At 70.1% G+C, this 95,848-nt stretch carries 92 protein-coding genes, 1 tRNA gene and 5 pseudogenes (1 of these 98 only partly in view); 58 read left to right on the forward strand and 40 right to left on the reverse strand.

The window, feature by feature from the left end; genetic code table 11:
- The 5 genes from AB0B28_RS08510 to AB0B28_RS08530 form a co-directional block, all read right to left on the reverse strand.
- Positions 1-325, reverse strand: partial view of a VOC family protein gene (locus AB0B28_RS08510; protein ID WP_360118638.1) — the 5' portion only. Its footprint begins 32 nt before the window's first position; only the first 325 of its 357 coding nucleotides appear in the window; its start codon is at positions 323-325; the stop codon falls past the left edge of the window.
- Positions 326-364: 39 nt separating this feature from the next.
- The gene (locus AB0B28_RS08515) at positions 365-835 is read right to left on the reverse strand and encodes a twin-arginine translocase TatA/TatE family subunit (RefSeq protein ID WP_360118640.1); all 471 of its coding nucleotides are present in this window, start codon (positions 833-835) and stop codon (positions 365-367) included.
- Positions 836-892: 57 nt separating this feature from the next.
- A complete protein-coding gene (locus AB0B28_RS08520) occupies positions 893-2,365 on the reverse strand; it encodes a trypsin-like peptidase domain-containing protein (RefSeq protein ID WP_360118642.1) in 1,473 nt (490 codons plus the stop codon).
- Positions 2,366-2,449: 84 nt separating this feature from the next.
- Positions 2,450-2,695, reverse strand: a complete 246-nt coding sequence (locus AB0B28_RS08525) for a DUF397 domain-containing protein (RefSeq protein ID WP_360118644.1) — start codon at positions 2,693-2,695, stop codon at positions 2,450-2,452.
- A gap of 2 nt (positions 2,696-2,697) precedes the next feature.
- Positions 2,698-3,552: a helix-turn-helix transcriptional regulator gene (locus tag AB0B28_RS08530; protein ID WP_360118645.1), complete on the reverse strand. Its 855-nt coding sequence runs from the start codon at positions 3,550-3,552 to the stop codon at positions 2,698-2,700.
- A gap of 237 nt (positions 3,553-3,789) precedes the next feature.
- On the opposite strand from AB0B28_RS08530, the gene AB0B28_RS08535 reads away from it, so the two are divergent.
- Positions 3,790-4,110 (forward strand): hypothetical protein, encoded by a 321-nt coding sequence (locus AB0B28_RS08535; RefSeq protein WP_360118646.1) that lies wholly within the window; start codon positions 3,790-3,792, stop codon positions 4,108-4,110.
- 151 nt (positions 4,111-4,261) lie between these two features.
- Here AB0B28_RS08535 and AB0B28_RS08540 read toward each other — a convergent pair whose 3' ends face one another.
- The 7 genes from AB0B28_RS08540 to AB0B28_RS08570 all read right to left on the reverse strand — a co-directional run bounded on the left by AB0B28_RS08540 (position 4,262) and on the right by AB0B28_RS08570 (position 11,173).
- A complete protein-coding gene (locus AB0B28_RS08540) occupies positions 4,262-4,429 on the reverse strand; it encodes a DUF3117 domain-containing protein (protein WP_359948432.1) in 168 nt (55 codons plus the stop codon).
- Positions 4,430-4,611: 182 nt separating this feature from the next.
- On the reverse strand, positions 4,612-5,115 hold the full coding sequence (locus AB0B28_RS08545; RefSeq protein ID WP_360118647.1) for a hypothetical protein: 504 nt from the start codon (positions 5,113-5,115) through the stop codon (positions 4,612-4,614).
- Positions 5,116-5,121: 6 nt separating this feature from the next.
- Positions 5,122-5,541 carry a DivIVA domain-containing protein gene (locus tag AB0B28_RS08550; RefSeq protein ID WP_360118648.1) on the reverse strand — a complete coding sequence of 140 codons (420 nt, stop codon included), beginning with the start codon at positions 5,539-5,541 and terminating at the stop codon, positions 5,122-5,124.
- An 18-nt stretch (positions 5,542-5,559) separates the two neighbouring features.
- The gene (locus tag AB0B28_RS08555) at positions 5,560-6,195 is read right to left on the reverse strand and encodes a hypothetical protein (protein ID WP_360118650.1); all 636 of its coding nucleotides are present in this window, start codon (positions 6,193-6,195) and stop codon (positions 5,560-5,562) included.
- Positions 6,192-8,738, reverse strand: a complete 2,547-nt coding sequence (locus tag AB0B28_RS08560) for an FtsK/SpoIIIE domain-containing protein (RefSeq protein ID WP_360118651.1) — start codon at positions 8,736-8,738, stop codon at positions 6,192-6,194. The genes AB0B28_RS08555 and AB0B28_RS08560 overlap by 4 nt, the downstream gene beginning before the upstream one ends.
- A 569-nt stretch (positions 8,739-9,307) precedes the next feature.
- Positions 9,308-9,913, reverse strand: a complete 606-nt coding sequence (locus tag AB0B28_RS08565) for an NAD(P)H-dependent oxidoreductase (protein WP_360118652.1) — start codon at positions 9,911-9,913, stop codon at positions 9,308-9,310.
- Positions 9,914-11,173: a M18 family aminopeptidase gene (locus tag AB0B28_RS08570; RefSeq protein ID WP_360118653.1), complete on the reverse strand. Its 1,260-nt coding sequence runs from the start codon at positions 11,171-11,173 to the stop codon at positions 9,914-9,916.
- A 79-nt stretch (positions 11,174-11,252) separates the two neighbouring features.
- Here AB0B28_RS08570 and folP point away from each other — a divergent pair, with 79 nt between their 5' ends.
- Complete coding sequence (gene folP, locus AB0B28_RS08575; protein WP_360118654.1) at positions 11,253-12,116, forward strand: dihydropteroate synthase; 864 nt, start codon at positions 11,253-11,255, stop codon at positions 12,114-12,116.
- A 48-nt stretch (positions 12,117-12,164) separates the two neighbouring features.
- Here the strand turns inward: folP and AB0B28_RS08580 are convergent, their stop codons facing one another.
- Together AB0B28_RS08580 and dapE are read right to left on the reverse strand one after the other, a co-directional pair.
- Positions 12,165-12,851, reverse strand: coding sequence for a TIGR00730 family Rossman fold protein (locus tag AB0B28_RS08580; RefSeq protein WP_360118655.1), 687 nt, complete (start codon positions 12,849-12,851; stop codon positions 12,165-12,167).
- A complete protein-coding gene (gene dapE / locus AB0B28_RS08585; RefSeq protein WP_360118796.1) occupies positions 12,848-13,915 on the reverse strand; it encodes a succinyl-diaminopimelate desuccinylase in 1,068 nt (355 codons plus the stop codon). Before dapE ends, AB0B28_RS08580 begins: the two co-directional genes overlap by 4 nt.
- Before the next feature lie 42 nt (positions 13,916-13,957).
- Between dapE and AB0B28_RS08590 the strand changes: the two genes are divergently transcribed.
- Together AB0B28_RS08590 and AB0B28_RS08595 are read left to right on the forward strand one after the other, a co-directional pair.
- Entirely contained in the window at positions 13,958-14,887 is a 930-nt protein-coding gene (locus tag AB0B28_RS08590; RefSeq protein ID WP_360118657.1) for a DapH/DapD/GlmU-related protein, read from the forward strand.
- Positions 14,888-15,116: 229 nt separating this feature from the next.
- Positions 15,117-15,488, forward strand: coding sequence for a YbjQ family protein (locus AB0B28_RS08595; RefSeq protein WP_360118659.1), 372 nt, complete (start codon positions 15,117-15,119; stop codon positions 15,486-15,488).
- Positions 15,489-15,615: 127 nt separating this feature from the next.
- Here AB0B28_RS08595 and AB0B28_RS08600 read toward each other — a convergent pair whose 3' ends face one another.
- Positions 15,616-16,752, reverse strand: a complete 1,137-nt coding sequence (locus AB0B28_RS08600) for an Mrp/NBP35 family ATP-binding protein (protein WP_360118661.1) — start codon at positions 16,750-16,752, stop codon at positions 15,616-15,618.
- Positions 16,753-16,851: 99 nt separating this feature from the next.
- Here AB0B28_RS08600 and AB0B28_RS08605 point away from each other — a divergent pair, with 99 nt between their 5' ends.
- Entirely contained in the window at positions 16,852-17,688 is an 837-nt protein-coding gene (locus AB0B28_RS08605; RefSeq protein ID WP_360118662.1) for a PhzF family phenazine biosynthesis protein, read from the forward strand.
- Between the two features lie 33 nt (positions 17,689-17,721).
- Here the strand turns inward: AB0B28_RS08605 and amrA are convergent.
- A pseudogene (gene amrA / locus AB0B28_RS08610) lies at positions 17,722-18,273 on the reverse strand (AmmeMemoRadiSam system protein A); the annotation flags it as partial.
- Positions 18,274-18,401: 128 nt separating this feature from the next.
- Between amrA and AB0B28_RS08615 the strand changes: the two are divergent.
- Together AB0B28_RS08615 and AB0B28_RS08620 are read left to right on the forward strand one after the other, a co-directional pair.
- Entirely contained in the window at positions 18,402-19,316 is a 915-nt protein-coding gene (locus AB0B28_RS08615) for an SDR family NAD(P)-dependent oxidoreductase (protein WP_360118664.1), read from the forward strand.
- A 58-nt stretch (positions 19,317-19,374) separates the two neighbouring features.
- Positions 19,375-20,040, forward strand: a complete 666-nt coding sequence (locus AB0B28_RS08620) for a vitamin K epoxide reductase family protein (RefSeq protein ID WP_360118666.1) — start codon at positions 19,375-19,377, stop codon at positions 20,038-20,040.
- A 45-nt stretch (positions 20,041-20,085) separates the two neighbouring features.
- Here AB0B28_RS08620 and cysC read toward each other — a convergent pair whose 3' ends face one another.
- Positions 20,086-21,633: an adenylyl-sulfate kinase gene (cysC, locus tag AB0B28_RS08625; RefSeq protein ID WP_360118798.1), complete on the reverse strand. Its 1,548-nt coding sequence runs from the start codon at positions 21,631-21,633 to the stop codon at positions 20,086-20,088.
- 269 nt (positions 21,634-21,902) lie between these two features.
- Here cysC and ppc point away from each other — a divergent pair, with 269 nt between their 5' ends.
- From ppc to AB0B28_RS08645, 4 genes are all read left to right on the forward strand, one after another.
- Entirely contained in the window at positions 21,903-24,662 is a 2,760-nt protein-coding gene (gene ppc, locus AB0B28_RS08630; protein ID WP_360118668.1) for a phosphoenolpyruvate carboxylase, read from the forward strand.
- A 102-nt stretch (positions 24,663-24,764) separates the two neighbouring features.
- Positions 24,765-25,583, forward strand: coding sequence for a TrmH family RNA methyltransferase (locus tag AB0B28_RS08635; RefSeq protein ID WP_360118670.1), 819 nt, complete (start codon positions 24,765-24,767; stop codon positions 25,581-25,583).
- Between the two features lie 127 nt (positions 25,584-25,710).
- Positions 25,711-26,187: a hypothetical protein gene (locus AB0B28_RS08640; protein WP_360118672.1), complete on the forward strand. Its 477-nt coding sequence runs from the start codon at positions 25,711-25,713 to the stop codon at positions 26,185-26,187.
- A gap of 148 nt (positions 26,188-26,335) precedes the next feature.
- Positions 26,336-28,789, forward strand: coding sequence for a tetratricopeptide repeat protein (locus AB0B28_RS08645; protein WP_360118674.1), 2,454 nt, complete (start codon positions 26,336-26,338; stop codon positions 28,787-28,789).
- Here AB0B28_RS08645 and AB0B28_RS08650 read toward each other — a convergent pair.
- Positions 28,786-29,631: an arylamine N-acetyltransferase gene (locus tag AB0B28_RS08650; RefSeq protein WP_360118676.1), complete on the reverse strand. Its 846-nt coding sequence runs from the start codon at positions 29,629-29,631 to the stop codon at positions 28,786-28,788. The two genes, AB0B28_RS08645 and AB0B28_RS08650, sit on opposite strands and share 4 nt — an antisense overlap.
- 188 nt (positions 29,632-29,819) lie before the next feature.
- Here AB0B28_RS08650 and AB0B28_RS08655 point away from each other — a divergent pair, with 188 nt between their 5' ends.
- Both AB0B28_RS08655 and mfd read left to right on the forward strand, forming a co-directional pair.
- A complete protein-coding gene (locus AB0B28_RS08655) occupies positions 29,820-30,641 on the forward strand; it encodes a metal-dependent hydrolase (RefSeq protein WP_360118678.1) in 822 nt (273 codons plus the stop codon).
- A gap of 128 nt (positions 30,642-30,769) precedes the next feature.
- A complete protein-coding gene (mfd, locus tag AB0B28_RS08660) occupies positions 30,770-34,366 on the forward strand; it encodes a transcription-repair coupling factor (RefSeq protein WP_360118680.1) in 3,597 nt (1,198 codons plus the stop codon).
- Between the two features lie 39 nt (positions 34,367-34,405).
- Here the strand turns inward: mfd and AB0B28_RS08665 are convergent, their stop codons facing one another.
- Positions 34,406-34,873, reverse strand: coding sequence for a hypothetical protein (locus tag AB0B28_RS08665; RefSeq protein ID WP_360118682.1), 468 nt, complete (start codon positions 34,871-34,873; stop codon positions 34,406-34,408).
- A gap of 178 nt (positions 34,874-35,051) precedes the next feature.
- Here AB0B28_RS08665 and AB0B28_RS08670 point away from each other — a divergent pair, with 178 nt between their 5' ends.
- Positions 35,052-35,474: a hypothetical protein gene (locus tag AB0B28_RS08670; RefSeq protein ID WP_360118684.1), complete on the forward strand. Its 423-nt coding sequence runs from the start codon at positions 35,052-35,054 to the stop codon at positions 35,472-35,474.
- Positions 35,475-35,523: 49 nt separating this feature from the next.
- Complete coding sequence (locus tag AB0B28_RS08675; RefSeq protein WP_360118686.1) at positions 35,524-36,060, forward strand: hypothetical protein; 537 nt, start codon at positions 35,524-35,526, stop codon at positions 36,058-36,060.
- Between the two features lie 35 nt (positions 36,061-36,095).
- Here the strand turns inward: AB0B28_RS08675 and AB0B28_RS08680 are convergent, their stop codons facing one another.
- Both AB0B28_RS08680 and AB0B28_RS08685 read right to left on the reverse strand, forming a co-directional pair.
- A complete protein-coding gene (locus tag AB0B28_RS08680) occupies positions 36,096-37,304 on the reverse strand; it encodes a putative sulfate exporter family transporter (protein ID WP_360118688.1) in 1,209 nt (402 codons plus the stop codon).
- Positions 37,304-37,441 (reverse strand): hypothetical protein, encoded by a 138-nt coding sequence (locus AB0B28_RS08685; protein ID WP_360118690.1) that lies wholly within the window; start codon positions 37,439-37,441, stop codon positions 37,304-37,306. Before AB0B28_RS08685 ends, AB0B28_RS08680 begins: the two co-directional genes overlap by 1 nt.
- Before the next feature lie 259 nt (positions 37,442-37,700).
- Here AB0B28_RS08685 and AB0B28_RS08690 point away from each other — a divergent pair, with 259 nt between their 5' ends.
- The 6 genes from AB0B28_RS08690 (at position 37,701) to thpD (ending at position 42,594) form a co-directional block, all read left to right on the forward strand.
- Positions 37,701-38,192: a hypothetical protein gene (locus AB0B28_RS08690; RefSeq protein WP_360118692.1), complete on the forward strand. Its 492-nt coding sequence runs from the start codon at positions 37,701-37,703 to the stop codon at positions 38,190-38,192.
- Entirely contained in the window at positions 38,189-39,151 is a 963-nt protein-coding gene (locus tag AB0B28_RS08695) for a MazG family protein (RefSeq protein WP_360118694.1), read from the forward strand. The genes AB0B28_RS08690 and AB0B28_RS08695 overlap by 4 nt, the downstream gene beginning before the upstream one ends.
- A gap of 76 nt (positions 39,152-39,227) precedes the next feature.
- Positions 39,228-39,866 (forward strand): diaminobutyrate acetyltransferase, encoded by a 639-nt coding sequence (ectA, locus tag AB0B28_RS08700; protein WP_360118696.1) that lies wholly within the window; start codon positions 39,228-39,230, stop codon positions 39,864-39,866.
- A gap of 125 nt (positions 39,867-39,991) precedes the next feature.
- Positions 39,992-41,266: a diaminobutyrate--2-oxoglutarate transaminase gene (ectB, locus tag AB0B28_RS08705; protein WP_360118698.1), complete on the forward strand. Its 1,275-nt coding sequence runs from the start codon at positions 39,992-39,994 to the stop codon at positions 41,264-41,266.
- Complete coding sequence (locus tag AB0B28_RS08710) at positions 41,263-41,670, forward strand: ectoine synthase (protein WP_360118700.1); 408 nt, start codon at positions 41,263-41,265, stop codon at positions 41,668-41,670. Before ectB ends, AB0B28_RS08710 begins: the two co-directional genes overlap by 4 nt.
- A 21-nt stretch (positions 41,671-41,691) precedes the next feature.
- On the forward strand, positions 41,692-42,594 hold the full coding sequence (gene thpD / locus AB0B28_RS08715) for an ectoine hydroxylase (protein WP_360118800.1): 903 nt from the start codon (positions 41,692-41,694) through the stop codon (positions 42,592-42,594).
- A 243-nt stretch (positions 42,595-42,837) separates the two neighbouring features.
- Here the strand turns inward: thpD and AB0B28_RS08720 are convergent, their stop codons facing one another.
- From AB0B28_RS08720 to AB0B28_RS08735, 4 genes are all read right to left on the reverse strand, one after another.
- Entirely contained in the window at positions 42,838-44,448 is a 1,611-nt protein-coding gene (locus AB0B28_RS08720) for a hypothetical protein (RefSeq protein WP_360118702.1), read from the reverse strand.
- A gap of 18 nt (positions 44,449-44,466) precedes the next feature.
- A complete protein-coding gene (locus tag AB0B28_RS08725) occupies positions 44,467-44,979 on the reverse strand; it encodes a SigE family RNA polymerase sigma factor (RefSeq protein WP_360118704.1) in 513 nt (170 codons plus the stop codon).
- A 121-nt stretch (positions 44,980-45,100) separates the two neighbouring features.
- Positions 45,101-45,700 carry a permease prefix domain 1-containing protein gene (locus AB0B28_RS08730; RefSeq protein ID WP_360118706.1) on the reverse strand — a complete coding sequence of 200 codons (600 nt, stop codon included), beginning with the start codon at positions 45,698-45,700 and terminating at the stop codon, positions 45,101-45,103.
- The gene (locus AB0B28_RS08735; protein WP_360118708.1) at positions 45,697-46,014 is read right to left on the reverse strand and encodes a helix-turn-helix transcriptional regulator; all 318 of its coding nucleotides are present in this window, start codon (positions 46,012-46,014) and stop codon (positions 45,697-45,699) included. The genes AB0B28_RS08730 and AB0B28_RS08735 overlap by 4 nt, the downstream gene beginning before the upstream one ends.
- A 68-nt stretch (positions 46,015-46,082) precedes the next feature.
- Here AB0B28_RS08735 and AB0B28_RS08740 point away from each other — a divergent pair, with 68 nt between their 5' ends.
- The 3 genes from AB0B28_RS08740 to AB0B28_RS08750 all read left to right on the forward strand — a co-directional run bounded on the left by AB0B28_RS08740 (position 46,083) and on the right by AB0B28_RS08750 (position 47,500).
- Positions 46,083-46,664 carry a hypothetical protein gene (locus AB0B28_RS08740; protein WP_360118710.1) on the forward strand — a complete coding sequence of 194 codons (582 nt, stop codon included), beginning with the start codon at positions 46,083-46,085 and terminating at the stop codon, positions 46,662-46,664.
- A 121-nt stretch (positions 46,665-46,785) separates the two neighbouring features.
- Positions 46,786-46,860, forward strand: a tRNA-Gln gene (locus AB0B28_RS08745).
- Positions 46,861-46,912: 52 nt separating this feature from the next.
- Entirely contained in the window at positions 46,913-47,500 is a 588-nt protein-coding gene (locus AB0B28_RS08750) for a hypothetical protein (RefSeq protein WP_360118712.1), read from the forward strand.
- Positions 47,501-47,511: 11 nt separating this feature from the next.
- Here AB0B28_RS08750 and AB0B28_RS08755 read toward each other — a convergent pair whose 3' ends face one another.
- Entirely contained in the window at positions 47,512-48,018 is a 507-nt protein-coding gene (locus AB0B28_RS08755) for a hypothetical protein (protein ID WP_360118714.1), read from the reverse strand.
- Between the two features lie 88 nt (positions 48,019-48,106).
- On the opposite strand from AB0B28_RS08755, the pseudogene AB0B28_RS08760 reads away from it, so the two are divergent.
- Positions 48,107-48,247 (forward strand): annotated as a pseudogene (locus tag AB0B28_RS08760) (HTH domain-containing protein); the annotation flags it as partial.
- Position 48,248: 1 nt separating this feature from the next.
- Here the strand turns inward: AB0B28_RS08760 and AB0B28_RS08765 are convergent.
- A pseudogene (locus AB0B28_RS08765) lies at positions 48,249-48,530 on the reverse strand (alpha/beta hydrolase fold domain-containing protein); the annotation flags it as partial.
- Positions 48,531-48,655: 125 nt separating this feature from the next.
- Positions 48,656-49,558: a carbohydrate kinase gene (locus tag AB0B28_RS08770; protein WP_360118716.1), complete on the reverse strand. Its 903-nt coding sequence runs from the start codon at positions 49,556-49,558 to the stop codon at positions 48,656-48,658.
- A gap of 119 nt (positions 49,559-49,677) precedes the next feature.
- Here AB0B28_RS08770 and AB0B28_RS08775 point away from each other — a divergent pair, with 119 nt between their 5' ends.
- The 5 genes from AB0B28_RS08775 (at position 49,678) to AB0B28_RS08795 (ending at position 54,984) form a co-directional block, all read left to right on the forward strand.
- Complete coding sequence (locus AB0B28_RS08775; protein WP_360118718.1) at positions 49,678-50,730, forward strand: LacI family DNA-binding transcriptional regulator; 1,053 nt, start codon at positions 49,678-49,680, stop codon at positions 50,728-50,730.
- A gap of 109 nt (positions 50,731-50,839) precedes the next feature.
- Positions 50,840-52,192, forward strand: coding sequence for a sugar ABC transporter substrate-binding protein (locus AB0B28_RS08780; RefSeq protein ID WP_360118720.1), 1,353 nt, complete (start codon positions 50,840-50,842; stop codon positions 52,190-52,192).
- Positions 52,193-52,197: 5 nt separating this feature from the next.
- On the forward strand, positions 52,198-53,121 hold the full coding sequence (locus AB0B28_RS08785; RefSeq protein ID WP_360118722.1) for a sugar ABC transporter permease: 924 nt from the start codon (positions 52,198-52,200) through the stop codon (positions 53,119-53,121).
- 1 nt (position 53,122) lies between these two features.
- Positions 53,123-53,983, forward strand: coding sequence for a carbohydrate ABC transporter permease (locus AB0B28_RS08790; protein WP_360118724.1), 861 nt, complete (start codon positions 53,123-53,125; stop codon positions 53,981-53,983).
- The gene (locus AB0B28_RS08795; protein WP_360118726.1) at positions 53,983-54,984 is read left to right on the forward strand and encodes a zinc-dependent alcohol dehydrogenase family protein; all 1,002 of its coding nucleotides are present in this window, start codon (positions 53,983-53,985) and stop codon (positions 54,982-54,984) included. Before AB0B28_RS08790 ends, AB0B28_RS08795 begins: the two co-directional genes overlap by 1 nt.
- Before the next feature lie 59 nt (positions 54,985-55,043).
- On the opposite strand, the gene AB0B28_RS08800 is transcribed toward AB0B28_RS08795, so the two are convergent.
- The 3 genes from AB0B28_RS08800 to AB0B28_RS08810 form a co-directional block, all read right to left on the reverse strand.
- A complete protein-coding gene (locus AB0B28_RS08800; protein ID WP_360118802.1) occupies positions 55,044-55,886 on the reverse strand; it encodes a DUF1996 domain-containing protein in 843 nt (280 codons plus the stop codon).
- Positions 55,887-56,001: 115 nt separating this feature from the next.
- Positions 56,002-58,164 carry a discoidin domain-containing protein gene (locus tag AB0B28_RS08805; RefSeq protein WP_360118728.1) on the reverse strand — a complete coding sequence of 721 codons (2,163 nt, stop codon included), beginning with the start codon at positions 58,162-58,164 and terminating at the stop codon, positions 56,002-56,004.
- 26 nt (positions 58,165-58,190) lie between these two features.
- Positions 58,191-60,041: a hypothetical protein gene (locus AB0B28_RS08810; protein WP_360118730.1), complete on the reverse strand. Its 1,851-nt coding sequence runs from the start codon at positions 60,039-60,041 to the stop codon at positions 58,191-58,193.
- A 216-nt stretch (positions 60,042-60,257) separates the two neighbouring features.
- Here AB0B28_RS08810 and AB0B28_RS08815 point away from each other — a divergent pair, with 216 nt between their 5' ends.
- The 3 genes from AB0B28_RS08815 (at position 60,258) to AB0B28_RS08825 (ending at position 62,736) form a co-directional block, all read left to right on the forward strand.
- Complete coding sequence (locus tag AB0B28_RS08815) at positions 60,258-61,289, forward strand: LacI family DNA-binding transcriptional regulator (protein WP_360118732.1); 1,032 nt, start codon at positions 60,258-60,260, stop codon at positions 61,287-61,289.
- Between the two features lie 68 nt (positions 61,290-61,357).
- Positions 61,358-62,065 (forward strand): hypothetical protein, encoded by a 708-nt coding sequence (locus AB0B28_RS08820; protein WP_360118734.1) that lies wholly within the window; start codon positions 61,358-61,360, stop codon positions 62,063-62,065.
- Between the two features lie 134 nt (positions 62,066-62,199).
- On the forward strand, positions 62,200-62,736 hold the full coding sequence (locus AB0B28_RS08825) for an NUDIX domain-containing protein (protein WP_360118736.1): 537 nt from the start codon (positions 62,200-62,202) through the stop codon (positions 62,734-62,736).
- Here the strand turns inward: AB0B28_RS08825 and AB0B28_RS08830 are convergent.
- From AB0B28_RS08830 to AB0B28_RS08840, 3 genes are all read right to left on the reverse strand, one after another.
- A complete protein-coding gene (locus AB0B28_RS08830) occupies positions 62,733-63,842 on the reverse strand; it encodes a hypothetical protein (RefSeq protein ID WP_360118738.1) in 1,110 nt (369 codons plus the stop codon). The genes AB0B28_RS08825 and AB0B28_RS08830 overlap by 4 nt on opposite strands.
- A complete protein-coding gene (locus AB0B28_RS08835) occupies positions 63,839-65,290 on the reverse strand; it encodes a hypothetical protein (RefSeq protein ID WP_360118740.1) in 1,452 nt (483 codons plus the stop codon). Before AB0B28_RS08835 ends, AB0B28_RS08830 begins: the two co-directional genes overlap by 4 nt.
- A gap of 175 nt (positions 65,291-65,465) precedes the next feature.
- Positions 65,466-66,638, reverse strand: coding sequence for a homogentisate 1,2-dioxygenase (locus AB0B28_RS08840; protein WP_360118741.1), 1,173 nt, complete (start codon positions 66,636-66,638; stop codon positions 65,466-65,468).
- A gap of 224 nt (positions 66,639-66,862) precedes the next feature.
- Here AB0B28_RS08840 and AB0B28_RS08845 point away from each other — a divergent pair, with 224 nt between their 5' ends.
- The 3 genes from AB0B28_RS08845 (at position 66,863) to AB0B28_RS08855 (ending at position 69,980) form a co-directional block, all read left to right on the forward strand.
- Positions 66,863-67,654, forward strand: coding sequence for a hypothetical protein (locus AB0B28_RS08845; protein ID WP_360118743.1), 792 nt, complete (start codon positions 66,863-66,865; stop codon positions 67,652-67,654).
- Positions 67,651-68,874 carry a fumarylacetoacetase gene (gene fahA / locus AB0B28_RS08850; protein WP_360118745.1) on the forward strand — a complete coding sequence of 408 codons (1,224 nt, stop codon included), beginning with the start codon at positions 67,651-67,653 and terminating at the stop codon, positions 68,872-68,874. Before AB0B28_RS08845 ends, fahA begins: the two co-directional genes overlap by 4 nt.
- Positions 68,875-68,939: 65 nt before the next feature.
- Complete coding sequence (locus tag AB0B28_RS08855; protein WP_360118747.1) at positions 68,940-69,980, forward strand: SAM-dependent methyltransferase; 1,041 nt, start codon at positions 68,940-68,942, stop codon at positions 69,978-69,980.
- Here the strand turns inward: AB0B28_RS08855 and AB0B28_RS08860 are convergent.
- Positions 69,977-70,459: an Lrp/AsnC family transcriptional regulator gene (locus tag AB0B28_RS08860; protein ID WP_360118749.1), complete on the reverse strand. Its 483-nt coding sequence runs from the start codon at positions 70,457-70,459 to the stop codon at positions 69,977-69,979. The genes AB0B28_RS08855 and AB0B28_RS08860 overlap by 4 nt on opposite strands.
- Before the next feature lie 162 nt (positions 70,460-70,621).
- Between AB0B28_RS08860 and hppD the strand changes: the two genes are divergently transcribed.
- The 6 genes from hppD to hutH all read left to right on the forward strand — a co-directional run bounded on the left by hppD (position 70,622) and on the right by hutH (position 78,754).
- Entirely contained in the window at positions 70,622-71,797 is a 1,176-nt protein-coding gene (gene hppD / locus AB0B28_RS08865) for a 4-hydroxyphenylpyruvate dioxygenase (RefSeq protein WP_360118751.1), read from the forward strand.
- Positions 71,798-71,808: 11 nt separating this feature from the next.
- Complete coding sequence (gene hutU, locus AB0B28_RS08870) at positions 71,809-73,446, forward strand: urocanate hydratase (RefSeq protein ID WP_360118753.1); 1,638 nt, start codon at positions 71,809-71,811, stop codon at positions 73,444-73,446.
- Positions 73,447-73,557: 111 nt separating this feature from the next.
- Entirely contained in the window at positions 73,558-74,781 is a 1,224-nt protein-coding gene (locus tag AB0B28_RS08875; RefSeq protein ID WP_360118755.1) for an allantoate amidohydrolase, read from the forward strand.
- Positions 74,775-76,070: a formimidoylglutamate deiminase gene (locus AB0B28_RS08880; protein ID WP_360118757.1), complete on the forward strand. Its 1,296-nt coding sequence runs from the start codon at positions 74,775-74,777 to the stop codon at positions 76,068-76,070. Before AB0B28_RS08875 ends, AB0B28_RS08880 begins: the two co-directional genes overlap by 7 nt.
- Entirely contained in the window at positions 76,067-77,206 is a 1,140-nt protein-coding gene (gene hutI / locus AB0B28_RS08885; RefSeq protein WP_360118759.1) for an imidazolonepropionase, read from the forward strand. The genes AB0B28_RS08880 and hutI overlap by 4 nt, the downstream gene beginning before the upstream one ends.
- A gap of 9 nt (positions 77,207-77,215) precedes the next feature.
- Positions 77,216-78,754, forward strand: coding sequence for a histidine ammonia-lyase (hutH, locus tag AB0B28_RS08890; protein ID WP_360118761.1), 1,539 nt, complete (start codon positions 77,216-77,218; stop codon positions 78,752-78,754).
- Between the two features lie 272 nt (positions 78,755-79,026).
- Here hutH and AB0B28_RS08895 read toward each other — a convergent pair whose 3' ends face one another.
- Positions 79,027-79,713, reverse strand: coding sequence for an IclR family transcriptional regulator (locus AB0B28_RS08895; protein WP_360118804.1), 687 nt, complete (start codon positions 79,711-79,713; stop codon positions 79,027-79,029).
- A gap of 67 nt (positions 79,714-79,780) precedes the next feature.
- Here AB0B28_RS08895 and leuC point away from each other — a divergent pair, with 67 nt between their 5' ends.
- The 3 genes and pseudogenes from leuC to AB0B28_RS08910 all read left to right on the forward strand — a co-directional run.
- Positions 79,781-81,208 (forward strand): 3-isopropylmalate dehydratase large subunit, encoded by a 1,428-nt coding sequence (gene leuC, locus AB0B28_RS08900; protein ID WP_360118763.1) that lies wholly within the window; start codon positions 79,781-79,783, stop codon positions 81,206-81,208.
- Positions 81,209-81,221: 13 nt separating this feature from the next.
- The gene (gene leuD, locus AB0B28_RS08905) at positions 81,222-81,818 is read left to right on the forward strand and encodes a 3-isopropylmalate dehydratase small subunit (protein ID WP_360118765.1); all 597 of its coding nucleotides are present in this window, start codon (positions 81,222-81,224) and stop codon (positions 81,816-81,818) included.
- A gap of 307 nt (positions 81,819-82,125) precedes the next feature.
- Positions 82,126-82,665: pseudogene (locus AB0B28_RS08910) on the forward strand (HU family DNA-binding protein); the annotation flags it as partial.
- A 131-nt stretch (positions 82,666-82,796) separates the two neighbouring features.
- Here the strand turns inward: AB0B28_RS08910 and AB0B28_RS08915 are convergent.
- The 4 genes from AB0B28_RS08915 to AB0B28_RS08930 form a co-directional block, all read right to left on the reverse strand.
- Positions 82,797-84,077: a D-arabinono-1,4-lactone oxidase gene (locus AB0B28_RS08915; RefSeq protein ID WP_360118767.1), complete on the reverse strand. Its 1,281-nt coding sequence runs from the start codon at positions 84,075-84,077 to the stop codon at positions 82,797-82,799.
- Between the two features lie 85 nt (positions 84,078-84,162).
- Complete coding sequence (locus AB0B28_RS08920; RefSeq protein ID WP_360118769.1) at positions 84,163-85,053, reverse strand: NUDIX hydrolase; 891 nt, start codon at positions 85,051-85,053, stop codon at positions 84,163-84,165.
- Positions 85,054-85,171: 118 nt separating this feature from the next.
- Positions 85,172-85,381, reverse strand: a complete 210-nt coding sequence (locus tag AB0B28_RS08925; protein WP_360118771.1) for a cold-shock protein — start codon at positions 85,379-85,381, stop codon at positions 85,172-85,174.
- Between the two features lie 47 nt (positions 85,382-85,428).
- A complete protein-coding gene (locus AB0B28_RS08930) occupies positions 85,429-85,644 on the reverse strand; it encodes a hypothetical protein (protein WP_360118773.1) in 216 nt (71 codons plus the stop codon).
- Positions 85,645-85,987: 343 nt separating this feature from the next.
- On the opposite strand from AB0B28_RS08930, the gene AB0B28_RS08935 reads away from it, so the two are divergent.
- The 13 genes and pseudogenes from AB0B28_RS08935 to AB0B28_RS08995 all read left to right on the forward strand — a co-directional run.
- Entirely contained in the window at positions 85,988-86,806 is an 819-nt protein-coding gene (locus AB0B28_RS08935; RefSeq protein ID WP_360118775.1) for a lysophospholipid acyltransferase family protein, read from the forward strand.
- An 11-nt stretch (positions 86,807-86,817) separates the two neighbouring features.
- Complete coding sequence (locus tag AB0B28_RS08940) at positions 86,818-87,819, forward strand: NAD(P)H-dependent glycerol-3-phosphate dehydrogenase (protein ID WP_360118806.1); 1,002 nt, start codon at positions 86,818-86,820, stop codon at positions 87,817-87,819.
- Complete coding sequence (locus AB0B28_RS08945) at positions 87,816-88,877, forward strand: D-alanine--D-alanine ligase family protein (protein WP_360118777.1); 1,062 nt, start codon at positions 87,816-87,818, stop codon at positions 88,875-88,877. The genes AB0B28_RS08940 and AB0B28_RS08945 overlap by 4 nt, the downstream gene beginning before the upstream one ends.
- Before the next feature lie 172 nt (positions 88,878-89,049).
- Positions 89,050-89,694: a 30S ribosomal protein S4 gene (gene rpsD / locus AB0B28_RS08950; RefSeq protein ID WP_360118778.1), complete on the forward strand. Its 645-nt coding sequence runs from the start codon at positions 89,050-89,052 to the stop codon at positions 89,692-89,694.
- Positions 89,695-90,019: 325 nt separating this feature from the next.
- Positions 90,020-90,241, forward strand: a complete 222-nt coding sequence (infA, locus tag AB0B28_RS08955; RefSeq protein ID WP_026929479.1) for a translation initiation factor IF-1 — start codon at positions 90,020-90,022, stop codon at positions 90,239-90,241.
- A gap of 27 nt (positions 90,242-90,268) precedes the next feature.
- Positions 90,269-90,385 carry a 50S ribosomal protein L36 gene (gene rpmJ / locus AB0B28_RS08960; protein WP_081913453.1) on the forward strand — a complete coding sequence of 39 codons (117 nt, stop codon included), beginning with the start codon at positions 90,269-90,271 and terminating at the stop codon, positions 90,383-90,385.
- Positions 90,386-90,549: 164 nt separating this feature from the next.
- Positions 90,550-90,924, forward strand: coding sequence for a 30S ribosomal protein S13 (rpsM, locus tag AB0B28_RS08965; RefSeq protein ID WP_360118780.1), 375 nt, complete (start codon positions 90,550-90,552; stop codon positions 90,922-90,924).
- Between the two features lie 11 nt (positions 90,925-90,935).
- Positions 90,936-91,334 (forward strand): 30S ribosomal protein S11, encoded by a 399-nt coding sequence (rpsK, locus tag AB0B28_RS08970; protein ID WP_030157547.1) that lies wholly within the window; start codon positions 90,936-90,938, stop codon positions 91,332-91,334.
- A gap of 87 nt (positions 91,335-91,421) precedes the next feature.
- Positions 91,422-92,468: a DNA-directed RNA polymerase subunit alpha gene (locus AB0B28_RS08975; protein WP_360118781.1), complete on the forward strand. Its 1,047-nt coding sequence runs from the start codon at positions 91,422-91,424 to the stop codon at positions 92,466-92,468.
- 64 nt (positions 92,469-92,532) lie between these two features.
- Positions 92,533-92,880 (forward strand): annotated as a pseudogene (rplQ, locus tag AB0B28_RS08980) (50S ribosomal protein L17); the annotation flags it as partial.
- A 127-nt stretch (positions 92,881-93,007) separates the two neighbouring features.
- Positions 93,008-93,823 carry a tRNA pseudouridine(38-40) synthase TruA gene (gene truA / locus AB0B28_RS08985; RefSeq protein ID WP_360118784.1) on the forward strand — a complete coding sequence of 272 codons (816 nt, stop codon included), beginning with the start codon at positions 93,008-93,010 and terminating at the stop codon, positions 93,821-93,823.
- A gap of 163 nt (positions 93,824-93,986) precedes the next feature.
- A complete protein-coding gene (locus AB0B28_RS08990; protein ID WP_360118786.1) occupies positions 93,987-95,426 on the forward strand; it encodes a von Willebrand factor type A domain-containing protein in 1,440 nt (479 codons plus the stop codon).
- A gap of 191 nt (positions 95,427-95,617) precedes the next feature.
- The coding region (locus tag AB0B28_RS08995) for a hypothetical protein (RefSeq protein ID WP_360118788.1) at positions 95,618-95,848 on the forward strand (231 nt) is incomplete at its 3' end.

Raw genomic sequence — 95,848 nt, forward strand, 5'->3', positions numbered from 1 at the left:
CCGGGTCGGCGTAGACCCGGAACGATTCGCCGCCGCCTTCGAGCCGCCTCGCCCCGAGCGCGAGCACCTGCTCTTCGCCCGCGTCGAAGTCCTCGACCTTGACGTCGAAGTGCATCTGCTGCGGGTGGTCGCCGCCGGGCCAGGTGGGCGCGGTGAAGTCGGGGATCTGCTGGAAGGCGACGCCGGGCCGGTCGGGGGCGTCGCCGATGACCACCCAGTCGCCGTCGTCCTGGACCCGGATCATGCCGAGCAGTTCCTGGTAGAACGCGGCGAGCGCGGAGGCGTCAGGGCAGTCGATGATGAGGCCGTGCCATTTTCCGATCATCCGGCCAGTGTTCCAGCCGGGACCGACACGCAAACCCGATCAGGTGACGTCGTCGAAGCTCGCGGCGCGGCCGCGGGTGCGGTCGGTCGGGGCCGAGTCGTCTGCCGGGGTCTCGGAGGACCCGTTCACGCGCTTGGCCGCGCCGCCGCGGTTGACGCTGCGGCGGGTGCTCTCCATCTCCCGGGTGGCGTCGTTGAGGCCGTCCTGGAGCGGCTTGGCGCCCTCCTGGAGGTCGCGCATCGTGGACTTGAGCGGGCTGGTCAGCAGCTCCTGGTCCTGCTCGGTCAGGATGTGCTTGCGGACGAACGTCTTGGGGTTGAGGTCCTCGGGCTTGATGTCGGTGCCGATCTCGCGGCTGAGGTCCGCGGCGGCGTTCGAGGCCATGTTCCGGGCCTTGGAGATGAAGGTCCGCAGGTTCGCCAGCGCCTTGGGCAGCTTGTCGGGACCCCACAGGAACAGCGCGATGAGGACGATGACCAGCAACTCGGTGCCGCCCAGGTTTCCGAACACGCTGACCCTCCGATGACCGACCGATACCTGAAAAACCTCCGCCTAGCGTACTCCGCGTCAGTCGGTGGCCGCTTCGAGCGTGACCTGGGCACTGCGCTCCTCGCCGTCGCGCTCGTAGACCACGGTGACCACGGTGCCCGGCGCGAGCTTGCGGATGAGCGCGATGAGGCTGGTGTTGTCGGTGACGGTGTGGCCGTCGAAGCTGGTCACGACGTCGCCGTCCTCCAGCCCGGCGTCGTCGGCGGGGGAGCCTGGGACGATCCGCGAGAGGGTCACGCCGATGCCGAGCCCGGAGTCGCCGAGCTCGGCGCCGATCACGGTGTGGCTGGCGGTGCCGGTCGCTATGATCTCGTCGGCGATGCGTTTGGCCTGGTTGATCGGGATCGCGAACCCGATGCCGATGTTCCCGGCCTCGCCTTCGGACGCGGTGGAGGCGATCGCGGTGTTGATGCCGATGACCTGGCCGCCGATGTCGGTGAGGGGCCCGCCGGAGTTGCCGGGGTTGATCGCGGCGTCGGTCTGGATCGCGGCCATGACCGACTCGACCTCGCCGTTGTTGTTCTGGGTGAGCACCGGGCGGTCGATCGCCGAGACGATGCCCTCGGTGACGGTCGAGGACAGTCCGAGCGGTGCGCCCACGGCGAGCACGGGGTCGCCGACGGCGACTTTGTCGGAGTCGGCCAGGACCATCGCGGGGTGGCCGCCGCCCTCGATCTGGAGCACGGCCACATCGGAGTCGGCGTCGGAGCCGATGACCTGGGCGGAGGTGATGTCGCCGTCGCTGAAGAGCACGTCGAGCCGCGAGGCGGGCTCGGTGCCCGAGCCGACCACGACGTGGTGGTTGGTGAGGATGTGGCCTTCGTCGGAGACGATGAAGCCCGAGCCGTTGCCGCCGTTGGCGGTCAGGACCGTGACGACCGAGGGCATGATCTCCTCGACTACGGCGGCCACGGACTCGACGTCGCGGTCGGTCATGGGGTCGGCCCCGAGGGTCCCGCCCAGCGGGGTGCTCCCGCGGGTGGCCCAGATGCCGATGGCCGAGCCGAGCACCCCGGCGATGAGCGCGGTGACGGCCGAGACGGCGATGACGACCCCGAGCGCGGGCCGCGCCGAGGCCTGCCGCACCGGCAACGGCTCGACCGGCGGCGCGACAGGCGCGGGCCTGGTCTCGATGACGGCCCGACTCCCCGGATCGCGCCACGGATCGGACGCGGCCTCAGGATGCCACCACGTGGACCGGTCGGGCGCGGGAGATTGAGGAACGGCCATCTCCGGAGCCCCGGGCCGCTGCGGCGCGGTGAAAGTCTGAGGAGCGGCGGGGTGCATCGCGTCCAAAGGAGCGGTGAAACGCTGAGGAGCAGCGTGCGGCTGCGCGCCCGGCGCGGATTGCGAGCCGAACTCGCCCGTCGCGCCGCGCGGCGCGGTCGCGTCTTCGGGGCGCTCGCTGTGCGCCGCTTCGGGGGCCGTGGGCCGCAGGGGTTCCCGGTTATCGCCCGGTTCTGCCTGGGGCGGCTGGGTGCCGGATGTCATGGGACGAGTCTATGCCGCATTTGCCGCACCCTCATCCGCGCTGCGATTCCCGCTCGCCTCGTGCCGGAGCGTCCGGCCCGGCCATCACGCCGTGAAGTCGAACTCCCCGTCTTTGGCCCCGGCGAGGAAGGCATCCCACTCGGCTCGGGTGTAGACGATCACGGAGCCTTCCGGGTGGTGCGAGTGGCGGACCGCGACCCGGCCCGAGTCGTCGGTGAGGGGGCCCGCCTCGACGCACTGGCCGCCGTTGCTGTCGCTGCGGCTGCTTTTGATCCAGCGAATCCCGGCCAGCTCTTGGTTCGAGAGCTCCTGCGATGTGCCGGTCTTCATGCTTACCCCTCCATATACCGCTTGACCAGCGCGATTGACTTCTCTGAAGTCAACGCGCCCTCAACCAGATCTTTCCACACCTCCCGGATATGACTCACGGTCGGCTCTTCGATGTAGAGAGAGCCACCGACGGTTTCGGTGTAGGCGACGTCAGGGTAAGGGGAGGGCATTTCATAGAGGTTGAAGCTTCCGTGGTGAGCAGCGTGAGGCCCATGCGCGGTGGGCATCACATGGATGTCGATGTTCTCAAGCTCGCTGAGCTCAACCAGATGCTGCAACTGTGCTCGCTGGACTTCGGGGCTCCCGACCGGCCGCTGCAGCACAGGTTCTTCCAACACCATCGTCAGGCGTGCAGGGTTGTCTTTTCGCAGGACACGTTGGCGCTCCACCCGAAGATCGATCCACCGCTTGATCTGGACTTCGGGTGTGCGGTCACCGGAGTCATTCCGGATCAGCGCTTCAGCGTATTCGCGGGTCTGGAGGAGTCCGTGGACGATGATGTGCTGGTAGGTGAGGATGTGGTCCACCCGGGATTCGAGCCACGGCACATTGACGAAGTCCTGGCCGAAGTCTCCTCGGTGGGGGTCCCACCAGTTTTTGCGCCAGATGTCGTCGCAGAGTTGAAGAAGTCCATTGCGCTCGGTCTCGTTGGCGACGCCGTAGAAGTCAAGCAGGTCGATGACATCGTTGCGGCGGAAGGGGATCTGGCCAGTCTCGTAGCGCCCGAGCATGGCGTTGTTCCGCTGGATGTGGTCGGCCGCCTCCTGCTGAGGGATGCGGAGGCGCTTGCGGATGTCACGCATGCGCTCGCCGAGCCATAGTGCCCTCAAACTGATCCCCGAACCTGTCCGAGCCATGGTCGTCACTCCAAAGGTTGATTCGCAAAAAACATCGAGAATCTAGCCATGCAATATTGCAAGTAAGGATAGCACTGTGCGAAGATATCAAACAAGCGTGAAGGGTTCATCACAGGATTCGGGGAGCGAAGTTCGCGCTGGCGGACATTCCTCGCCCTTCGCGAAAGCCGACCGGGGCGGGCCAGTGATTTGGAAGGTCCCAGGCCCGCCCCGGTCTCAGACATCGGAGGTAGACCCGTGTCCGGACCTATTGTCGCGCACTCGCCTGCGGGTGCCAACCGCGCTTCACTCTCACAGCCGCAGTCATTCACCATCCGGTGCGCCGAATGCGGCGATGAGGAGGGCAGCCACCTGCCGCACTGCCCGGGCGTGATCGCCGCAGGCTATGACACGGTCGAGGTCGGCGCCTTCTCCAGCACCGTCTATCCGCGCGCCGGCGGCAACTTCTGCTCCCACGAGAATGCCCTGGGAGCATTGCGCTTCTATCTGATGTTCGGCCCGGTCGAACTCCATCTCGCCGACGGCAGCGTCTTCGGCATGGACGACCTTCCGGTCTGATCGGACCGACCAAGCCGGACTCCGCTGCCGGGCCTATCGGCCCTGGTGCAGACAGGATGAGAGCCCGCCCCAAGCGACGGCTTAGGGGCGAGCTCCCTGGTCGGATCAGCGGCGGGGGTGACCGCCAGCGGGGTGTTGGACCGTGAGGCCGTTACTCCAGGGCTCCTTCGAGCTCCTTCTGGAGCGTCTGGGCTTCCTCTGGCGTCATTTCCACGACCAGCCGACCTCCGCCTTCGAGTGGTACGCGCATGATGATGCCGCGGCCCTCCTGAGTAACTTCGAGCGGTCCGTCCCCGGTCCGCGGCTTCATGGCCGCCATATTCGTCTCCCCTCGATCCAAGGCCGCAGGTTGCGACTCGACGTTGCTAGATCAAGTTTCCCCGATGACGTGGGCGAGAGCCAACTCGCCCCTCCGGGTATGTGACAAAGTTGCGGAGAAAACGCACAAATGGGGCTTTTGGTACTTGTGTGATGTGGATCAAAGACGTGAAGGCGTCCCGCTTACTCCTCGGGGTCCTGTTCGTGCTCCGTGCCCAGCAAGAACGCCGTCCCCTCAAGCTCGCGACCGTACGGGGCCACGAACGTCGGCAACTCCTTCGGGCCGAGCGAGCGGATGTAGGACCAGAACTGTCGCACCGCCTCGGCCTTGTCCACCGCCTCGATCGGCATCGAGAGCGTCACGAGCCAGTCCGAGCGCCGCTCGGGCGTCGGCAGGCTCTTGACCAGGCCCTCCCACGTCTCGGGGTTCAGGGCCGTCCAGCCCTCCTCGGCATCGGCGCTCTCGGCGGTCTTCGCGGGCTCCTCCAGACGGCGGCGGTAGGCCACCGCCCCGCCCACGACCTCCCCGAGCGCGAACACGCCCTCGGGCCCGGCCAGCGCGACCTCGTCGCCGCCCGCGGAGCCCTCAGGGAGCGCCCCCTCGGGCTCGACCGCCTCGACCTCGTAGGCCTGTTGCTCGGTGTACTCGTCGTGGTTCAACGCCAGCAGCCAATAACGCATGGGCATATCCCATCACGCCTCTGCGCGCGGCGTCGCCTCACTGCCGTCCTCGCGCCCTGCCTCACGTTCGGGCGCTTCGTCCTCGCGCTCGCCGAGCCGGAACGTGTCCTCGTCAGGCTCCTCGTCCGCTGCGTCCTCGGCGCCGTCCAAGCGCGCTTGGAGCACCGCGAGCTGCTCGTCCCGGCGGCCGATCTCCCAGGCCAGGCGATGGAGCGCGGCGTCGACCTGGTCGGTGCGGTAGCCGCGCAGACCGGTGTCGAACCTGACCGCCGCCACGGCGGCCTCGCCCACCGGCTCGCGCTCGCCGAGCGCGGGGGGCGGCCCGGCGGGGGCGGTGTCGAGGAGGGTGTCGTTCCCGGTGGCCCACACGACGATCGAGAACGCGATCCACACGCTGACGACGGCGACGATGAGCGGCAGTATCCAGTCCACGGGGGCCTCCGAGCGGTGCTAGGCGAAGAACGCGAAATAGGCGAACAGCGCCATTGTGCAGACCGCGAGGGTCACTCCCAGACGCGGGTTGTGGGGGACGACGGTCTTGACCGGTCTCCCGTTGCGGTCCTTCAAGGCCATCCGGGGCCGGTTCGCGGCCCCGACCAGCAGGTATCCGACCAGCGCGGCCAGCACCGGGGGCAGGAACATGACCCACCACGTGGACTCGCCGCCGCCGGTCGCGGCCAGGTAGATCAGCTGCCCGCCCAGACAAGCGATCATGCACGCGCCGTAGACGAGCAGTTCGCGCAGGACATGGTGGACCTTCGGCAGCAGCGTGGGCCGCTGCGCCGCCCGCACGGCCGCGGTGCGCGCTTCAGCGGCTTCCCGCAATGCGACGCGGGCCTTCGCGAGCGCTTCGTCCGCGTCCGCTTCCAAGGGCTCCTCGACCGGGACGAGGTCGGGCGCGGTGTGCCGCAGTGACGCGCTGAGCTCGGCGAGGTCGGCGGTCTGCCCGTACAGGTCGGCCTCGACCTCGCGCAGGGCCTCTCTGCGCCGCTCCAGCTGCTGCTTCGACTTGTTGCTGCTGGCGGCGCTGTCGGCGTCGAGCCGCGTCAGCTCGTGCACCAGGTCCTCGTACACGCTCAGGCTCATCGGGTCACCGCTCCCCACTCGTCTTCGGACGCCGCGTCCAGGCGGCCCGGCCGCACGAAGGGCACGGCGAGCGTTTCGCTCCCGGCGTGCCGGTCGATCACCAGGCACCGGTTCGACCGGGCCTCCCAGGCCCGCTCGTAGCCGCCGGTGATCGCGGCCAGGTCGTTCGCGGCGATGTTGAGGGCCACGACCCCGGCGCAGTGCTCGCGCCCGGACGTGCCGCCGATGTCGTCGAGGAACCGCCGCGCGCCCCGCCACCAGCCGAGGACGTGGACGCCCGCGGCCGGGCCGTGGAGCATCAGCTCGCGCAGCGCCGAGCCGTCGCCGTCGGCCCCGTCCGCGCCGAACCACACCAGGTACGCCGGTTTCGCGTACGCCCCTTCGAGGATCGCCCCCGGCGCGAGCTCGCGCACCTCGTGCCCTGCGGCTCGAAGGTCCTCGACCACGGGACCGGCCACGGCCTCAGCGCCCGCCGCGGTGGCCGCGACCAGGAACTCCACCGAACCGGGTTCGTGCTGGCGCCCCAGCGAGACCGCCGCCGAGGCCAGCACGTCCGCGGCCACGATCGAGGTGCCGAGCACGGCCAGGTGCCGTCCCGGGCTGCGGTCGAACGCGTAGCCCACTGTGGACATGTTCACGTCCACGGCCCGCCCCAGCAGCGCCCGCGGCGTGTGCGTGGGCGCGAGCGCGGCGAAGCGCGGATCGTCGTCGAGGTGCTGCTCGTCGAAGCCGCGGAACACCACCGGTTCGGTGTCGGAGTCGCGCCGCTCCCACAGGCGGCGGCGCAGCTCGCCCAGCAGGTCCTCGGCGCCGGACGCGTCGGGGAACCGGCAGGTCCGGTTGCGGCCCTTGATGCCTCCGGCGTCGTTGAGCACCGCCTCGCCGACCCCGATCCCGTCGGCGCCGTCGTTGCCCTCGTCGAGCAGGTGCTTCGCGCCCGGCAGCGCCACGCGCAGCGGGAACTGCCCGAAGATCGAGTCCTTCTTCGCGTACAGCGCCTCGATCCCCGAGATCGTCTGCGAGGCCAGCACCAGGTGCACCCCGTACGAGCGGCCCTTGCGCGCCAGCTCCTCCAGGTGCGCGACCGCCTCGCCCGCGAGCCGGTCGTTCCCCGCGAACAGGACGTGGAACTCGTCCACCACGGCCACGATCCGCGGCAGCGCCACGTCGGGGCGCAGCTCCCGCAGCCGCGCCAGCCGCGTGGCCCCGGCCCGCTTCATCAGCCCGGCCCGGCGCGTCAGCTCGGCGCGCAGCGCCCCGAGGACCGCCACGCCGTACTCGCGATCGGACTCGACGCCCACGGCCCGCACGTGCGGGATCCACGACGGGTCCAGCGCGGACGGCGTGAACTCGGTGAACGACACGCCCTCCTTGAAGTCCAGCAGGTACAGCTCCAGCTCCTCGGGGGAGTAGCGCGTCGCCAGGCCGTACAGCACGTCCAGCAGGAACACGGTCTTCCCGCCGCCGGTGCGGCCTCCGATGAGCCAGTGCGGGGTCGCGTCGTCGAACGAGACCTCCACGTCGCCGCCCGCGGTGTGCCCGGACTGCTCGCGCCCGATCACCGTGGTCAGCCCGTGCCTGCTCGACTCGGTCCACAGCTTTTGGGGCACCAGGTCGGCCACCGACAGCTCCCCGGCCTCGCGGCGCTGGCGCGCGCGGGCGCCGTAGACCTCGCGGGCGAGCTGCGGCGACGGGGCCGGGTCGAGCCGCACCGGCACCGGCAGGGTCCCGAGCCGCACGTCGTTCTCGTTGCAGTGCAGGTAGGTCGCGTGCTCGATCGCGGGCAGCGGCTCGCGGTGGGGGAGGTTCCGCCATCCGCAGAGGACGAGATGGCAACGGGCCGAAGGCCCGGCGTGCGCCAGCGCGGCGAGGCGCTCGCGCGTGGACTTGCCGACCTCGGGCGGCAGTCCGGCGATGACGATGAGGTGGAAGGGCCGGTCGGCGATCGAGTGCCCCCGGGCGGCGATGTCGCGCAGCTCGGTCAGGCGCTTCTCCGCGCCGGTGAGCACGCGCCCGAGCGCGAGGTGGTCGGTGGCCACGGTTTCGGCGATTCCGGCGTCCACCAGCGCTGTCGCGGGCGCGAACACCTGCCCGAGGGTCACGCCGTCGACCAGGCTCAACTCGATGCGCTCGTGCGCGGCGGCGGCGCGCACCAGGAGCGATTGGATCATCCCGGCCACGCGCGGGTCGGCGGCGTCGCCGTCGCACACCAAGTGGCCCTTGCCGAGCAGCCCGGCGAGAGCGGGGAACGCGGGGTCGCCTTCGGCCTCGGCGGTGCCGACGCGGATCGCGGCCGACGACGCGTCCTCGGTCCACAACGGGGTGTTCGGGCTCAGGGAGGCGAGTTCGGCTCCGAGCCAACCGGGCGCGGCGGTCTCGGCGGCCGCGCGCAGGCGCTCGGCGAGGTCGAGGCGGCGGCGCTCGGTGTCGTCCACGGCCATCCGGTCGGCGGAGGCGGCGAGGAGGCGTTCGGCCCGGTCAACGGCCCCGGCGGCCTCGCGCAGTCGCGCGGCCGTGCGCTCCATTTCGGTTCGCCAAGTCAATGCCGCCTCCCCGGGGTCCGGGCGATTCGAGGCCCGCAGTGTCGAACGACACCACCTTACCGGGACGGCACGGTCCGTGAGGACTCCGGAGCGGGCCCCGAATATGAAAGCGCCACACGGGAACCGTGAGTCACTTGAAGACCGCGAGCGCCGCCGTGCCCGCACCCGAAACCAGACGGCGGGTGCTGGCGGCCTTCGCATTCGCTGGACGGCGAAGCGATGCCGAGGGTTCGTGTCCGTGGCGCTGCTTCCGGCGACGCGACGCCGCCGACGAGGCGGCCGCAACGCGCGCGGGCGCTGCACGAGAGCGGGCTGGTCCGCGGCGGCGGTGATGAGGCGGTCGACCACGGCCGCCTGCGCCGTCTCGCTGTCCGCTCCCAACCTCTTCCCGAGCGCCGATGCTCTCGCTGCGCGGCAGCGGCTTCGCTCGCGCCCTCACTCCGTGTTGAACCTCGGCCCGAGCGCTTCGAGCGCTTCGAGCACTGCCGTGCTCGCAGGCGCTGCTCGGCAGCGGCATCGTCGTCACTCACGGGCCGCGCTGCGGCCGTTGCCCACGGCCGCTCGCGCTCTCACTCCGCTCCCAACCTCTTCCCGAGCGCTTCGAGCGTCGCGAGCGCCTCCGCGTACTCGCTCTCGCTGCGCTGCAACAGTTCCGGTGTCTTCGCGAGTGTGAACCCGACCGCCACCGTGGTGACGTCCATGCCCATCTCCTCGCCGAGGATCAACTCCAGCACCGGGGTCGCCAGGTCGCGCCCGGCGTTCGCTCCGCCCGGCCCGTAGTCGCCTCCTCGGGTTGTGACCAGCACGGCGGGCTTCCCGGCCAGCGGCATGACCGCGCCCGCGGTCGTGCCGGGGACGTGTACATGGTCGAGCCAGGCCTTCAGGCTCGACGGCAGCGAGTAGTTGTACAGCGGGTACCCGATCACCACCGCGTCGGCGCCGAGCAGCTCGGCGACGAGGCGCTCCTGCACCGGGTCCTCGTCGCGCTGCACCATGCGAAGCGGTGCGGCCCAATGCAGTTCAGGATCGCGCAGGTGCGGCACGGGTTCGGCGTGGAGGTCCCGGTGCACGACCGTGTCGCCCGGCGCGAACGCCGCCGCGAAGGCCGCGGTGAGCGCACGCGAGCGCGAGCCCTCCACCGCGGCCGAAGCGTCCAGATGAAGCAGCGTCGCCATCTAGTGCGTGAACAATCCGAGCGCGAGCGCCGCGAGGTGCCCGGGGTCCTCGGCGCCGCACAGCTCCCGCGCGGAGTGCATCGAGAGGATCGGCAGGCCCACGTCGACGGTGAGGATGCCCAGCTGCGTCCCCGAGATCGGCCCGATCGTGGTGCCGCCGGGGATGTCGTTGCGGTTCACATAGGTCTGCCACGGGATGCCCGCGGCCTCGGCCGAGCGCCGGAACAGGGCCTGCTCTTCGGCGCCGCTGGCGTAGCGCTGGTTGGCGCTGACCTTGATCATGGGGCCTTCGCCGGGGATCGGCCGGTGGCCCGGCTCGTGCTTCTCGGGGTAGTTCGGGTGGATCGCGTTGCCGGTGTCGGAGGACATCATCGCGGAGGCGGCGATCGCCCGCGCGTAGACCTCGAAGTCGTCGCCGATGAGCCGGTGCAGGACCGATTCGAGGAACGGCCCCTGCGCGGCCGAGTAGGTCATCGACCCGATCTCCTCGTAGTTGAACGCGGCGAGGACCGGGACGCGGGTGCCGGTGTCCTCGGCGGCGATGAGCGCTGCCACCCCGGCGTGGACGCTGGTGAGGTTGTCGAGCCGCCAGGCCGCGAACAGCTCCTGGTCCTTGCCGAGATAGGAGGGCGCGTCGAGTGCGGCGGCGAACAGGTCGTGGCCGTACACGTCCTCGGCGTTCACTCCGGCTTCGGCGGCGATGAACTCCAGGAACTCGCCCGCGCGCGGCTCGCCGAGGCCCCAGATCGGGGTCAGCTGCGCCTGCGGGTGGAGCTTCTGGCCCTCGTTGACGCCCCGGTCGAGGTGGATCGCCAGGCGCGGGACGCGCAGGAGCGGCCGGTCGACGTCGACGAGGACTTCGGTGCCGTCGCGCATGACCAGGCGCCCGGCCACCGAGAGGTCGCGGTCGAGCCAGGTCTGGTGCGGGACCCCGCCGTAGACCTCGACGGCGACCTGCTTCCAGCCGTACGCGCCGGTGTCGGGGTTGGGTTTGACCTTGAAGGTGGGGGTGTCGGTGTGGGCGCCGAAGATCCGGAACGAGTCGTACTCGGCGCCGTTGATCCGCCAGGCGATGATCGAGCCGTCGCGGACGGCGTAGTAGCCGCCCGGCTCGACCGGCCAGGGGTCGGTCTCGGCCAGGCGGGCGAACCCGGCGGCCTCCAGCCTGCGGCCCGCTTCGGCGCACGCGTGGTAGGGCGTGGGGCTGGCCTGGATGAACGCGGCGAGGTCGTCGGTGTGCGACCGGTCGAACCGGGGCATCGGAGCTCCTTCTGTGCTGGAGTCCCGCGTCGCCATGGTGCGGCTGGCGGGCGGCTGGTGCGGCTGTCAGCATAGTCAGATGCGAGCGTTGAAACTTGGCCGACGGGTGTTCGATGTCGGGGACTACGCGGTGATGGCGATCGTCAACCGCACGCCCGACTCCTTCTTCGACTCGGGCGCGACGTTCGCGTTCGACGCGGCGGTCGCGGCCGCCGACAGCGCGGTCGCGCAAGGGGCCGACATCCTCGACGTCGGGGGAGTCAAGGCCGGGGAGGGCCCGGAGGTCTCGGTGGCCGAGGAGATCGAGCGGGTGGTGCCGTTCATCGCCGCCGTCCACGAGAAGCACCCCGAGCTGGTGATCTCGGTCGACACGTGGCGCGGCGAGGTCGCGCGCGAGGCCGTGGCGGCCGGGGCCGAGCTCATCAACGACACCTGGGCGGGCTGGGACCCCGCGGTGATCGAGGTCGCCGCCGACACCGGCGCGGGCTTCGTGGTCTCCCACACCGGGGGGCTCCAGCCGCGCACGGTCGCGAAGAAGGCCGTCTACGGCGAGGTCGTGGCCGAGGTCCGCGCCGAACTGGTCGAGCGCGCCGAGGCCGCGGTGGCCGCCGGGGTCCGCGCCGACGGGATCCTCATCGACCCGACCCACGACTTCGGCAAGACCACCTACCACTCCCTCGACCTGACCCGCCGCTTGGACGAGCTGGCCGAGACCGGCTGGCCGGTCCTGGTCGCCCTGTCCCGCAAGGACTTCGTGGGCGAGACGCTCGACCTCCCGGTCGACCGCCGCCTCAACGGCACCCTCGCGGCCACGGCGATCTCGGCCTGGAACGGCGCCCGCGTCTTCCGCGCCCACGACGTGGCCGCCACCCGCGAAGTCCTCGACATGGTCGCCTCGATCCAAGGCCACCGCCCCCCGAAGGCCCCCCACCGCAGCCTCTGAACGCGGAACGGGCCGCCGCGGATCACCGCGGCGGCCCGTCTCAGCTCGTTACTCGGCCTTCTTCATGTGCTCCACTGCCTCGTCCAGGTCGTCGGTGACCAGGAGCAGGTCGACGTCGGCGGGGTTGATCATGCCGTTGCCGAGCATGGACTTGCGCAGCCAGTCGACCAGGCCGCCCCAGTAGTCGGTGCCGATGAGCGCGATCGGGAACTTGCCGACCTTCTGCGTCTGCACCAAGGTGAGCGACTCGAACAGCTCGTCCATGGTCCCGAAGCCGCCGGGCAGAGCGCAGAACCCGCACGAGTACTTCAGGAACATGACCTTGCGGACGAAGAAGTAGTGGAAGTCCAGCTGGATGTCCACGTACGGGTTGATGCCCTGCTCGAAGGGCAGCTCGATGCCCAGGCCCACGGACTTGACGCCCGCTTCGGCGGCCCCGCGGTTGGCGGCCTCCATCGCGCCCGGGCCGCCGCCGGTGATGACCGAGAACCCGGCCTCGCCGAGCTTGGCGCCCAGCTCGATGCCGAGCTTGTACTCCTCGGAGTCGACCGGCGTGCGGGCCGACCCGTAGACGCCGATGGCGTCGCCGAGCTCGGCGGCTTCGAGCGTGTCGAAGCCCTCCACGAACTCGGCCTGGATCTTCATGACCCGCCAGGACGCCTTCTGCTTCCACTCCTCCGAATGCCGGGTGTCGAGCAGGTGCTCGTCGGCGGTGACGCGGCGTTTCTGACTCATGGTGCCTCCACATAGGCTCGCAGGGCGTCGGCGCAGGACAGGATGCGCGGAATCTCGACGCGTTCGTCCTGCTTGTGGGCGAGGTTCGGGTCGCCCGGCCCGAAGTTGACGGCGGGGATGCCGAGGGTCGCGAAGCGCGCCACGTCGGTCCACCCCAGCTTGGCGCGGAACTCGCCCCCGGCGGCGGCCACGAACTCGGCGGCCTCGGGCCGGTCCAGCCCGGGACGGCACGACGGGGCCGAGTCGGTGATCTCGACCTCGAACCCGTCGAACACCTCGCGCACGTGCGCCTCGGCGGCGGCCTCGTCGCGGTCGGGCGCGAACCGGTAGTTGACCTCGACGCGGCACTCGTCCGGAATCACGTTTCCGGCGACGCCCCCGTCGATGAAGACCGCGTTCAGGCCCTCGTGGTAGGCGCAGCCGTTCACTTCGACCTCCCGCGCCTCGTACGCGTTGAGCCGCTCCAGGACCGGCGCGGCCCGGTGGATCGCGTTCTCGCCCTTCCACGACCTGGCCGAGTGGGCCCGCTTGCCGCGCAACGTGACCCGCGCGCGCATCGTCCCCTGGCACCCGGCCTCCACGAGCCCGTACGTGGGCTCCAGGAGGATTGCGAAGTCCGCGGCGAGCAGCTCGGGCCGGGTCTTCGCGAGCTTGTTGAGCCCGTTGTGCTCGGCCTCGATCTCCTCGCAGTCGTAGAACGCGAAGCTCAGGTCGAACTTCGGGTCGGTGACCGTGGCCGCGATCCACAGCGCCAGCGCGGTCCCCGACTTCATGTCGGAGGTCCCCAGGCCCCACATCACGTCGCCTTCGGTGCGGGTGGGGAAGTTGTCATTGACCGGGACGGTGTCGAGGTGCCCGGCGAGCATGACGCGCTTGTCCCGCCCCAGCTCGGTGCGGGCGATGAGCGTGTTGCCCACGCGCTCGGTCGTCAAGTGCCCCAAGGGCTTGAGGGCCGCCTCGACCGCGTCGCAGATCTCGGCCTCGTTCCAGGAGACCGAGGGGATGTCGCACAGGGCCCGGGTCAGCGCCACCGGGTCGGCGAGGACCGCCTCACTCAAAACCATCACATCCGCAGACGATACCCGCCGCCTGGATAGGCTCTGTGCATGAGTGAATTCCTGACTGACGCGGCCTGGGGCGTCGGCCTCGCCACCGTCGGTGCCGACGGCACCGTCCTCGACGTGTGGTTCACCCGCCTCGGCCTCGGCGAGGCCCCCGACGACGCCGCGGCCCCCGAGGTCGAGCGGCGAAGCCCCGCGGGCACGACCTCCAAGGGCATCGCGGTGGGCATCAAGTCCCTCGCCGACGAGCCGGTCGACACCGCCGACGTGTACCTGCGCCTCCACCTGCTCTCCCACCGCCACGCGATCCCGCACTCGGTGAACCTCTCGGGGATCTTCGGGCTGCTCCCCAACAACGCCTGGACCAACTTCGGGCCGCTCCCGGCCGACGAGGTGGGTGAGGCCCGCCTGCGCCTGCGCGCCGAGGGCCACGCGCTCGAAGTCAAGTCCCTCGACAAGTTCCCCCCGATGGCCGACTACGTGACGCCCGCCGGGGTGCGCATCGCCGACGCCTCGCGCGTGCGCCTGGGCGCGCACCTCGCCGAGGGCACCACGGTCATGCACGAGGGCTTCGTGAACTTCAACGCCGGGACGCTCGGCAACTCGATGGTCGAAGGCCGCATCTCGGCCGGGGTCCTGGTCGGCGACGGCTCGGACATCGGCGGCGGCTCCTCGATCATGGGCACGCTTTCGGGCGGCGGCAAAGAGGTCATCTCGATCGGTGAGCGCTGCCTCCTGGGCGCGAACGCCGGGATCGGGATCTCCTTGGGCGACAACTGCGTCGTGGCCGCCGGCTGCTACGTCACCGCCGGCTCCAAGGTCACCCTCCCCGACGGCTCGGTCGTCAAGGCCGCGACCCTCTCGGGCAAGGACAACCTCCAGTTCTGGACCAACACCCAGACCGGCGTGCTCGAAGTGCGGCCGCGCTCGGGCTCGTGGGGCGAGCTCAACGAGGCCCTCCACAGCGCCCAGTAGGACCGTATAGGATATATCCTATAGGGTTCTGCCTACCTCTTTCGTGGTCAGATAGGATATATCCTATATCCTATATCCTATAGGATTTAGTGCCCGAGGCTCCGGCGATGCCGGGGCCTCGCGGCGTCCCCAGTCCTCCCCGGTGCGTAGTACCCGAGTGCCACACGCGCTGGCGGACTTGGTTCCGCGGACCCATGCGCGGAGCCGCGAACTCCCATAGCGTTGCGGCATGGACAGAGTTGGAGAGTTCGGCGGCGCCAATCCGACCGCGGCCGGTTTCGTGGTCGTCACCACCGAGAACGTGCCCGGCTACGAGGTCACCGACACCCACGGCGAGGTCTTCGGCCTCACGGTGCGGTCGCGGAACATGGTCTCCGACATCGGCTCGGGCCTCAAGTCGATACTCGGCGGCGAACTCAAAGGCCTCACCAAGGCCCTCGCGGCCTCCCGCGAGGAGGCCCTGACCCGCATGATCGACCAGGCGAAGTCGATCGGCGCGAACGGCGTGGTGATGATGCGCTTCGACGTATCGGACGCCCGCGACATGGGCACCGAGGTCTGCGCCTACGGCACGGCCGTGACCGTCCGCAAGCTCCCGTAGGAAACCGGGGAAACAAAGCCGCGCGGCGGCCCATCGGGCCGCCGCGCGCACTAACGTCTTCTCAGGCCAGCTCAAGCCCGGCGCTGGCAGGCCGAAGCGTTCGAGGCCGACGCCCCGCATCGACCTCTCAGACCGGGCTCAGGCCCAGCTGCTTGCCCGCGAGCGAGACCTTCCGCACCGCGAGCTGGTCGGCGATCGCGCGGATCGCGCGCGAGGCCTCGCAGTCGGGGTCGGAGATCACCAGCGGTACCCCGGCGTCGCCGCCTTCGCGCAGCCGCGTGTCGAGCGGCACCTGGCCGAGCAGCGGCACTTCGGCGCCCACGTCCCGCGTCAAGGCCTCGGCCACGGTCTTGCCGCCGCCGGAGCCGAACGGCTCGATGTGCGTCCCGTCCGGGAGCGCCATCCACGACATGTTCTCGACCACGCCCACCAGCTTCTGGTGGGTCTGCGTCACGATCGCGCCCGCGCGTTCGGCGACCTCGGCCGCGGCCTGCTGCGGGGTGGTCACGACCACGAGTTCGGCGGTCGGCAGGAGCTGCGCCACCGAGATCGCGATGTCGCCGGTCCCCGGCGGCAGGTCGAGCAGGAGCACGTCCAGGTCGCCCCAGTACACGTCGGCGAGGAACTGCTGGAGCGCGCGGTGGAGCATCGGCCCGCGCCACACCACGGCGGTGTTCCCGGGCGTGAACATCCCGATCGAGATGACCTTCATGCCGTGCGCCTGCGGCGGCATGATCATGTCCTCGACCTGGGTCGGCGCGCCCTCGACGCCCAGCATCCGGGGGATCGAGTGCCCGTAGATGTCGGCGTCGGCCACCCCGACCGACAGGCCCTTCTCGGCGAGCGCGGCGGCGATGTTCACCGTCATCGACGACTTGCCCACCCCGCCCTTGCCCGAGGCGATCGCGAACACGCGGGTGCGCGACTCGGGCAGGTTGAACGGGATCACCGGTTCGGCGCCCGCCTTCCCGCCGCGCAGCTTCACCTGGAGGTCGGCGCGCTGCTGCTCGCTCATGACCCCGAATTCGAGTTCGAGGGCGTCGATCCCGGCCACGCCGTCCACTGCGGCGGCGATGTCGCGTTGCAGCGTGTCGCGCATGGGGCAGCCCGCGACGGTCAGGAGAATGGTGAGCTCCAGCCGTCCGCCGTCGACCACGACGGTGTCGACCATGCCCAGCTCGGTGATCGGGCGGCGGATCTCGGGGTCGTTGACGTGCGAGAGCGCTTCGTGCACGGCCTCGACGACGGCAGCGTTGTCAGACATGCGTCAATCGTAACCACGGACTCCGCAGCGCCAATGTGAGCGTAGCCTTACCGACCGCCGGATCACTGCCGCGCGCAGGCCGCGAGCTATACATGCCCCATGATCACTTTCGCCATCTATGACGTGTTCACCGACCGCCCCTACGCGGGCAACCAGCTCGCGGTGGTCTTCGACGGCCAGGACCTCACCGGGGCCCAGATGCAGGCCGTCGCGAAGGAGTTCGGGTACTCCGAGACCGTGTTCGTGCTCCCCGCCACCGTCGCCGAGGCCGACTATCGGGCCCGGATCTTCACTCCGGAGGAGGAGCTGCCCTTCGCCGGGCACCCCACCGTCGGCGCCTCGATCGCGGTGACCCGCTCGGGCCGCGTGAAGGCCCGCGACGGCAAGGTCGTCCAGGAGTGCGCGGCCGGTCTCATGGGGCTCCAACTCGACGGGGATACCGCGAAGCTCACCTCAACGGTCTTGGCGGTCGGCGAGCCGCTCGACGTGGAGACGGCCGCCGCGACGATCGGCCTGGACCCCGCGAAGGTGCTCGGGCGTCCTGGCCGGGCCAGCGCGGGCCTGGAGCACAACTTCGTGCGCCTCGCCGACGAGGACGTGCCCGCCGCGAGCGACCACCTCGGCGTCCTGAACCGGATCTACCTGTTCAGCTTCGACCCCGAGACGCACGCCGTGCACGCCCGCCTGTTCCACGAGGGCATGACCGAGGACCCGGCCACGGGCTCGGCAGCGGTCGCGCTCGGCGTCCACCTCGTGGCCGAAGGGCTTCTGACCGGCGACGGCGTCCACACCTACGAGATCTCGCAGGGCACCGAGATCGGACGCCCCTCGCGCCTGCTCGGCGAAGTGGTGGTCGAGAACGGCGAGGTGGTCGCCGCTTCGGTGACCGGTTCGGCCGTGCAGACCGCCGAGGGCACGCTCACGGTCCTCCCTTAAGGACTGTTCGGTGTAGGACGCTCCGGTGTACCGGTCGGCGGTCAGGCCCTCGGGCCAGGCCGCCGACCGCAACGCCGAGCCGACACCCCAGCCTCCCTTGCGCAGCAACGCCGTCACGAACCCTTCAGGCTCGCTCAGCCGCTCCCACACCGAAGGCAGGAACGTCGCGCGTCTGCCCGCCCCGTCGCGCAGCACCAGCCCGTCGACGCCGGGACGCAAGGCCCCCAACAGCTCCGCGAACGATGTCACGCCCATCGGCTCGGGGCGAGTCAGCACCGTCACGGTCACCACCAGATGCGGCACCTCGGCCTCGACCACCGCGGGCAGCCGCGGGTCGCGGGCCGCCGAGCGGGCGTTGCGCACCACGTCGACACCCAAGGGCCGCAACGCGGTCAACGTACCGATGCACCCGCGCAGGCGCCCGTCGCGCTCCAAGGTCACGAACGTGGCCGCCCGCCGCCCAAGCGATTCCAGCGCCGGGAAGCGCGCCAGCAGCGCCGCCGCGTCGGGCACCTCGGCCTCGAACGAGGTCGCCACCGCGCTTCGCGCCAGCGCCACCAGGACCGGGCCGGTCTCGGGCTCCATCCTTCGATGGTCGCACGCCGCAACGCACCCCGCACGTCCTCACCCGACCGGGTCGTCCGGAAGGCGCGGTTCGACACCGTTCGGCCCGGCGGTGGTGCGTTTTCCATCCGCCGTGAGAGACTGCGTCAATGAACGAACCGCGCCTGGGCCTTGACGCATTCGACTCCCCGTTCGACGCCGACGACACCGCTGATGACGCAGCCGAACGCGGCCTCGCCGACGTCATCGACCTCGCCTCCGGCAACCAGGCCAACCCGGCCAATCCGGCCGACCCCCAGCGCGGCCGCCTCCAGGAGCTCGACTCGCTCGCGGGCAAGATCGCGCTGGTGACCGGCGCGGGGGCCACCGACGGGATCGGGTTCGCGATCGCCACCCGGCTGCGCCTGGCGGGCGCCCACGTCGCGATCGTGTCCACCACCAAGCGCATCCACGAGCGGGCGGGGGAGATCGACGCGGTCGGGTTCGTGGCCGACCTGGCCGACGAGGCCGAGGTCGGGGGCCTGGCCGACGCGGTCACCGAGGCGCTCGGCGAGGTCGACATCCTCGTCAACAACGCCGGTCTGACCTCCAAGACCGACCCGGCCGTGGTCAAGCCGGTCGCGCAGCTCTCCTACGCCGACTGGCAGTCCGAGCTGGCCCGCAATCTCGACACCGCGTTCCTGGTCTCGCGCGCGTTCGTGCAGTCGATGGCCGAGCGCGGCTGGGGCCGCATCGTCAACATCGCGGCCACCGCGGGCGTGGTCAACGCCGTCCCCGCCGAAGCCGCTTACGCCGCAGCGAAAGCCGGGGTCACCGGCCTGACCAAGGCCCTCGCCACCGAAGTGGTCGCCGACGGCGTCACCGTCAACGCGATCGCCCCCGGGTTCATCCGCACCGGCTCCTCGACCGTGCCCGAGCTCCAAAAGGGACTCGACGGCCCGATCGGCCGCCCCGGCACCCCCGAAGAGGTCGCCGCCGCCGCGGTGTTCCTGTGCGCGCCTTCGGCCTCCTACGTCACCGGGCAGACGCTCGTGGTCGACGGCGGGCAGTCGCTGCGGGCCTGAACCGTCACAATCGGCCCAAGAAGCGCAACTCCACCCCGCCCGGCGTCGTTAGCCTTACGTGATCACCACGACGGCAACCGCGAAGCACACCCTGGAGGCGCACATGGACGAGGCCTTCGGCGAGACCCGAACCGAGACCAGAGGCCGCACCACTACGGGGCTCGTCCTGCTCATCGGCGGCCTCATCGGGCTCGCGGCCGCGTTCGACCTCACCTACGAGCGCATCGCCTCGCTCATCGACCCCGGGCACGTCATCTCCTGCGACTTCAACCCGGTCCTGTCCTGCGGCACCGTCATGAACACCGAGCAGGCCTCGGTGTTCGGCTTCCCCAACCCGATCATCGGGCTCGCGGCCTTCCCGCTCGTGGTCTTCACCGGGGTCCTGCTGCTGTCGCGGGTGAGCCTGCCGCGCTGGATCGCGCTGGCGTTCAACCTGGGGACGTTCGCCGGGTTCGTGTTCGTGTGCTGGCTGATCTTCCAGTCGGTCTACAACATCGGCGTCCTGTGCCCGTGGTGCATGGTCGTGTGGGCGGTCGTCCTGCCCATCTCGTGGTTCACCACGGTCCACAACCTCCGCTCGGGCGCGATCCCGGTCGGTGCGGACTGGCGCGACGCGGTCGACGACCTGCTGCGCTACCACTGGATCGGCCTGACCCTCCTCTACGCGGCGGTGATCATGGTCGTGGGCACCGGGTTCTGGGACTACTGGTCCACCCTGTTGTGACGGCAAAGGCCCCGGACCGGAGTCCGGGGCCTTTCCTCATGTCGCTCAGGCGAGTCGGAGCCCGATCGGCTCCAGCCAGCCGCCCTCGGAGAGGAACTCCAGGACCTGCTCGACGGCCTCGCCGACCGTCATGTCGGTGGTGTCGATCGTCAACTCCGCGTCCGGCGGGGTCTCGTACGGGTCGGAGATCCCGGTGAACTCCGGGATCTGTCCCGAGCGCGCCTTCGCGTACAGGCCCTTGCGGTCCCGCGACTCGCACACTTCGAGCGGGGTCGAGACGTGCACCAGCACGAAGTCGGCGCCCGCGGCCTCGGCCATGCGCCGCGCCTCGGCCCGGTCAGCCTCGTACGGCGCGATCGGCGCGGCCACCCCGATCCCGCCGTGGCGCGCGACCTCGGCGGCCACGAACCCGATCCGGCGGATGTTCACCGAGCGGTCCTCGCGGCTGAACCCGAGCCCGCTCGACAGCAGGCGGCGGACCACGTCGCCGTCGAACAGCGACACCGTGCGCGTCCCGTCCTCAAGGAGCGACTCGTGGACCCCGCGCGAGATCGTGGACTTCCCCGAACCGGACAGGCCGGTGAAGAACAGCACCAGGCCGCGCTGGCGCCGCGGCGGCCGGGCCTTGCGCAGCTCCTGGGCCACGCTCGGGGGCGTGTGCCATTCGGGCAGCCCGAACCCGCGGTCGAGCATGTCGGCGATCTCGGCCTCGCTCAACGCGATCCGCCGGAACGGCGGCTCGATGTCCTCGATGGGACGCCACTGGCCGTCCCGCGTGTCGTACGCCAGCTCGCGCGGCACCATCGAGCGCACGCCGTCGCCCCCGCCGAGCCCGTCGGGGCCGGTCATCAGGTGCGTGGCGCCGTACGCGGCCGCGACCTTCGCCGTCAGCAGGCCGTCGCGCAGCCGGTCGCCGCGCTTGGACAGCGGCACCGTCAGCACCGTGGCCGTCGGCAGCCGGTCCTTCGCCGCCAGCACCGACCTGACCAGCGCCGCCGTGGGCAGCCGCAGGTCGCGGTCGCCGTTCGTCTCGTCGCCGGTCGGGATCATCACCAGCACGTGGGCGGCCAGGTTGTGCGCCGCGCGCGCCAACTGCGCCAGTTGCGGGCGATGGAGCGGCTTGTCGGCCACCAGCGCCAGCACCCGCGGCTTGGTGTACGTGGTGCGCGCCTGCTCGGGCGTGGCCCGCAGGCCCGTGAACACCCCGTGCGCCGCGTCCGCGATCCGCCGCACCGGCCCGCCCACGCGCACCATGTCCGGGCCCAGCGCGTCGAGCGAATGGCACTCCACGGCCGCCACCGGCGCGCCCTCAGGGTCGGTGATCCGCAGCACACGCCGCTTCGGGTCGGGGTCGTCCAGACGCCGCGCCGTAGCCACCGGCACGTCCAACGTGACCGGCACCGGCCACGCCGTCCCGTCCGGCAACAGGCCCGTGCGCGTCACCGAGCGGGCCTCGGCCTCGCCCATGAACCCGCGCAGCGGCGCATAGGCTCCGTACAACAGCAGTTCGAGATCGGCCAGCTCATGCGGAAGCGGAGTGTGGCTCGGCGCCTCGGCGAGGATCTCCTCGGGCAGTACCCAGTCAGACATCAGCGGTCGGGATCCCTTCGCAAAGCAACCGGTCGGGGCGGCATCGATATCGGTCGCACCAGGGTAAGCCACGACCCCGTCACCCGCATCACCCGCCGAGCGCACCCCGATACGGCACCGTCCCGCATGCCGGACTCGGAAAGTGGCGCGGCCATTACCGGTAAGTTACGCTGACAGCGCCATAGAGCACTAGTGCACAGTGACTGACCGCGGACAAGGGCGTCGGCGCGAGCGACCCGCAGGGTTCGCCCAGACCTCCAGTGGAGACCTTGATGGACTACTTCGACTCCTCCAGCGGCACCGACGACCAGCCCCTGCGGCGCGACATCCGGCGCCTGGGCAACCTCCTCGGCCAGGCGCTCGTCCGCCAGGAGGGTCCCCAGCTCCTCGAACTCGTCGAGGAAGTACGCGGCCTGGTCCGCCACCAGCCCGAAGCGGTCGCCTCCCGCCTGGCCAAGCTCGACGTGAACGAGGAGGTCGACCTCGCACGCGCGTTCGCCACCTACTTCCACCTCGCGAACATCACCGAGCAGGTCCACCGCGCCCGCGAGATGCGCCGATCCCGCGCCGAGCACGGCGGCTGGCTCTCCCAGGCCCGCGCCGAGATCACCGCCGAGGACATCCCCGCCGACCAGATCGCCGCCGCGGCCGAGCGCCTCGAAGTCCGCCCGGTCTTCACCGCCCACCCCACCGAGGCCGCGCGCCGCTCGATCCTCATCAAGCTCCGAGGCATCGCCGACCTCCTCGACGCCGAGACCGCCGAGCGCGCCGTCCTCGGCTCGGCCGACGTCGACGCCGTCAACTCCCGCCTCGCCGAGATCATCGACCTGCTGTGGCAGACCGACGAACTGCGCGTCGAGAAGCCCGAGCCCACCGACGAGGCCCGCAACGCGATCTACTACCTCACCGACCTCTACCGCGACGCCGCCGGGCGGGTCCTCACCGACCTCAACGCCACCCTCACCGACCTCGGCGGCAGCCCGCGCCCGGGCAACGCGCCCCTGAAGTTCGGCACCTGGATCGGCGGCGACCGCGACGGCAACCCGTTCGTGACCCCCGAGGTCACCAAGCAGGTCCTGCTCATGCAGCACGAGCACGGCATCGCCGCCGCCGAAGGCGCCGTCGCCGGGCTCATCAACGAACTCTCGGTCTCCCAGTCGGTGCGCCCGGCCTCCCAGGAACTCCTCGACTCGGTCAAGGCCGACCTCGACCTCCTCGACGGGGCCATCCCCGCCCGCTACTTCCGCAACTACGCCGAAGAGCCCTACCGCCTCAAGGCCCGCGCGATCGAGGCCAAGCTCGCCAACACCCGCACCCGCCACGCCGCGAGCCTGCCCCACCGGCCCGGCTTCGACTACGCCGACGCCCGCGAACTCCTCGCCGACCTCCAGGTCATGCGCGACTCCCTCGCCCGCCAGCGGGGCCAGCTGCCCGCCAAGGGCGTCCTCGACCGCGTCATCCGCACCGTCGGCGCGTTCGGCCTCCAGCTCGCCACCATGGACGTCCGCGAGCACTCCGAGGCCCACCACGCCGTCCTCGCCGAGCTCTACGACGCCACCGGCGAACTCGACAAGCCCTACGCCGACCTCACCGCCGCCGAGCGCGGCGCACTCCTCGCCCGCGAACTCTCCGGCCAGCGGCCCCTCGCCCCCGCGAACGTCGAACTCACCTCGGCCAACCGCAAGACCTTCGACGTGTTCTCCGCGATCCGCGACGCCCAGGCCCAGTTCGGCGCCGACATCGTCGAGTCCTACATCATCTCCATGACCCACGATCCGGCCGACGTCCTCGCCCCGGTCATCCTCGCCCGCGACGCCGGGCTCATCGACGTCGCGCGCGGAAGGGCCGACATCGGCTTCGTGCCCCTCCTCGAAGAGGTCGCCGAGCTCTCCGGCGCCGACGCCCTCCTCGACCAGCTGCTCAGCCACCCGGCCTACCGCGCCGTCGTGGCCGCGCGCGGCGACGTCCAAGAGGTCATGCTCGGCTACTCCGACTCCAACAAGGACGCCGGCATCACCGCCAGCCAGTGGTCGATCCAGGCCGCCCAGCGGCAACTTCGCGACACCGCCGCCAAGCACGGCGTGCGCCTGCGACTCTTCCACGGCCGCGGCGGCACCATCGGGCGCGGCGGCGGCCCCACCCACGAGGCGATCCTGGCCCAGCCCTCGGGCACGCTCGACGGCGCCATCAAGATCACCGAGCAGGGCGAGGTCCTCTCCGACAAGTACACGCTGCCCGCGCTGGCGCGCGAGAACCTCGAACTGACGGTCGCCGCTTCGCTCAAGGCGACGCTGCTGCACCGCGAGCCGCGCCACGAGCCGGCCGTGCTCGACCGCTGGTTCAGCGTCATGGACCAGACCTCGGAGGCCGCCAAGACCGCCTACCGGGGCCTTACCTCCCGCGAGGGCCTGGCCGAGTACTTCTGGGCCGTGAGCCCCACCGAGCTCTTGGGCGCGTTGAACATCGGTTCGCGCCCCTCCAAGCGCCCGAACACCGACGCCGGGCTCGAAGGCCTGCGCGCCATCCCGTGGGTCTTCGGCTGGACGCAGTCGCGGCAGATCGTCCCGGGCTGGTACGGCGTGGGATCGGGCCTGGCCGCCGCCCGCGCGGCGGGCCTGGGCGACGACATCGCCGAGATGTACGAGAAGTGGCACTTCTTCCGCAACTTCGTCTCCAATGTGGAGATGACGCTGGCCAAGACCGACCTCTCGATCGCCGAGCAGTACGTCTCGACCCTGGTCCCGGCCGCTCTCCAGCCGATCTTCGCCGCGATCAAGGCCGAGCACGAGACCACGGTGGCCGAGACCCTCGCCCTCACCGGCGGCGAGCGCCTCCTGGACGCCAACCCGCAGCTCGCTCGCACGCTCGAAGTGCGCGACCGCTACCTCGCGCCGCTCCACCACCTTCAGATCTCGCTCCTGAAGCGCTACCGCTCCGAAGGCGGCGCCGACGGCGACGTGGACCCGCAGCTCAAGCGGGCCCTGCTCATCACCGTCAACGGCATCGCGGCGGGCCTGCGCAACACCGGCTGATCGCACCGCACCGACCCTATAGGATATATCCTATAGGGTCGGTGCGTGCTCGCCTGAAACCGGCCGTGGTAGGTTCGGCGCTCCATCCGACCCGGGAGAGCCATGTCCAAGACCCTGCGAGTGAGCGTGCGCAACGCCCGGTTCCAGCAGTGGGAGACCCTGCTGCACAATCGGACCAAGCGCCACCGGGCCGGGTCGTTCCTGGTCCAGGGCGTCCGAGCGATCACGATCGCCGTCGAGCACGGCTGGACGATCGAGGCCCTGCTCTACGACGCCGACCGAGGGCGCCTCTCCGACTGGGCCCGAGCGCAACTCGCCTCGCCGCACATCGAGCGGTTCGCCGTCTCGGCCCCGCTCATGGCCGAGCTCGGCGAGAAGGACGAGGACGCCCCCGAACTCCTCGCCCAGGTCAAGATCCCGCAGCCGCGCCTGGTCGACCTCACCACCGGACCCGACTGGCTCGGCCTGGTGGTCGACCGCCCGACCAGCCCCGGCAACCTCGGCACCCTGATCCGCTCGGCCGACGCCTTCGGCGCCGACGCGGTGGTCATCACCGGCCGCAACGCCGCGGACCCCTACGACCCCAAGGCCGTCCGCGCCTCGACCGGCAGCCTGTTCGCCGTCCCGGTCGTCCACGCCGCCTCGGCCCACGAGGTCGCCGAATGGGCCCGCGCCCGTCCCGAGCAGCCCTTCATCGTCGGTACCGACGAGAAGGGCGAGCGGACCCTCGCCGACCACGACCTCGCGGGCCCGACCCTCATCGTGGTCGGCAACGAGACCACCGGCATGTCCAAGGCCTGGTTCGACCTCGCCGACGCCACCGCCCGAATCCCCATGTCCCCCAAAGCGGCCTCCTCCCTCAACGCCGCCAACGCCGGATCGGTGGCCCTGTACGAGGCGGCGCGTCAGCGCGCCGAATAGATCCGGAGCCCGCCGCGAGCGCGGTTCCCGTTCGGATTCGTTCGGATTCGCCCTGACCCGCCGATGCTCGGGGATGCTGTCGTCGTGCCCCGATTCAGGGGCGACAACGGCTCCGAGGAGTGGACAGATGACAGTGCAATCGGCGTCACCGAGACCGAAGTCCCGCACGGCGCTCAGAGCGCTCATGGTCGCGATCTTGAGCGCTCTGGTCATGGGCGGGGCGCTCAGCCTCGCCCCATCGGCGGCGCAGGCGGACGGCGCGACCGCCTACCTCGGGTGGTGGGAGCCTGCGTCCGGCCCCTGCGCGGGCAATCAGTGGACCCCGGCGGGCGTCGTCAGTGTCAATCCCGATCAGCGCAATTCCGGGTTCTTCTTCAAGAAGACCACGCACAGCCAGTTCTTCAAGACCGACCACTACATCAAGAACGGCGTCACCAAGGCGCAGCGGTACCACGTCTGCGAGAACGGCTATTTCCGGGGCTACTACTACTCCCCGATGGAATACGTCCACAAGTGGCAGTACGTGGAATGGAACTGCCACTCGGGCGCATGCAGGCCGCTGGGCTCATGGGAGACCGGATGGAATGCGGGAGTGCAGTTCTAGCCGCCGATCGGCCCGATGGGGATGAGTCGGGGCCCGCCGCTCGCGGCGGGCCCCGGCGAGCGAACGCCATTGCGTAGCGGCGGCGAGAGCGGGATATCATTCCCTTCTCTTCGGCCGTATTCGGCCGAAATCGCCGATTGGTGGTGTGATGCGTCCAAATCCACATCCGGGCACGGCGCAGACGCTCGACGACCTGGCCGATTTCCTGCGGGACCTGCGGACGGCCGCGGGGTCGATGCCGTTTCGCCGTATCCGCGACAACATTCGGGCCCACCGCCGCGCGCAGTCCATTCCAGACGACGCGCCGTCGATCGCGACCCTCCACGGCTACTTCAAGCACGGCCGGGTGCGCATGAGTCCCGGCACCGTGCTCGACATCGCCCGGGCCCTCGGCCTCGACGCCGCCGCGCTCGCCTCCCTCGAGCAGACCTGCCATCGGGTGCTCGAACGCGCCGACCGCTCCCTCATCGTCACCACCCGAGCGGCCGTCCCCGCCCCCACCCCGCGCTTCACGGGGCGCACCGAGGACCGCGCCCGCATCGTGCGCCTCGTCCAGAACGCCCGCGCCGCAGGCGAATCCGCGTTCATCGTCATCGAAGGCATGGCCGGGATCGGCAAGACCGAGCTCGCCCACCAGGCCGCCCGCGACCTCGCCGACGCCGGACTGGTCGAGGGCCCGGGCCTCTCGGCCGACCTGCGCGGCTACGACCCGCTCGAACCGCCCGCCGCCCCCGACGCGGTGATCCGCGGCTTCCTCGGCCACCTCGGCGTCCCCGGCCGCCGGATCGACGTCCTGAGCCCGGCGGCCCGGGCCGCACTCCTCCACGGCGAGTTGGCCTCCCGCGAGACACTCATCGTCCTCGACAACGCCGCCGACACCGCCCAAGTCGAGCCGCTGCTGCCGCGCGGCACGCCCTGCGTGGCCCTGGTGACGAGCCGCCGCAGGCTCACCGATCTCGCCGCGGCCACTCGGATCCCGCTCGACGTCGTGACCGCGGACGAGGCCGTGGACCTGCTCCGCGAGCACGACCGCACCGGGCGCCTCGACGCCGCACCGGAAGCGGCCCTCGCCCTGGTCGACCTGTGCAGACGCCTTCCGCTGGAACTGGCGGCCGTCGGGCGCCAACTGGAGGGCAGACCCGAGTGGGGGATCGGCGACCACGTCGAACGCCTGCGCCGGATTCCACCGGCCGAGCACAGTGGACCGGTGCTCGCCCTGTCCTACGACGGCCTCCCCGAACCAGCCCAGCGCCTGTTCCGACTCCTCGCCATCCACCCCGGGCGCAGGTATACCGCCGCCGACGTGGCCGCCCTCGCCGACGCCTCTGTGTCCGAAATAGACCGCGAGCTGACCCGGCTGTTCGACGAGAGTCTGCTCCTGCGAAGGCCCGCAGGCGCATATGAGTTCCACGATTCCGTCCGCGCCCTCGCGATCGACCTCGCCAATCGCGAGGACCCCGCCAGCGGCCAGCACGCGGCGGTGGCGAGCCTCCTGCGGCACTACCGGACTCGCCTCGAATCCGGGCAAGACCCACTGGACGCCGACCGCGCCGACCTCCTCGCCTGCCTCCACGTCTCAGGCCACGACGAGGCCGTGGCCGAACTCGCGAACCTCCTCAATCGCAGCCTGCGCACTCTCGGCCACTACGACGAGGCCAGGATCTGCAATGAGCGCCTGCTGCGCCTCGCCCGCCGATCGGGCGCGCTCGCATGGGAGGCCGACGCCCTCGCGGGCCTGGCCGAACTCGACCGCCTGACCGGCAGATTCCGGATCGCCGCCGAAGGCTTCGCACAGGCGCGACGTCTGCGGGCCGCCCTCGGCGACCGCGCCGGGGAGGCCGACGCGCTTCGCGGCCTGGCTCAGACCTCCTCCAATGACGACTATCCACTTGCGATCGAACGCTACCGGGCCGCGCTGGCGATCCACCGGGGAGTCGGCAATCCCGTGGGCGAGGCCGAAGCCCTCTGGGGCCTGGCCGAAATCGCCCTCACCATCGGCGACCTCACCGCCGCCGCGAGCCAGGCCGAAGCGGTCACGGCGATATGCCGTCGCATCGGCAACCGCCTCGGCGAGGCCTACGGCATGAGGGCTCACGCCGACGTGCTCGCCGAACAGGGCGACCTGGACGCGGCCACGCGAGGCTACCGAGCGTCCCTCGACCTCTGCGAACAGATCGGCAACCGCCGCGGCGGTGCCTACGCCGTGCGAGGCCTCGCCGGTGTCGCCCTGCGCGGCGGCGACCTCGACCGCGCCGAACGCCGCTACCGGCGCGCGCTCGACACCTGCCACGACATCGGCGACATCGCCGGAGAGGCCGACGCCCGTCGCGGCCTCGCTGAGACCGCTTTGGCCCGTAGTGATCTCGAAGCGGCCGCAGACGAATTCGACGCCGCGCTCCCGATCTACCGCGAGACCGGCGACCGCGTGGGCGAGGCGCACACCCTCGCCGGACTCGGCCACGTGGCCTGGCGAAGACGAGACCGAACGAAGGCCCGCCGCCACTGGCGACAGGCGCTTGAACTGGCCGAACGCGGCGGCCTCCCGCTCTCGGCCGCGCTGCGCGAGGCCCTCGACCGCAACGCCGTCACCGACTCGGTCTAGGAAGAAGCCTCCGCGAGCTTGCGTTCGTGCTGCTCGACCGCCTTGGCCCACAGGCCGTCCACCTCGTCGGCGGTGAGCGTGAGACCGAACGCGCCGCGCAGGAGCTCGCCGAACGCGTCCCGGTCGGCGATCACCCGCACCGACTTCCCTTCGGGCAGGCGCGGATCGAAGACCGTGAGCGTCCGGGCCCGCAGGACCCACATCTCGGTCTCGGTGGGGCGCTGCACGGTCAGCGTCTTCACGAACGGGGAGTCCGCCGAGGTCGAGAGCTTCAGGCACCGCTCTTCGAACTCCTCGACGCGCCGCGAGGCGAGCTCGAAGTCGAACGTCAGGTTCGCCACCCGCGGGTCGATCGAGCAGCGCCACGTGTCCTCGCCGAGGCTCCACACCCCGAAGTTGAACGCGCCCACCCGGTACGAGCCGTCGCGGATCGGGAGCGGGTCGCGGAACCCGGTGCCCATCCCGGCGTCGGCCAGGTACTCCTCGCCACTGGGGAACCGCACCACCAGCGGCATGTGGTTCCACCAGTTGCCCTCGCCCTCGGTCTCGACGGCCACGCCGCCGAGGACCCGCCGCACGTCGAAACCCAAGGCCTCCAACGCGTGCGCGAGGGTCCCGTTCTGCTCGTAGCAGTACCCGCCCCGGCCGCCCTCGACGAGCTTGGCGTGGAGCGCGTCCGCGTCGATCCTGATCGACCGTCCCAATTGGATGTCGAGGTTCTCGTACGGCATCGCATCGACGTGGGCGCGGTGGATCCGCCGCAGGGCGTGCAGCGTGGGACGGCGCGGAGCTTTGACGCCGACGCGCTTGAGGTAGGCGGCCGTCTGGGCGGAGTCGAACACCCCTCGACCATAGCGCGACCGCGTCGACCTGGGTCTCCTCGTGATCGGACCGATACGCGAATGACGTTGCGGGACTGGCGTTTCGTCCCCCTTGGGACCGCGAGTGTCGTGCGCGTGTGGGATAGTCTCACCAATCTCTCCCCGACCGTGCTCTCAGAACTGCCCTTGAAGGAGTCCCCGCTATGGTCATGGGCCCGACCCACGCCATGTCAGGCGCCGCCCTGTGGCTCGCAGGATCGGCGGTGGCCGACATCGCGTTCGGCATCGACCAGTCCTCGGCCGAACTCGTCGTCGGCACCATCGTCTGCTCAGGCGCCGCCCTCTACCCCGACATCGACTGCGCGGGCAAGGTCACCGAGAACAAGGGCGGGTCCACTGTGGCCCGCTCGTTCGGTGTGGCCTCCCTGTTCGTGGCCGAGATCGTGGAGCGCCTCTGCTACTGGTTCTATCTCCTGACCAAGTCCAAAAAGGACAAGAAGCGGAAGAACGGCCACCGCACCTTCACCCACACCGCCGTCCACGCGGGGCTGGTCGGCCTCGGCACCGGGTACCTGGCCGCCCAGTTCGGGAAACCCGCGGTGATCGCGATCCTGTTCGTGCTCACCGGTCTGGCCGTGCGCGGCCTGCTCGCCGAGACCGTGGCCAAGAAAGGCTGGATGGTCACCACCGGCGTGGCCCTGGCCTCCTCGTACGGCATGTACCGGCTCCTGCCCGAGGGCCGCGACTACTGGATCCTCGGCCTGGCCATGGGGATCGGCTGCTTCATCCACATCCTCGGCGACATGATCACCAAGATGGGCTCGCCGCTGATCTTCCCCGTCCCGATCAAGGGCGCCCGCTGGAAGGACATCGGCCTGCCCAAGAACGTGGCCATCCGCGCGGGCGGCAAGGAGGAGAACCGCATCCTCCTGCCCATCCTCACCGTCCTGGTCGTCATCGGCATGTTCTACAACCTGCCCGAGATCCAGGACCTCCTGTTCGAGACCGGCGGGCGGGGCGCGTCCGAGTAGGCCGCCGAGCGGGCGGGCCCCGGGCCCGCCCGAGGTAGACTCGACCGATCGCCGGAGCATCCCCGCCAGGGAATGTCTCCGGCCGTCCGTCGTGCCCGCAGCACGCACACCGCGCAGGGAGCCCGCGAATGTCCGAAGGCAGAAACCACCCGCAGCCGAAGCTGGAACACCTGCTCGCGGCCGCCGCCGCCTCCCCGAAGCTCGCGCGGCTGGCCGAGCTGGCCGCCGATTCGGGACGCCAGGTCGACGTCGTGGCCGTGCCCGGCGCGCGCCCGCTCGCCCTCGCCCAGGCCGCGACCCACGCCGCCGGGCCGGTGCTCGCGATCACCGCGACCTCCCGCGAGGCCGAGGAGCTGGCCGAGTCGCTCGCGTCCTTCATCGCCGAGGACGACATCGCGCTCTACCCGGCCTGGGAGACCCTCCCGCACGAGCGCCTCTCCCCGCGTTCGGACACCGTCGGCGCGCGCCTCGAACTCCTGCACCGCATCCACGCCGGCGACGTCCCGCGTGTCATCGTCACGCCCGTCCGCGGCGCGCTCCAGCCGCAGCTCAAAGGCCTCGGCGCACTCGAACCGGTGCACCTGCGCCGCGGCGACGAGACCGACCTGACCGCCCTGGCCGCGCACCTGGTCGAACTCGCCTACGAGCGCGTCGACCTGGTCGAGAAGCGCGGCGAGTTCGCCGTGCGCGGCGGCATCCTCGACGTGTTCCCGCCCACCGCGCAGCACCCGCTGCGCCTGGAGTTCTTCGGCGACGAGGTCGACTCGATCCGCGAGTTCTCGGTGGCCGACCAGCGTTCCCTCGACGAGGTCCCCGAGCTGCGCGCCGTCGCGTGCCGCGAACTGCTCCTGACCGAGGACGTGCGCGAGCGGGCCGCCGACCTCGGCGAGACCTACCCGGGCCTGGCCGAGATGTGCGCCAAGCTCGCCGAAGGCATTCCCGTCGAAGGCATGGAGTCCCTGCTCACGGCCCTCGCCGGACCCGACCGTCTGGAACTGTTCCAGCAGGTCCTGCCCCCCGACGCGCTGGTGGTCGCGATCGAGCCCGAGCGCATCCGCACCCGAGCGCTCGACCTGGTCGCCACCTCCAACGAGTTCCTGGAGGCCTCCTGGGCCGCGGCGGCGGCCGGTGCCCAAGCGCCCGTCGACCTCGGCGGCGGCAACTTCCACGACCTCGCCGAGGCCCGCACCGCGGCTCTGGCGGCCGGGCAGCGCTGGTGGACGATCTCGCCGTTCGCCGTGGCCCCCGACGAGGACGAGACGGCGGCCGAGCTCGCCGCGATCACCGGTGAACCGCTCCACTATGGATCGGTGGACGACGATTCGATCACCGTCGACCTCGGCATCACCGAAACCCCGCGCTACCACGGCAACACCGAACAGCTCGTGGCCGACATGCGGGCCTGGACCGGCGAGGGCCGCGCCGTCGCGGTGGTCTATCCGGCGCTCGGCGGGGCCGAGCGGGCGGCCGAGCAACTGCGTTCCGAAGGCATCGGCGCTCACCTGGAGGCCGTCCCGGAGTCGTTCCGGCCCGGCGAAGTGGTCGCCTGCACCGGCACGCTCGCGCTCGGTTTCGCCGACGCCGCTTCGGGTCTGGTGGCCGTCACGGCCGCCGACATCGCCGGGGGCAAGGCCCTCGCGGCCCAGAAGCCCCGCAAAGGCAAGGCCGCCAAGCGCCGCGGTTCGGTCAACCCGCTGGAACTGTCCCCTGGGGACTTCGTGGTCCACGACGCGCATGGCGTGGGCAAGTACGTGGAACTGGTGCGGCGCACCATCGGCGGGGCCGACCGCGAGTACCTGGTGATCGAGTACGCCGCGTCCAAGCGAGGCCAGCCCGGCGACCGCCTGTTCGTGCCGACCGACTCGCTCGACCAGCTCACGCGCTACGTCGGCGGCGAGCAGCCGACCGTCCACAAGCTCGGCGGCACCGACTGGCAGAAGACCAAGCGCCGGGCCCGCAAGGCCGTGCGCGAGATCGCCGCGGAGCTCATCCAGCTGTACGCGGCGCGTCAGGCCGCCGAGGGGCACGCGTTCAGCGCCGACACGCCTTGGCAGCGCGAGCTCGAAGACGCGTTCCCCTACATCGAGACCCCCGACCAGATGTCGGCCATTGTGGACACCAAGTCCGACATGGAGGCCCGCGTCCCCATGGACCGCCTGGTGATGGGCGACGTGGGCTACGGCAAGACCGAAGTGGCCGTGCGGGCCGCGTTCAAGGCCGTCCAGGACGGCAAGCAGGTCGCCGTCCTCGTTCCGACCACGCTCCTGGCGAGCCAGCACTACAGCACCTTCGTCGAGCGCATGGGCCAGTTCCCGGTGAAGATCAAGCAGCTCTCGCGGTTCCAGTCCACGCGGGAGGCCGCCGAGATCCAGAAGGGCATCGCCGCGGGCGAGGTCGACATCCTGGTCGGCACCCACCGGCTGCTCCAGGCCGAGACCCGGTTCAAGGACCTCGGACTGATCATCGTGGACGAAGAGCAGCGGTTCGGGGTGGAGCACAAGGAGAAACTCAAGGCCCTGCGCACCGCCGTGGACGTGCTCACGATGTCCGCGACGCCGATCCCGCGCACCCTGGAGATGGCGGTGACCGGCATCCGCGAGATGTCCACGATCGCCACCCCGCCCGAGGAGCGCCACCCGGTCCTGACCTACGTCGGCGCGTGGGAGGCCCGGCAGGTCGCCGCCGCGATCCGCCGCGAGCTCCTGCGCGACGGGCAGGCGTTCTACCTGCACAACCGCGTCGAGTCGATCGACCGGGCCGCGACGCGGCTGCGCGAGCTCGTCCCCGAGGCCCGCGTGGCCGTCGCCCACGGCAAGATGAGCGAGACCGAGCTCGAACGGATCATGCAGGGCTTCTGGGAAGGCGAGTTCGACGTGCTCGTCTCGACCACGATCATCGAGTCCGGCATCGACATCCCCAACGCCAACACGCTCATCGTCGAGCGCGCCGACCTCCTCGGCCTCTCGCAGCTGCACCAGATCCGCGGCCGCGTCGGGCGCTCGCGCGAGAGGGCCTACGCCTACTTCCTGTACCCGCCCGAGCAGCCGCTCTCCGAGACCGCGCACGAGCGGCTGGCGACGATCGCGCAGCACTCCGAGCTGGGCGCGGGCATGTACGTGGCCATGAAGGACCTGGAGATCCGCGGCGCGGGGAACCTGCTCGGCGCCGAGCAGTCCGGGCACATCGCCGACGTCGGGTTCGACCTGTACCTGCGGATGGTCGGCGAAGCCGTGACCTCGTTCAAGGGCGGCGGCGAGGAGCCCCCGGCGCCGGTGAAGGTCGAGCTGCCGCTGGACGCGAACATCCCGTTCGACTACATCGAGGTCGAGCGCCTGCGATTGGAGATGTACCGCAAGATCTCCGAGGTCCACGACGCGGCCGAGCTCGACGAGGTGCGCGAGGAGATGGAGGACCGGTACGGGCCCGCGCCCGATCAGGTCCAGACCCTGTTCCACTTGGCGCGCTTCAGGCTTCTGGCCCGCGCCCACGGCCTCACCGACGTGGCCGTGCAGGGCAAGAACCTCAGGTTCTCCACAGTGGAGCTTCCGGACTCCAGGCAGCTGCGTCTGGGCCGCCACTACCCGGACGCCCACTACAAGGACGCCGCGGGCCTGATCAGCGTCCCGCGCCCGACCACGTCCAAGATCGGCGGCAAGCCCCTCGAAGGCCTCGCGCTGCTCCAGTGGTGCGCCGACCTCATCACCGACGTGGTGCCCGAAGCATGAGAGGATCCCGGCCCGCCGCGGCGGGCCGGGACCTGCGGTCTATCCGCAGTGGACCTTGTAGCGCTGGCCGGTCGCGTAGGAGCCGTTGCGCGTCTCCACGATGCCCTCCACGTTCAGGCACCGGCCCGACATGTTCACGCCCGCAGGGGTGTACACCGGGCCCGCGTAGTACGAGTAGTCCTTGTCGTCCTGGTCGTACCTGTCGTAGTAGCCCTCGGCCCAGATGATGACGCCCTTGCGGCCGTTGAAGCCGTAGGTCTCGCCGGTGGCGTTGAGCACCGCGCAGTTGCGCTTGGCGCTGGAGGAGTAGTACACGTCGATGTAGGCGACGGTGCCCTTGGTCGCGTGGTTGACCGCGTAGTGTCCGATGTGGCCGTACGAGGAGCCGCACGGCCCCACGGCCGCGGCCGGGGAGGCGATGAGGAAGGTCGCCGAGACCACGCCGAGGGTCACGGCGAGGATCGACATGACGACGCGGCGCGTGGCCGTGCGCATCTGAGCTTTCATCGAGGAACGCTCCAACTCTGTTCAATTGCGGGTGGATACAGGGATCGTCCACATGCTAACGCCCCCAAGGAAACAGTTGCCTTCGAGGCGCTTGCGCGCGGGTGTCGCCCCGCGCCTGCGCGACCGAGCCTCCCCGACATGCCATCATCGACGGACCATCGGCGTCCCGGGAGGGAACATGACCGCGCCCGCGCAGCCCCGGCCGCTCACCGTCCGCGTCCTCATGGTCCTGCTGGTGCTCAGCTGGCTCGACTTCATGGCCGTGCTCATCCCCGAGTACTTCGCGTGCGGCCCGCACGACCCCGACTGCCGCCGCCTCGGCTACACCAGCCCGGCGTTCCTCACCTTCGCGGTGGTCGCGGCCTCGCTGCTCCTGTTGTACGCCTTCGCGATCTGGCACCGCCAGGCCTGGGCCTGGTTCCTCGCGATCATCACCACCGGCGTCCCGGCGATGCTCCTCCTGGCCGACGTCGGGGCCTGGCTCGCCGCCCCGCCGCTCGGGAAGCTCGCCGGATTCCTCGACCTGGCCTGCGTCGGGCTCCTCGTCTCGCACCCGGTCTGGCGCTGGGCCAGGGTCCGCCCCGGATCGAACCGCGATTGAGGGCGGATTCACCGTAGAATCGAAGGCACCTCGTTCATAGGAGTGCCCCATGAACAGCTCAGACACCGCTCCGCTCTACGACAAGCCCCACGCGGTCGACCTCGCCCAGGTCCTGATGGTCTTCCAGTACTTCATGGTGGTCTCCACCAGCATCGGCCTCGGACCACGCCTGCTCAAATGGGGCGAGGCCCAGACCTCCGACGTGCCGTTCATGGCCGACCTCGCCGACGCCGTGCGCATCGGCGGCGGGTTCCCCATCTTCGTGGTGATCCCCTCGGTCGTGATCCTCACGATCCCTTACGTCGCAACAGTTCTGGCCCTCGGCTCCGGCCGCCCGTGGGCCCGGCCCACCGCGGTCGTGTTCGTCCTGGTGAACACCGTGATCGGGATCGCCGGGCTCGACCAGACCTACGGGACGGTCCCCACGTACGTGCTCTCGCCGATCTGGATCGCGCTGGCCGCGGGCGTGGTCGGAGGGCTCGCGACCCGCAAGGCCCGGCAGTGGTCGCGTCAAGGCGGTTGGGCCCCTTGGTACGAGCGCTACGCGCAGGACCAGGCCCGGGGCCGTCCCCGCCCGCGTCGTTGAACCGCGGCCCGGCCTCTCGGCCGGGCCGCGGCGGGTCACACTTCGAAGCCGCGGAACAGGATCGAGGCCACGCCGAGCGCGATCAGCAGGTTGAACACCGCCGCGCCGCCGAAGACCGCGATGGGCTTCCATCCGGCCTCGCGCAGCCGCGTCAGGCGGAACTCCAGCCCGATCGAGACGAACGCGAGGATGAGGAACCAGGTGCGCAGGTCGTTCGCCACCCCGATGGTCGCCGCGCCGGCGTCGCCGGCGGAGTTGAGGTACAGCGTGGCGATCACCGAGGCGAGCACGAACCCGAGCACGAACTTCGGGAACCGGGTCCACAGCGCACCGAGCCCGGGGCGGGCCGCGCCGGGCTTGCGTTCGACCTTGTACGTGAAGTACGCGGTGAGCGCGACGGCGACCAGGCCCATGAGCACGTTCTGGGTGGCCTTGACGACCGCCGCGATCTGGAGGGCCTCTTCGCCGACGAGCGCGCCCGCCGCGGCCACGGCCGCGGTGGTGTCGATGTTGCCGCCGATCCAGGCACCGGCCACCGGAGCCGACAGGCCCAGCGTCTCGGCCAGCCACGGCAGCAGGAAGATCGACGGCAGCGCGAACAGGATCACCAGGCTCGCGGTGTACGCCAACTGCTCCCGCCGCGCGCGCACCGCTCCGGCGGCGGTGATCGCGGCGCTCACGCCGCAGATCGACACCGCCGAGGACAGGAGCGCCCGCAGCTTCTCGTCCACGCCCAGTCGCCCTGCGAGCCACCAGGTGAAGAAGAACACCGAGGTGACCACGATGAGCGCCTGGGCGATCGCGGGCCCCGCGGCCCGGGCGATCACCGACAGGTTGATCGAGGCGCCCAGCAGCACCAGACCGGTCTTGATGAAGAACTCGGTCCGGAACCCGCCGGAGACCTTGTCGCGCAACCCGGTGAGCGTCACGATCAAGCCGCCGAGGAGTCCCAGCACGATCGCGTACACCGGATACTCGACGGCCGAGGCGAAGTCGGCGAACGAGGTCCCCGCCGCCCACTCGGGCACGTTCTGCTCCAGGTACCGCGTCGCGGCCCCGAGCACGAGCACGATGAGCACGCCGACCAGGGCGAACCCCCAAGGAGCACGGGGCGCGTCCTCCTCGGCGACTTCCACTTCCTCAGGCTGCGGGTCAGCAGACTCCGGGGCTTCCTTCAGCGGCGCTTCGGCCGCTTCAGGGGCTTCTTCAGCGGCCTCTTTCGGCCGCACGGTCTCTTCGGCCATTACGGAATCACCCCTTCGGGAATGACACCGATCAACACCAGGGCAAGCAAGACCAGGCCAACGACAACCGCCGCCCAATCCTCACTGACAGCCGTCCTACCGGCCTTCTCCGGGGTGGAGGAACCATCACTGCTCACGGGGCACGTCCTTTCACGAAAGCAGACTACTCCCATAGGAATACTAGAAACCCGAACAACCGTCAATACCCCGCCCACCCAGCGGAACTGCTCTCGCGCGACCGGGGGTGGGCGGATTGTGGGGGAGGCGGAGGTGAGGTTAGGGTCACAGGGGCAGTTGAATCGAAGGGGTTTCGTCGTGCGTGGTTCGCGGTTGGTCGCTGTGGCGGCTGTTGGGTTGGTTTCGTTGGGGGCCTGCGGGAGTGAGCAGGGTGCGGCGATGTTCGTGGGGGATGAGCGCGTCTCCGAGGACGTCATCGACGGGTATGTCGAGGGCATCGTGGACCTTCGGGTCGAGCAGGGCGAGGACCTCGCGATCCACGACTTCGCCGAGGACCGCGAGCAGGCCGTGATCTACGTGCTGTACGCCGAACTCGGGCGGGCCGCGGACCTCGGGCCGGTCGACACCGCCGGGGCCGCCGACGAGTTCGAGGAGCTCTATCTCGAGGCCGCCGGGTACTACGAGGCCATCATGACCGCCTCCGAACCGCGCGAGCTCACCCAAGCGGAGATGGAAGCCCTGGTCGCGGCCGCCGCCGAAGACCCCGGGCTCGCCGGCGCCACCGTCACCGACCTCCAGATGCTCGCCGGGTTCACCGACGACCTCGCCGCCTACGTCGACGAGTACGACATCGCCGTCAACCCCCGCTACGGCGACTTCGACCTCAGCCCGCTCCCCTCGATCTTCCCCGTCGAGGTGCCGCAGCGTTGAGCACCGTCACCTGGCTCCTGACCTCGCCCCGCATCCCCGCCGGACTGCTCTCGGTCGAGGCCTGGGACGCCCTCCACGAGGCCGAAGCCGTCGCCGCGTTCGACGAATCGCCCACAGTGGAGGCCGTCCGGGACGCGGGGATAGACGTCGACCTCGTCGAGGACGCCGCCGAATTCCTCGAAGCGGGCGGCGTATGGATCGTAGGCGAAGAAGGCGACGAGGAACTGCGCGAAGCCCTCGCCGAATACGTCGCGGGCGGCGAGATCGAACTCGACATCGTCTACGGCTCTTGGGATCCGCCCGGCGCGCGCCTGCTCGACCTGGTCGAGGCCGTGGCCCGCCTGCACGCCGAGGACGGCTGCCCCTGGCACCGCGCCCAGACCCACGCCACCCTCGGCCCCTACCTCCTCGAAGAGTCCTATGAGGTCCTCGACGCGATCGCCGCGGACGACCCCGACGAACTCCGCGAGGAACTGGGCGACCTGCTCTTCCAACCGCTCCTGCACGCCTCGCTCGCCGAGGACTTCGACATCGACGACGTGGCCGGCGACCTGGTCGAGAAGATCGTGCGCCGCCACCCCCACGTGTGGGGCGACGCCGATCCCGAAGACCTGTACCGGCATTGGAACGAGGCCAAGGCCGCCGAGAAGCCCCACCGCGACCACCCGGCAGACGGCGTCTCGCGCCAGCTCCCCTCACTCGCGCTGGCCGCCAAGGTGATCGAGCGCTTCGAGGACCAGGGCGAGGCGCTCGACCTGCCCGAGCTGCCCGAGGGGATCAAGGTCGAGGCCGCCGACGTGGGGGACTTCCTCCTCGCCGCGGTCGCCGCCGCCCGGGCCGCCGGGGTCGACCCGGAGCTGGCCCTGCGCCGGGCCGTGACCGAGCGCGCAGGCCTGGAGCCGCTCGAAACCCCAGGTCCGCACGTATCCGAGACCATCGAGCACGAGGACGCATCCTAGACGCTCGCTGACAGAACTTCACAATAATGTTTCGTTGGCCTTAACAATCGTGGCAATCCTTGCTACGGTCGTTGTCATGCCATCCGCAGACGCAAGTGCCGCGAGCCCTCGGGTTTCCGGCACCCAGGTCAGAGGAACGGACGACCCCCGGTCGCTGGACCTGAGCCGCCCGAGCGCCGCAGACGGGACCCCGATGTGGGAACTCGCCGCGGACGCGGGCGGACTCGACGTCAACAGCAGGTACGCCTACCTGCTGTGGTGCCGCGACTTCGCGGACACCAGCGTCGTCGCCCGCGAGGGCGACCGCATGGCGGGGTTCATCACCGGATACCGGCGCCCGGCCGCGCCCGACACGCTGTTCGTGTGGCAGGTGGCCGTCGGCCCGGACTTCCGCCGCCGCGGACTGGCATCGCGCATGCTCGGCCACGTGGTCGATTCCCTGCGCGCGCAAGGGGTTCGCTTCATCGAGGCGACCGTGACCCCCGACAACAAAGCGTCGCTGCACCTGTTCGCGTCGTTCGCCGAGAAGGCGGGCGCGGATTTGACGCGTGACGTGCTGTTCTCCGAGCACGAGCTCGGCTCCGACCACGAACCTGAGGTGCTGCAACGCATCGGACCGCTCCCCGAGCGGGCCGAAGGCGCCTCTCGTCCGTTCTCCGGTTCCTTCGAACCGCTGGAGTCCCCATCGGACTCCCGCGGTTCGGCCCCGGACTGAGTCCGCCCTACCCGGGCATCGACGACTGCGCCAAGGCAGGCGTCGCCGTAGCCGACCCGGGTATGTGCCCCGGCTGCCCGGCCGGGAAGCGGAGAACCGCCAATCAGGCCGACCCAGAGAGACTCATGCAGGTTTTCGAACAGGTCGAATCAGAAGTCCGCTCATACTGCCGCAACTGGCCCACGGTGTTCACCACGGCCAGAGGCAGCCGCATCGACGACGAACAGGGGAGGTCGTACCTCGACTTCTTCGCCGGGGCAGGCTCGCTCAACTACGGGCACAACCACCCCGAGCTCAAAGAGGCCCTCCTGGCCTATCTCGCCGAGGACAACATCGTCCACACGCTCGACACCTACTCCGCGGCCAAGGCCCGGTTCCTGGAGACCTTCCGCGACCTCGTGCTCGCGCCGCGGGGCCTCGACTACAAGGTCCAGTTCCCCGGCCCCGCGGGGAACAACGCCGTCGAGGCCGCGCTCAAGCTGGCGCGCAAGTACACCGGCCGCGAGACCGTGGTCTCCTTCACCAACGGCTTCCACGGCATGACCCTCGGGGCCCTCGCGGTCACCGGGAACTCCATGAAGCGCGGCGGCGCGGGCGTCCCGCTCAACAACGCCGCGACCATGCCCTACGACAACTACATGGACGGTCGCACGCCCGACTTCCTGTGGCTGCGAAGCCTTCTGGAGGACCCGGGCTCCGGCCTCGACCGGCCCGCCGCGGTCATCGTGGAGACCGTGCAGGGCGAAGGCGGCGTGAACGTGGCCAGCGAGGAGTGGCTGCGCGGGCTCGAATCGGTCTGCCGCGAGCACGAACTGCTGTTCATCGTGGACGACATCCAGATGGGCTGCGGCCGAACAGGTCCGTTCTTCTCCTTCGAACGGGCCGGGATCACCCCCGACATCGTGACGCTCTCGAAGTCGTTGTCGGGCATGGGGCTCCCGTTCGCGCTCACGCTGATGAAACCGCACCTGGACGTGTGGGAGCCCGGCGAGCACAACGGCACCTTCCGCGGGTTCGCGCCCGCGTTCGTCACCGCGACCGCCGCCCTGGAGACGTTCTGGCGCAACGACTCCCTGACGGCCGATGTGGACTCCCGCGCCGACTGGCTCGACGGGGAACTGGGCGGCATCGTGTCGGCCCACCCCGAGCTTGGGCTCTCGACCCGCGGCCGGGGTCTCGCGCGTGGCCTGGTCTTCGCCGAGCCCGCCCACGCCGGCCTCGTATGCCAGGAGGCCTTCGCGAACGGCCTGCTCATGGAGACCTCGGGCGCCGAGGACGAGGTGGTCAAGCTGCTCCCGCCGCTGAACACCCCGCAGGACGAGTTCGAGGAGGGCATCGCGGTCATCCGAGAAGCCGTCGCGACCGTGGCGAAGGAAGCCGAAGCGGAGGTGGCGGCATGATCGTCAGACGCCTCGAAGACCTCATCGGGACCGACGCCGATGTCGAGGGCGGCGACCGCGACCGCGCCCACGGCACCTGGCGTTCCCGCCGTCTCCTGCTCGCCAAGGACGGCGCGGGGTTCTCCCTGCACGACACCGTCCTCTATGCGGGAACCTCCACGACCATGCACTACGCCAACCACCTCGAGGCGGTCTACGTCATCGAGGGCGCGGCGAAACTGCGCGACCTGGAGACCGGCGACGTCCACGCCCTCACCCCCGGAACGATGTACGTCCTCGACGGCGGTGAGCGCCACACGCTCGACGTCGAGGCCGATCTGCGCTGCGTGTGCGTGTTCAACCCCCCGGTCACCGGCCGGGAGGTCCACGACGCGAACGGCGTCTACCCGCTCCTGACCGAATAGCCGGAACCACGCGCAGGAAGGATCACCATGTTGTCCACCTCCACCACCGACCGCTACCCGACCCGGCGCTACCGGGAACCGCGCCTGGTCTACCGCACCGACGACCCCACCGTGTGGGGCACCCCGGCCGACGGGCCGCTGACCGCCGAGCAGCTCGACGGCCACGCCCTCGACGGCTTCACCTCCCTCCCGGGCCTGCTCGAAGGCGCCGAACTCGGCGAGGCCGAGGCCGAACTGACGCGGCTGATGCACGACCCCGCCCTCGACGGCGACGAGCGCGTCATCCGGGAGCGGGGCACCGACGAGGTCCGCTCGGTCTTCGACGTGCACCGGCTCTCGGAGTTCTTCGCCGAGCTCATCAAGAGCGAGCGCATCGCCGGGGTGGCCCGCCAGATCCTCGGCTCGGACGTCTACGTCCACCAGAGCCGGGTCAACTACAAGCCCGGCTTCGGCGGCGCGCCCTTCGAGTGGCACTCCGACTTCGAGACCTGGCACGCCGAGGACGGCATGCCGCGCATGCGGGCGGTCAGCCTCTCGTTGGCGCTCACCGAGAACTACGCGTTCAACGGCTCGCTGATGATCATGCCCGGCTCGCACCAGACGTTCGTCTCGTGCGTGGGCGCGACCCCCGAGGACAACTATAAGTCCTCATTGGTGCGTCAGGAAGCCGGTGTGCCCGACCAGGACTCGGTGCGGATGCTCGCCGACAAGCACGGCATCCACCAGTTCACGGGCGCCTCGGGCTCGGCGGTGTGGTTCGACTCGAACTGCATGCACGGCTCGAACGGGAACATCACGCCGTTCCCGCGCTCGAACCTGTTCATCGTCTTCAACAGTGTCCACAATGCCCTTGAGGACCCCTTCGCGGCCGACCGACCCCGCCCCGAGCACCTCGGGTCGCGGGACTGGCAGGTCCTGCGTTAGGGCGTGTGTGGGAACCCCCGACGGCCGTTATCCGGCCCATTCGCCCGCTTGCTTCGTTGTCGGGCCCCTGCATACAACACCGGTATGCAGGGGCCCTTCCGCCTCCCGACCGAACGAATGGACTCGGATACCGACGCGCCGCGAGTTCCCACACACGCCCTAGGGCTTCGGGAAACGGGGGCGCGGGCCCGGCTCGAAAGAGCCGGGCCCGCGCCGTTGCCTTGTCTCCCTAAGGATTCGCCTTTAACCGGCCGGAACGGTCGGCACGTCGTCCGCGTCGTATTCAGGTGCCGGGAGCGCGGCGAGCAGCTCGGTGAGCATGGCTCGGTCGATCGGGGCCTCGTCCTGCCACTGGATCCAGATGCCCACGGCCCAGCCTTCGGCGGAGGCGCGGGTGAGGTAGATCTCGTGCTCGGTGTACGGGTCCCAGTCCTCCTCCTCGAACTGGGGCTCGTAGAGCGTGGTCCGCTCCTCGAAGGTCCAGGTCTCGCCGTCGTCGCCTTCCTCGGTGGAGCACTCGAACCTCTCCTTGCACACCGTCAGGTGCGGGTCCCAGAAGCCGGTGTCCGAAGCGCCCGGAATCCAGCCACCGGGCAGGTAGTACCGCAGGTCGAAGTAGACGTCTCCGGTGGACTCGTCGATGGTGGTCTCGAACGGGAGCGTGCCGTTGGCCGAGTAGGACCGCTGCATGTTCGCGCCGCGGTACATCTGGCCGAGCGAGACGGATGAGCCGTTGCTGAGGGTCGCCTCCGGGTAGAGGCGCACCAACGCGTCGAGGGCTTCGTCGTACGTCGCCTCGGCCTGCGCCTCGGCCTCATCGGAGAAGGCCCACTCGTCCTCGTCGTAGACCCAGCCCAGCGGGACCTCAACCAGCTCGCCGACCGGGGCCAGGCTGCTGGTGTCGAACTCCAGCTCCGGCATGGCCAGCGCCGCCTCGGTGAGCGCGTCCAGGTCCAGCGGGTAATCCGTGCCCGAGCAGTTGTTCCAAGTGACGCGCAGGCCCGTGCCGTTCGGGTAGACCACCGCGACCTCGGCGGCGCAGCCGTGGTCGGCGACCATCAGCGTCCGGCCGTCGTCCAGTGCCTCGGTGGTGAACTCGGGGGCCTCGTCGGTGAAGTAGGGGCCGTCGCTGATGAGGTGCTGGGGGAACAGCTGCTCGGTGATCGGGCCGGGCTCGGCCGTCCAGCCGCCGGGCAGGGCCACCTCGAACTCGAAGATCGTCCGCAGCCACTGGTCCTGCTCCTCGACCTCGCCGCCTCGGTAGCTGCGGAGGTACGTCTGGCCGTACGCGCCGGGCCGCTGGTCGACACCGACGTTGGCGCCGGAATCGTAGGCCATGCACTGCTCGTACTCGTCCTGGGCGGCGTCGCCGTAGGTGGGATCGCTGAGGATCCACTCGCAGTTCTCTTCCTCACCGAGGTTCTGCGGGTCGTCCCACACCCCGCCGTCGACCAGCAGATCTCCGAACGCGGCCGTGGCCGCCTCCTTGACCTGCATCAGCTCTTCGGATTCGTGCTGGTAGCCCTCGCCGTAGAGGAGATGACCCCAGTTCTCGCTGTACGGGTAGCCGGCCATCGAGGGGTCGGTGACCTCTTCGGCCGCAGGCGGGTTCGCGTCCGGGGCGTCTTCGTCGGTCTCCCCGGTGCCGCCGGGCAGCCCGGTGATCGACACGGCCAGGACCGCGGCCACGGCGGCCACGCCCGCGGTGGCGGCGCCGCCGAGGAAGGCGCGGTGGCGGCGGCGCGCGCGATACCCGTCGCTCACGATCCGGTCGAGGTCCAGCTGGGCGGGCGGAGGCGGGGGCTCGGACGCGGCCTCCCGGAACACCGCCCCTGGATCGTCTTGGAAGTTCATGCTCATTCGCTTTCTCGGCTAGGCCCGGACGGGGACGGCGGACTCGGTGAGGAGCTCTTTGAGCTTGCGCAGCCCTTTGGCGGACTGGCTCTTCACCGTGCCGGTCGAACAGCCCATGGCGGTGGCGGTCTCGTCGACGGACAGTTGCTCCCAGTACCGGAGCACGAGCGTCGCGCGTTGCCTCGCGGGCAGCCGGTTGAGCGCAGCGATCATTTCGAGTCGCTGGTCAACCGCCTCCTGGGGGCGTTCGAGACGCTGCACTGGGAGCTCGGACGTGGCGCGCTCGCGGCGCACCCAGCTCAGGCGGCGGTGGGAGATGAAGACGTTCGTGACGATCTTGCGGACGTACGCCGGAGCGCCGCCCGGTTCGACCCGGTGCCAGGCCGCGAACATCTTCGTCAGCGCCTTCTGCACCAGGTCGTCGGCCTCGAACCAGTCTCCGCACAGCAGATACGCGTATCTGCGCAGGCTGTCGCGCTGGGCTGTCGCGAAGGCTCGGAACTCGGCCTCTTGCTGCTCCTTGGTCTTCACTTGGCCTCTTTCGGGTGACGGGTAGGGGGTCGGGCCCGACCCCGCACGGTGGATGCGGTCGAACCCGGCTATCTGAGTACGCGGCGGGCGGTGCCGGGGTTGCCCCGGAAAACGGGGATTCTCAGGCGGCGGCGCGGGCTGCGCGCAGGGCCCGCAGCGAGGAGGCCGCGACCCAGGCCGAACCGGCCGCCGAGGCCGCGGCCAGGAACGGCAGCGCCGCCGGCGTCCCGGCGGGGTCGGCGATGAGCATGATCGCGACCGACCCGGCCAGCGCGGCCCCGATCGAGGCCAGACCCGAAGCGCCGCAAAGGGACGCGGCGCGGCTGCCGACGCGTCCGGCGATGACGAGCGCGGCGGTGACGAACGCCGCGGCCGTCGCGGTGTCGATGACGCGCGCCAGGAGGGTCACGGCCAGGCCCGTCTCGCCTTCGCCGCCGAAGAGGTCCCACAGGATCGTCATGGCGGGCAGGACCGCGAGCAGGGTCCAGGCGGTGCGCCTGGCCTGGGCGGCTTCGAGTTCGCGCTGGAACTCGGCGGCCACGGCGCGGGCCGGGCCGAACGCTTCGGCGGCTCTTCCGGCGGCCTCGGTGCGGTCGAGGCCGGAGGTCACGCCTTCGGCGACGGCCTCGTCGAAGCCGTCGGCGAGTTCGGCGAGCATGTCGGCGCGCAGGCGGCGCGGGCCTCGCAGGGGGCGGGCCACGGCTTCGACGTAGTCGCTCATGTGCCCAATACCGCCGTCATCACCTCGCGGAGGGTCAGCCAGCTCTGGCGGCCCTTGTCGAGGGCTGTGAGGCCGTCGTCGGTGATCGCGTAGACCCGGCGGCGGCGGCCCGAGGACTGGGTCCACTTGCCGCTGACGTGCCCGGCGCGTTCGAGCCGCCGCAGCGCCGGGTAGACCGTGCCGCTGGGCAGGTCGAGCCGTTCGCCGCTGTGCTCGCGGAGGGCGGTGATGATCGCGTAGCCATGGGCCTCACCGCGTTTGAGGGTGGCGAGGATGAGGGTGTCGAGCTGGCCGTGAATGCCGTCTGCGTCCATCCGTCCAGCGTACGCGGTGATAGGTAGACGGACTTGTTATGTAGACGGACTACATATAGTCTGTCTACATGAAGAACCTTCTCCAGTTCACGTCCCTGATCATCGGACCCCTGCTCGGAGCCGTCGCGACCCTCTTCTGGGAGGGCGACCGCTACGGCGTCACCGCCGGGGTCCTCATCGTCATCTCCAGCGCCCTGTGGGTTTACGGCCTCATCGGGGTGTGGGAACGCGTCGCGGCCCGCCGCCCGTGGCTCGGCCACCCGGGCCTCCTGCTCGCGATCGTCGGCTGCACCGGCGGCATCGCCTTCGGCATGCAGGGCTTCTTCGAGGGGATCTTCGCCGTCTCGGGCGAACGCTCCCTGGAGGCCGCCGCGGAGCACCCCATCGCCTCGGCGCTCGTCCTGTGGCTGCCCGGGCCCGCGATGCCGCTGTGCATCGCCGGGCTCGGCATCGCGCTGGCCTGGACGCGGCTGGCCCCGTGGTGGCTCGCCGCGCTCCTGATCGCCGCGGGCGTCGCGTTCCCGCTGAGCCGCATCTCCCGCACCGCCGCGATCGCCCACGTCGCCGACCTGCTCATCCTCGCCGCGTTCGCGATCCTCGCCACCCTCCTGCTCAAAGGCCGCCTCGACCGAGCCCCGACCCCCGCCTGAACCCGCCGCCCGCGCCCCCGCTCACGTGTCCCCGGTCACCGGAACCCGTTTGTGGCGGCGCGGGCGCATCCGGTACAGTTACATCCCGTCGGCGCAGCGATCTTCAAAGCGCTCACACCATTGGGGTATGGTGTAATTGGCAACACGGCTGATTCTGGTTCAGTTGTTCTTGGTTCGAGTCCAGGTACCCCAGCCAGCACAAGGCCCGCCTTTCAGCGGGCCTTTTCGCTTATCCCCGGAGGCGTGACGTGGCGTCGGAATTGCCGAGGTTCGTCGAGGACGAGCAGCCCGTCAAGTATCTGCGGGGCTTCGACCACGCGCTCGTGCACTGCCCGAGGTGCGACGGCATGGCCGTGCGGCGCAGGGACCGCTTGACCTGCGACGGTATGGCTATGCGGCGCACGGACCGCCTGACGTGTGAGTCCTGTGCGTACACCAGCGACCTGCATCGCAAGCCGGAGCCCGAACCGGTGCCGCCGCAACCCGTGATGTGCGCCGACTGCAACCGCTACCTCGGCACCTACCGCACCGACCTGCGGCTCCATCGCATGGTCTGCCGAGTCTGCGGCTGGACCAAGGAGCCCACGATCCACCACATCTCGAAGCCGCTACCCCGCACCAGGCTCTGGCTCGAAACCGACTTCCGAGGCGAACGCCTCTGGGCCGTCAACGAGCAGCACCTGCGCTTCCTGGAGGACTACGTCGCCGCCGGAGTCCGCGAAACCGGCTCCTTCAACAGCACCCTCGCCAGCCGCCTCCCCGCCTGGATCAAATCCGCCAAGAACCGAGACGACCTCCTGAAAACCCTCGCAAAACTCCGAACCCGCCTGCCCTGACGACCCGACCCTCATACGCTTGCGGCGCTCAGCGCTGACGCCACAGACCTGAATGAGGCTTCCGCGTCCTTGCTCGACTCGAAGTAGTACCAGCCATACTCCTCGGGACCGTTGTCAACGGCATAGACCCATTCGTTGAGCAGCGTGAGGTCGTCGAGGATCCCGAGCCCTATGTCCGGGCGCTCGTCGAAGTCGACGTAGCCGGTGTGGAACACCAAGTCGGTGACGCGGCGCGCGGCCGTGCGGAAATCGAGATCGCCCGCGAGATATGACCGCGCAGTGTCAGCGGCCCTTCGGAAAGCCGCTTCGGGAAATGGGGACACCTCGATCGCCAGTTCTTCGATCACCTGCGGCACGATCTCGCGGATCTCGTACGCCGAGTTCTTCGACAGGCCCGCCAGCTCCGCGAGCGCGGGAGAGTCGACGCCACGGGCGAGCGCTTCGGCTGCGGCCATGGTCAAGTCGAGGGCGTCAAGCTCGTAGAGGTAATCCTCGATCGCGAGTCTCAGAGATTTCACGGTGCAATCATCGCGAGCCGTCGCGCCGACCGCCACCCGTTTCATACGCGGTCAGGTTCTGGCCGTTGGCGCTGCGAGGATTGGGGATGTGATGGACACTGCGGCTCGGTTGCTGCTTTTGCTTTCTTAGCTTCAGCCGCGGCTTGAATGGGCTGGGGTCGAGTTGACCGGGCGGCTTGGGGTCAGTGGGCGCACGTTGCGGCGGGACGTCGATCGGTTGCGGGGGCTCGCAGCGCCGTCCATCCCGTGTCGTTGCTGCCCCGGTCCCACACGCCCAGGTCGGCGAACTGGTGTGCCGAGACGGAGTCGTTGCGCCCGTCCAGCATCGGGTACACGAGCACCTGCCCGAGCGGCGCCGGACCGGACCGGTCCCTCGCCAGGAGCGCCGTCCCGGCCGCCAGGCCGCCGCCCGCGCTGCTGCCCGCGACGACGATCCGCTCGGGGTCGACCCCGAGCGCCGCCGCCTGGTCGAACAGCCACAGCAGGCCCGCGTAGCAGTCTCTCGCGGAAGGTCCCCAGGAGCGCCGCGAACTCCGCCCCGTAAGGCGGGCGCGGCAGCGCGTCGGAGACGGGCATCGGGTTGTCGTCAAAGGTCATGCGCCCGATGGTCACGGGCAAGGCGGCCAGGATGCGGCCGCTAGTCGAGGAGTTCTGCTCGGGTCGGGGGTTCGGCTCCGGTTCGTTCGCAGGTTATGGCTGCGACCTTGGCGGCGAAGGTCAGGTGGGGGGTGAGGGATTCGGGGTCGAGGTCGGTGAGGCCGGGGCGCAGCAGGTCGGTTCTGGTGAGGGAGTCGAGGAGGGCCGCGGTGAAGGCGTCTCCCGCTCCCACCGTGTCCTTCACGGTTACCTTGGGGGCCTTGACTTCCACTTCGGTCGCCGTGTTGAAACCGGTCGCGCCCCGGGCTCCTCGGGTGAGGACCACCAGTGACGGGCCGGAGGTCGCCCACTTCCTCGCGATCCCTTGTGGAGTCTCGCCGGGGTAGAGCCAGGCCAGGTCTTCTTCGCTCACCTTCACCACGTCGGCCCCCGCCACGTGGCGTTCCACGCGTTCGCGTTCGGTCTTCCTGTCGCCCAGGAGCATCGGGCGGACGTTCGGGTCGTAGCTGATCGGGACCCCGGTCTGCCGGGCCCGGTCCAGGAGCGCTTCCACCGCGCTCGCGCCCGGTTCCAATGCCGTTGCGAGCGAGCCGGTGTGGAGGCACGCGCAGTCCTTCGGCAGGTCCGGCATCGCCGTGGGGTCCCAGGACAGGTGGAAGCTGTAGTCCGCGCCGCCGTCCGCGCCGATCGCCGCCAGTGCCAGGCTCGTGCGATCGGTGTCGCCGGGCAGACGCTCGACGCGGACCCCGTTGGCCTCCAGGTGGCCCGCGATGATGCGGCCGGGGAGGTCGTCGGCGAGCCGGGTCGCCAAGGCGACGGGAGTGCCGAGACGGGCCAGGCCGACCGCCACGTTCGCCGGGCTGCCGCCGGGGCGGGCGTCGAAGCGGGTCGTGTCGCCGCCCGCGACCAGGTCCAGCAGGGCTTCGCCCACAACGGTGATCACCGGTTGACCTCCAGAATTTCCATCGAGGGGTTTGACTGTGTCAGTGAAGCATGTCATACTCACCATCTAACTGACAACGTTGTCGACAACGTGGTCAATTTTCGCCACGAGAGGACGCCATGCCCACGGTCCCCGATCCCCAGGTCACTCCGCTCCGCGCGCCCACGATCAAGGACGTGGCCGAGCGGGCGGGCGTGGGGTTCAAGACCGTCTCACGCGTCCTCAACGACGAACCCAACGTGCGACCCGAGACCCGCGACAAGGTCTTGGACGCCGTCGCGGCCCTCGGCTACCGCCGCAACTCCATCGCCTCCTCGATCCGCCGCCGCGACCAGCGCACCTCCTCGATCGGGCTCATCGTCGACGACCTCGCGAACCCCTTCTTCGGGAGCCTCACCCGCGTCGTGCAGGAGTACGCCCAGGCCCGCGACCACCTCGTCCTGATCGGCTCCAGCGACGGCTCGCCCGAGCGCGAGTCCGAGCTCGTCGGCGAGTTCGGCGCCCGCCGCGTCGACGGCCTCATCATCGTCCCCAACGGCGACGACCAGTCCTATCTCGAACCCGAGCGCGCCCGCGGCGTCCCCGTCGTCTTCGTCGACCGCCCCGGCGCCCGGATCGAGGCCGACTCCGTGGTCTCCGAGAACGCCGACGGCGTCGCCGCGGCCGTGCGGCACCTCGCCGCCGCCGGCCACACCCGCATCGCCTACCTCGGTGACTACGAGACCATCTACACCTTCACCGAGCGCCTGCGCGGCTTCCGGACCGCCATGGCCGAAATCGGCGGCGCCGACCCGCGCCACATCCGCACCGGCCTGCACACCAGCGCCGCCGCCCACGAAGCGGTCCTCGACATCTTCGGCGCCGCGCCCCGCCCCACCGCCCTCATCGCCAGCAACAACCGCATCACCGTCGGCGCGGTCCACGCCCTCCAGCACCTGGGCCTGAGGGACCGCACCGCGTTCATCGCCTTCGACGACGTCGAACTGGCCGACCTGCTGCGACCGGCGCTCACCGTCATCGCGCAGGACACCACCGCCATCGGCACCGAGGCCGCCCGCTCCCTGTTCGAACGCCTCCGGGATCCGGCCGCGCCCTACCGCGGCGCCCGCGTCCCGGTCAGGCTCGTCCCTCGCTCCTCGGGCGAGATCACGCCACCCGAATCGTCCCTTTAGGACGTGAGCTACCGCGCCGTCGCGCGGCCCGGCACGACAACCGCATACACCCACTCACCAGCCCTGTGAAACCGGCGCCCCAGCGGGCGCCCAGGACAAGGAGGTCCAGATGCAAACCCCTTCGACCCCGCGCGCCGCCCTCGCGGCCGCACTGGTGGCGGTACTCGCCGCCAGCGCCTGCTCCGGAGCAGGCGGCGGCAACGGCGACGGGGGATCGATCACGATCGCCACCGTCGCCAACCCCCAGATGCAGGACATCGAGCAGCTCTCGGAGGTCTTCGAGGAGGAGACCGGGATCGACGTCCAGTTCGTGGTCCTGCCCGAGAACGAGCTGCGCGACAAGGTCACCCAGGACATCGCCACCGAGTCCGGCCAGTACGACATCGTCACGATCGGGACCTACGAGACCCCGATCTGGGCCGAGAACGGCTGGCTCGCTTCACTCGAGGACTACGCGAGCGACCCGGACTACGATGTGGACGACCTGCTCCCGCCCGTGCGGGAGGCACTGACCTATGAGGACGAACTGTATGCCGTGCCCTTCTACGGCGAGTCCTCGTTCCTGATGTACCGCACCGACCTCTTCGACGCCGCCGGGCTCACCATGCCCGACAACCCGACCTGGCAGGAGGTCGCCGACCTCGCCGCCGAGCTCGACGACCCGGCGAACGACGTGGCCGGGATCTGCCTCCGCGGCCTCGCCGGGTGGGGCGAGGTCCTCGCCCCGCTCAACACCGTGATCCACACCTTCGGCGGCCGCTGGTACGACGAGGACTGGAACGCGCAGCTGACCAGCCCCGAGACCAAGGCCGCCGTCCAGTTCTATGTGGACCTGGTGCGCGAGTACGGCGAGCCGGGCGCGGCCAACGCCGGGTTCTCCGAGTGCCTGACCGCGACCAGCCAGGGCAACGCCGCCATGTGGGTCGACGCGACCGTGGCCGCGAGCATCCTGGAGGACCCGAACTCCTCGGACGCGGCCGGGAAGATGGCCTACGTCCCGGCCCCCGTGGCCGAGACCGACGCCTCGGGCTGGCTGTGGGCCTGGTCCCTCGCGATCCCCGAGACCTCGCAGCACAAGGACGAGGCCTGGCAGTTCGTGTCCTGGGCCACCGGCAAGGACTACATGCACCTGGTCGGCGAGGAGCTCGGCTGGACCCGCGTGCCGCCCGGCAGCCGCGCCTCGACCTACGAGATCCCCGAGTACCAGGAGGCCGCCGGGGCGTTCGCGCCGCAGACGCTCGCCGCGATCGAAGGCGTCGACGTCTTGAAGCCGGGCCTGTACGAGCAGAACTGGAAGGGCGTGCAGTACATCTCCATCCCCGAGTTCCAGGACCTCGGCACCCGTGTGGCCCAGGAGATCTCGGCCGCGATCGCCGGAAACCAGACCGTCGACGAGGCCTTGGAGAAGGCCCAGGGCTACGCCGAGGAAGTCGCCGAAAGCGGCGGCTACAAGGACCAGTGAGCCAGATGAGCACAACCGACACCCCGCCCGCGGTGCGCCGCGGGCGGGCGGCCCCCGGCGCCGCCGAGGGCTGGCGCCGCCGCTTCCCGCTGCTGCCCGCGCTGCTCCTGGTGGTGGTGCTGACGCAGCTGCCGTTCCTGGCCACGGTCTACTACAGCCTCCAGGACCGCAACCTCATGCGCCCCGGCGAGACCGCGTTCGCCGGGCTCGGCAACTACGCCGAAGTCCTCGGGGACGCGCAGTTCCGCGGGGCCGTGCTCAACACGGTGTTCCTCACCGTCACCGTGGTGCTGTGCTCGATCGCCCTGGCCACCGCCCTCGCGGTGCTCCTGGACCAGAAGTTCCTGGGCCGCAACGTGGTCCGCACCCTCTTGATCACCCCGTTCCTGGTCATGCCCGCCGCGGCGGCCCTGATCTGGAAGCACGCGATCTACAACCCGCTGTTCGGGACGCTCAACTGGATGCTCTCGCCGTTCGGGGTCGAGCGCGTCGACTGGGTCTCCGAGCACCCGATGTTCTCGCTCGTGGTCATGCTGGTGTGGCAGTGGACCCCGTTCATGATGCTCATCGTGCTCGCCGGGCTCCAGAGCCAGAGCACCGAGATCCTCGAAGCGGCCAGAGTGGACGGCGCCGGGCCGATGAAGATCTTCTGGCGCATCACCTTCCCGCAGCTGCGGCGGTTCATCGAGCTCGCGGTGCTGCTCGGCTCGATCTTCATCGTGCAGACCTTCGACCCGATCTACCTGGTCACCCAGGGCGGTCCCGGGCAGGCCACCACGAACCTGCCGTACTTCATCTACCAGCGGACGTTCCGCGCGTTCGAAGTGGGCGAGGCCGCCGCGGCCGGCGTGGTGGTCGTCATCGCGACCATCGTGATCGCCACGTTCGCGTTGCGCCTGTTCGCGAGCATGTTCCGAGAGGAGCGCTGACATGGTCCAGACCGAGACCCCCGTGCGCCGCCGCCGACCAGGCCGCGGAGCCCGCACCCTCAAGTCCGGCGGCGTGGCCCTCTTGGCCTGGCTCGCGGCCCTGGTGTTCTTCTTCCCGGTCCTGTGGATGTTCGTCTCGGGCTTCAAGCAGGAGGCCCAGGCGGCCACCGACCCGCCCACGTTCTTCTTCACGCCCACGCTCGACCAGTTCGAGGCGATCCTGGGCCGGGACTTCACGCCGTTCCTGCTCAACTCGCTCATGGCCTCGGTCGGGTCCACGATCCTGGTGATCGTCCTGGCCACGCCCGCGGCCTACGCGCTGTCGCTCGCGCCCATTCCCAAATGGAAGGACTCGCTGTTCTTCTTCATCTCGACCCGGTTCATGCCCCCGGCCGCGATCATCCTGCCGCTGTACATCATCGCGAACAATGCGAACGTGCTCGACAACATCACGATGCTCTCGCTGATCTACACGGCCATGAACCTGCCGATCGCGGTGTGGATGATCCGCTCGTTCCTACTGGAAGTGCCCACCGCGGTCCTGGAGGCCGCGAAGGTCGACGGCGCGGGGTTCCTGACCGAGATGCGCCGCATCATCCTGCCGATGATCGCGCCCGGCCTCGCGGCCACCGCGCTCATCTGCTTCATCTTCGCCTGGAACGAGTTCTTCTTCGCCGTGAGCCTGACCTCGACCCGGGCCGCGACCGTGCCGGTGTTCCTCACCGGCTTCATCACCAGCGAGGGCCTGTTCCTCGCCCGCCTGTCCGCCGCCGCCACGATGGCCGCCCTCCCCGTGATCCTCGCGGGCTGGATCGCCCAGAAGTGGCTCGTGCGCGGCCTGACCATGGGAGCCGTGAAGTAATGAGAGCCGTCGTCATCGAAGGCCCGCATCAGATCAACGTGACCACAGTGGACGACCCGACGCCGGGTCCCCGCGAGGTCGTCCTGGCCGTCTCGGGAGCCGGCATCTGCGGCACCGACCTCCACGTGCTCGACGGCGACCTCGAAGGCTCGGTCTACCCGATCGTGCCCGGCCACGAGTTCGCCGGCACCGTCGCCGCCGTCGGGACCGCCGTCACCGAATTCAGTGTCGGCGACCGGGTCGCGGTGGACCCCAACATCTTCTGCGGGGAATGCCACTACTGCAAGATCGGCCACGGCAACCTCTGCGAGCAGTACAACGCGCTCGGGGTGATCGCCGACCCCGGCGCGGCGGCCGAGTACTGCGTTGCGCCCGTGGGGAACTGCTATCTGCTGCCCGAGTCGGTCTCGCTCGACCACGCCCCGCTCATCGAACCGCTCTCGTGCGCGGTGCACGGGTTCGACCTGCTGCGCGGGCGCATCGGCGAGCGCTACCTCGTCTACGGGGCCGGGACGATGGGCCTCATGATGGCCCAGCTCGCCCGCTTCGCGGGCGCCGCAGAGGTGTCCGTAGTGGACATCAACGCCGACCGGCTCCCCGTGGCCGCCGCCCTCGGCGCCGACCGCGTGGCCACCAGCGCCGACGAGCTCGACCGGCCCGAGGGTTGGGAGGTCGTCATCGACTGCACCGGCGCCGTCCCGGCCATCGAGGACGGCCTCACCAGGGTCCGAAAGGGAGGGACCTTCCAGGTCTTCGGCGTGGCCCCCGAGGCGGCCACGGCCAAGTTCAACCCGTTCCGGGTCTACAAGGACGAGATCCACATCGTCGGCTCGATGGCCGTGCTCCACAGCTTCGGGCGCGCGGTGGACCTCATGGCCAAGCAGGTCGTCGACCCCGACGTCATGATCAGCCACCGCTTCGGCCTCGACGACTACGCCCAGGCCGTGGACCTCTTCCGCGCCGGGACCGGACGCAAGATCCAGATCCAGCCCGGCAAGTGACGCAAGAAGAGTCCCCGCCCGGGAACCGCCGGGCGGGGACTCTGGTCTCTATAGGAGGGTCACGGGATCAGGACGTAGTCCTCGTCGAGGACCGCGCCGCGGTCGGGCTTGTACAGGTCGTACCCGCGCGAGTCGCATTGCAGGCCACCGTTGATGCAGTGGTCGACCATCGCCGCGAGGGTCTCGGGCTCCCAGGCGTTGAAGAAGTCGTAATGCCACGACTCCCCGCCGCCGCTGGACAGCCGCACGTCCGACATGTCGCCGTTGACCGGCCAGTGGATCTTGAACTCGATCATCGGCACCGCCACCGGGTGCGTCGAGGTGCACGAGCCGTTCACCGGGTACGCCATGTGGCTCTTGTGATCGGCCGAGTCGAGGTTCACCCCGTCCCAGCAGCTCGGCGCCTGGTAGCGGATGTTCAGCCACGAGTAGTCGGGGCAGTAGTCGGGGATCTCCCAGTTGAAGAAGTCCTCCCCGCACTCGTAGCCCTCGACCGACCCGGGGGCGTTCGCGAACTCCTCGGGCGTGGCCAGCATGTCCCCGGCCACGAACCGCAGCCCCGGCGGGAACGGCTCGACGGCGGTGTAGTCCAGGATGCCGGACTTGTAATAGACCACCAGCTGCCAGTCAGTGACGATCGGCTCGTCCCCGCGCATGAGCGTGGGGAACCAGTACGCCGAGCGGTCGGCCGGCACCAGACAGGTCGTGTTGCCCGCTTCCAGGTCCTCCAGGTCGGTGTACGCGTCCACGTTCGTGTTCCCGATGAACGTGTGGCTGTGCGAGGCCCCGGGCTGGCCGGGGAAGACGATCGGGTCGTCGTTGGCGATGTGGTCGACGGTGCAGTTGGCCTGGAACTCGTGGTGGGTCACCAGGTCGTCAGCGGTGGCATTGGGCGCCACCATGAGTGCTGTGGCAGCCGCCGCGAGCGCCGCCGTGGCGATCGCGGCGAGACGCAGTCGCATCTCGGTCTCCTTTCGTGGGGGCGGGCCGCGCGAGCGGCCCGCCCGGGGTGGATCATCAGGTGTAGACGCCGAACTCGTAGAGCGAGTAGCCCCATTCGGTGGCCCGCTCGGTGCAGAGCACCCGCACGTACCGGCCCGAACCGCTGAGCTCGATGGTGTCCGCGCCGCCGTTGCCGCCGGTCACGGTGTGGATGGTGGTCCAGTTCGCGTTGTCGTCCGAGACCTGGATCTGGTAGCCGGTGGCGTAGGCGGTCTCCCACACCAGCTGCACGGCGTCGAAGTCCTCGCTCTGGCCCAGGTCGACCGAGATCCACTGCTCCGGACCCCATTCGCTGGCCCAGCGGCTCGCCAGGTCGCCGTCGACGGCGAGCGCGGGCGTGTGGCCGCCCCACTCCTGGAAGGTGGACGCGTCGGCGTTCTTGCCCTGGGCGATGTTCTCGCCGTCCACATCGGGCAGAGTGACCTCGAAGGACCGGCTCTCGACGCCCACGTTGCCGTTGCCGTCCTCGACCCAGACGTAGAGCTTCCAGACCCCGAGGATCTCGGGGGCGCGGATCGAGATCGTGCCGTCGCCGTTCACGGTGTAGTCGGCCAGCAGCATGTCCCACGAGCCGTTCACGTAGGCGCTGTTGACCATCGGGATGTATTCGAGGGTGTCGCCGTCGGGGTCGGCGACGTCGAGGGTCACGGTGAACTCCTCGCCGCCCACGACCGGACCGTCGAGGCCGAGATCCATATCGGAGATCACCGGCGGGGTGTTCGACGGCGCGGTGCCGCCGAAGGCCTCGGTGACCGTGTAGTACGACAGGCGCTTGTTGCCGCCGGGGATGAGGTTGAACCACACGCCTCCGAAGTCGCCCTCGGTGCCGAAGTGGAACAGGGTCGCGCCGAGCGCGACGCCCTCGTGGTCGGTGATGCACTCCCAGGCCTCGGTGTAGGCCGCGGCCTTCTCGACGTCGCCGGGCTCGTCGGGGACCCCGTTGGCGTCGTCGGGCACTTCCCACTCACCGGCGGGCCCGCCCTCGGTGATGACGTAGGGCCGGTCGTAGCCGCCGTCGTTCCAGGCCTGCTCCACGCCGCAGATGTCCCCATAGGAGTTCACCGCGAGGAGGTCCAGGTCGGGGGAGTTGGCCTCGTAGTACTCCCACGCGCCGGTCCACGCGTCGGTGGAGGTCACCGGGTGGTCGGCGTCGACGGCGTGGATGGCCACGGCCACTTCGTTCACGAACGAGGTGTACGCGTGGCGCTGCGCCTCGACTTCGTCAGGGCCGTAGCAGTTCTGGAGGCCCAGCACCGACTCGTTGCCCACGTTCCACATGAGCACGCCCGGGTGCGACTTGTAGGTCTCGACCCAGCCGACGATGTCGGAAAGCGCCTGGGACTTGTAGGCGGTGTCGGTGGTGTAGTCGATGCAGCCGCCCGAGCCGGGTCCGCCGCCGGGCAGGAGCCAGAAGCCGAGCATGACCTTGATGTCGTGCTGCGCCGCCGAGTCCAGAAGGGGCAGTGAGGACGCGTCGGTGCCCCACGTGCGCAGCGTGTTCACGCCCATGTCCTTGAGCTGGGGCATGTACGTCGCGGCCTCGGCGGTGGACGGGCCCCAGGTGAGGCCCTTGACGGTGAACGGCTCGCCGTCCACGGTCAGCTGCCAGTTCCCCTGGCTGCCGACCACTTCCACGACGGACGGGCCGTCGGGGAGCTGGTTGCCCTCGCCCGCGACGCAGCCGAACACCTCGAAGCTCCACAGCGAGTAGCCGTAGCCCGAGCCGCGCTCGGTGCCTTGCATGCGGACGTACCGGCCGGTGGCGTCCAGGGCGATCGTGTCGGTGCCGCCGTCCCCGGCGGATTCGGTGTGGACGGTGGTCCAGTTCGAGCCGTCGGCCGAGACCTGGATCTGGTAGCCCTTGCCGAAGGCCCCTTCCCAGACCAGTTCGACGCGGTCGAGCTTGAACACGTCGCCGAGGTCGACCTGGATCCACTCGTCGTCGGCGAAGGCCGAGGACCAGCGGGTGTCGGGGTCGCCGTCGAACGCGTTCGAGGCGGGGTAGTAGTCGGGGTTCTCCTCGGACGAGGCCGAGGCCGGGCGCTGCTGCGAGAGCAGCGCGACCTCTTCCTGCGCCTGTGCCGGACTCAGCGCGACGGCCCAGGCCGTGGCGGCGAAGAACAGCGCGGTGATGAGCGCGGTGGCCCTGCGGGCCTGCCGCGACAGCGGCGATCTCATGTGCGTTCCTTTGCGGGGGAGGGGATTCACGGGTAGCTCACCACGTAGCTGGTGAACACGGAGTCGTCGACCTGGTCGCCGGTCTCGTTGATGACGCGGCGGATGGTGCCCACCCCGCCGAGCGAGACGCTGACCAGGCTGGTGAAGCGCACGCCTTCACGTTCGGGCGCTTCGAAGGCGCGGTCGCAGATCACGCCGGGGTTGACGTTGAAGAACGAGTAGCCTCCGCCGCCCCACAGGGCGTGCTCGGCCACCCCGTCGTCCACTTTGTACGCGGCCCAGCCGAGTGCGGGAGCCGGGCGCCAAGTCGCGTTGTCCGGCGGGTCGTAGGGCAGCTCGCTCTGGAAGAAGTAGGTCCGGCCCCGCTCTCCGGCCCAGACCACCTGGTGCTCCTGGTAGTGCTCGGCGAAGAGCCCGTAGGAGGTCACGTCGTCCCCGTTGACCACCATGCCGGTGACGGCGGGGTTGACGTCCCACCCGATGCCCTCGCCGTGGTCGCCGCGCCACAGCCACAGGTGGTCGGTGATCACGTTGCGGCTGTTGATCTCCAGACTCGTGTGCGCCGCGCCCGGGTGCGCGCCGCCGATGCGGGCGAACAGGTCGTGCAGCGAGGTCGGGTCGGCGGCGTGGTCGGTCGAGGAGCCGGGAGTCCCGACCTGCACCAGCACGGCCGACTCCTGGGCGCCCGCGTCGATGAGCAGACCCGCGAGCACCACACCGTCCACATCGGCCACCGCGATCGCGGTCTGCCCGGCGGTGGGGATGATGGTCGCCAGGCCCAGGCCCAGCACCACGGTGCCGGGGGCGTCCACCTGGATCGTCTGGTCGAACTCGTAGACCCCGGGCGTGAACAGCAGGTGCCTGCCCTCGCTCAGCGCCTGGTTGACGGTGGCGGCGCTGGTGCCCGGCAGCACCACGTAGAACTCGGCGAGCGAGATCGAGCTGCCCTCAGGCGAACCGCCCTCCCAGCTCGTGCCCGAGACGTTCCGCCGGATCGCGGGCTTGAACACCCGGAACTCGCCGTCCGAGGCGATGTAGAGGAACGGCTTCTCGCGGATCACCGGAGTCGTGTCCACTGTGGTGTGTGAGGGGTCGGGGAAGTGGTGCGCGGGGGCGCCGTGGACGCCCACGAACACCATGTTCCACACCGAACCGGCCCAACCGCTTTGGAAGACCGAGTTGCGGGTGAAGAACTGCTGCTGGGAGCCGGAGACCACGGTCCCGGAGAAGCGCGAGTCGGCGAAGAACCCGCCCGAGGCCCAGCCTTCGTAGCCGTCCCACAGTTGCATTTCGAGCGTCTGGAGGTCGATGCGCCGGAACGGCGCGGCCTGTGAGACGGCCCAGCGGGCGATCTGCCCCTCGGGGTTTCTGACGGTGAGGTTCTCGGCCGAGCGCCAGAAGTTCTGCGTGGCGTTGCCCTTGTAGTTCGGGTCGCCCTGGTCGAGCCAGTCGGCCTCGACCCGCAGGTGTCCGTTGAGGACGGTGTCGCCCGGGAGGAGCCCGAGACCGGCGACCTGGGTGTAGAAGCGCAGGTCGATGTCGGCGCTGTAGGTGCCGGGGCGGAACAGGACCGCGTGCCGTTCGCGGCCGAACTGGTTGGTGCGCATCTGGTCGGTGATGGCGTCGACCGCGCTCTGGATCTCGGCGGCCGGAGTGGACTCGGAGAACACCAGGGTGTTCGGGCCGAGGTCGGGGTCGAACGCGTCGGTGGGGTCGAGCATGCCCGGGTGCGCGGCGCAGTCGTCCGCGTCTGCTTCCTGGGCTTGGGCGATCACGCCGCCGAGGCCGAGGCCCGCGGTGACGGCGGCGGCAGCGGCCCCGCCGAGGGCGACGCGGCGGCCGACGCCGCGGCCGGGGGTTGGGAGTTGTTCCTGCATGTGCGCCTCCAAGGAGGATCGGAACGATGAGCTTCTGTCGGGAAATTCTTGGTACATATGGGAGAGCGCTCTCCCATATCGCCATGCTAAACCGGTCATTTCGAGATTGTCAAGTACTTCGATATCTTGATATGCGGCCGAAATTTCGGGCACCGCAGGAGGTTTCGCCGCGTTCGCATGGGAGAGCGATTTCCAAGAATGTGCTATAACTTGGCGATGAGCGCTGATCCCTCTCCCACGCTTGAGGACGTGGCCCGCGTCGCCGGGGTCTCCCGGGCGACGGTCTCGCGCGTCGTCAACCAGACGCGCAACGTGGCCCCCGAGATCCAGGAGGTCGTGTTCCGCGCGGTCGAGGCCACCGGCTACGTGCCGAACCGCGCCGCGCGGTCGCTGGTGACCCGCCGCAGCGAGGCCGTGGGCGTGGTCGTGGCGGGCACGAACCTCTCCGACAGCCTCCATGCTGGACAGTTCCTCACCGACCCGTTCTTCGGCAGGCTCCTCACCGGCATCATCGGCGCGCTCAAGCCGCGCGGGATCTTCCCGGCTTTGATGCTCGCCGAGAACGAGGCCGACGACGTGGCGATCACCGCGTACTTCAAGCAGGGCAACGCCGACGGCGCGCTGCTCATCTCGACCTACCCCGACGAGCGGCTCCCCGAACTCCTCGCCGGGGTCGGGCGCCCCTCGGTCCGCTTCGCGCGGCCCGCGCGCCCGGCACCGGTGAGCTATGTGGACCTCGCGCATCGCGAAGGCGGACGTATGGCCGCCGAACACCTTGCGTCCCTGGGCAAGCGAAGGCCGGTAGCGGTGAGCGGCCCGCTGGAGATCCCCGCGTCGCTGGAGCGCCAGGCCGGCTACGAGGAGGGCTGGGCCCGGCACGGCTGCGCGTTCGTGCCCACCGCCGAGGGCGGATTCACCTACGACAGCGGTGAACTGGCGATGAAGGACCTGCTCGACCGCGCGCCCGACCTGGACGCGGTGTTCGCCGCGAGCGACCTCATGGCGCAGGGCGCGATCCACGCGCTGCACGACGCGGGCCGCGACGTCCCCGGCGACGTGGCCGTGGTCGGCTTCGACGACAGCGCCCCGGCCCGGATCAGCCGCCCTTCGATCACCACGATCCGCCAGCCCCTCGAAGCGATGGCCGCCGAGATGGTCCGCCTGCTCCTCGAACGCATCGACCAGCCCTCGCCCGAGCCCACGTCGGTGATCTTCGACCCCGAACTCATCGTCCGCGAATCGGCCTGAATCGAGCCGGTGGCGCAGGGCCGCTACCGTCGACGCATGCCCGCGAACCCTCGCTATCCGGTGCGCCCATGACCCGCTGGATTCCCGCCGCCGACTGGTGGGTCGAACTCGCCCTCGTCCCGGCCGCGCTCGGCACGATCTTCTGGTCGCTGTGGTACCAGGCGTACCTGTCCCCGCCCGGCGGCCAATACGGTGTGGGCGCAGGGATTCTCGCGGGGCTGTGGTTCATCGTGTTCTGCCTGGTCGACATCCAGCGCTTCCGCCACCGCGCCGCGATCCTCCTCATCGTCCCGCTCGCGCTCCCGGTCGGCCTGGCATGGTCGGCAGTGGACGATCTGGCCATGTATCAGCGCGGCGTGGTCGAAGACTGCCCGGTGAGCGACGAGTACACCTACCAGGTCTCGAACAAGTTCGGCACCCACTGGGAGACCAGGTACATATTGGACTGCGAACAGGGCGAGGCCGAGGTCACCTTCGCCGCGGCGGCCCCGGAGGAGTCGTACGACACCGATGGGGAATCCGACTACGACCTCGACAGTGATTACGACAATGACTACGACTGGGATTCGGGCTACGACGCCGAGTACACCTGGGACGACGGCCCCACGTCCTATGAGGTCGAATACGACCCCCTCGGCATCCTGAAGGCCCGCACCGGCGACTACATGAGCGAAGGCGACAAGAACCCGGCGGGTGCGCTTTACTTCGCGGGCTTCCTCGCCTTGGCCGCGATCGGGGTGCGCCTATACGCGGTCCACGCCAGGGAACACGGCTGAGAGACCCGGCATCCATCTGGGTGCTCGGGTGTCAGGAGCGTCGTGCGTTCCCACCCGGCCCTCCATGACGCGGGTGCGGGCGCCTGGATCGCCGCCTTCCGCCTGCCGGACCGGCCGCCTGGCACAATACGCCCGTGCCCATCACCATCGCCCACCTTCGCGACCAGCTCGACGCCTATCTCGAACGCTGGCCAGGCGACGCCGCCGAGATCGCCCCGCTCCTCGCGCTCGACTCGCCGGCGGGCTTCGACCGCGCCACGATGCCCGGCCACGTCACGGCCTCGGCGATCGTCCTCAACCCCTCCGGCGAGGTGCTCCTCATCCACCACAAGGCGATCGGCCGCTGGTTCCAGCCCGGCGGCCATCTCGACCCCGCCGACCCCACCCTCCCGGCCGCCGCGCGCCGCGAAGCCGCCGAGGAAACCGGCATCGCCCCGGCCGACCTCCACCTGGCCGACCCCGCCCCGATCCACATCGACATCCACCCCATCCCCGCCAACCCCCGCAAACACGAAGGCCCCCACCACCACTACGACATCCGCTACGCCTTCCACACCCCTACAGCCACTCTCAATCCCAACAAACGAGAAGTCCTAGCGGCCGAATGGCGCCCACCAACCGACCTCGACAACCCCGCCTTCGTCAAGCGAGTCCAGGCCATCCGGGGCTAGTACGCCTGGACCGCGCGGTAGTGGTCGACGATGTGCTGCTGGAGCAGCTCGCCGAACCCGGCCTGGTGGATGCGCGCGGCGAGCGCCCCGGGTTCGAGCCGGAGTGACGCAGCGGTCGCCTCCAGGTGCCACTGGTGCTCGGCGAGCGCGTCGAGCAGCCGGGCGCGGCGAAGCTGCGTCTCCGACAGCCGGTACGACCGGAGGTAGGCGAGCGTGCCGTCCTCATGCGTGATCGCCTCGCCCACATGGCCTTCCGGACGCATCAGGTCCGTGGGCCTGAACCCGTGCAGCGCGTACTCGCCCATCCGATACTGCTCGTGGAACCGGCTTGCGGCCCCGATCAGCCCGGCCGCCATCGTCGCGTCGTGGAAGGCCGCCCACTCGGCCTCGGCGGTCGCGACCCGTGCCCGCAGTTCCTCCACTGTGGTCACCGACGACTCGTCGATCCGGGCCTCGAACTCGCCGACCGCCCGGTGCGTCAGCGCATAGCGATAGATCAGTTCGCTGTAGTGGTCCTCGATCAATGTCGCGTGCAACGCCCGGTAGTCGTCGGGATGCGGCGTGACCAGCACCCCCGCGAGGGCGTCGGCGGTGTACACCAGCACCCCGCACTGCCCGGGGTAGATCTCGAAGACGCGCAGCGCCTCCCGCAGACCGGTCATGTCCTCACCCGTACGGCGCGGCGTCTCAGCATTCGGCAGTCCGCGCCTGAACGCCTCCGGTCGCCATGCGGGCCAAGCGATCTCGGGCGACATGAACGTCAGCGGCAGGTACGACTCCAGCGCCACGCGGTGCGGTACGAACCGCACCCGGGTGCGGCGGCCGAGCTTCGTCGGCGGCTTCCGCGAACGCCGCACCGTGTTGGCGGCCATCTGGAGTGCGCTCCCGTACGCGGGCACGGCGGTGCCGTCGCCGGTCCATTCGGCGATGAGGCCGTGCGGCGCATACCAGCAGCCGCGCATCTTCTCGTACACAATGGAATCCCGTGCCGCCGGGTGCAGCCGCAGCGACTCGATCGGCTCGGGCCGCACCAGCGGCACCAACCGGATCCCGCCCCACACCTGGCCGGGGCGCGTCTTGAGGCCCGTGAACGTCAACCGCGTCATGCGTCCTCCTCGGCGAGCCGCCGTTCGACGCGCGCGTCGATGTGCGACCGCAGCTCGTCGAGCCCGGCCCGACCGGCCGCGAACCGCGCGAACGCCACCAGCTCGGGCAGGTCCTCCGCGTCCCGAATCCCCGCGGTCGGCGTCGCCGCGTCGAAGGACCGCACCTGAAGACCCGCAGCGTCGAACACCGGGTTCAGGTGCACCACGGTCGTCGCGCCGTCAGGGTCGAGCCGCTCGCGCCACACGCGCAGCACTTCGGCGGCCATCCCGGCGGGCGCGTTGTCCCACCCGTCCGATACCACCACCACGAGCTCCGGTCGGGCCTCGAGCCCGTCGAGGAGACCCTGCCCGAGCGCGGTGACGCCCCGCGGCACCACGGTCAGCGCGTCCTCGCGCTCCGACAGCCAATGCGGTCGATAGTCCCCGGAGAGGCTTTCGAGCAGGAAGTGCACCGCGAGCGCCACCACCAGCGGCCTGCGCCGCTTCTCGTCCGACCCGCTCGACGAATAGCTGTCGTCCAGCACCGAGGCCACCGGCCCCCAGGTCCCGGCCCGGTCGCCCGCGACGCGGGCCGCGGCACCGCGAAGCGCGCCGGTCAACTCCGAGCGGCGCTCCTCGCGTTCGGGCACCGGCAGTGCCAGCACATACGCGGCCAACCGCGTCAACGGCATCCGACCCAGATCGGCCTCGTCGGCGGCGATGCCCGCACCGGTGCGGAGCGCGCTGCGCTGAAGCCGCAACCGTTCACCCCGAGTGAGCCGCGGTTCGATCCGCTTCAAGAACTCGGCCCGCGTGATCCGGTGCTTCGCGGCCAGTCCCTCGGCCACCGTGTACGGCAGCTCAAACACCGCCGACCGGTCGAAGTGCGCGCGCCGCCAAGTCTCGAACAACGGCGTGGCGTACCGGCCGACCGACATGGGCGCGAACAGGAACCGCTCCAACTCGGCGCCCTCGGACCCGCCGAAGCCGTCCACGGCCAGGTGCGCGTGCCGCACCGCCCGCTTGAACCCGGCCCGGTACTTCACGGCCTCGAACGCCAGATGCTCGCGGCCCCGGAGCCATTCGCGCATCACCGCCCGGGTCCGCCGGTTGTTGACGCCCTCCCGCTGCAACGCGGTGAACAGCCGGTACACCCGCTGCGGCGCCATCCTTCGCAGCGTGACGCGGATGAGGCGGCCTTCGCGTTCGCGCTGCGCAGCAGTCGCCTCGCGGCCCGAGTGCAGCAGCGCGGCGATGATCGCGGCCGCGTTGAAGTCGTTGACGCCGAGCGCGAGCGTCGCCGCGTACAGGTCCCGGTAGTTCACCCGCATGTACTCGTGCAGGAACTCGATCGACCACTGCTGGAGGCCGTCGCCCGAATGGAACTCGCGCTGGCCGGTCGAGGTGATCGCGGCGTTGACGAACAGCAGCGTGTCCTCGGCGGCGACGCGGTCGGCGGCGGTGTCCATGACGGGGCTCTCGGGGTGAGGGGAACGGGGCGCCGACCGGGGAATGATGGAGCGAAGGCGAACTGACGCTTACAAAACGGATCCGGAAATCGCACCTGAGTCCCGCGGTCGGCCGCCTCACCTTAACCGCGGGCGATGCCCGGCCGCCAGTGTGATTGCGGCCGGGCACCGGTGCCTAGCGGTTCCAGGTCCAGGCGTATTCGGGGTCTTCGGCGTCGAGGGCGCTTTGGCAGAGTTCGAGGGGGCGGAAGGTGTCGACCATGACGGCGAGTTCGTCGAAGGCTTCGGCGCCGATGGAGCGTTCGGCGGCGCCCGGCTGGGGGCCGTGGGTGAAGCCGGAGGGGTGGAGGGAGATCGAGCCCTGCTCGATGCCCGAGCCGCGGCGGGCCTCGTAGTCGCCGCCGCAGTAGAACATGACCTCGTCGGAGTCGACGTTGTGGTGGTTGTAGGGCACCGGGATCGCGTCCGGGTGGTAGTCCACTTTGCGCGGCACGAAGTTGCAGATCACGAAGTTCGGGCCCTGGAACACCTGGTGCGCGGGCGGGGGCTGGTGGATGCGGCCGGTGATCGGCTCGTAGTCGTGGATCGAGAACACCCACGGGTACAGGCACCCGTCCCAGCCGACGACGTCGAACGGGTGGTGCGCGTAGGTGAACTTCGTCCACAGGGTCGCCGAGCCGCGCCCGCGGTGCTGGACGTACACCTCCACGTCCTCGCCCTCGACCAGCAGCGGCTCGGTGGGGCTGCGCAGGTCGCGCTCGCAGTACGGGGAGTGCTCCAGGAACTGGCCGCGCACCGACAGGTACCGCTTGGGCGGGGTGATGTGCCCGGTGGACTCGACGACGAGGGTCCGCAGCGGCTCGTCGCCGGTCGGGACCACCCGGTAGATCGTGGACATCGGCATGATCAGGTAGTCGCCGCTCGAGATGTCGATCGCCCCGAACGAGGTCTCCACAGTGGCCGAACCGGCTTCGACGTAGATGCATTCGTCGCCGATCGCGTTGCGGTACAGCGGCGAAGGACGGTCGGCGACCGCATAGGAAATGCGACAGTCCGAATTGGACAGCAGGTGGTTGCGTCCGAAGATCGCGTCCCCGGCGGCGTCGAGCTTGTGGGTGCGGAAGTGCCGCGGCTTGAGCGGGTGGTTCGCCACCGGCTCGGCCCTCTCGGGCCGGTGCTCGGTGCTGGAGCTGATCGCGGTGGGAGCGAAGCGGTGGTAGAGCAGCGAGGAGTCGGAGGAGAACCCCTCCTGGCCCATCAGCTCCTCGGAGTACAGGCTTCCGTCGCCTTGGCGAAACTGCGTGTGTCGCTTGTCGGGGATCTGCCCGACCGAACGGTAGAACGGCACGTCGACTCCTTCGTCGGTTCGCGCGCGGGCCGAGGGTGTGGCCCCTGACGCGGTGGCTATACCAATTTGCGGCTCGCAAGCGTCGCCGAGCCTGCCCCGAGGATAACCGTCCCGCCGTTCGATTTCGACCGCTCCGCGCACCCGCGCGCACGCATCGGGCCGCTTCGCGCACCGCGTGCGCGGACCGGTGGACCCGAGCCGCCGCGCGCCCTTAGGCTCTGGGCATGGTTGAAGCGATCCCCGCGGTGCTGCGGGGCCTGATCGACGACGCGGCGCTCTTCCCACCAGGAAACGCGCCCCTCGAAGCGGCCGTCCCCGCCCACCGCGGGTACCGCCAGTCCTGGTTCGCCCCGATGATCGGACCGCTCCTGGTCCCGCAGTCCCGCCTCGGCGACCTGCACCCGCGCGAAGAACTGCGCATCGGCGTCATCGTCGACGGCGACCTCGAACGCGTCCCCGCCGACGTGGCCGCTCTCGACCCGCGCGTCACCGTCGCGCACTACGAGTCGCGCCACCCCCTCGACCGGCTCGCCGAGCACGCCCCCGCGTGGGGCCGCCCGGTCTACGCCGAGATCCCCTTCGACGAGGCCGCCGTCGAAGCGGTCCGCCCCACCGGCTTCACCCCGAAGTTCCGCACCGGCGGGCTCACCGCCGAAGCGTTCCCGCCGCCCGAGGCGCTCGCGGCCGCGATCCGCGCCTGCCGCCGCGGCGGTCTCCACTTCAAACTCACCGCCGGACTCCACAACGCCGTGCGCCACCGCGACCCGCGGACCGGTTTCGACCACCACGGCTTCCTGAACGTGCTGGTCGCAGTCGACGAGGCCGAGAGCAACGCCTCGCTCGACCAGGTCACCGAGACCCTCGCGTCCACCGACGCCGAAGGCCTCGCCGCCCGCGCCAAGCGGTTCCTCCACCGGCCCCGCGCCCTGTGGACCGCGTACGGCTCGTGCAGCGTGGACGAACCCATCGACGACCTCATCGCACTCGGCCTCCTGCACCGAGGGGAGCAATCATGACCGACACCAGCTGGGTCGAAGGCGCCGAAGCGGGCCCGTACGGCCTCGCCCACCTGCCCTACGGCGTCTTCTCGACCGCCAAGGACCCCGCCCCGCGCATCGGGGTGCGCATCGGCGACCAGATCCTCGACCTGCGGGCCCTGGCCACCGGCACGTTCTTCCTGCCGTGGATCCGCCCCGCCTTCCACGAGCACGACCTGGGCGGCTTCATGGCCATGGGCCCGCCCGCGTGGCGGCTCGTGCGCCACCAGCTCACCGAACTCCTCGGCGACGCCCGCCACCGCGACCAGTCCGCGACGCTGCTGACCCCGGTCGCCAAGGCCCGCATGCACCTGCCGTTCCAGGTGGCGGACTATGTGGACTTCTACGCGTCCGAAGACCACGCCACCAACCTCGGGCGGCTCTTCCGACCCGACGCAGAACCCTTGCTGCCCAACTGGAAGCACCTCCCGGTCGGCTACCACGGCCGCGCCGGGACCGTGGTCCCCTCCGGGACCCCGATCACGCGTCCCAGCGGCCAGCGCAAGACCAAGGACGGCCCGCTCGAATTCGGGCCCAGCGCGCGCCTCGACATCGAAGCCGAGGTCGGCTTCGTCGTCGGCGTCGGCACCGAACTGGGCACCCCGGTGAGCCCGGACGACTTCGCCGAGCACGTCTTCGGCGCGGTCCTGGTCAACGACTGGTCGGCGCGCGACATCCAGGCCTGGGAGTACGTGCCGCTCGGGCCGTTCCTGGGCAAGTCCTTCGCGACCTCGATCGGGCACTGGGTCACCCCGCTGGACGCGCTGGCCCCGGCCCGCACGACCGCGCCGGTGCAGGACCCGGAGCCGTTCGCCTACCTCAAGGAGGCCGAGCGGTTCGCCTACGACCTCTCGATCTCGGTGAGCTGGAACGGGACCGAGGTCTCGCGGCCGCCGTTCGCGGGCATGTACTGGACCCCGGCGCAGATGCTGGCGCACATGACGGTGAACGGCGCGAGCCTGCGCACCGGCGACCTGTACGCCTCCGGCACGGTCTCGGGTCCCGAGGCCGACCAGCGCGGCTCGTTCCTGGAACTGACCTGGAGCGGCCGCGACCCGGTGAGCGTGGGCGAGGGCGAGAGGCGCACGTTCCTCGAAGACGGCGACACGGTGGTCCTGAACGCGACGGCCCCGGGCCCGAACGGGACCCGGATCGGCCTGGGCGAGGTGAGCGGCACGATCCTCCCGGCCCTGGCCTGAGACCCTCGCGCACCCGGGCCTCGTTCCCGCTCGGGTGCGCGCGATCGCTGTGGGAGGATCACCGCGTGTTCCCAGACCCGCGCATCGTCGTCTCGACGGCCGAAGAGTCCCTTCCCCTCGCCATTCGCGAACTCGAACTCGACTTCGGGCCCGAAGCGAAGGTGGAGGCCATCGGCCCCGAGATGGCCGTCGTCACCGCCCCGAGCCTCTCCGCCCAGGAGGTCGCCGACCGCTGCGAGGCCGCGCCGCTGGTCTTCCCGCGCCACCTGACGGTCGAGGTCGCGCTCCTGGACGCGGACGCCGACCTCGACCGGATCGCCGCGGCCGCCCTCGCGGCCGTCCGCGAGGCCGCTCTCCCGCCCTCGCTCGCCCTCCAAGTTTGGGTCAGCGGCCCCTCCTCCTACGAGTTCGGCCCCGCCGCCGTCTTCGGCGCGATCGCCGCCGAGCTCGACGCCGCCGGGTACGCCGTCGCCAGGTCCGGCCGCCGCCACGTCCTCTCCTGCTGCCTCACGCCGCGAGGGATCCTGTTGGGCCTCAACGAGACCCGCGACAGCCTCAGCGACTGGCCCGGCGGCGGCGTGCGCCTCTCCAAGAGCCGCGACCAGATCTCCCGCGCCGAGTTCAAACTCGAAGAGGCGCTCACCGAGTTCGGCCTCGACCTGCCCGCGGGCGGCAACGCGCTCGACCTCGGGGCCGCCCCCGGCGGCTGGACCCGGATCCTGCGCCGCCGCGGCCTCCGCGTCTGGGCCGTCGACCCCGGCGACCTGGACGAACGCCTCGCCCGCGACGGCCAGATCAAGCACCTCAAGGTCACCGCCGGGCGCTTCCTCCACAGCAACCGCACCGTGTTCGACGTGGCCGTCAACGACATGCGCATGGACCCCAAGCTCAGCTGCGAGCTCATGGTCCGCGTCGCCGCGCACCTCGCGCCCGGCGCTCTGGCGGTCGTGACCCTCAAGACCGGCTCCCGCGAGGTCCTCGCCACGGTCAAGGCCTGCCTGGAGATCCTCACCGGGCCCTACGAGATCCTGCACGCCCGCCAGCTCCGCCACAACCGCCACGAGATCACCGTGGTCGCCCGCAGGACCGACGCCCCGGCCGACTAGGCCCCGACGGCGCGTTTGACCAGCGGAAGCGTCCGGTAGGGGATCTGCTCGACCAGGGCCACGACCGTGGAGGCCCGCAGGATGCCGTCGGCCGCCAAGACCCTGTCGATCACGCTTTGCAGCTCGGCGTTGGTGCGCGCGACGATCCGGCAGAGCATGTCGCCGGTGCCGGTGACCGTGTGGGCCTCCAGGACCTCCGGGATGTGCCCGAGCCCGCGGGCCACGCTCTCGTGGCCCACGGCCTGGCGCAGTTCGAGCGTGACGAAGGCCGTCACGGGGTACCCCAGGGCCGCGGGGTCGATCCGCGGGCCGAAGTCGCGGACCACGCCGCGCGAAGCGAGCTTGTCGAGCCGGGCCTGGACCGTGCCGCGCGCGACGCCAAGGCGCCTGGAGCATTCGAGGACGCCGATGCGCGGTTCGGCGTCGAGGAGTTCGATGAGTCGGGCGTCGAGGGCGTCGACCTGCGAGAGACTGGTCATGTTGTCCAGTCTAATCCGCGATTCGTTGGCATATTCGCGCAAGTTGCGCAGCATTCCGAGGTCTGCTTGCCCAGTGCCGGAATCTGAACAATGATCAAGCCCACAGTCCGTGGCACGGCGAGACCCGCCGGCCGCGCCGGTCCGCGACCCGAGGAGGCCGTCATGGTCGACACCACCAGCCGCAACGACACCCCCGAGACCGACCCGAGTCTCGTGGGCGAGGTGGAGCACGACATCCGCCAGGACGCCTTCCCGATCAAGGGCTGGGACCACGTGCGCTACTACGTGGGCAACGCCCGCCAGGCCGCCCACTACTACTCGACCGCGTTCGGCATGACCCTCTTCGCCTACCGCGGCCCCGAGCAGGGCTTCCGCGAGCACGCCGAGTACGCGCTCAAGTCCGGCGGCGTCACGTTCGTCCTCGCCGGCGGCGTCACCGCCGAGTCCGAGGCCTCCGAGCACTACGCCCGCCACGGCGACGGCGTCATCGAGGTCGCCCTCGAAGTGCCCGATGTGGACGCGAACTACAAGCACGCGATTGCCCAGGGCGCCATCGCGATCGAGGAGCCGCACGACCTCACCGACGAGCACGGCACGATCCGCCGCGCCGTCATCGGCACCTACGGCGAGACCCGGAACGTGCTCATCGACCGCTCGAAGTACACCGGCCCGTTCCTGCCCGGGTTCGTCAAAGCCGAGCCCATGGTCACCCCGCCCGAGAAGCGCTTCTTCCAGGCGATCGACCACATCGTCGGCAACGTCGAGCTCGGCAAGATGCGCGAGTGGGTCGGCTACTACGAGCGCGTCATGGGCTTCACCAACATCGTCGAGTTCGTCGAGGACGCCATCGCCACCGAGTACTCCGCGCTCATGAGCAAGGTCGTGGCCAACGGCAACCGCAAGATCAAGTTCCCGATCAACGAGCCCGCCGAAGGCAAGAAGAAGTCCCAGATCGACGAGTACCTGGAGTTCTACGGCGGCCCCGGCGTCCAGCACATCGCGCTGGCCACCAACGACATCCTCGCCGCGGTCGACGCGATGCGCGAGAGGGGCATCGAGTTCCTGGAGGCCCCGGACGCCTACTACGAGGACCCCGAGATGCGCGCACGCATCGGCACCGTCCGCGTCCCGATCGAGGAGCTCCAGAAGCGGCGAGTCCTGGTGGACCGTGACGAGGACGGCTATATGCTCCAGATCTTCACCAAGCCGCAGCAGGACCGCCCCACGATGTTCTACGAGATCATCGAGCGGCACGGCTCGCTGAGCTTCGGCAAGGGCAACTTCAAGGCCCTGTTCGAGGCCTTGGAGAAGGAGCAGGAGAAGCGCGGAAACCTGTGACGGGGAGCCACATGCACGCACCACACGGCGCCGATCTCCACTGCCGCAACTGGCAGACGGAGGCGGCCTACCGGATGCTCCAGAACAACCTCGACCCCGCGGTCGCCGAGCGGCCAGAGGACCTGGTCGTCTACGGCGGCACCGGAAAGGCCGCCCGCAGCCGGGACGACCTCAAGGCGATCCTGCGGACCCTCCTGACGCTCGAAGCGGACGAGACGCTGCTCGTCCAATCAGGACGGGCCGTCGGGGTCATGCGCACCCACGAGTGGGCCCCGCGCGTGCTCATCGCCAACTCGAACCTGGTGCCCGACTGGGCCACCTGGCCCGAGTTCCGCCGCCTCGAATCGCTGGGTCTGACCATGTACGGCCAGATGACGGCCGGGTCGTGGATCTACATCGGTACACAAGGGATCCTCCAGGGCACCTACGAGACCTTCGCGGCCGTGGCCGCCAAGCGCTTCGGAGGCACCCTGAAGGGCACGCTCACGCTCACCGCAGGGTGCGGCGGCATGGGCGGCGCGCAGCCGCTCGCGGTCACCATGAACGACGGCGTGTGCCTGCTCGTCGAGGTCGACCCCGAACGGCTCGAACGGCGCGTGCAGACCCGCTATCTCGACACCGTCGCAGCGGACCTGGACGACGCGGTCGCCCAGGCCCTCGCGGCCAAGCGCGCAGGGGTGGCGAAGTCGATCGGCCTGGTGGGCAACGCGGCCGAGGTCCTCCCCGAGCTCCTCGCCCGCGGCGTCGAGGTCGACATCGTGACCGATCAGACCTCGGCGCACGACCCGCTGTCCTATGTGCCCGCCGGAGTGTCCTATGCGGACGCCGCCGAGCTGGCCAAGGCCGACCCCGAGGCGTTCACCGATCGGGCCCGCGAGTCGATGGCCCGCCACGTGGAGGCCATGGTCGGCTTCCTCGACGCGGGGGCCGAGGTCTTCGACTACGGCAACTCGATCCGCGGCGAGGCCCTCGAAGGCGGTTTCAAGCGCGCCTTCGCCTTCCCCGGCTTCGTGCCCGCCTACATCCGGCCCCTGTTCTGCGAAGGCAAGGGCCCCTTCAGGTGGGCCGCGCTCTCGGGCGACCCGGCCGACATCGCCGCGACCGACAAGGCGGTGCTCGACCTGTTCCCCGAGAACCGGTCCCTGAACCGCTGGATCGAGCTCGCCCGCGACCGCGTCGCGTTCCAGGGCCTCCCGGCCCGGATCTGCTGGCTCGGCCACGGCGAGAGGGACGCCGCCGGGGTGCGCTTCAACGAGCTGGTGGCCGACGGGACCCTGAAGGCCCCGCTCGCCATCGGACGCGACCACCTCGACTGCGGCTCGGTCGCCAGCCCGTACCGCGAAACCGAGTCCATGAAGGACGGTTCGGACGCGATCGCGGACTGGCCCCTGCTCAACGCCCTCGTCAACACCGCGTCGGGCGCGAGCTGGGTCTCGATCCACCACGGCGGCGGGGTCGGCATCGGCCGGTCCATCCACGCCGGGCAGGTCACCGTCGCCGACGGCACCGCCCTGGCCGCGCAGAAACTCGAACGGGTCCTCTCCAACGACCCCGCTATGGGCGTCATCCGGCACGTGGACGCCGGATACGAGGAGGCCGAACGCGTCGCCGAAGACCACGGCGTCCGGATCCCGAACCGCGAATCCTGACCGCCGCCGCGGGCCCGCTCCATGCGGGCCCGCGGCGGGCGTTCACCGCGATTCCCGGACCGGCACCGGGACCGCCTGGGACACTTCGAAGACACCGAGAACGGGGAACGCATGGACACCGCAGAGTTCCGACGCCTCTGGGACGAGCTCGCCCCCATCGGGCGCCGGCCCGGAGGCGGCTACCTCCGGTATTCGTGGACCCCGGCCGACCTCGCCTGCCGCGACTGGTTCCGCGCCCAAGCCGAGTCCCGCGCCCTGCGCTACGAGACCGACCGCAACGGCAACCTCTACGCCTGGTGGGACCCCGAACCAGAACCCGGGGAGGCCGCCGAGTCGGGAGCGATCCTGACCGGCAGCCACTTCGACTCGGTCCCGCACGGCGGCGCGTACGACGGTCCACTGGGGATCGTCTCGGCGTTCCTGGCCGTGGACGAGCTCCGCGCCGCCGGAGCCGAACCCAAGCGCCCCATCGCCATCGCAGCCTTCACCGAAGAAGAGGGCGGACGCTTCGGCGTCCCCTGCCTCGGATCGCGCCTCATGGCCGGAGTCGTCACCCCCGAACGCGCCCGATCGCTCACCGACCCCGACGGGACGACCCTCGCCGAGGCCATGCGCGCGGCCGGAGCCGACCCGTCCACACTCGGACCCGACCCCGAACGCCTCGCCTCCGTCCACGCGTTCGTGGAACTGCACATCGAGCAGGGCCGCGCCCTCGACGGCGGCGACGCACCGGTCGGCGTCGCCAGCGCGATTTGGCCCCACGGCCGCTGGCGGCTCACCTTCACCGGCGCGGCCGACCACGCCGGGACCACCCGCCTGCCCGACCGCCGCGACCCGATGCTCGCCTTCGCGTTCGCCGTCCTCGCGGCCCGCAAGGAGGCCCGCCTCGCCGGGGGCCTGGCCACGATCGGCCGTGTCGAGGCCGAACCCAACGCCACCAACGCGATCGCCGCGAAGGTCACCGCGTGGCTCGACGCCCGCGCCCCCGACGAGGCGGTCCTGAACGAGATCCTGTCCGGTTTCGAGTCCAAAGTGTCCGAACGAGCCGAACGCGACGGCACCGGCTTCACCATCGAGCCGGAGTCCGAGACCCCGGTGGTCGACTTCGACGCCGACCTGCGCGACCGGATCGCCGAACTGCTCGGTGGCGCCCCGATCCTCCCGACCGGGGCCGGGCACGACGCCGGAGTCCTCGCCTCCCATGTGCCGACCGCGATGCTGTTCGTGCGCAACCCGACCGGCGTCTCCCACGCCCCCGGCGAAGGCGCGAGCGACGAGGACTGCGCCGCGGGTGTAGCAGCGCTGGCGGCCGTACTGCGGGACCTCGCGTGCTGACCTACTGGGCCGAGCACGCCTGGCTTCCGGGCGGCCCGGCCGCGGGCGTGGCGATCGAGGTCGCCGACGGCCGGATCGTCTCGGTCACCCCCGATGCCCTGCCGCGCGGCGAGATCCTGCACGGGATCACGATGCCCGGCTTCGCGAACGCCCACTCGCACGCGTTCCACCGGGCCCTGCGCGGGCGCACCCACGAGGGCCGCGGCACCTTCTGGACGTGGCGCGACAACATGTACCTCCTGGCCGAGCGCCTCGACCCCGACTCCTATCACCGCCTCGCCCGCGGGGTCTACGCCGAGATGGCCCTGGCCGGGATCACGTGCGTGGGGGAGTTCCACTACCTCCACCACGCCCCGGGCGGGCGCCCCTATGCGGACCCGAACGCGATGGGGGAGGCCCTGATGCAGGCCGCCGCCGACGCGGGGATCCGGATCACCCTCCTCGACACCCTTTACCTCGCAGGCGGATTCGGGGTCCCGCTCGAAGGCCCGCAGCTGCGCTTCGGCGACGGCGACCTCGAAGGCTGGCTGTCGCGTGTGGAGCGTCTGGACGCGCCCGCCCACGCGCGCATCGGCGGCGCGGTCCACTCGGTGCGCGCCGTCCCCGACGAGGCGATCGCGGCCTTCTCGTGCTCGACCGAGGGCCGCCCGGTCCACGTGCACCTCTCCGAGCAGCGCGCCGAGAACGAGGCCTGCCGCGCCGAATACGGTTGCAGCCCCACCGAACTGCTCGAACGCTCCGGCTTCATCGGCCCCGACCTGACGGCCGTCCACGCCACGCACCTCTCGGAGCGTGACATCGAACTCCTCGGCGCGGCCGGGGCCACCGCCGGGTTCTGCCCCACGACCGAACGCGACCTCGCCGACGGGATCGGCCCGGCCCGCGATCTGGCCGACGCCGGGGCCCGCCTCTCCCTCGGCACCGACTCGAACGCCATCGTGGACATGTTCGAGGAGGCGCGCGGCCTGGAGATGCACGAGAGGCTCATCAGCGAAGAGCGCGGCCGCTTCACTCCTGCCGCGCTCATGGACGCCCTGACCCGCCACGACAGCCTCGGCTGGCCCGACGCCGGAACGATCGCTCCAGGCATGCGAGCCGACCTGGTGACCGCCTCCCTCGGTACGCCCCGTACCGCCGGAATCGCACCGTCCGGCATCGTCTACGCCGCGACCGCGAGCGATTTGACCGACGTCATCGTGGACGGCCGCCACATCGTCCAACATGGACGCCACCGTTACATCGACGCGGGCGCCGAGCTGCGCGCCGCGATTGAGGAGCTGCGGGCATGAGTCTGCTCATCGACCGCATCGGCGAGCTGTTCACCGCCGAGGACCGCGTGCTCAATGACGCGGCCGTGGTGTGCGAAGGCGACCGCATCGCCTGGATCGGCCCCAGCGCCGGGGCCCCGGCCGCCGACGAGCGGCTGGACGCGGGCGGGCGCGCCGTGATCCCCGGTTTCGTCGACAGCCACGCCCACCTGGTCTTCGCGGGCGACCGCTCCGCCGAGTTCGCCGCCCGCATGGCCGGGGAACCCTACACCGGCGGCGGCATCCGCACCACCGTCGCCGCCACGCGCGACGCCGACGACGAGGCCTTGCGCGCCAACGTCGCCCGCCTCACCGAGGAGATGCGCCGCCAGGGCACGACCACAGTGGAGATCAAGTCCGGCTACGGCCTCACCGTGGCCGACGAGGCCCGCTCCCTGCGCATCGCCGCCGAGTTCACGCCCGAGACCACCTATCTCGGCGCGCACACCGTCCCCGCGGGCGCCGACCCCGACGAGTACACCGCCCTCGCCTGCGGCCCGATGCTCGACGCGTGCGCCCCGCACGCCAAGTGGGCCGACGTGTTCTGCGAGCGGGGCGCCTTCGACGGCGACCAGGCCCGCGCCGTGCTCACCGCGAGCGCCGCGGCCGGGCTCGAACTGCGCGTCCACGCCAACCAGCTCACCGAGGGCCCCGGCGTGCGCCTCGCGGTCGAACTCGACGCCGCCTCGGCCGACCACTGCACGCACCTGTCGGACGCCGACGTGGACGCCCTCGCCTCAGGCTCCACTGTGGCCACGCTCCTGCCGGGGGCCGAGTTCTCGACCCGCTCCCCGTATCCGGACGCGCGGCGCCTCATCGACGCCGGGGTCACGGTCGCGCTCGCCACCGACTGCAATCCCGGTTCGTCCTTCACCAGCAGCATGGCCTTCTGCATCGCGCTCGCGGTGCGGGAGATGGGCATGACGCCCGCCGAGGCGCTGACCGCCGCCACCGCCGGAGGCGCGGCCGCGCTGCGCCGCACCGACGTCGGCCGCGTCGCGGTCGGGGCGCGGGCCGACCTCGCGCTGCTGCGCGCCCCCTCGTACGTCCATCTGGCCTACCGGCCGGGGACGCCGTTGATCGAGGCCGTCGTACACGGCGGCAATCAGGTGCACTGAGGAGATCCCATGTCGACTGTCCACATCAAACCGATTCCGGTCACTCCGGACGAGGTCCTCGCGGTGGCGCGTTCACGCGCCCGGGTCGCGATCGCGCCCGAGGCCCGCGAGGCAATGGCGAGGAGCCGCGAGGTCGTGGACGCGATCGAGCGCGAGGGTCGCCCGGTCTACGGCGTCTCGACCGGGTTCGGGGCCCTGGCCAACACGTTCGTGGAGCCCGAGCGCCGCGCCGAGCTCCAGCACGCGTTGATCCGCTCGCACGCGGCCGGGGTCGGCGACCCGATGCCGGTCGAAGTGGTGCGCGCGATGATGCTCCTGCGTCTGCGCTCGCTCGCCTTGGGGCGCTCGGGGGTCCGGCCCGAGGTCGCCGACGCGCTCGCGGCGCTGCTCAACGCCGACGTCACCCCTTGGGTCCCGCGGCACGGTTCGCTCGGCGCCTCAGGGGACCTCGCGCCGCTCGCGCACTGCGCGATGGTGCTGCTGGGCGAAGGCTGGGTGCGGGCCGAGGACGGCTCGCGCGTCGAGGCCGGGCCGGTGCTCGAAGCCGCGGGCCTGGCCCCGATCACGTTGTCCTCCAAGGAGGGCTTGGCGCTCATCAACGGCACCGACGGGATGCTCGGGATGCTGCTGCTCGCGGTGGCCGACCTGCGGCACCTGCTGACGATGGCCGACGTGTGCGCCGCACTGTCCAATGAGGCCATGCTCGGTTCGGACCGCCCGTTCCAGCCCGAGCTCCACGAGATCCGCCCGCAGCCGGGCCAGGCCGACAGCGCCGCGAACATCCACCTGCTGCTCCAGGACTCCGAGGTCATGGATTCCCATCGCAACGACCTCGCGCACGCGGTGCAGGACGCCTACTCGATGCGCTGCGCCCCGCAGGTCGCCGGAGCGGCCCGCGATGTGCTCGGCTACGCCGAGACCGTGGCCGCCCGCGAACTGCTCTCGGTGGTGGACAACCCGGTGGTGCTGCTCGACGGCCGCGTGGAGTCGACCGGCAACTTCCACGGCGCGCCGCTGGCCTACGCCGCGGACTTCCTCGGGATCGCCGCGGCCGACGTGGGCTCGATCTCCGAGCGCCGCGTGGACCGCCTGCTGGACGTGACCCGCTCGAGGGGCCTGCCCGCGTTCCTCAGCCCCGACCCGGGCGTCAACTCCGGGCTCATGATCGCCCAGTACACGGCCGCGGGGATCGTGGCCGAGAACCGCCGCCTGGCCGCGCCCGCCTCGGTGGACTCGGTGCCCACCTCGGGCATGCAGGAGGACCACGTCTCGATGGGTTGGGCCGCCGGCTGCAAGCTGCGCACGATCCTCGACAACCTCGGCGCCCTCTTGGCGGTCGAACTCCTCGCGAGCGTCCAGGGCCTCCAGCTGCGCCAGCCGCTCATCCCGTCCCCGGCCGCCCGCGCCGCGATCGCCGCGGTGGCCCCGATAGCGGGCAAGCCCGGCCCCGACCAGTTCCTCGCCCCCGTCATCGAACAGGTCAAGCACCTCGTGGAGGGCCCGACCCTCCGCACCGAGATCGAAGCGGCCGTAGGCGCACTCAACTGACCGCAGACAACGGCCCCGCTCCGCACACGGAGCGGGGCCGCGGCGTTTCCAGACAAAGAAGGCGGCCCGGCAACGCTGCCGGGCCGAAACGGACTTGGGGATATGCGGCTAGGGGGTGCCCGGCGAATCCAGCCGGCCGCTATCCGGCCCGTTCGCCCGCTCGCTGCGTTGTCGGGGCCTCCAGATACAACACCGGTATCCGGAGGCCCCTCCGCCTTGCGAGCGAACGAACGGACTCGGATATCGCCTCGCCCGGATTCGCCGGGCACCCCCTAGAGTCCGGAGAGCTTCTGCCCGGCGCGGATGACCGCCATGCCGAGGCGGTCGCCAGGGCGCCTTCCCAGGCGCTCTATGGGACCTGAGACCGAGATGGCCGCCACGACGCGGCCGGTCTTGTCGCGCACCGGGGCCGACACGCTGACGACGCCGGGTTCGCGTTCGGCCACCGACTGCGCGAAGCCGCGGCGGCGGACCTCGGCGAGGGTCTTGGACGAGAAGCGGCACTTGGGGAGCAGGGGCAGGATGCCTTCGGGGGGCTCCCACGCGAGGAGCACCTGAGCGCCCGAACCGGCCGTCATCGGCAGGGCGGCGCCTACGGGTACGGTGTCGCGCAGCCCGGAGGCGCGTTCGGCGGCCGAGACGCACACGCGCTCGTCGGCTCGCCTGCGGTACAGCTGGGTGGACTCACCCGTCTGGTCCCGCAGTAGGTTCAGGACCGGCTCGGCGGCGCTCAGGAGCACGTCGGCCGTCGACCCGGCGAGCTCGCCGAGTTTCGGGCCGGGCCTCCAGCGCCCTTCGTGGTCGCGTTGCAGCATCTCGTGGGCTTCGAGTGCCTGCGCGAGGCGGTGGGCCGTGGCCCTGGGCAATCCCGTCTCGTGCACGAGCTCAGCCAGGCTGGCGCCGTTGGTGCACGCAGTGAGGATGAGCACCGCCTTGTCGAGGACGCCCACTCCGCTGATAGTATTCGTTCTCACGAGCTGAACATTACCTCCCATTATTCGAGAAGTCCAACGACTGGGAACAGAGATGTCACGTACACCACAAGAAACCGAGGGGACGCGGCCGCGCACCCTCGCCGAGAAGGTCTGGGACGCCCACGTGGTCCGCACCGGCGGGAACCAGCCGGACCTGCTCTACATCGACCTGCACCTCCTCCATGAGGTGACCAGCCCGCAGGCCTTCGACGGGCTGCGGCAGGCCGGGCGCAAGGTCCGCCGGACCGATCTGACGATCGCGACCGAGGACCACAACACGCCCACTGACAACCTCTTCACCATCGCCGACCCGACCAGCCGCAAGCAGATCGAGACGCTCCGCGCCAACTGCGAGGAGTTCGGGGTCCGCATCCACTCGCTCGGCGACGCCGAGCAGGGCGTGGTCCACGTCGTGGGACCGCAGCTGGGACTCACCCAGCCGGGCATGACGGTCGTCTGCGGCGACTCGCACACCTCCACCCACGGCGCGTTCGGGTCCATCGCGTTCGGCATCGGCACCAGCGAGGTCGAGCACGTGCTCGCCACCCAGACCCTGCCGCAGGCCAAGCCGAAGTACATGGCCGTCACCGTCAACGGCTCGCTGCCCGAAGGCGTCTCGGCCAAGGACCTGATCCTCAAGATCATCTCCATCACCGGCACCGGCGGCGGCAAGGGCCACATCGTCGAGTACCGCGGCCAGGCCATCGAGGAGCTCTCGATGGAGGGCCGGATGACGGTCTGCAACATGTCGATCGAGTGGGGCGCCAAGGCCGGCCTCATCGCGCCCGACGAGAAGACCTTCGCCTACGTCGAAGGCCGCGCCCACGCCCCCAAGGGCGAGGACTGGGACGCCGCCGTCGAGTACTGGAAGGGCCTGACCACCGACGAGGACGCCGTCTTCGACAAGGAGATCGTGATCGACGCGGCCTCCCTGAGCCCGTTCGTCACCTGGGGCACCAACCCCGGCCAGGGCATCGAGCTCTCCGGCGACGTGCCCGACCCGGCCTCGTTCGAGGACCCGATCGAGCGCACCACCGCCGCGAGCGCCCTGGAGTACATGGGCCTGGAGGCCGGCACCCCGATGCGCGAGGTCCCCGTGGACGTGGTCTTCCTCGGCTCGTGCACCAACGGCCGCATCGAGGACCTGCGCACCGCCGCCGAGGTCATCAAGGGCCGCAAGGTCGCCGATTCGGTCAACATGATGGTCGTGCCCGGCTCGGCCAAGGTCCGCGAACAGGCCATCGCCGAAGGCCTCGACAAGGTCTTCACCGAAGCGGGCGCCGACTGGCGCTTCGCGGGCTGCTCGATGTGCCTGGGCATGAACCCCGACCAGCTCACGCCCGGCCAGAGGGCCGCCTCGACCTCGAACCGCAACTTCGAGGGCCGCCAAGGCAAGGGCGGGCGCACGCACCTCGTGTCCCCGGCCGTCGCCGCCGCCACCGCCGTCTCCGGTCACCTGGCCGGCCCGGCCGACCTGTAAGCGAGGAGCGGACATGGACAAGTTCACGACCCACACCGGGACCGTCGCCCCGCTGCGTCGCTCCAACGTCGACACCGACCAGATCATCCCCGCCGTGTACCTCAAGCGCGTCACCAAGACCGGCTTCGAGGACGGCCTGTTCGCCGAGTGGCGCGAGGACGAGAAGTTCCTGCTGAACCAGGACGAGTACGCGAGCGCCACGATCCTGGTCGCCGGCACCGAGTTCGGCACCGGCTCCTCGCGGGAGCACGCCGTCTGGGCCCTGAAGGACTACGGCTTCAAGGCCGTCATCGCGCCCCGCTTCGGCGACATCTTCCGCGGCAACTCCCTCAAGAACGGTCTGTTGACTGTGGAGCTGCCCGAGGAGGCCGTCGAGGAGCTGTGGCGCCTGGCCGAGGTCAGCCCCGACGCGGAGGCCACCGTCGACCTCGTCGCGTGCGAAGTCCGTGCGGGCGACCGCACCTGGGGCTTCGAGTTCGACGAGTTCCTGCGCTGGCGCATGATGGAGGGCCTCGACGACGTGGCGCTGACGCTGCGCGACGAGGAGCGGATCGCCGCGTTCGAATCGAACCGGGACGCTTGGCGGCCTAGGACACTCCCCGCGGCCTGACCCGAAAGGGCCGCGCACCGCCCGCGAGCTTCGCTTATGCCGCTTGCGGGAGTGGTGAACCGGCCTCTGCGACAACTCGATCCCGTTCGACCGCACGTACGGAGCCGGTGGCGATGCCACCGGCTCCAGGCGTGTTCGGGTCCCTCCCAACGGGGTTGCGACGGTCGATTTCGGGCGGCCGAATAAAAATTCCATGCGACACAACGGGTCTATTTTCGCGGAAACAGTTGCCTTCGCCTTCGAAACGTCATAACGTGCGCTTAACAAGCTGGTATGGCTCCAGAACCCAATCGGGAGGGTAGGACTCGTGAACAAGGCAGAGTTCGTCGATCGGATCGCCGCACGCACTGGCGATCGCACCGCCGCGAAAGAAGTCGTCGATGTGGCGATCGACGAGATACAGCGCGCCGTCGTCAAAGGGGAGAAAGTCTCCTTCGCCGGTTTCGGTGTCTTCGAGAAGCGGCAGCGGGCCGCTCGGATGGCGCGCAACCCGCGCACCGGTGAGGCCGTGAAGGTCAAGAAGACCGTGGTCCCCGCATTCCGCCCGGGAACGGGCTTCAAGGAACTGGTCACCGGCAAGCGCAAGGCGGCCAAGTCCGCTCCCGCCTCCAAGAAGACCGCTCCGGCGAAGAAGACCGCCAAGAAGTCCACGGCGAAGAAGACCGCCGCCAAGAAGACCACGCGCGCCGCTTCCACGGCGAGCCGCTCCACGGCCACGAGCCGTGTGGCCGCCAAGAAGACCGCGGCGAAGAAGACCACCGCCAAGAAGGCGTCCACGGCCAAGAAGGCCGTGCGCAAGACCGCCGCCAAGCCCGCGGCCAAGAAGACCGCGGCGAAGAAGACCGCGAAGCGCGGACGCAGCTTATGCCGCGGCCCCGAACCGGTTCGGGGCACGGTGTGGCACCCGTCCGGCACGCACGGGGAAGAGGGCATTCAGGAACCGCCTGAATGCCCTCATCGCTTTCCTCAGTACGCCCGCTATCGGGCCGGCGAGCCGAACAGCGCCGACGAGAAGTCGTTCGCGAACTTCCCCTCTGGATCGACGCGTTCGCGCAGTTTCGCGAAGTCCCCCATTCGCGGATAACGCGAACCGATTTCACTGTTTCGCATTGCGAACAACTTGCCCCAATGGGGCCGCGGAGAATACGGTTCCAGCACTTCCTCAAGCGCCCGCATCACCGGCAGCACCGCGTCGTAATCGCTCACCCAAGTGAAATGCAGCCCCACCGTTTCGCGCCCGTACGCCGGGGACAACCACAGCTCGTCGGCCGCCATCGTGCGCAGTTCGCAGATCTGCGTCACCGGACCCAGCAGCGCCGAGATCGAACCCGCCGCCGCGATCGCCCCCGCCGCGTCGGCCCGGTCCACCAGGTACTCCGACTGGAGCTCGTCGCCCGAACTGGGCGTGAACTCGGCCCTGAAGTGCGGCAGGCGCTCATGCCACGGGCCCGTCTGCCCCTGCTGCGCCGTGCACGCCGCCGGGTCCACACCCGGCACCGGATGCCTGGGTCCGTCGGCCAGCGGCGCGCCGTACCAGTTCGCCTTCGGGAACGGATGCGACTGGTCGGCGGTGCGCTGCTTGACCCAGTACTGGAAGACCGGATCGGGCCCCCAGGGCGTGAACAGGCTCGTGCTGTAGGCGGACTCGACGAGCTCGTCGAAGTGCTCCAGCACCGCCTCGAAACCCAGATCGTCGTACACGTACTGGCGCACTTCGAAGCCCGGCACCAGTTCCAGCGTCACCGCGTGCACCACGCCCAGGTCCCCGAGATGGACCACCGAACCGGGGAAGTCCGCGTCGCCCCTCGCGACCGTGCGCAGTTCCCCGTCCGGGCCGATGAACTCGATCGCGGCCACCGCGGTGGCCAGGTTCCCGTTGCCCAGGCCCGAGCCGTGCGTGCCCGTCGCGATCGAACCGGCCACCGAGATGTGCGGCAGCGACGCCAGGTTGTGCAGCGCGAAACCCGACCGCGCCACCGCCGCGCTCAAGGCCGCGTACGTGATCCACCCCGACGCCCGCACCGTCCCGGTGAGCGCGTTGATCTGGACCTCGGGCTCGATCCCGGTGAGCGAGAGCATGACCCCGTCCGAGGCCGCGATCGTGTTGAAGGAGTGGCCCGAGCCGAGCACGCGCACGCGCGGCGCATCGGCCACGGCGGCGCGCGCCTCGTCGAGCGTCGCGGGCCGCTCGAACCGGCTGGGGGAGAAGCGGATGTTCCCCGCCCAGTTGTGGGGCCCGCTGGGGGCAAGGTCGGCCACGCCTACCTCCTAGTCAGCGCACGACGGCGCTCGAATCCAATGGCGGACGCAAGACTAGCGCGGCAAACGCCGGTAAAGGCCCCTGTCAGAGCCGCTCGACGCCTACCAGGCGCCGACCTGAGCAGGAGAGCACCCAGGCCTCTCCGGGCCTGGTGGACACGTCAGGGACCTCCACGCCGTCCTCGTCGGCCAGGATCGCGAGCGTGTCGCAGATGACTTCGGGCTCGGCGCAGACGATCACGGCCCCGCCGCCGCCCGCGAGTTCGCGCAGCCGCTCGGCCGAGCGCAGCGGGTTGCGTTCGTGGGCTTCGGTGTCGAACGCCGAGTCCCCTTGGAGCGCGCACCGCACCCCTTGCGCGATCGGCTCGACGGTCTGCACGCTGGAGCGCCCGGTCGCGCTGTAGGCCCGGTCGGGCTGGTACAGCGACGCCAACGCCGCCAAGCGCACCGCCTGGTCCTGCCCGCGCGCGCTCAACGGCCGCGTCACCTCGGGCCCGCCCCAGTGCGTCTCGCTCTCGGCCGGAGCCACCAACAGCACGTTCGCGGTCACCGCGGGGAGCGCCGCGAACGCGCGCAGCACCTCCTGGTCGCGCGGGCGCGTCAGCCCTTCGCGCGCCTCAGCGAGGGTGATCCAGCGCCGTTCCCCGATCTCCTCGTCGGCGATGAACGCCGCGTCGGGCTTCTCGGTGCGCATCGACCAGTAGTCGACCCACTTGTGCACGTCCCCTTCGGGGTTGGGGAGCACATATTCGGCGCGGCACAGCCACGTCTGCGGGATGACCGGGATCCCGGTCTCCTCCTCGACCTCGCGGCAGGCGGCGGTCAGCGGGTGCTCGCCGGGGTCGAGCTTGCCCTTGGGCAGCGACCAGTTCCCGACCATCGGCCGCCACACGGCGACCACCTCGACGAGGCCGCGCTCGCCGTTGCGCCACAACAGGCCGCCGGCGGCGGCCACGTGCCTTCGTGTCCCGCTCACGCCTAACACGGTACTGGGACTCACCCAATCGCGGGAACCGCGCCACTCGCCCGGAGGACGCCGAACCCGCACGGCGAGCGGCGATTCGGTGCGAAACGGCGCGAATCCACACCGGATTTCAACCCATTGTCGGAATGCGGACGGCGACCACCGCGCCGCCCTCGTCGGTCTCCAGCGCGACCCGCTGCCCCACGCGCAGGAACCTGAGCCCGGAGACGGCGAAGGCCGCCGCGTCGAACTCGACGCGGCGGCCGCTGCTTTCGGAAGGACTGTCGAGGACCACTTCGCCTGAAGCGTCCTCGTTGAAGATCGAGACGGTGCCCTGCATGGGTTCAGCTTGGCCCAGATGGGGGCAGAGCGCCAGGGGGATGGGCCCTATCGCCGGATCTCGGGGCGCTTGCCGCCGCCGACCGCCTTGTACCCCTTGTAGCCGAGGAACACCAGGCCGCCGATCACGGCCGCGACGAGGGCGAACTTGATCAGGAACCCGAGGGCGCCGATGACCATGCCGATGACGCTCGCGACGAGCCAGATCGCCACGATCGCGCCGCCGAACAGGGCCGCGAGCCAGCCGAAGAGACGCCAGTTCATGTCACTCACTCCGAGTCGAGTCGAAATTCGTGCCGACCCGCGCGGCCGGCAAGCTAGATGTCATTTTGACTCTATGATGACATCATAACCGATCGGGCGCAACCCCCGCGTCCCGCCGATCCCGATGCGCCGCCGCAGAACCGCGCGCCCCGTACCTGCGACTTCACCGAGCGTGCGGTCGCGCCCTCGCGCCGAGTCGAACCCCACGCTTTGCTTCCCGTCTCGGCCCCTGGACGACGCGGGCGTTAGAGTGCAGTGCACCTACGATCCCGGCAGTGCATCCTACGAACCCGACGGCACAGGCCGAGCCGACCCGCGGCCCGCCGAGAAAGAGAGCCACCAGGTGAACGACCCTAGGCCTGCGGCGCAGTACACCTTCCGCCGCCCGGGCGGCGACCCCCTCAGCGCGTTCATCCAGGTCTGCGGCAACCTCGTCAAGGGCGCCATGGTCACCCTGTCGAAGCGCTCCTGGTCGGGCATGGAGCACATCCCCCTCACCGGCCCGGTGATCCTGGTGTGGAACCACTACTCCGACATCGACCCGCTCGTGATCGCCCACTACGTGTGGAACTCCGGCCGCCACCCCCGGTTCCTGCTCAAGGACTCGATCCTGCGCATCCCCGTGGCCGGGCCGCTCGTGGCCCGCACCGGGCAGATCCCGGTCAAGCGCGGCAGCGCCGAGGCCGCAGACGCCCTGCGCCTGCTCGCCGACGAGCTGCGCGCCGGACACGCCGTGATCCTGGCCCCCGAAGGCACCGTGACCAAGGAGCCCGACCACTGGCCCATGCGCGGCAAGACCGGCGTGGCCCGCATCGCCTTGGAGACCGGCGCGCCCGTCGTCCCGATCGTCCAATGGGGAGCCTTGGGCATCCACGACCGCGGCCGCAAGCCGAAGTTCAAGCTCGGACGCAAGCCCGTCACCGTCAAGGCCCTCCCCGCGGTCGACCTCGACCAGTGGCGCACAGTGCCAACTGATGGCTCAGCAAGTGTCGCCAAACCCGAGATCACGCGCGAGTCCCTCGCGGCCGTCACCGACCGCATCATGGAGTCCCTGCGCGAGGGGCTCGCCGAAGTGCGCGGCGAGCCCGCGCCGCCCCTGTTCGACCCGCGGAAGCAGCGCACCGAAGAGCAGCACAGCGAAGAAAGCGAGCCGACCGAGTGAGAGCAGCCGTCATGGGCGCGGGGTCGTGGGGAACCGTGTTCGCCAAGATCCTCGCCGACGCCGGGACGCCCGTCACCATCTGGGCCCGAAGGCAGTCCGTGGCCGACGCGGTGAACGCCGGGCACCGCAACCCGGACTACTTCCCCGACATCGACCTCCCCGCGCTCGTCAGCGCCACCACCGACCCGGCCGAGGCCCTGGCCGGCGCCGACCTGGTGGTCCTGTCGGTCCCCAGCCAGACCCTCCGTGGCAACCTCGCGGCCTGGAAGGACCACGTCGAGCCGCACGCGACCCTCTTGAGCCTCATGAAGGGCATCGAGCTGGGCACCACGCTGCGCATGACCGAGGTCATCGCCGAAGTGGCCGAGGCGGCCGAGTCGCGCATCGCGGTCCTGTCGGGCCCCAACCTGGCCCGCGAGATCGCCGAGCAGCAGCCCACGGCCTCGGTCGTCGCGTGCATCGACCACGGCCGGGCCGTGGACGTCCAGAAGGCCGTCACCACGTCGTACTTCCGCCCGTACACCAACACCGACGTGGTCGGGTGCGAGCTCGGCGGCGCGGTCAAGAACGTCATCGCCCTGGCCTACGGCATGGCCGCCGGGATGGGCATGGGCGACAACACCAAGGCCACGATCATCACCCGCGGCCTGGCCGAGACCACCCGATTGGGCATGCGCCTGGGCGCCGACCCCTCGACGTTCGCCGGGCTCGCCGGGCTCGGCGACCTGGTCGCCACCTGCTCCTCTCCCTTGTCGCGCAACCACACCTTCGGCGAGCAGCTGGGGCTGGGGGCCACCCTCGAAGAGGCCGCCCGCGTCACCAAGCAGACCGCCGAGGGCGTCAAGAGCTGCCGCTCGATCACCGACCTCGCGCGCAAGGTGGGCGTGGAGATGCCCATCTGCGACGCCGTCGAGCGGGTCTGCCACGAAGGGCTCGACCCCCGGGCCGCGGTCGCCCTGCTCATGGGGCGCGAGACGAAACCAGAAACCGACAGTTTGAGGTCCGACACATGACAAAACCGACCGTCGCCGTGTTCTTCGGCGGACGCAGCGTGGAACAGCCCGTGTCCGCCGCCTCCGGTTCCGGCGTCGCGGGGGCGCTTCGCGACCGCGGCTTCGAGGTGACCTCGATCGGCATCACCCGCAGCGGCGAGTGGGTCGAGCTGCCCACCGACGCGGCGTTCGCGATCGAGAACCCGGACGCGCTGCCCGAGATCACCGCCGAGGCCGGCAAGTCCGTGGCGGTCGACCTCGGTCCCGGCTCGGCCCCGATCGCCGACGTCCTCTTCCCGGTCCTGCACGGGCCCTACGGCGAGGACGGCACGATCCAGGGCCTGTTCGAGATGGCCGGCGCGGCCTACGTCGGCTCGGGCGTGCTCTCCAGCTCGCTGTGCATGGACAAGGAGTTCTCCAAGCGGCTCCTGGCCGCCGAGGGCGTGCCCCAGGGCGACTTCGCGGTCCTCAAGCCCGGCGAGGAGCTCGACGCGCAGGGCGTGATCGACAAGCTCGGCCTGCCGATCTTCGTCAAGCCCGCCCGCGCCGGCTCGAGCTTGGGCATCAGCCGCGCCAAGTCCGCCGCCGAGCTGGCCGAGGCCGTGGCGAAGGCCCGCGAGGTCGACGACAAGGTCGTCTTCGAGGCCGCGTTCATGAACGCCCGCGAGATCGAGATGGGCGTCCTGGAGACCCCTGAGGGCGACCTCGAAGTGACCTTCCCGCTCGAAGTGCTCGCCAAGGGCGAGGACGGCTGGTTCGACTTCGACGCGAAGTACCTGGACAACCCCGAGCCGTTCAACCTGCGCCCGGACTACCCCGAGGGCGTGGCCGAGGCCGCGCAGGCCCTCGCCCGCCAGGTGTTCCGGCTCCTGGACTGCCGCGACCTGGCCCGCGTGGACTGCTTCCTCGGCGAGGACGGCGTGGTCTACCTCAACGAGGTCAACACCATGCCGGGCATGACCCCGATGAGCGGGGTCCCGCAGGCCTTCGCCGCCGCCGGCATCTCGTACGGCGACCTGGTGGAGCGCCTGGTCACTCTCGCGGCGGCCCGAGTGGATGGCGCGAAGAAGGCCGCGTAACCTGGTGTGGTTCCGAATCTTCTCTCGAGAAGACTCGGCGCGGGATGCCTCCCTCGGGAGGATCCCACTCCGCATCACCGTGTGCGCGCCAGGCCCCGCAACCTCGCGGGTGCATCCCTGAGCGCGCTACACTCACGCGTTTCTGCACGTCAGAGGCGCACTGTGCCCCGTAATGTCGTTCGGGGCTACGCATGAATTACTGGAGAGATCATTGCAAGCTAAGGCGAAAGTCAAGCTTTCCCGATCCCTCGGCATCGCTCTGACGCCGAAGGCCGCCAAGTACATGGAGCGCCGTCCCTACCCTCCGGGGCAGCACGGCCGCGGCCGCAAGAAGGAATCGGACTACAAGAACCAGCTCGTCGAGAAGCAGCGTCTGCGCGCTCAGTACAACATCTCTGAGCGTCAGCTGCGCAACGCCTACGCCGAGGCCGTCCGCCGCACCGGTAAGACCGGTGAGAACCTGGTGAGCCTGCTCGAATCCCGCCTGGACGCCTTCGTGCTCCGCGCCGGGTTCGCCCGCACCATCTACCAGGCCCGGCAGTTCGTGAACCACGGTCACTTCACCGTGAACGGCCGCAAGGTCGACATCGCGTCCTACCGCCTCAAGGCCGGCGACTTCGTCCAGGTCCGCAAGAAGTCCCGCGACATGACCCCGTTCCAGCTCGCCGCCGCCGGCGCCTGGGCGGGCGAAGTGACCCCGGCCTACATCGAGGCGCACCTCGAAGGCCTCATCGCGCGCTTCCTGTCGGTGCCCGAGCGCAAGCAGATCCCCGTGATCTGCGACGAGCAGCTCGTCGTCGAGTACTACTCGAAGTAGCTGCACCGGCGAGTACTGCTCGCAGCACGCCTTTGCGACCCGGGCGTCGCCGCCTCGCGGCGGCGTCCGGTCCCGCTTCGGTTCCAGTGCCCTCCGTCACGGTCAACCCCCTGGTAGGCGGTATCGGGACGCGAGTAGACTCGCTCAGTGGCGCAGTGCGTCCCGTTTTCGGGGCGCCGGGTGCCCGGCCCGCCTCCCAAGGCGCGGCCACGCTCGCCCAGCGCCGATCCTTCGCCGGTCCGAATCCTCGGATCGGTGTGCCAGTGGCTCCGACCCGCTCACGGGTGCGGGGCTTCCAGACCGAGTTGTCACGGTAGCGGAGGACATGCCGAAAAAAGACGGTGCCATCGAGATTGAAGGCAAGGTCGTCGAGTCCCTCCCGAACGCCATGTTCCGGGTGGAGCTCACCAACGGCCACAAAGTACTCGCACACATCAGCGGCAAGATGCGCCAGAACTACATCCGGATCCTCCCCGAGGACCGCGTGGTTGTGGAACTCTCGCCGTACGACCTGTCGCGCGGACGGATTGTCTACCGTTACCGCTGACCTGACGACTACACGTAAGTAGGACTCGTGAAAGTCAAGCCGAGCGTCAAAGTGATCTGCAAGAACTGCCGCGTGATCCGCAGGCACGGACGAGTGATGGTTATCTGCTCGTCCGACCCGCGTCACAAGCAGCGTCAGGGCTAGCACTTCACACGCTGACTGAAAGGCCCCAACAGGGGAAACCGCCGCCAGTGCTCACGCACAACCCTCGGCTCGGAGGCCGAGGCTCGCATCGCCCATCAGGGCAGGGATCAGACCCGGCGAGAAGGCAGCGGTCAGACCTCCGACAACGCTAGGAGACTGCCTGCATGGCACGCCTGGTCGGAGTCGACCTCCCGCGCGACAAGCGCCTGGAGATCGCACTCACCTACATTTTCGGCATCGGCCGCACGCGCTCGCTCGAGACGATCGCGGCGACCGGCCTCGACCGCGACAAGCGCGTCAAGGACCTCACCGACGAAGAGCTGGTCTCTCTCCGCAACTACATCGAAGAGAACTACCAGGTCGAAGGTGACCTGCGCCGCGAGGTGCAGGCGGACATTCGCCGCAAGATCGAGATCAACTGCTACCAGGGCCTGCGCCACCGTTACGGCCTTCCGGTCCACGGTCAGCGGACCAAGACCAACGCCCGTACTCGCAAGGGTCCGAAGAAGACCGTCGCGGGCAAGAAGAAGGCACGTTAGGAGCGCAACTGATGCCACCGAAGACTCGCGGCGGTTCCAAGAACCCGCGCGCAAAGAAGAAGAACGTGCCCCACGGGCACGCCCACATCAAGAGCACCTTCAACAACACCATCGTGTCGATCACCGACCCGACCGGTGCTGTGATCGCCTGGGCCTCCTCGGGCCAGGTCGGCTTCAAGGGCTCGCGCAAGTCGACCCCGTACGCCGCGCAGATGGCCGCCGAGTCGGCCGCGCGTCGCGCGATGGACAACGGCGTGCGCAAGGTCGACGTCTACGTCAAGGGCCCCGGCTCCGGCCGCGAGACCGCGATCCGCTCGCTTCAGGCCGTCGGCCTCGAAGTCGGCTCGATCAACGACGTGACGCCGCAGCCCCACAACGGCTGCCGTCCCCCCAAGCGCCGCCGCGTCTAAGTAGCGGCGCCTGAGGCGGAGCCTCACCCGAATCCAGAAGTTTACGGCGTCAAATAGCGGGCGCCCCGAACAAAGGAAACACGCACAGTGCTCATCACTCAGCGGCCCACGCTCTCCGAGCAGCAGATCAGCCCGACCCGCTCCAAGTTCACGATCGAACCCCTGGAGCCCGGTTTCGGCTACACCCTTGGCAACTCGCTGCGGCGCACCTTGCTGTCGTCCATCCCGGGCGCGGCGGTCACGTCGATCAAGATCGACGGCGTCCTGCACGAGTTCTCCACCATCCCCGGCGTGAAGGAAGACGTCGTCGAGCTGGTGCTGAACGTCAAGCAGATCTGCGTCTCCTCGGAGAACGACGAGCCGGCGACCATGTACCTGCGCAAGGAAGGCCCCGGCGACGTGCTCGCCGGCGACATCCAGCCGCCCGCTGGCGTGCAGGTCCACAACCCCGAGCTCAAGCTGGCGACCCTGAACTCCAAGGGCCGCCTCGACATGGAGTTCGTGGTCGAGCGGGGCCGGGGCTACGTGTCCTCGCCCGCCAACAAGGCCGACACGAACGAGATCGGCCGCATCCCGGTCGACTCGATCTACTCGCCGGTCCTGAAGGTCGCCTACTCGGTCGACGCCACCCGCGTCGAGCAGCGCACCGACTTCGACAAGCTCACCGTCGACGTCGAGTCCAAGCCGTCCACGACGCCGCGCACCGCGCTCGCGTCGGCCGGTTCCACCCTGGTGGAGCTGTTCGGCCTGTACCGCGAGCTCGACACCGAGGCCGAGGGCATCGACGTCGGGCCCAGCCCGGCCGACCAGCAGCTGGCCGCCGATCTGGCCCTGCCGATCGAGGACCTGGACATGACCGTCCGGTCCTACAACTGCCTCAAGCGCGAGGGCGTCAACACCGTTGGCGAACTCATCAACCGCACCGAGGCCGACCTGCTCGACATAAGGAACTTCGGGCAGAAGTCGATCGACGAGGTCAAGATGAAGCTCGCCGGCATGGGCCTGAGCCTGAAGGACTCGCCCGGCACCTTCGACCCGAGCGAGGCCGCCGTGGCCTACGGCGGGTCGCCGGTCGCCGAGTCCGACGAGTACGAGGACGACGGGGAAGACCTCCGCGAGACCGAGCAGCTCTAGCTGCGTGAATACGGCGGTCGGTTCCGTCAGACGGCCGGCCGTGTCAAACCAAGAGGAGTAAGAAATGCCTAAGCCCACCAAGGGCCCGCGTCTGGGCGGTTCCCCGGCGCACGAGAAGCTCATGCTCTCGGGCCTGGCGGCCTCCCTGTTCGAGCACGGCAGCATCACCACGACGCTGACCAAGGCCCGCCGCCTGCGTCCCTACGCTGAAAAGCTGATCACGCACGGCAAGAAGGGCACGCTGCACCACCGCCGCCTGGCGCTGGCCAAGCTGCGCAACAAGGACGCCACGCACGACCTGTTCGAGCAGGTCGCCCCTCGCTTCGCGAACCGCGCGGGCGGGTACACCCGGATCATCAAGGCCGGGAACCGCAAGGGCGACAACGCGCCGATGGCGATCATCGAACTCGTCGACTAAGACGGCAATGGAACCGCGCGCAGGGCTTCGGCCTTGCGCGCGGTTTCGCCTTCCCGCCCCGCGTGCCGTATAGGATATATCCTATAGGATTCGCCGGGGTCGACATGGAGCGGAGGAACGCGTGGAGGACGCGACGAGACTGCGGCTCGGGGTCGCCTACGACGGGGCCGAGTTCAACGGCTGGGCGCTGCAACCGGGGCTGCGCACGGTGGCCTCGGAGGTCATCCGCGCGCTCGAACTGCTGTTTCGCGAGATCAGCGACTTCACCGTCGCCGGGCGAACCGACGCGGGCGTCCACGCCTCGGGCCAGGTCGTCCACGTCGACGTGCCGACCGCGAAGTGGGAGAAGCACAAGGACCGCCTGCTGTGGCGGCTGCGCGGGATCCTCCCGCCCGATGTGCGGGTGACCTCGGCCGAAGCGGTCGACCCGGCCTTCAACGCGCGCTTCGCCGCCCAGTGGCGGCGGTACCGCTACCGGGTGGCCGACGCGACCTGGGGCGTGCACCCGCTGCGGCGGCTCGACACGCTCGCGTGGCCCCGCCCGCTCGACGTCGAGCGGATGCACGCGGCCTGCCAGGCCCTGCTCGGCGAGCACGACTTCGTGGGCCTGTGCAAGCAGCGCGAGGGCGCGACCACGATCCGCGAACTCCAGCAGTACGACTGGGCCCGTGACGAGGACGGGATCGCCGTGGCCACGGTCCGCGCCGACGCGTTCTGCCACTCGATGGTCCGCAGCCTGGTGGGCGCGGCCCTGGCGGTGGGCGACGGCCGCCGCGACGAGGCCTGGCTCGCCGCGACCCTCACGCTGGGGGAGCGGGCCAACGACGTGCACGTGGTCGGCCCCCACGGACTCACCCTCATGGAGGTGTCCTATTCGGACGACCCGGAGGACTGGCGCAGCCGCATCGACCTCACCCGGCGCGTGCGCACCCGCTGATGCCTGGGAGTGACCGTTTCGTGACTTGATGACGGGACGGTCTCGGCCCAGCGCCGTTTCCTCACCGCGGCATCACGATTGCGACACGAGCGGAACCAGGCCGCGAAAAAGGCAGTCTCATGGAGGTCATCCCCGCTACCGCCAAGTGAGAAGGGACCCCTCCATGAAACGCCTCTGGACCGCCACGATACCCGCCGCGGTGCTGCTCCTCCCGCTCGCCGCCTGCACCGCGAGCGACGGGAACGGCGGCACCGCCGACATGGCCGCACCCGAAGCCGCGCAAGAAGAGTACGGGATCAACGACGCAACCGATCCGAACGAGGATCCACAGTCGACGTTCGCCCTCGACGTCGACACCGCCTCCTACGACTACGCCCGCAGCGCCCTCCAGGACGGCTACCTCCCACCCGAGGACCAGATCCGGCCCGAGGAGTTCGTCAACTACTTCGACCAGGGCTACGCCGAACCCGAGGGCAACGGCTTCGCGATCACCGTGGACGGCGCCGAGCTGCCCGACTGGTACGAGGACGACGCCACCCACCTCATGCGCGTGGGCCTCCAGACCCGAACCGCCCCTGACGAAGAGCGCCGCGATGTGAACCTCACGTTCGTCATCGACGTCTCCGGTTCGATGGACGGCGACCGCATCGCGATCGTGCGCGACGCCCTCCACACCCTCGTCGACAACCTCCGCCCGGGCGACTCGGTCGCGATCGTCACCTACGAGACCGATTCCGAAGTGCTGCAAGGCATGACCGAGGTCGAGGACGGCGAAGAGCTCCACGACGCGATCGACGAGCTCGAGGCCCGGGGCTCCACCAACATGGAGGCCGGGCTCGAGGACGGCTACGAACTCGCCGGGGAGGCCTTCGAGTCCGACAAGGACAACCGGGTGATCCTCCTGTCGGACGGCGAGGCCAACGTGGGCCTCACCGAGCACGACGACATGCTGGAGAAGCTCGGCCCCGACATCGCCGATGGCATCACCCTCCTCACGGTCGGGGTGGGCGACTCCTACAACCAGCAGCTGTTGGAGCAGCTCGCCGACAACGGCGACGGCTGGGCGGTGTTCTTCTCGACCGCGTCGGGCGCCGAGCGCGTCTTCTCCGAGCGCCTGACCTCGACGCTCGGCCTCACCGCCCGCGACGCGAAGATCCAGGTCACGTTCGACCCCGAGACCGTGGCCGACTACCGGCTCATCGGGTTCGAGAACCGCGCCATCGAGGACGAGGACTTCGAGAACGACGACGAGGACGGCGGCGAAGTCGGCCCCGGCCACTCGGTCACCGCCCTCTACGCGCTCACCCTCACCGGTGAAGGCGGCGACCTCGCCGGAGTCGAAGTCCGCTGGCAGGACCCCGACACCCGCGAACCCGACACGGCCACAGCCGAACTCACCGCCGAATCCTTCGGCGAGAGTGCCCTCCCCAGCCTCGACGTCGACCTGGTGGCGGCGGCCTTCGCCGAAGCCCTCCGGGGCGGCGCGAACTTCGACTGCGAACAGATCCTCCCCGCCGCCAACGCCCTCGCCGAGGCGAGCGACGACCCCGACGTGAAGGAACTGGCCGAACTCATCGCCCTGGCCGTAGACCTGGGCGCTTAGGAGACCGGATCGAGGGCCCGCCGCAAAGCGCCGGGCCCTCGATTTGCCGGTGCTCGCTTCGTGGCGATGTCGTACCTTCGCGCGATCATTGCAGTCGGGGGCTGTCGAGTTCCGACACGCCCGGGCGCGGGGGTCGCATCCTGCGGTCGGGCGTGTCGCCACGGAGTCGCCCCCGGTTTCAACGATCGCGCATGGGTACGACATCGTTGGGGCGGTGGCGTATCACGCGGTCGGGCGTGTCGCGGTGCAAGCGCCCCCGAATCAATGATCGCGCGAGCCACCGACATACTCTCGCCGCCGCCCGCCGCCCGCCGCCCGCCGCCCGCTCGAACCACGCTCCGCATCATGCGCCGCAGGAGTTCATCGACAAGTACAGGGGCGTCTTCGACGACGGCTACGATGCCTATCGCGAATGGGTGCTC

The organism is Glycomyces sp. NPDC046736 (genome assembly GCF_040645615.1).
Classification (GTDB): domain Bacteria; phylum Actinomycetota; class Actinomycetes; order Mycobacteriales; family Micromonosporaceae; genus Glycomyces.

What these genes read in the sequence shown, in the direction of transcription:
- AB0B28_RS08845 (WP_360118743.1), top strand. Translation starts at nt 66,863, where the DNA reads ATGGTTGAAGCGATCCCCGCGGTGCTGCGGGGCCTGATCGACGACGCG.
- leuC (WP_360118763.1), top strand. Translation starts at nt 79,781, where the DNA reads ATGTCACGTACACCACAAGAAACCGAGGGGACGCGGCCGCGCACCCTC.
- AB0B28_RS08730 (WP_360118706.1), bottom strand. Translation starts at nt 45,700, where the DNA reads ATGAGCGACTACGTCGAAGCCGTGGCCCGCCCCCTGCGAGGCCCGCGC.
- hutH (WP_360118761.1), top strand. Translation starts at nt 77,216, where the DNA reads ATGTCGACTGTCCACATCAAACCGATTCCGGTCACTCCGGACGAGGTC.
- leuD (WP_360118765.1), top strand. Translation starts at nt 81,222, where the DNA reads ATGGACAAGTTCACGACCCACACCGGGACCGTCGCCCCGCTGCGTCGC.
- AB0B28_RS08675 (WP_360118686.1), top strand. Translation starts at nt 35,524, where the DNA reads ATGAACAGCTCAGACACCGCTCCGCTCTACGACAAGCCCCACGCGGTC.
- AB0B28_RS08775 (WP_360118718.1), top strand. Translation starts at nt 49,678, where the DNA reads ATGCCCACGGTCCCCGATCCCCAGGTCACTCCGCTCCGCGCGCCCACG.
- AB0B28_RS08790 (WP_360118724.1), top strand. Translation starts at nt 53,123, where the DNA reads ATGGTCCAGACCGAGACCCCCGTGCGCCGCCGCCGACCAGGCCGCGGA.
- AB0B28_RS08640 (WP_360118672.1), top strand. Translation starts at nt 25,711, where the DNA reads ATGACAGTGCAATCGGCGTCACCGAGACCGAAGTCCCGCACGGCGCTC.
- AB0B28_RS08875 (WP_360118755.1), top strand. Translation starts at nt 73,558, where the DNA reads ATGGACACCGCAGAGTTCCGACGCCTCTGGGACGAGCTCGCCCCCATC.
- AB0B28_RS08690 (WP_360118692.1), top strand. Translation starts at nt 37,701, where the DNA reads ATGTTCGTGGGGGATGAGCGCGTCTCCGAGGACGTCATCGACGGGTAT.
- AB0B28_RS08555 (WP_360118650.1), bottom strand. Translation starts at nt 6,195, where the DNA reads ATGAGCCTGAGCGTGTACGAGGACCTGGTGCACGAGCTGACGCGGCTC.
- AB0B28_RS08800 (WP_360118802.1), bottom strand. Translation starts at nt 55,886, where the DNA reads ATGGTGGCGCCCAATGCCACCGCTGACGACCTGGTGACCCACCACGAG.
- ectB (WP_360118698.1), top strand. Translation starts at nt 39,992, where the DNA reads ATGCAGGTTTTCGAACAGGTCGAATCAGAAGTCCGCTCATACTGCCGC.
- hutI (WP_360118759.1), top strand. Translation starts at nt 76,067, where the DNA reads ATGAGTCTGCTCATCGACCGCATCGGCGAGCTGTTCACCGCCGAGGAC.
- rpsM (WP_360118780.1), top strand. Translation starts at nt 90,550, where the DNA reads ATGGCACGCCTGGTCGGAGTCGACCTCCCGCGCGACAAGCGCCTGGAG.
- AB0B28_RS08735 (WP_360118708.1), bottom strand. Translation starts at nt 46,014, where the DNA reads ATGGACGCAGACGGCATTCACGGCCAGCTCGACACCCTCATCCTCGCC.
- AB0B28_RS08680 (WP_360118688.1), bottom strand. Translation starts at nt 37,304, where the DNA reads ATGGCCGAAGAGACCGTGCGGCCGAAAGAGGCCGCTGAAGAAGCCCCT.
- AB0B28_RS08540 (WP_359948432.1), bottom strand. Translation starts at nt 4,429, where the DNA reads ATGGCGGCCATGAAGCCGCGGACCGGGGACGGACCGCTCGAAGTTACT.
- folP (WP_360118654.1), top strand. Translation starts at nt 11,253, where the DNA reads ATGCGAGCGTTGAAACTTGGCCGACGGGTGTTCGATGTCGGGGACTAC.
- AB0B28_RS08710 (WP_360118700.1), top strand. Translation starts at nt 41,263, where the DNA reads ATGATCGTCAGACGCCTCGAAGACCTCATCGGGACCGACGCCGATGTC.
- AB0B28_RS08830 (WP_360118738.1), bottom strand. Translation starts at nt 63,842, where the DNA reads ATGACGCGGTTGACGTTCACGGGCCTCAAGACGCGCCCCGGCCAGGTG.
- infA (WP_026929479.1), top strand. Translation starts at nt 90,020, where the DNA reads ATGCCGAAAAAAGACGGTGCCATCGAGATTGAAGGCAAGGTCGTCGAG.
- AB0B28_RS08615 (WP_360118664.1), top strand. Translation starts at nt 18,402, where the DNA reads ATGAACGAACCGCGCCTGGGCCTTGACGCATTCGACTCCCCGTTCGAC.
- hutU (WP_360118753.1), top strand. Translation starts at nt 71,809, where the DNA reads ATGCACGCACCACACGGCGCCGATCTCCACTGCCGCAACTGGCAGACG.
- AB0B28_RS08805 (WP_360118728.1), bottom strand. Translation starts at nt 58,164, where the DNA reads ATGAGATCGCCGCTGTCGCGGCAGGCCCGCAGGGCCACCGCGCTCATC.
- hppD (WP_360118751.1), top strand. Translation starts at nt 70,622, where the DNA reads ATGGTCGACACCACCAGCCGCAACGACACCCCCGAGACCGACCCGAGT.
- AB0B28_RS08570 (WP_360118653.1), bottom strand. Translation starts at nt 11,173, where the DNA reads ATGCCCCGGTTCGACCGGTCGCACACCGACGACCTCGCCGCGTTCATC.
- AB0B28_RS08655 (WP_360118678.1), top strand. Translation starts at nt 29,820, where the DNA reads ATGGGCCCGACCCACGCCATGTCAGGCGCCGCCCTGTGGCTCGCAGGA.
- rpsD (WP_360118778.1), top strand. Translation starts at nt 89,050, where the DNA reads ATGTCGTTCGGGGCTACGCATGAATTACTGGAGAGATCATTGCAAGCT.
- AB0B28_RS08860 (WP_360118749.1), bottom strand. Translation starts at nt 70,459, where the DNA reads ATGACCAGTCTCTCGCAGGTCGACGCCCTCGACGCCCGACTCATCGAA.
- AB0B28_RS08740 (WP_360118710.1), top strand. Translation starts at nt 46,083, where the DNA reads ATGAAGAACCTTCTCCAGTTCACGTCCCTGATCATCGGACCCCTGCTC.
- AB0B28_RS08520 (WP_360118642.1), bottom strand. Translation starts at nt 2,365, where the DNA reads ATGACATCCGGCACCCAGCCGCCCCAGGCAGAACCGGGCGATAACCGG.
- AB0B28_RS08635 (WP_360118670.1), top strand. Translation starts at nt 24,765, where the DNA reads ATGTCCAAGACCCTGCGAGTGAGCGTGCGCAACGCCCGGTTCCAGCAG.
- AB0B28_RS08945 (WP_360118777.1), top strand. Translation starts at nt 87,816, where the DNA reads ATGACAAAACCGACCGTCGCCGTGTTCTTCGGCGGACGCAGCGTGGAA.
- mfd (WP_360118680.1), top strand. Translation starts at nt 30,770, where the DNA reads ATGTCCGAAGGCAGAAACCACCCGCAGCCGAAGCTGGAACACCTGCTC.
- AB0B28_RS08795 (WP_360118726.1), top strand. Translation starts at nt 53,983, where the DNA reads ATGAGAGCCGTCGTCATCGAAGGCCCGCATCAGATCAACGTGACCACA.
- ectA (WP_360118696.1), top strand. Translation starts at nt 39,228, where the DNA reads ATGCCATCCGCAGACGCAAGTGCCGCGAGCCCTCGGGTTTCCGGCACC.
- AB0B28_RS08810 (WP_360118730.1), bottom strand. Translation starts at nt 60,041, where the DNA reads ATGCAGGAACAACTCCCAACCCCCGGCCGCGGCGTCGGCCGCCGCGTC.
- AB0B28_RS08925 (WP_360118771.1), bottom strand. Translation starts at nt 85,381, where the DNA reads ATGCAGGGCACCGTCTCGATCTTCAACGAGGACGCTTCAGGCGAAGTG.
- AB0B28_RS08815 (WP_360118732.1), top strand. Translation starts at nt 60,258, where the DNA reads ATGAGCGCTGATCCCTCTCCCACGCTTGAGGACGTGGCCCGCGTCGCC.
- AB0B28_RS08605 (WP_360118662.1), top strand. Translation starts at nt 16,852, where the DNA reads ATGATCACTTTCGCCATCTATGACGTGTTCACCGACCGCCCCTACGCG.
- AB0B28_RS08720 (WP_360118702.1), bottom strand. Translation starts at nt 44,448, where the DNA reads ATGAACTTCCAAGACGATCCAGGGGCGGTGTTCCGGGAGGCCGCGTCC.
- AB0B28_RS08835 (WP_360118740.1), bottom strand. Translation starts at nt 65,290, where the DNA reads ATGGACACCGCCGCCGACCGCGTCGCCGCCGAGGACACGCTGCTGTTC.
- AB0B28_RS08940 (WP_360118806.1), top strand. Translation starts at nt 86,818, where the DNA reads ATGGGCGCGGGGTCGTGGGGAACCGTGTTCGCCAAGATCCTCGCCGAC.
- AB0B28_RS08820 (WP_360118734.1), top strand. Translation starts at nt 61,358, where the DNA reads ATGACCCGCTGGATTCCCGCCGCCGACTGGTGGGTCGAACTCGCCCTC.
- dapE (WP_360118796.1), bottom strand. Translation starts at nt 13,915, where the DNA reads ATGGTTTTGAGTGAGGCGGTCCTCGCCGACCCGGTGGCGCTGACCCGG.
- AB0B28_RS08580 (WP_360118655.1), bottom strand. Translation starts at nt 12,851, where the DNA reads ATGAGTCAGAAACGCCGCGTCACCGCCGACGAGCACCTGCTCGACACC.
- AB0B28_RS08595 (WP_360118659.1), top strand. Translation starts at nt 15,117, where the DNA reads ATGGACAGAGTTGGAGAGTTCGGCGGCGCCAATCCGACCGCGGCCGGT.
- AB0B28_RS08525 (WP_360118644.1), bottom strand. Translation starts at nt 2,695, where the DNA reads ATGAAGACCGGCACATCGCAGGAGCTCTCGAACCAAGAGCTGGCCGGG.
- AB0B28_RS08665 (WP_360118682.1), bottom strand. Translation starts at nt 34,873, where the DNA reads ATGAAAGCTCAGATGCGCACGGCCACGCGCCGCGTCGTCATGTCGATC.
- AB0B28_RS08545 (WP_360118647.1), bottom strand. Translation starts at nt 5,115, where the DNA reads ATGCCCATGCGTTATTGGCTGCTGGCGTTGAACCACGACGAGTACACC.
- AB0B28_RS08530 (WP_360118645.1), bottom strand. Translation starts at nt 3,552, where the DNA reads ATGGCTCGGACAGGTTCGGGGATCAGTTTGAGGGCACTATGGCTCGGC.
- fahA (WP_360118745.1), top strand. Translation starts at nt 67,651, where the DNA reads ATGACCGACACCAGCTGGGTCGAAGGCGCCGAAGCGGGCCCGTACGGC.
- AB0B28_RS08645 (WP_360118674.1), top strand. Translation starts at nt 26,336, where the DNA reads ATGCGTCCAAATCCACATCCGGGCACGGCGCAGACGCTCGACGACCTG.
- AB0B28_RS08930 (WP_360118773.1), bottom strand. Translation starts at nt 85,644, where the DNA reads ATGAACTGGCGTCTCTTCGGCTGGCTCGCGGCCCTGTTCGGCGGCGCG.
- AB0B28_RS08670 (WP_360118684.1), top strand. Translation starts at nt 35,052, where the DNA reads ATGACCGCGCCCGCGCAGCCCCGGCCGCTCACCGTCCGCGTCCTCATG.
- AB0B28_RS08565 (WP_360118652.1), bottom strand. Translation starts at nt 9,913, where the DNA reads ATGGCGACGCTGCTTCATCTGGACGCTTCGGCCGCGGTGGAGGGCTCG.
- AB0B28_RS08780 (WP_360118720.1), top strand. Translation starts at nt 50,840, where the DNA reads ATGCAAACCCCTTCGACCCCGCGCGCCGCCCTCGCGGCCGCACTGGTG.
- rpsK (WP_030157547.1), top strand. Translation starts at nt 90,936, where the DNA reads ATGCCACCGAAGACTCGCGGCGGTTCCAAGAACCCGCGCGCAAAGAAG.
- AB0B28_RS08785 (WP_360118722.1), top strand. Translation starts at nt 52,198, where the DNA reads ATGAGCACAACCGACACCCCGCCCGCGGTGCGCCGCGGGCGGGCGGCC.
- AB0B28_RS08990 (WP_360118786.1), top strand. Translation starts at nt 93,987, where the DNA reads ATGAAACGCCTCTGGACCGCCACGATACCCGCCGCGGTGCTGCTCCTC.
- AB0B28_RS08600 (WP_360118661.1), bottom strand. Translation starts at nt 16,752, where the DNA reads ATGTCTGACAACGCTGCCGTCGTCGAGGCCGTGCACGAAGCGCTCTCG.
- AB0B28_RS08590 (WP_360118657.1), top strand. Translation starts at nt 13,958, where the DNA reads ATGAGTGAATTCCTGACTGACGCGGCCTGGGGCGTCGGCCTCGCCACC.
- ppc (WP_360118668.1), top strand. Translation starts at nt 21,903, where the DNA reads ATGGACTACTTCGACTCCTCCAGCGGCACCGACGACCAGCCCCTGCGG.